The sequence below is a fragment of the Burkholderia sp. AU33423 genome, assembly GCF_002223135.1.
Classification (GTDB): domain Bacteria; phylum Pseudomonadota; class Gammaproteobacteria; order Burkholderiales; family Burkholderiaceae; genus Burkholderia; species Burkholderia lata_D.
Genome location: NZ_NKFH01000007.1, coordinates 1,244,699 through 1,360,041, shown reverse-complemented (window position 1 = coordinate 1,360,041; position 115,343 = coordinate 1,244,699). Strand labels below are relative to the sequence as shown.

Here is a 115,343-nt window from a genome sequence, read left to right as displayed (position 1 = left end):
TTCAGCCGCCGTGGCTCGATGTCGTCGAGTGAGAGGCCTAAAGAGCCCCTCATCTCGCCGGACAAAGGGCCGAAGGCCAAGTGGTTGTATTCGCGCAGAGACTCCGGGACGCGATTGCGTTGCCGTAGAAGGACGGTGTCGTCAGCCGCGTCGCAACTCACGTGCGTGTCGAATGCCACGTCCGGCAGATTCAGTCGCAGCAGGCTGGCCACGAACGCGGCGTCGCCCGCTTCGCTGAAATGAGCGCGTGGATGCTCGATGACGCCGTCTCTAACGTCGGCGACTCGACGACTCACTTCACGGTACTCAAGGCACTCGAGAATTCCGCCCTGCATGACGTACCACGGTGCAAAGCCCCAGAATCGCGAACGAATGTACTTGCGGTGAATGGTATTGACCGCCTTGCCGCCACGAATCTCCCGCGTCGCAGCGCGCACCCTCGGCACAGCGCAGAGCGTGTGAAAGCGATTTGTGAGCGCTCGATGCTCGCCGGTGACATAGTCGAGGATGCGTTTCACTGCATACGGTAACAGACCGACATCAGACATCGAGCCCGAGCGGCACAGCTCTCCCGCTCCAAGTCCGAAGTCGTCGCGCGAATCGATGACGCTGACCGTTCCGAGAGCAAGCGCGTCCGAGCTCTCTACCCCCTGCGGGGCGCGGATCAAGGAGTCGACAGCATCTACGGTGCCCCAGAACCAGATGAACTCATCATACTGTCGAAGCTTTTCGGCAAGGCGATCGATGTCGTGACTGTCCGTGTGATATTCGCCAGCATAAACTCGCGTGAGGATATTCAAGCGCGCAATTACCGCCTGGTGCCCAAGCTGCCTCGATAGAGACGGAGGCACCTCACGTGCGGCAACCAGCGGGGGCATAAAGGCGCGACATGTCTCGCTCAGGTGCTTCTCGTAGTCCTGATCGTTCAGAGACGGGTAGCAGAAGATGCGTCCTTCAAGCGACATATTCCGCTCCTCGCCCGAGGACAAAGTGCTCGATCGCTCGCGAAAACGCCACTCTAAGCTTCCTGGCTTCGACGTCGCTCAGCAAGCCCGCGTAGAGTCGCAGGAACGGACGCTGCCCCTCCGCCATAGACGAAGCCGCCGACAGACGAGGAATCGAAAAACCAAAGCTAACGCCTTTCACCAGAACGCAATCGAGGCGACGTGCATGCTCGATGGTCAGCGAGATGAATGCATTGAGACTGTCCTGCGTGTTGAGTCCGTCATCCCTGAACTTCAGGCACAGACATCCGCCAACGAAGCCAAGGGTGCTGACTGCGGCGGCGTCCACGTGATCATGATGTCGTGGGTAGAAAACCTGCAACCGCGAGGCAATGACCTCGTGACTCGCGAGCAGCATGGCCATGTTCGTCGCACCGCGTTCGATCTCGGCGAGATGGCGCAAATAAGATTCGCGGCCGAATCGAGGAAATAGGTCTGCTTCGGCAGCGTAGATGATGCTGCCGATATTCCGGCGCATGCGGTCGAAATGCGGCCGACGCGCGACATTGTGAAGTATGAGTCCCGCGAGACTGTATTCGAAGCCCAGTTGCAGATACTTCGAACAGCTCTCGTAGTAAATGATGTCGATCAGTGGTGACCTGACGTTTTCCTCGGTGTAGAGGAGGTGCGGCAACTGGGCCGACGCCATCGTGCCGTCCACGACGATCGTGACGTGGTGTCGCGCACGTCTGTTCAGCAAGGACACAAGCCGCGACACATCACAGGTACGCAGCTCCGCGATGTTCGCGATCGGATCTACGAACACGACGGACGCATTGCTCTCGATGATTTCGTCGACCATCTGCTCGGCAACATAGGACGACAGCCGGTACGGCCTGATCCCTGGCAGGCTGACGATCTGCTCCTCTGCTTCGAAATAGATGTATGGCGCAAGGGCGACCACGTCGCCCGACTTCAGCCGATAGCGGATCAAAAACGCCTCAATCGTACTGTAGGCCGCCATGCCGGACGAGGTCACGGTACACCCGATGTTTGGATGGCGGACACCCATCACCTCACGCAGTTGCACCTCCATCTCGCTTGCCGCGCGATTCTGATAACGATCATAATTGGCGTTGGGGCTCTCCTGGTGTCCGAGCGAGAAAAACTGCGGCGTGATCGACTGGTCGTAGGACGCCGAACGCCACTCGAACATCTGCCTGATCGCGGACAGGACGATATTGACGCCTCGCAGCGTCGACATTTGAACAAATTCATCCACAATGCCATTGCCGGTCATGTCGAGACAAGCAGCCTGCAAGGCAACGTCGGTTCTGTCGAGCACGTCCTTCGCCAGCCGTTCGAGTTGCTGTGGGCGCGCAAGCTTGCGCAGCGTGCAGAATGCCTGATAGTCGTCGAGCGCCTGATTGAACTCCACGACGCGGCGCTGGTAGTTTTCGAGTGCGTTGTCCAGGTAGAAACGGTCTTGCACCGGCACATGCACGGAATCGACCGCGCCTTCTGGCAACTCGAAATGCGACGCCGCGGCGATGGCGTCCACACGATCGCTCGCGAGTCCAAGCAACCCGTCATACGAATTTTCTTTGAACGGATAGGAGATCAGGCGCGCCACGGTCGATTTCTGGATATTGCCCCCGCTGAGCAGCAGTACAACCGGCCCATCCAACGGGCCGCGCTCCGCGAGTTTGAGCAATGCCGCCACGCAAATGGCCCCCGACGGCTCGACCAGCCAGCTTTCCTTCTGCAGAAGGCTCACGGTCCCCATCGCAATCTGCTCTTCGGTCAACGTGTCGATCTCGACCTGCGCGCTCATCAGTTCCGGCAGTGCGTTCTCGTCATCGGTCAGTTGCACCGCCAGGCCGTCAGCGAAGGTCGGCTGATTGACGACCCGTTGGGCCCGCGCCAGACCTAACCCGTGCGAAACGGATGCATAGTTCTCCGGTTCGGCGCCGTGCAGACGCACCTGGTGACCAAGCTGGGCCTTGGCCTGTATCGCGCCGAGAAGCAAACCGCCGCCACCGACCGGTACGATCAGCGTGCGTGCATCCGGCGCCTGAGCAAGCACTTCCGCGGTCAGCGTGGCATTGCCCGAGATCACCCGCCTGTCGTTGAAGGCCGAAATGTAATCCCATCCATAGGTTGCCGCGAGTGAACGCGCATACCGGCTCGCATCGCCGAGTGAATCGCCATATTCGAGAATTTCGGCGTCAACGTAGTTCAGCTTGTCGCGCTTGAGGCGGCTCGCGTTGGCGGGCAGAACGATCTTGGCCTTGATGCCGAGTGCTTTGGCGACCGTCGCAACGGCAACACCATGATTGCCGGCGCTCGCCGCGATAATCACATCGCTTCGTCGGTATGCGAGTGCGCAGAGCGCGCCTCGATACTTGAACGACCCCGTGTGTTGCTGAAATTCCATCTTCGCGTATACCGGAACCCCGACGAGTTTCTCAAGCCACGGGAGCCTCTTCACCGGTGTCGGGACGGCTTTGCCGCGAACGAGCTGCATCGCGTCTTCCAACGAAATAGTCATGTTGTCCATATTCACGTGGGAGTTGAACGTCATCGTCTACATCGACACCGCGATATCACTGCGCGCGACCTCTGGATGCGGGTTCTCGCCTGACGAGGAAATCGCCGATCACCAGGAAGTCCAGTGAGGTCCGCGCGAAGCAGCTAATCGCGTTGGACGGCGACATGACGATCGGCTCGCCGTTCTGGTTGAATGATGTATTGAGGATCATCGGAATACCTGTCACCGCGTCGAATGCCTCGATCAGCCGGTAGATGAATGACTCTCGGCTCGACACGGTTTGAAAGCGGCAACTTCCATCGACGTGACAGACAGCAGCAATCGCATCGCGCCGTTCGGCTCGGACAGGCATGACCATGTTCATGTAAGGCGATTCAAAGTCACAACCGGCGTCGACGTATTCAGCGACGCGCGGTGCAAGAATCGACGCGGCGAAAGGCCTGAATGGCTCGCGAAGCTTCACCGCCGCGTTGATCCGGTCGCGCATGGCGCGTGGGCGCGGATCGGCGATGATGCTCCGCCCGCCGAGTGCGCGCGGCCCGAATTCCATGCGCCCCTCGAAGAGACCGCCGATTTGACCATTCGCCATCAAGCCAGCGATTTCAGCAACCAGATCGACAGGTTCGGTGAAAGGCAGAGCAGCATCTTTCAGTGCCGCGACAATCACGTCCCGCGAGAATTCCGGGCCAAGCCTCGCGCTGCGGTTGGAAGCCACATGCACGCGGGTCTGACGATGCGAAAAAAGGCTCAGCGCCGCGCCAATCGCCGCTCCCTGGTCGCCGGGTGCGGCGGGGATGAACACTTCATCAAACAGTCCGGAGCGAACCAGCTTGCCGTTGAACACGGAATTCATTGCGCATCCGCCCGCGAGAACAAGTGGCAGATGAGGATGCTTTTCCTTGTATACCTTGAGGATCGCGAAAGCGACTGCTTCGTAGCGGGCCTGAAGCGCGCGTGCAATATCGGCGTGATGCGGCTCGACCGGCTGGTCGCGAAGCCTCGGGGGCCCGAGCCACTCGAACGCGCGCGGATTCAGCCAGGGTCGATCCAGATGCTCGGAGCGTTGATAGTCGGTGTATCGATGGTCGACGATGAGTCGCCCGCGTTCGCAGCGTAGCAACCGCTCAAAGAAGCGATCGAGGGATTCGCGCGCGACGCCGTACGGAGCCAGTCCCATCACGCGATACTCATCGGATGCCGGCCTGAATCCGAGATGCTGGGTAATCGCCCCATACACGAAGCCGAGCGATGCCGGCATGTAGGTACGGTCCGTCAATGCAAGGCCGCTATCCTCGCCGACATAAACCGAAGCCGATGCATTTTCCCCGCGGCCGTCCAGCACGACGACGAGTGCGCGCTGGAAACCACTGACGCGGAATGCGTAGTGTGCGTGAGCGTGATGGTGGTCGACGAACCTCACTCGAGGTACGTCACGATTGCCCCAGCGTTTCCGAACGATCTCTGTCAGTTTCCGGTTGCTGGTGGAGGCCGCGATGCGCCGCAGCAGGCGGTGCACGGTCGGAACACGTCGATCCAGCAGCGAGCCCGCTTCGGCCCTGAACGCTTCCAGCAAGCTTCCCAAGTCGTTCCAGTAGTATGCGACGTCGGAGACGTCTTTCAGCGCGAAGCCGCAGTGACCGAGCGCCTGGTCGAGTGCGCGGTCGGGAAAGCACCATTCGCCCTTGACCCGGCTCACGCGCTCCTCTTCAACCGCGTACAGGATTTCTCCGTCGCGAACGATCGCTATGGCTGGGTCGTGTGCGAGAGCGGAGATACCGATACTGATCACGAGACCAACCCGCGCTCTTTCAGTTCATGTGTCAGTACGATGCTGCTGGCGATGAACTGCCGTCTCAATTGGCACCGGATTCGATCGTTCTTCATCGGATCGCCGTGCTTATAGACCCCGAATGCCGGACAACCGCCGAGGCAGACGAAGCGCGCCCAGCACTTCGAGCAATCGGCGTCGGCGTCCGCGAGCCGCCATTTGCTGCCCCAGTACGTCAAAAACGTCTCGTCGATACCGGTGGTGACGTTACCCATCTTGAACGCGTCGTTACCTTCGGTGCGGTGGCATGTGTAGATGTCTCCCGTCGCCGAAACCGAGATGACATTGACGCCGGCGCCGCATTCCACCCCGCTATTCTCCAAAATGGAACCGCCTGCAACCAGCTCACCCTTTGCATCTTCTGAATAGAGATTGGTCGCGACCGGTTTCTGAACCAGTCTTCCCATGTATTTCGAATACGGATTGAAGTTCCGCCAGTCATAGTTTTCGTCGAGCACATGCCCCGCGAACCATTCGCTCAGGTGATCAATTCCGTTGAGCGTCAACTGCAGGTTCTCGTCAGTGACTTCCCCGATGGTGCCGTCGACGCCCCAGATGAAGTCCATCTTGATGCTGTCGTACCCGAGCGATTCAACCATTGTCCGTGCCTGGTCGACCAGACGGTCACCATGTTCACCAAAGAAAGACGCGCGAACCTGGAAATCGATCCGGCTTTCCTTCAGCAGCTTGCCGTACTTATCATTGACAACGTCGAACGTACCCCCGCCCTTTCGATCAAGCCGGTACGTGTCGTGAATGTCTTTCGTACCGTCCATGCTGAGGCGAACACCGACGCGATATCGCTCGAAGAAATCGATCATTTCCTGATTCAATCCGATACCGTTCGTCGTGATCGAAAACTCGACTTCAACGCCCTCGGCCTCCCCTTTTTTTGCTGCATATTCGATGAAATGCGTGAGGCAATCGCGGTTCATCAACGGCTCACCGCCAAGAATCGCGAAGCCGAGAGAAGAGGAGCCACGATGCTCGAAGGAGAAGTTGATCACATGTTCAGCCATCTCTCTCGTCATCATCAGCGACTCGCCACCGCCATACAAACCTTCATCTGCATAGCAGTATGTACATTTCAGATTGCACGCGTAGGCAATCTGTACAACGACGTCCTGCAGACGAAGACGCTCGGACGTGCGATGGTTCTTTCGATTCGCATCGGAACTGAACAGCTTGCCCCGCTTGATCAGTCCGGCGACGAACGGGGATGCTTCCAGTATCGCGCGGTCCTGGTCACTGTCGGCGAATTGCTCGACGACATCAGCGTCACTGGGCTCAAGACGGTAGCTTTCCGACGATGCCACGTCGAACAGATATTTTCCGGACGGATGTGAAATCAGCAGTGCGTCGAAATCGTCCAGTCTCAGCCGGCGAAAATTGACCAGCGAACTGTTTTCACTGCGCTTGATCACGTTGATGAGTTTTCCCACCATTTTCCTCACATTGAGAGATAGTTGACGATCAGCGGGCGGACGTCGCTAGGCCGAGGCGAGCAGCAGCAAGCGGTGATATCCCGACTGTTCCGGCGAAACAACTTCGACATGACGAAAACCAGCGCGACGAATCAGTTCAATGGCTTGCGTTCTTCGTAGTGCTCGGTACAAGGCGGTGAAGTGCAAGGCCTCCCATCTTGCGTCGACTGCACGGACGATATGGAGATGGAACCGATAAGTTCGCTCATCGAACCAGTCCCAGATTTGATGGACGATCCGGCGCTGCTGATACGCGTCATGAAAGGCGGGGGCGGCAACGTCAGGGCGCCTGTCGAAGTCGGCGTCGTAGTCACGCAATGCCACGACAAGGCGTCCGTCGTCGCGCAACAGTCCTCGCGCGGAAACGAGAAAACCCACCGCGTCGTCGTCAGTCCTGGCATGACACAAGTAGTTGTCGAGAAGCAATGCGACATGGAAAGAGCCCGCGTCACCCGAACCGAGCTGATCAGGCGCGCCCGTGTGGAAACGCAGGTCGACGCCTCGACGCGCGGCTTCGGATCTCGCTCTTTCGATCGAGCGCACTGACGTGTCGAGTGCGAGAACATCGTGCCCCGCACCGGCGAGCGATATCGTATTCGTGCCAATACCGGCGGCACAGTCGACGATGCGGATGGCGCGATCCGACGGAGCGACAAGTCGACCGATCTTTTCGGTTTGCCAGTTCATGAAGCGCTCCCAGTCGCCGTAGAGAAGATGAGCGTGTGGGGCAAGCTGGTCGTAGAATGCGGTTTCCACTGCAAACTCCAGTGAGGCCACGTTACCTGAGATACGGCGCTAGGCTGGGCCAGTACGATTTCGAATCAATGTGAACGCGTCCGCAGCGCGGCTTCCGCCCCGTTCAATGTCTGGGCGGATTCGCGTGACCGGACCAGGGTCAACGATTCGAGCCCCCGGTAGAGCGGCTGGTCGATCCAGCGCGGTGGCTCACACGCCAGGGAAAGTGCAGGCCAACGATGAAGGATGGCGTTCAAAGCAATCTCGAGTTCCATCAAGGTCAGCCCCGCTCCGATGCAGACGTGCGGCCCGGTACCGAACGACAATGGCATGCCGACATCTCGTTCGATTCGGATTTCATCCGGTCCAGCGTATTTTTCGGGATCACGATTGGCCGATCCGATGAGCGGAACGATCAGATCCCCGCGCCTAATCTGCCGACCGCCAAGGACAAAATCGGTCTTCGCACGCCTGCCCGTGTATTGCACCGGGCTATCGAACCTCAGCAACTCACGTATCGCTCGCGGTAGCAGTGCCGGGACCGCCTGAAGTCGATGCCACAGGCCCGGGTTCGAGAGCAACCAGTAGACGGCCGTACCGAGGCTGTGCCGGGTCGTTTCGTAACCGGCGAACAGAAGCATCGCGCATTGGGCGATCAGTTCCGCCTGCCCGCGAATCTGTCCATTTTCTTCAGCCCGCACGAGGCGGCTGATCATGTCGTCGCGCGGGCGTTGCCGGCGCAAACTGATCTGCGCCTCGAAAAATGCGCTCATCTCCACGATGCCTTCGCGCGCTCGCAACACAGTGCCAATGGTTGGTCTTGTTACGCCAAGAAACAATGCCAAGCTAGTCGTCCACGAAAGAAACCTGTCCGGCGCGACATCGTCGAGTCCAAGCAATAGAGCGATCACCCTGGAAGGCAGTCGCCTCGCAAATTGCTCGATGAATTCGAACGGCTCACCTTCCGGAGCCGCATTAATATCGCGGATTAGTTCGTCGACGATCCCCTGCACTCCGGGACGAAACGCTTCGATCAGCCCGGGATGAAAGCCCGCTTGCATGGCCTTGCGAACTCGACCGTGCTCCGGACTGTCCAGGAACAGCAACGCCCGGCCAAACAACCTTTGAAGATCCATGAGCTCGATTCGCGACACACCCTCGCGGTCTGCCGCGCCCATCACCCACCCACCGGTACGTTGGGCGGAAAGGCGTGGATCTTTCAAGGCATTCTTCACGTCGTCGTAGCCGGTTACCACCCAAGCGCCGTCAAAATATTCATCGCGCCACAGCACCCTCGCCTGCTTCCGCCAGCTTGCGTAGTTGGAGTAAGGAGCAACTGTGTCTCGCAACGCGAATTTCCGATTCGGGTCAGTTATCGACATATTGTCGTTGCATCTCCCGTGGGGTGTATTAAGAGGACAGGATTATTTCGCCCCGCAGCGGCCCGGAATGCACACATCACGTCAGTGCCATGTCGTCCGCCCGGCTGCTGGCAGTCGGCGCCTTCCTAATAAGCGATTTCTGTACCAGCGGGCAGCAACCCGCATGAAGGCGGCGTGCTATCGTTCGGCTCATGAAATACCGTGATTCGATGTTCAGATTTGACCGCTGCTGGCTATTTTCAGTCAGAGTGATTGGCCAAATTTGACCGCCGTCGATTTCGACATTTCAATGCGGTTAAATTGCCCGGGAGTGCGCCGAACGCATTGTTGAAAAACAAGGCAAGCGCCTGCCTGAAAAAGACGATCGATTCACGCTCACGACGCAAGTGCAACAGCGTGGAGAATGTCTTCTTCGCATTCGCCCAACAGCATGCCGGTGAACTTCGGTCGTCGATGGTGCAAGTGAATCCTGCTCCGTCGCCCGGTCGGAGTCTCACGGTCGTCATGGCGGGGCGCGCGAGCGTTACGACCCAGCTCGCCGAGGCCAAGGCGGAAGCTCTAACGCCGAAGCTAACGACGTGCGGTGTCAACAAGCGACGGACGATCGGGGTACGGTGCAGCGTGACGCGTTACTCACCGACCCGGTGAGTACACGACTCGCCGCGTTACTCTGCACCACGACAGCTCGCGTCGATCATCTAACCGGCCTTGCATTCGCTGCGGTACTGGAAGGCGTGGCTTGCCTGTTTTGGATCGTCGCGCTTCGGTTACCGTTACCGAATCCGTTACCCGGCGTGACTGCCGTCAAGCCGCCAGTGCAGTCGGCAGTCACGGGAACGACCGACATAATTCCGTCGACAGTCACGCCGGTCTTGGACGCAACTGATGAGCCGGGTAGTCATGCCCGTCACGGCGAATCACGCTGATGAGACCGTCAGTCGCAAAGACGCGACGCCGGTTGCGATCGCACGATCATCGGTCACGCGCCACGCTGACCCGATCCCGTCGTTACCGGTAAGGCGCTACGTGCGCGAATACTAGACGGCAAACCTATCCTACGAGGTGTGCGATTTGCACATCTCGTAGCCGGTTCGGCTACGCGGTCGAAATGTGGTTGTTCGTGGAAAGCGGCATCTTCGAGGCCTGGCAGACGGCTTGCTCGTCGTGCGGCGCCGGCATGATACAGACCCGCCGACAGCGTCTCTTCGCGAAGCTAAGAGGCCAGTTCAAAAACCTTGCTCAGCTCGCCTGAAGACGTTCCAGCAGACGAGCGAGCAGCCAAGTTTCAAGAATGCTTCGTGAATGTCGGCACGTCGCTCGAAGCGCGTGCGTAGACGACGGAAATTATGGAGCCAGGAGTGCGTACGCTCGACCACCCAACGATACTTGCCGAGCCCGCTGCCGTGTTCGGTCCGGCGCTTCGCGATCACGGGCCTGATGCCGCGCTCACGCAGCGCACGTCGGTGTCGTGTGGAATCGTAGCCGCGATCGGCGTAGACGACGCCGGGCTTCTGAAGTGGTCGGCCACGGACACCGCGAATCGGCGGAATTGCATCAACGAGCGGCAGCAACTGCGTGACGTCGTTGGCGTTCGCGCCGGTCAGGATCGCGACGACGGGAACGCCGTTGGCGTCTACGAGGATGTGGTGCTTGGAACCGGGTCGCGCACGATCCGTGGGGTTCGGGCCAGTTTTTCGCCCGCCCCAACGGCGCGCACGGACGACGAATCGACCGCAGCGTATGACAGATCGATCTGGCCGGCCGCACGCAACTTGTCGAGCAGCAACTCGTGCAGTTGGTCCCATACACCAGCCTTTTGCCAGTCGTTCAATCGCCGCCAGCAAGTTGCGCCCGAGCCGAAGCCCAGCCGAGTCGGCAAGTGGTTCCAGCGGATTCCCGTTTTGAACACGAACAGGATGCCGTTGAGCGCCGCACGATCGCAAACGCGCGGACGACCAGGATCGCTCTTCGCACGAGGCTTCGCGGGCGGCAGCAATGGTTCGATCAGTATCCACAGTTCGTCGTCAATGATCGGCGCTTCCATCCTTGGGCTTCCGTTGTTCTGGTGCCCAAGGTTAACAGCTCGCCGAGGAAGTAAACAGCCCCCTCACGGGGTTTTTGAACTGACCTCTAACCCTCAATCCCAACCCAGGCATTTTTCGCGTCCCAGTAGATCGTCTGCGTCTTGTGCTGGTCGCATCGAAATGCATCGACGCGCGCCACGGTAAAATTCTCTCGCTTCATTCCGCCCCATCCATGTAGGCAATTTATGCCTAGTTGGGTCAACATCGATCAACATGAAATCTAGCAAGCAATCACAAAACACATTGATTTTTCTACACTTTTCATCGCCCGGACAATGACCTATTCGCTCGCCACCACCTACATCCGGGAACTCGAGATCCGCAAGAGCCGCTTCATCGCGTACGCGATTCCCGTCGACGACCGCGACGCCGCCATGCAGGCACTGCAACGCCTGCGCGACGAACATCCAGCAGCCACGCACGTGTGCTGGGCACTGCTGGCGGGCGGCCAATCGGGGATGTCGGACGACGGCGAGCCATCGGGCACGGCAGGCCGCCCGATTCTCGAAGTGCTGCGCCATCACGATCTCGACGGTGTGCTCGGCGCGGTCGTGCGTTACTACGGCGGCGTGAAGCTCGGTGCGGGCGGGTTGGTGCGCGCGTACACCGATGCGATCGCGTCGGCGCTGCTCGATGCCGAGCGCGTCGAGCGCATCCGCTACACGCGGCTCGCGATCGAGATCGGCTATCCCGAGGAGGCGCGCGTGCGCCGCTGGATCGACCAGGCGGGTTATGAACTGGTGGACAGCGCGTACGGGATGACGGTCAAGCTCGTGATCAAGCTGCCCGAGACCGCCGCCGCGAACGCGCGGACCGAGCTGTTCGACCTGACGCAAGGGCGATCGGGCTTTCCCGATCTGTAACGAGCGGCCGCTATCGTCCTCGCCCCGCCCCCCGCCGCCTGCAAATTCCGCCGAAAAATCAGATACGTCCGATAGAAAAACCGCACGCCGCCACTTAATCTCACCGGGTTCCCGGCGACTCGCGCCGCATACGTTTTATCCGCAGGCCGGCACAGGCAGCACGCAACCGCCGCCGGCCGAGTCGGCACGCCAAGGCCGGGCGTGCGACGTGCGGTTCGTCACGCGTCGCCAATAATCAAAATTCAGCTACGGGATAACGGACGCATGCATCAAGTGCACACACTGCAAGCCCAGCTTGCGGAACTCGATCGGCGCATCAAGGCGGCTCGGCGCCGCGAACGCAATGCGGTGCTGGCGCAGGTACGCGAACTCGTCACGAGCTACGCGCTGACCGCGCGGGAAATCTTCGGGCAGGGTTACAGCGATCGCGCGAAGCTGTTCACCGTCGGTGCGAAGTATCGCGACCCGGCAACCGGCGCGACATGGAGCGGCCGCGGCCGTGCACCCGCATGGATCGTCGGGCGCGACCGCACCGCGTTTTTGATCCGGGAGTAATGCGCGCCGCGTTGCGCGGCGCGTCCCTTCATCACATCGAATCCGCGCCGGCCGCTCAGTAAGTGTCCGGCACGATCATGTTGTCCGGCACAGGTCGACGGATGTAATCCTCGTGATGCTCGCGCGGCGGCAGGTCGATCGGCGCGTGCGGCACCTCGTGATACGGCACTTGCTGCAGCAGGTGGTGAATGCAGTTCAGCCGCGCGCGCTTCTTGTCGACGGCCTGCACGACCCACCACGGCGCTTCCGGAATATGGGTGCGCTGCAGCATCTCTTCCTTCGCGGCGGTGTAGGCTTCCCAGCGGCGGCGGCTCTCGAGATCCATCGGGCTCAGCTTCCACTGCTTGAGCGGATCCTCGATCCGGCTCTGGAAGCGCACTTCCTGCTCGTGATCGGTAATCGAGAACCAGTACTTGACGATCTGGATCCCGCTGCGCACCAGCATCTTCTCGAATTCGGGCACCGAACGGAAAAACTCCTCGTATTCGTCGTCGGTACAGAAGTTCATCACGCGCTCGACGCCCGCGCGGTTGTACCAGCTGCGGTCGAACAGCACGATCTCGCCGCCGGCGGGCAAATGCGCGACATAGCGCTGGAAATACCATTGCGTGCGTTCGCGATTGTTCGGCGCCGGAAGCGCCGCCACGCGGCATACGCGCGGGTTCAGCCGCTGCGTGATGCGCTTGATCGCACCGCCCTTGCCGGCCGCGTCGCGCCCCTCGAAAATGACGACGAGCCGGTGCCCGGTGCTCACGACCCAGTCCTGCAGCTTCACGAGCTCGCCCTGCAGGCGGAACAGTTCGCGGAAATATTGCTTGCGCGCCTCGCGGCGCTCCTGCGAAAACAGCAGGTCGTCGCTGTCGTCGAAGCGGCGATCGTCGAGCTCCATCTCGAGCTCTTCGTCGTAGGCGTCGACCAGATCCTCCTCGAAGCGGCGCTGGCGCGCTTCCATCGATTCCATATCGGTGCGGTCGTCGGTCTCGGTGCGGGTATCGTTGTCGCCCATGGGGCCTCCTTCCATCATTGACGCAGCCAAACTCCAACATTATCCCAGTGTCGCGCGTCAAATTCATGAAAAAAGGGCCGGCGCGCCGGTCAGAAGCGGAACGCGAGCAGCACGCTGGCCAGCACGGGGTTCGCGGAAATATCGAACGTGTTCGACGCGAGCTGTCGGTTCGACTGGTCGATGTCCAGCGTAATCTTCGTCCGTAACGGGATATAGGTCACCATGCCGGTGATCCAGAACTGGCGCGTGATCTGGTAGCTCGCGCCGACGGTGAACACGGGCTCCCACACGCTCTTCACCTTTGCGGACACGTTGGTCTTGCCCGCCAGCAGCAGGTCGCCGCCTGCATCCCAGATGCGCTGGAACAGTGACGGGTCGAGCAGCAGCGACTGCAGGCTGCCGATGTCCGCGCCCGCCGCGAGCAGCCCGCCGAGCGACGCGAGCTTGCGTCGACCTCGTGATTCTCGCGGTCCGGCCCGACCTGCTGCACCTGTCGATCCCGTGGCTGGAAGACGACGCACGGCCGCCGCTCATCGCGGTCACGACCTACGAAAGCCCGACGATCCTCGAACTGATGCTACGCATCGATGCGCAAAGCGGGGGGACGACGCCGGTGCGCTCGTTCGGCCGGTTGAGCGCGATGGCGCTCGCGTGTCACCAGAGCCGCCGGCATGACGAATACCGGCGTCGCATCGCGCAGCTCGAACAGCGCGTGATGTCCGCGTGCACGCTGCAGGAAGCGAAGACGCTGCTGATGCAGCACAACGCGATCAGCGAGGAAGAGGCCTATCAGCAGATCCGCTCGCAGGCGATGGAGCGGCGCATCTCGATCAACCAGCTCGCCGAACAGATCGTGCAGGCGCACGCGTGCTGAAGCGGTAACGCGGGCACGATCACCGCGATTGCCGCCCATCAATCCGGCGGCGGCAACACGACCGTATCCTCCGGCCCGAGCACGCGCCCGTCCTGCGAACGTAGTTCGAGCTTCCTGACCGGCAACCCGCTCTTGCGGTCGACGAGCAGCACGTGTGCCTCGTCGGGTTCGAAGAAGAAATCCTCGCCCCACTGCCGCAGCGCGACGAGCAGCGGAAACAGGCCGCGCCCTTTCTCGGTCAGCACGTATTCGTGATGCGCGCCGCCGTCCGCGGCCGGCACGATGTCCATGATCCCGTGCGCGACCAGGTTGCGCAGGCGCGCAGCCAGGATGTTCTTGGCCAGCCCGAGATTCTTCTGGAATTCACCGAAGCGGCGCAGCCCCTCGAACGCATCGCGGACGATCAGCAGCGACCACCAGTCGCCGATCGCGTCCAGCGGGCGGGCAACGCCACAGGGGGAATCCTCGTGCGTGGTTCGTCTGTTCATCGATGCATGGGGCGATGCCGTTCCCGGAACGCGGGTGGACCGGCGGTCGTTTCCGTTGAAATGAATGGTTGCAATATAAAACTCGTCGAGCGAAAGATCAATCGCGCGACGCCCGACTGTTCGCGATCGGCGAACGGAATGGTCGATTCGGGCCAGATTGACACTTCAACGCCTATTGCCAGCCGATAAATTCCGGCACTGCTCCCTTCCGATGGGTTATCACGCGCCCACGCCTCGGTGATTCGGCGGTTATCCCGGCCATCTTTTAGGTTGCAACTTGAAACCGAATATCCTACGCTTCGACTCGGTTTCAACTTGAAACCAAACTGTCCGACTATCCGAAGGAGCGTTCGATGATCCGGTCCGATGCCACGTTCGACGGCACCTTTCCATTCGCCCCGCATTTCGACGACGCATCCGGCTTCCGGATGCACTACGTCGACGAGGGTCCCGACGACAGCGAAACCATCCTGTGCCTGCATGGCGAGCCCACTTGGGGTTATCTGTTCCGGCATCTGATTGCCGCGCTGCGTCCGATGCACCGCGTCGTCGCCCCCGATCACATGGGCTTCGGCAAAAGCGCCACGCCGCAGGACCGCAGCTACTGGCTGCAGGACCACGTCGACAACCTGGAGCGCTTCGTGCTCGCGCGCGGCCTCGATCGCATCACGCTCGTGATGCACGACTTCGGCGGCCCGGTCGGCATGGGGCTGGCCGCGCGGCATCCGGATCGCATCCGGCGGATCGTGGCCGCGAACGGGCCGACGCCGTTCGGCCAGCCCGATCTGGTCGAGCGACTGAACGCGAACGGTCGCGATGCGCCGTGGTTCCAATGGATCGCGCGCGCGGCGGCGGACGGTACGCTGGAGACGGTGCTCGGTCAGCTCGGCTTCAATATCCTGAGCACGCTGAAGCTGAACGGGTTCGAAAATCACGCGGTTATCAACGACACGTGGATCGCCGCATACGGTGCGCCGTTCGCGCAGCCGGCCGACTGCGCCGGCGCGATCGGATGGGCCCGCGGGTTTGCCGCCGGCGCGCACCGGTTCGAGGCGCCCGATGCGGCGGCACTACGCGCGATACGCGAAAAGCCCGCGCTCGCGATCTGGGGAGACGCCGACCGAACGCTCGGCGCCGAACACTTCCTGCCGCTCTTCACGGCCCTGTTTCCGTCCGCGCCCGTCGAACGGCTGGCGGGCGTCGGGCACTACTGCTTCGAGGATGCGCCCGACGCCATCGCGGCACGCATCGCCGAATTCATCCGGACCACCGGTTGAGTGCGTTCCGCAGCCGGCGACACGACGCCCGGCTGCGGAACACGGCGTGCGCATTCGCCTTCGCAACCGCGCACGCCCCACTTCACGTCAGTGAATGATCCGCGTCACGCCACGCCCGCGCGGGTCAGCCATCGCCTCCGGCGTCTTGCCATCGATCTTGATCACCTGGATGTCACCGCTGAAATCCTGCCCCTTCAGCGTATAGCCACGCGCCTCGATCTGCTTCGCGAGCTCGCCTTCGATCGGGTGGTACGGCTCCCAGAAGATCGTGTTCGGCGGCAGCAACTGGTGATGGAAGCGCATCGCGCCGACGGCCTCCTTCAACGGCATCTTGAAGTCGTAGATGTTGTTGATCACCTGGAAGATCGACGTGAAGATGCGCGAGCCGCCCGGCGTGCCGATCACGAGCGACACCTTGCCGTCCTTGGTCATGATCGTCGGCGACATCGACGACAGCGGGCGCTTCTTCGGTTCGATCGCGTTCGCGTCGCTGCCGACCACGCCGAACATGTTCGCGACGCCCGGCTTCGCGGAGAAGTCGTCCATCTCGTCGTTCAGCACGATGCCGGTGCCGTCGGCGATCACGCCCGAGCCGAAATAGCCGTTGACCGTGTACGTGTTCGACACCGCGTTGCCCCACTTGTCGACCACCGAGAAGTGCGTCGTTTCAGCCTTCTCCGGCATCGTCGTGCCGAGGCCCGGCTGCACGCTCTTCGTATCCGACGGCTCCTTCGGGTTGACTTCACCTGCCCGTTTCGCGATGTACGCGTCGTCGGTCAGCTGCGCGATCGGCACCTTGTAGAAATCCGGATCGCCGAGATACTGCGCACGATCGGCGAACACGCGCTTCTCGATTTCCGCGACGAGGTGGATGTACTGCGGCGAGTTGAGCTTCACGCCCTCGAAGTCCTGCTTGAGGTCGGCCTTCATCTTCAGCAGCTGCACGAGGCCGATGCCGCCCGAACTCGGAGGCGGCGCGGTGATCACGTCATAACCGTTCCACTTCGCCTGCACCGGCTGGCGCCACACCGCCCGGTACTGCGCGAGATCCTCGGTGGTGATCAGCCCGTTGCCGTCGCCGGTCTTCATCGACGCGGCGATCAGCTCGGCCGTCTTGCCCTTGTAGAAACCTTCCGCGCCGTCGTTCGCGACGCGCGTGAGCACGTCGGCAAGATCCGGCTGCTTGAAGTTCACACCGGCCTTCAGCCCGGAGAAATACTTGTCGAAGTTGGTCTTGCCGACGAACTCCTTCGATGCGTCGACGCCGCGCTGCGCGAGCTGCTCGTCGACGACGAAGCCGTCGCGCGCATAGTGGATCGCCGGCGCGAGCACCTGCTTCCACTTCAGCTTGCCGAAGCGCTTCTGCGCTTCCCACATGCCCGCGACCGTGCCCGGCACGCCGACCGCGCGCGGGCCGTACAGGCTCATGCCCTTGACGACGTTGCCGTCCTTGTCGAGATACATGTCCTTCGTCGCGGCGAGCGGCGCGCGCTCGCGATAGTCGATGAAGTACGGCTTGCCGTCCTTGTAGATCGTCATGAAGCCGCCGCCGCCGATGTTGCCGGCTTCCGGATACGTGACGGCGAGCGTGAATGCGATCGCGACGGCCGCGTCGATCGCGTTGCCGCCTTCCTTGAAGATCCGCTCCGCGGCATCCGCGCTGTACTTGTCGGCCACCGCAACGGCCGAACTCGTCAGGACGGCCGGCTGCGGCCCCTTCGCATAGACGGGCGCGTTCGGCAGGAAACCGATGCCGGCCACCGTCGCGAGCACGACAGCGGATGATTTGAAGCGATTCAGCGTAGTCATTGCATGTCCCCCATGTGGATCTCCTTCAGGCAGGAAAAGCACCTGTTCCGCTCATGGCCGCTGGCGCGCCGACGGCCACATCCGGTTTCGTAGTATAGGGGGACAAAAAGGGTCGAACACGGGACGTGCAACGAAAGCGTATTCGTCATGTGCGCAAGGTCATGTCGAGGCTTCCGAACAGGGATGCGGATCGGTCGAAATTGCACGCGGACACGTGATCACGCAACGCACAAAAAACCGAAAGTTGCGAACTGCGCGGAAAACCACGCGGCACGTGCAAAAAAATCTGCAAACGTCCCTCCCGCTGCATTGGCCGATCTGCGAAGATAGCGCCCCGCTTTCGCGGCGCATCATTTTTTCGTGCACGTATCGCTTCACGTTTCTTCGTCTCGCTTCCTATGGCATCACACAATGCGCATCATGCGTCCGGCTTCGCGGCCGGTGTCGCCGCCGCCGTCCTCGTCGCACAAACCGGGGCAACCGGCCCGTGGCATTCGGGTCTGTTCGCCGCATTCGCGGCCGGCGTCGCGGGCGGCACCGCGCCCGACTGGCTCGAAGTCGCATGGTGGAGCCGCAAGCGCCGCCTGTGGATCACGCATCGCACCGTCACGCACTGGGGCATCGGCTGGATCGCGCTGCTGGCGCTCGGTTGGCACGGGCTCATCCATCATCCGCATCCGCTGTGGGCCGCGCCGCTGTTCGGCTTCGCATGCGGCGGCGTGATGCACCTGCTCGCCGACTGGCCGAACCCGCTCGGCGTGCCGTGGATCTGGCGGCGTCACTCGCTGAACCTGTGGAACAGCGGGCATTGCGATCTGATCGTCGTGGCCGCCGCATGGGGCGGCACGCTGTGGCTCGCGCAGTCGCTGTGGTCGCGCGCGCCGCTGCTCGAGCACTGGCTCGGCTGGCTGAATCGCGTTTAGTTGCAATTCGACGCAATTCTGCACGCGATCGGCGTGCCGACGCGCATGCAACTTTCCGTTCGTTGAAAGTGCGGTGACGGCCCCCATCTGAATTCGAATCGTCGCCACCCGTGCCCGGCACGCACGCGCGACGTCTGGCACACTGACGATTCGATTCGCAATCGCGCCCTCCGCGCGCTTGCACCCCATTTCAACGCTCCAATGGACGTCACCGCTACCCGCCCTGCCGCCAGTGCGCTCGACGTGTTCCACCCGGCCGTCGCCGCGTGGTTCCGGCGCACGTTCGCCGCGCCCACCGGCGCCCAGGCGCTCGCGTGGCCGCACATCAAGGCCGGCCGCTCGACGCTCGTGGCGGCACCGACCGGCTCCGGCAAGACGCTCACCGCCTTCCTGTGCGCGCTCGACGATCTGGTGCGCGATGCGCTGGCGCACGACGGCACGCTGCCCGACGCGACGCTCGTCGTGTACGTATCTCCGCTGAAGGCGCTGTCGAACGACATCCACGTGAACCTCGATGCGCCGCTTGCCGGCATCGCCGAATCGCTCGCGCAACTCGGCCTGCCGGTGCCGGCGATCCGCACCGCCGTGCGCACCGGCGACACGACCCAAGCCGAGCGTGCCGCGCTGCGCAAGCGCGCGCCGCACATCCTCGTCACGACGCCCGAATCGCTGTACGTGCTGCTGTCGTCGACGTCGGGGCGGCAGATGCTGTCGAACGTGCGCTCGGTCATCGTCGACGAAATCCATGCGCTCGCATCGTCGAAGCGCGGCAGCCATCTCGCGCTGTCGCTCGAACGTCTCGACGCGCTGGCCGGCCATGCGCTGCCGCGTATCGGGCTGTCGGCGACGCAAAAGCCGATCGACGCGGTCGCGCGCTTCCTGGTCGGCGGCCCGGCTGACGCGCCGCGCGACTGCACGATCGTCGACACCGGCCACACACGCGAGCGCGACCTCGCGCTCGAACTGCCGAACGTGCCGCTCGAACCCGTGATGGCAACCGACGTGTGGGAACAGGTGTACGACCGCATCGCCGGCCTCGCGGCCGCGCATCGCACGACGCTGGTGTTCGTCAACACGCGGCGCACCGCCGAGCGCATGGCGCGCCATCTCGCCGACCGGCTCGGCAAGGAAGCGATCGCCGCGCATCACGGCAGTCTCGCGAAGGAGCACCGCTTCGACGCCGAGCAGCGCCTGAAGCGCGGCGAACTGAAGCTGCTCGTCGCCACCGCGTCGCTCGAACTCGGTATCGATATCGGCGACGTCGATCTCGTCTGCCAGGTCGGCTCGCCGCGCGGGATCGCCCCGTTCCTGCAGCGCGTCGGCCGCTCGGGGCACCATGTCGGCGGCGTGCCGAAGGGCCGGCTGTTCCCGCTGTCGCGCGACGAACTCGTCGAATGCGCGGCGCTGCTCGATTGCGTGCAACGCGGCGAGCTCGACACCCTGCGCATTCCCGAAGCGCCGCTCGACGTGCTCGCGCAGCAGATCGTCGCCGAAGTGGCGTGCACGGAATGGCAGGAAGACGCGCTGTATGCGAGCTTCACGCGCGCGGCGCCGTATGCGCGGCTGACGCGCGAGCGCTTCGACGAAGTGATGAAGATGCTCGCCGAAGGCTTCACGAGCCGGCGCGGCGTGCGCGGCGCGTACCTGCATCGCGACGTGGTCGGCGGCACCGTGCGCGGGCGCCGCAACGCGATGATGACCGCCACCACGTCGGGCGGCACGATCCCCGACATGGCCGACTACGCGGTGCTCCTCGAACCGCAGGGCATCCAGGTCGGCACGGTCAACGAGGATTTCGCGATCGAGAGCCTGGCCGGCGACGTGTTCCAGCTGGGCAACCAGTCGTACCGGATCATTCGCGTGGAAACGGGCCGCGTGCGTGTCGAGGACGCGCAGGGCCAGTCGCCGAGCATTCCGTTCTGGCTCGGCGAGGGGCTCGGGCGCAGCGACGAGTTGTCGGTGGCCGTCGGCCGGCTGCGCGCGCGGCTCGACGGACTGTTCGCCGATGGCGACCGGCAGGCACAGGCCGATGCCGGTGAACGCGCTGACGTCGATACCGGCGGGAAGACCGCGACTGCAGTCAAGGCTGCGCCCCAAGCCAAGGCCAAGATCGGCGCAAAATCGACGCCACGCGTCGAAGCCGAAGCCGAAGCCGAAGCCGAAGCCGAAGCCGAAGCCGAAGCCGAAGCCGAAGCCGAAGCCGTGATCAGTGTGCGAAATAGCATCACCCCGGCGAGCGGCCGCCTCGCGCCGGCATTGCGCTGGCTCGTCGACGATCTGCACCTGTCGCCCGACGCCGCGCACCAGATCGCCGACTATCTCGCGCGCACGCGCGCCGCGCTCGGCGCGTTGCCGACGCAGGACACGCTCGTGATGGAGCGCTTCTTCGACGAATCGGGCGGCACGCAGCTCGTGATCCATTCGCCGTTCGGCAGCCGCATCAACCGCGCGTGGGGGCTCGCGCTGCGCAAGCGCTTCTGCCGCAGTTTCAACTTCGAACTGCAGGCGGCCGCGACCGACGACGCGATCATCCTGTCGCTATCGCTCGCGCACAGCTTCGCGCTCGACGAAGTGTGGCGCTACTTGCGTTCGGCGAGCGCCGAGCACGTGCTGGTGCAGGCCCTGCTCGACGCGCCGATGTTCGGCGTGCGCTGGCGCTGGAACGCGACGACCGCGCTTGCATTGCCGCGCTTCACCGGCGGCAAGCGCACCGCGCCGCAACTGCAGCGGATGAAGAGCGACGATCTGCTCGCGACCGTGTTCCCTGATCAGGTCGCGTGCCTCGAGAACGTCGTCGGCGAGCGCGAGATTCCGCATCACCCGCTCGTCGACCAGACGCTCGACGACTGCCTGCACGACGCGATGGACGCCGAGGGCTGGCTTGCGCTGCTGCGCCGGATCGAAAGCGGCGCGATCGAGCTCGTCGCGCGCGACCTGCCCGCGCCGTCGCCGCTCGCGGCCGAGATCCTGAACGCGAAACCCTACGCGTTCCTCGACGATGCACCGCTCGAGGAACGCCGCACGCAGGCCGTGCAGTCGCGCCGCTGGAGCGATCCCGAATCGGCCGACGATCTCGGCGCGCTCGACGCCAACGCGATCGATGCAGTGCGCGACGAAGCCTGGCCACTCGTGCGCGACGCCGACGAAATGCACGACGCGCTGCTCACGCTCGCGTGCATCGCCGATCGCGAAGCACGCGAACGCGAAGGCTGGCTCGACCGGCTCACGGAACTCGCCGAACGCCGCCGTGCGACGAAACTCGTCGCGCCGGACGGCGCCGCGCTGTGGGTGCCGGTCGAACGACTCGTGTGCCTGCGTGCACTGCATCCCGACGCGCGCGTCGCGCCGGCGCTCAAGGTGCCGGCCGCCTGCGCGCAGCCGTGGGAAGCCGACGCCGCACTCGTCGACGTGATCCGCGCGCGGCTCACCGGCTTCGGGCCGCTTGCGCTCGACGCGATCGCGACACCGCTCGGGCTGCCGCCTGCGTCGATCGCGACGGCACTCGCGGCGCTGGAGCGCGAAGGCTATGTGATGCGCGGCCGGTTCACACCGGGCACGACGGTGGACGAATGGTGCGAACGCCATCTGCTTGCGCGCATTCATCGCTATACGGTGAAGCGCTTGCGCCGCGAGATCGAACCGGTCGAGCGTGCCGATTTCATGCGCTTCCTGTTCCACTGGCAACACCTGACGCCGGACACGCGCGGCACGGGCCGCGATGCACTCGCGGCCGTGGTCGAACAGCTCGAAGGCTACGAGGCCGCGGCGAGCGCATGGGAAGACGCGCTGCTGCCCGCGCGGCTCACCGACTACATGGCCGGCGGGCTCGACGAGCTGTGCCGCTCGGGCAAGCTCGTGTGGACGCGCATCGGCGCGCCGGCGCGCGCAGCCGGCACGCCCGTGAAGACGACGCCGATCGTGCTGCTGCCGCGCCGCCACCTCTCGGCCTGGCAGGCGCTGCGCGATCCCGATGCGCAACCGGCGCTGTCCGCGCGGGCCACGCAGGTACGCGACGCCCTCGCCGCGCACGGCGCGATGTTCTTCGATGCGCTGCTCGACGACCTGCATATGCTGCCCGTCGAACTCGAACAGGCGCTCGGCGAACTCGTGTCGGCCGGCCTCGTGAATGCGGACAGCTACGCGGGCCTGCGTGCGCTGTTGAAGCCCGCCGTCAAGCGCAGCGCGACCTATGCGCCACGCACCCGGCGCGGCGGTGCGCTGATCGGTGGGATGGACGACGCGGGCCGCTGGGCGCTCGTGCAACGTCATGCGCCGCCGGACGACGACGCGCCCGCACCAAAACGCGGCCTCGCCACGACCGACCCCGACGCGCTCGAACACATCGCATGGACGCTGTTGCGCCGTTACGGCGTCGTGTTCTGGCGGCTGCTCGAACGCGAAGCCGACTGGCTGCCGAGCTGGCGCGAACTCGTGCGGGTACTGCAGCGCCTCGAAGCGCGCGGCGAGATTCGCGGCGGACGCTTCGTCGCCGGGCTCGCGGGCGAACAGTTCGCGCTGCCCGAAGCGATTCCGATCCTGCGCGAAATGCGGCGGCAACCAGGCGACGGACAGTACGTGTGCGTGACGGGCGCCGATCCGCTGAATCTTGCCGGCACGCTGCTGCCCGGTGACAAGGTGCCGGCGCTGGCCGGCAATCGCGTGCTGTTCCGCGACGGCGTGCCCGTCGCGTCGCTGGTTTCGGGAACGTTCCACTACGCACCCGAGCTGTCGCCCGCCGCGCGCGAGGATGCCCGCCTGCGGCTCGCACGCCACTGCTGACATCGGCTGACACGCAACACCGCACGGACTACTGATCGCCGGGCCGCGCGGCCGCCGTCGTTCGGGTAGCATCGAACGATTTTCCGCGCGGGCGCCCGCGCTCGAACACGACAAGACTTCCGGAGACTGCTGTCCATGCCCTCGCATGCCGATTCGCCCGCTGCTCATCACGCGGGCTCGCTGACCATTTTCCAGGGCGCCGCGCTCTATATCGGCGCCGTGCTCGGCACAGGCGTGATCGCGCTGCCCGCACTGGCCGCCGAGGTCGCGGGCCCGGCCTCGCTGCTCGCATGGGCCGCGCTGGTCGTGCTGTCCGGACCGCTCGCGGCCACCTTCGCCGCACTCGGCGCGCGCTATCCCGATGCAGGCGGCGTATCGACCTACGCGCGGCGCGCATTCGGGCCGAAAGCTGCGGCTATCGTCGGATGGTGTTTCTACTTCGCGGTACCAGCCGGCGCACCAGCCGCCGCGATGTTCGGTGGCGCTTACGTCGCGGCCGTCACGGGCGGCGGGCAGACGACGGTCATCGTCACCGCTGCGGCGCTGATCGCGACCGTGTCGGCCGCGAATGCTTTCGGCGTCACCGTTTCGGGCCGCATGCAGCTCGTGTTGTCGGCACTGCTCGTCACGCTGCTGCTCGCCGCGGTGCTCGCCTCCGCGCCGCATGCGCGCACCGCGAACCTGCATCCGTTCGCGCCGCACGGCTGGCTCGCGGTCGGCCAGGCTGCCGCGCTGCTCGTGTGGAGTTTCGCCGGCTGGGAAGCGATCACGCATCTCGCGGCCGAATTCCGCCGGCCCGCACACGACATGCCGCGCTCGGCGGGAATCGCGGTCGTGGTGGTCGGGTTCCTGTATCTGTCGGTTGCTGCCGCGAGCGTGACGGTGCTCGGACCGTCCGCGGGTGGATCGGGTGCGCCGCTCGCCGAATTGATCGCGGGCGGCATCGGCGGCCATGCGCAGGTGCTGGCCGCCGCGGCCGCACTGTTGCTCACGCTCGGTACGATGAACGCGTATTTCGCGGGTGCGGCCAAGCTCGGCGCGGCGCTCGGACGCGACGGCGCATTGCCCGCATGGCTCGCGCAAGGCAGCCAGGTCGGCGGCGTGCCGCGCCGCAGCCTCGGCGTGATCGCCCTGCTCGCAGTGGTCGCACTGGCTGCGACGACGCTGTCGGACGTCGGGCCGAAGCCGCTCGTGCTCGTCACCTCCGGGTGCTTCGTGATGGTGTACGGGCTCGGCGCGGCCGCCGCGCTGAAACTGCTGCCGCGCGGCGGCATCGCGCACCGTTGTGCGTGGATTTCGCTGGTCGCGGTGGCCGGACTGTTCCTGACGACCGGCTGGTACATTCTGTGCCCGCTGCTGCTCGCGGGCGGGGCACTGCTCTATCTGCAGGTGGCCGGGCCTCGTCGGTGACCCGGCAGCTACGCGCCGGCCGACACTCGCCTGCTTGCGACGCCGCGCGGGCCGATCATCACCGAACCGCTGGCCGGATTGCCTGCCACTCCGCCGCACGCACCACGCGTAGGGCCGCCGCCTCGGCCGTCCGTCGATTCTTCGCGCCCGTCAGGCGGGCACCAGCTCGAAGCTGAGCCGTTTGCCGAGCGCGGTGGCCGCGCTCGCGAGCGTCGCCAGCGTGAGGCTCGTGTCGGTTTCGTCGAGCAGACGGTTGAGCGCGGCGCGGCTGGTTTTCATCCGCGCGGCCATCGCGGTTTTCGTGATGTGCTGCGCCTTCATTTCCTGCCCGATCTGCCAGGCGATCACGCGCTTGATCGCGGTGGCGGTGGCCGCTTCGAGATTGCCGTCCTCCTCGAGGAAGGTATCGAAATCGCTGCCGATATGCGGATTGTTCGTGGTCGTCATGGGTACTCCAGTGCATGGCGTTGCCGGCGGCCCGACCGTCGTAGACGGTGCGTTCCGGCGCAACCGGGGAATTCAGATGGCGCGCATCAGCGCTTTCAGGCGCGCGACGGTGACATCGAGATCATCCGACGGCGTGGCCCGCGACTGCTTGAAGAAGCCGTGCAGCAGGACCATCGTGTCGCCGACGACCGTAAACAGCACGCGGGCGCTTCGCCCCGGCAACATCACACGGATTTCCCACAGATCCTGCGCCATCTTCCGGACCAGCGGCATGCCGAGCGGCCAGCCGAGTTGAACGGTCTTGATCTCTTCGCCGATCGCCCTTCGCTCCGCTTGCCCGAGCGCCTTCAGCCATTCGCGCACCGGCTCGTTGCCACGGGCCGTCTGGAAGAACCGCACGCCGAGCGTGACCTGGATCTGCTGTCTCGTCATCGTCTTGACACCAATCGTACCAAAATCGGTACGATATGCCAAGCACCACGAGGCCGGCTACTGACCGGATGGCCAGTCCGGCAGCCGGGAACGGGGGGCGGCCCGGCGGCTCAATCGTCGCGACGAGCCGGCTTGCGCGCCGCGCGTGACGTCCCGCGTTCACGCGTCTCGCCGAACCGCGACCGCGCGATGTCGCGCACGGCGTCGATCAGCGTCCGCGCGACCGGCGACGGCTGCGCATCGGTGCGCAGCACCAGCCCGACCGGCTCGTCGGTGCCTGCCGACGGCAGCGGCAGGCGTGCCAGCGCCCCGGCCGACAGGTCATATTCGGCCGCATAGAGCGGCACGAACCAGACCGCGTCGTTCTCGAGCGCCAGCGCACGTGCGACCGATACCGACAACACCTCGATGAACGAATCCAGCGGCGGCACGCCGCAAGCGCCGAGCAGTTGCTCCGCCGACTGGCGGATCAGCGTGCCGAATGGCGGCAGCACGACCGGATAGCGCGCAAGCTCGGCCGCCGGCGCCGCATTCGAGAGCAGCGGATGTCCGGCGCGCACGACGGCGACGAGCGGCTCGTTGTACAACTGCTCGAACGCGAGCCCGATCATCCGCTCCGGCTCCGACAGCCGCCCGATCGCGCACTCGATCGCGCCGGACTTCAGGCGCTCGAGCAGATCGGCGTTCGCGGCCGTCGCGATCCGCACGACGACGCGCGGCCAGCGCTCGGCGAGCGCCTTCATCAGCGCGGGCGCGAGCGATGCCGCGACGGTCGGCAGCATGCCGATTTCCAGCGTCGCCGCGGCGGCACCGCCTTCGCGCGCAAGCAGCCCGACACCTTGCCGCAGCGCCAGCACGCACGCGTTCGCGTGCGGCATGAACAGTTGCGCCTCGCGGGTCGGCTGCGCGCCCTGCCGGCCGCGCTCGAACAGCTTCACGCCGAGGATCGCCTCCAGCTCGGCGATCGTCTTCGAAACCGCCGGCTGCGTGATCGACAGGCTTTCGGCCGCCTTCTGCACGCCGCCCAGCTGGGCGACCGCGAGAAAGCACTGCAGATGCCGGAACTTGACGCGGCCGTCGGCGATACGGTTATTCATAACGGGTGGTTATGCAATTGACGATGAAATGCCATTTTGCATAACTTTCCGGATAACCCCAAGCGCTCGACGATGCGTCACGCGTCGCGCGTCACGCGTTGCGCCGCAGTGCCTGGAAACCGGCCGGCTCCCACATCCGCTTCGCGATCAGCAGGCTGGTGCCGTGTTTCTGCGCGAGCGGTGCGGACGACGATTCCGCGTGCAGCGCGGCTGCCTTGCTGCGCAGCCGGCGCAATTCCAGTTCGAGCTCGGCGGAGGCAGCCTCCGTCAGCATCCCTTGCGAGAACGTCATCGTCTCGCCTTCCCCGTCGAAGCGGCTGTCGAGGAAATCGCCGAGCGCGTGTGCATGGAAATAACGGCGGATCGGCCCGCCGGGCAGCCAGTCGAAATCGCGCGCGACGCGCACGCGAATCCGGTCGCCCGGCAACAGCGCGACGACGTTCATCCGGTCGAGCATCAGCAGGTATTTCACGCACTCGGCCTTCGTCACCTGATAGGCCGACACGATGTCCTGCACGGTCCAGTAGTTGATCGCGCAGACGGCGACGAGCAGCAGCTTGTCGTCGGACACGAGCAGCGCCTCCTGCTGCTCGGTCAGCACGTGCAGCCTCGGCGCCGACGCGGACGCCTCCTGCACGAGCTCGGCCAGCGTATAGCCGAGCAGCTGAGCGATCTCCACGACGCGCTCCAGCGTGAAGCGGCCGCTGGCGAACAGCCGCTTCACGCTGGTCTCGGAAACGTCGAGCGCACGCGCGACGTCGCGGTAAGTCATGCCCTGCGCCTTCAGCTGGCGCTTCAGCATGTCGATGAGTTGGGCGGTTTCGGTCATTTTGGTATCGAAAAATGATGCTCAAGGTCAGATATTAGGCTACCTGCGCACGCAGAAGAACACATTCGGATACTTGTCTGCATAATCCGCTCCGTGCTGTCACTGAACGACGGAGCCGACATGACCACCCGAACCGAAACCGCTGCCTACGAATCGCATCACACCGCCCCGCGCGATGCCCGCGACACCGATCGCACGATGCCGCTCGCCACGGTCCGCACGCTGGCCGCCAGCGCGCACGTCGGGGATCTCGTGTTCATCCGCGTGCCGGCGAATGCGCCGTGCGACGCGGCAGGCGCGACGGGCTCGACGGGTGCGTGGGCCAATCGCTTCGGCATCGTCGTCGACACGTCGGGCGACGAGCCCGTGATCGCCGAATCCGCGTTTGCGTGGACGAAGCTCACGCCGCTGTCGCGCTTCGTCTCCCGGACCGACGGCGGACGCATCGCGCTGGCCCGTCGCGTCGCGGCGCCGACCGCCGATGCGCAGCGCCAGGTGCACGCAACCGCCGAACAACGGATCGACGCACTGCTCGGCAACCGCTTCAACCTGCGGACGCGGCGCGGGTTCTGCGCGAGCTACGTGAGCGACGTGCTCGGTGCCGACCGGGATGCGACGCCGGCCGCACTGCTGCGCAGCGGCACGCTGTCACTCGAATTCGACGGGATCGTGTTCGATCCCGCCCGCCAGTCATAACAGGCGCTCAGGGAGACCGGATAACAACAAGAACGACAACACAAAAAAGCGGCGACGGGCTGGCTGGAGGGCCGTGCACGGGGTCGTCACCGACGACGCGAAGCCCGATCGCTTTTTTCCGCCGGACAGGCATCCTGTCCGGCGGAATTTTCATGGATGCGTCGAACATAACGAACGGTTATGCGATTCGCGAAAAAAGGTCATTTTGCATAACTTTCCGGATTGGCTACAGTCGTGCCATCCACTTCGCGAAATACCTATCAGGAGACGCCCGATGGATTCCCCCACGATCCTCACGCCGCGCGACTGGCCGTCGCATCCGGCCTATGTCCACCCCGAGTACCGTTCGTCCGTGAAGCGCGGCCCGACGCGCCCGCTGATCCCGCTGAAGGAGAAGCTCCGCGACCAGTACGCGCCCGTCTACGGCGCCGAAGATCTCGGTGCGCTCGACCATGACCTGACGAAGAACGCCGTGAAGAACGGCGAGCCGCTCGGCGAACGCATGGTCGTCACGGGTCGCGTGCTCGACGAAGGCGGCAAGCCCGTGCGCAACACGCTCGTCGAGGTGTGGCAGGCGAACGCAGCCGGCCGCTACGTGCACAAGGTCGACCAGCACGACGCGCCGCTCGACCCGAACTTCCTCGGCGCCGGCCGTTGCCTGACCGACGACGAAGGCCGCTACCGCTTCCTGACGATCAAGCCCGGCGCATACCCGTGGGGCAACCATCCGAACGCGTGGCGCCCCAATCACATCCACTTCTCGCTGTTCGGCGATTACTTCGGCTCGCGTCTCGTCACGCAGATGTACTTCCCCGGCGACCCGCTGCTCGCGTACGACCCAATCTTCCAGGGCACACCCGAGGCCGCGCGCGATCGCCTGATCTCGCGCTTCTCGATGGACATCACCGAAGAAGGCTATGCGCTCGGCTACGAATTCGACATCGTGCTGCGCGGCCGCGACGCTACCCCGATGGAGCGCTGAACCATGACGACGCTGAAGCAAACCCCTTCGCAGACGGTCGGCCCGTACTTCGCGTACGGCCTGTGCCCGCAGCAATACGACTACGACCTGAAGAGCCTGTTCACGCCGACGATCGCCGCGGCACACGCCGAAGGCGAGCACGTGCTGCTGGTCGGCCAGGTGTTCGACGGTGACGGCAACGTCGTCGGCGACGCGGTGCTCGAATTCACGCAGGTGGACAGCGCGGGCCGCTACCCCGCGTCGCGCGACGACATCGCGAAATCCGGCTTCACGGGCTTCGCGCGGGTCGGCACCGGCACCGATGCACAGCAGCGCTTCGTCGTCGAGACGGTGAAGCCGGGCCGCATCGCCGCCGGCGAAGCGCCGCACATCAACGTGACCGTGATGATGCGCGGGATCCTCACCCATGCATTCACACGCGTGTACTTCGACGACGAAGCGGCCGCGAATGCAACCGACCCCGTGCTGAACGCCGTGCCGGCCGAACGCCGCGCGACGCTCGTCGCAAAACGCGACGCGCAGCCGGGCCGCCCGGTCGTCTACCGTTTCGACATCCGCATGCAGGGGCCGGACGAAACCGTGTTCTTCGACGTGTGACGCGCGGGCCGGCGCACGCCGGCTTCGCTCGCTACCGCACCGCCGCGTGGCGCGATACCAACAGGCATCGCGCCACGCGGCGTTTTTATCCTCCGTCGCGATCATTAGATGTTGCAATGCAGCATTACATGTCGCGAGTGTCGATGGCCTTGTGACGGGCCTTCAGCCCCGGTATCGAATGTGCGATTGAAACGCATGCTGCGACCGCACACAAGTCGTCAGTCCGGCAGGATATCGTTTGCGCGTTATGCGGCGTATTCTTCGTTATCCGCAACGAGTCAACGAGATTGAATCGCAAAAGGCAACAATTACGCATGTAATGCGCGACACCGCCCGGCAGGCTGTGCGCGCATTTTTTCTGACCGAGTGCCTTGAAACGCGTCTGACCGAAGTTGGCAGGCGCGTATTTTTTTGCGCGGTTGCCGGCGTGCGCCGATTCCTTCCGGTCAGCGCCGAATCTCCAGATACCGGCTCGGTGTATCGCCCAGAATGCGGCGAAATGCCGACGTGAACGCGCTTGCGCTCGCATATCCGAGATCGAGCGCGACCCGCGTCACCGGCTGCCCGTCGCTCAGGCGCGCGATCGCCGCGAGCATGCACACCTGCTGGCGCCATACGGCAAAACTCACGCCCGTCTGCGCACGGAACTGCCGCGTGAACGTGCGGCGGCTCAAGCCCGCGTCCGCGGCCACCTGGTCGAGATCGGCCGCGATCGACGGCGATGCGAGCAGGTGCCGGCACACCTTCGCCAGCCGTGCGTCGGCCGGTAGCGGCGCATGCAGCGACAGGCGCGGCATCGTCGCGATTTCCGCGACCAGCAGCGCCATCAGCTTGCCCGCGCGCCCGTCGACGTCATACAGGGCCGGCAGGTCGATCGCATCGTCGATCAGTTGCCGCAGCAGCGCCGATACGCCATACACACCGCACTGCTCGGGCAGCCCCGCCTCCTGCGCCGCGTCGCCGGACACGAACGTGTTGAGCATCGTGACCGGCCCGGTCATCGTCATTTCGTGCCGCACGCCGGCCGGCACCCAGCACGCGCGCTGCGGCGGCACCAGCCAGCGCCCGTGCGGCGTCGACACGCTGATCGTGCCGCGCGACGCGAACGCGAATTGCCCGCGCCCGTGCGCGTGTTCCGGAAACGTCGTGCCCGCCGCATAGTCGTTCGCGGTCACGACCACGCTTCGCGGAATGTTTTCGTAGGGATCTAGCAGCGTATTTCTCACGGCCCGAATTCCATCATCAATGACCCGATATCGAAGGCGGGTCTCCTTCGCGCGATCTACGATCCGCTCCACCCTTGCTCGACCTGACGGCCGCAAGACCCGTCGGCCTGATCGGCCGGATTACCACTGCATCGGAGCGGACATGCCGAATACGTTTCATCGCGTGGGGGACGGCCCCCACCCTGTTCTTGTACTGCCCGGCTGGTTCGGCGACGCCCACGCGTTCGAACCCGTCGAAGCGTGGCTGTCGCGTGAACACTTCAGCTATGTATTCATGGACTGCCGAGGTTACAGCCGCATGCGCGACGCAGCGGGCCACTACACGATCGACGAGATCGCCGCCGACGCGCTCGCGCTGGCCGACGCGCTCGATTTCGCGACCTTCAGCGTCGTCGGCCATTCGATGGGTGCGATGGCGGCCGAGAAAGTCGCCGTCATGGCGCCCGAACGCGTGCGCGCGCTGGTACCGGTCACGCCCGTGCCTTGCGGCGGCCTGCCGTTCGACGCGGAGAAGCGTGCGCTATTCGAGCGCGCCGCCGACCACGTCGCCGATCGCCGGACCATCATCGATCGCAGCACCGGCGGCCGGCTGCCCGCCGCCTGGGTCGAGTGGAAAGCGGCGTATTCGGCAGCCCGTTCTTCGTCGCCTGCGTTCGGCGCGTACTTCCGCGCGTGGGCCGATACGGATTTCGGCGACGAGATCGCCGGCATCCATCCGGTGAAAGTGCTGATCGGCGAGCACGATCCGGCGTTCGACGCGGCACTGATGGCCCGCACCTACCTGCGGCGTTATCCGCTCGCCACCGTCGACGTGCTGCGCAATGCGGGCCACTACCCGATGAACGAGACGCCGCTCGCGCTGGTCGCGGCGATGGAAGCGTTCCTGCTCGCCGTGACGGCGAACCCGGTCGGCAACCCCTGACGACGCGCGACGTGCAAGCGGCATGGCGGTCACGCGCATCACCGCAGCATGAACGACATCGCCGACAAGCTGTTCAGCGTGCGCACCACATGCTCGACCGAGGGCCCGTCGAAGCGCAGTGTCACCGCATCGACGCGCTCCAGAGACGGCAGCACGCAGAACAGGTCGGCCAGCGCCGCCGTCTGCACGCGCAGCGTGCACGCGGCCGGCGCGGGCCGATGGGCGCCGGCGCGCACGCCGGCCGACAGAGCGTGCGCAACCGCTTCGCGCGCAGCCGCTGCGATCCGCGCACATGACGCGGCGGGCGTGAGCGTATCGCCGCTCGATGCGCCGCCGGCCGTCTTGACCGTCTCGAAATGCGCATCCGGAAACAGCGGCTGCGTTTCCTCCGCGAACACGTCATCGCCCGTGGCCAGCGCGACGTGCGCGCCGTATTCGCGTGCCAGCGCGCCGTACAGCCCGGCTTCGCCGAGTTCGACGCCGTTCAGCCATACCTGCGTGAACGCAAAGCTGTTGATCGTGTGCGCGAGTACGCCGCGCGTTTGCGATTTCGCGTGATAGCCGATCATGAACACGAGATCGGGCCGCTGTTCGAGGCCCGTCATCAATCCGAGCGTGCGCGGCTTGCCGAGCACGACCCGCGCACGCGCATCGAGCCCGTCGGGCAGCAGGTTGCGGAAACCGCCGTGCGAATCGTTGACCCACACCGCCTGCGCGCCGCCCATGAACGCGCCTTCGATCGCCGCGTTCGCCTCGGCGGTCATCCAGCGGCGCGCACGCTCGTATTCCGGATTGCCGGCGCGCGTCTGCTCGGTGGCGAATACGCCGGCGACACCTTCGATGTCGGTCGAAATCAGGATCTTCATGACTGGGTAAGACGTCCTTCGTGGCCTTCGTTGAACAGGCGATCGAGATCGGGCACCGCATCGCGCAGCGATTGCCGCACGTGGCCGTCGCGCCCGGCCACCGTCACGGCCTGCAACAGCGCGTCGGCGATCGCATGCTCGACGCTTTCGGCCGCGGCCATGAACAGCGGATCGAGCGCCGCATCGGCGACGAGGGCCGGCAGCGCGAGAGTCGATGCGTCGTGCGCGATCGTGTAGGCGGTGGAGAATGCGAGCGCGATGTCGCCGCTGCCGTGCCCGTAGACCGAGCCCGTGCGGGCCAGCCCCGCCCCGGCGCGGCGCGCGAGCCGTGACAGTTGCCGCGCATCGAGCGGCGCGTCGGTAGCCAGCAACAGGATGATCGATCCTTGCTCGGGCGCCGCCGCATGTGCGGCCCCGGCCGCACGCCGTTGCGCGACGATGCGCCCGAGCGGCACGCCGCCGAGCGTCAGCATCGGCAGCCGGCCGAAATTCGCGAGCACGAGCGCGCCGACCGTATAGGGCCGACCGGCCGCGACAGCGACGCGCGATGCCGAACCAATCCCGCCCTTCAGGTCGAAGCTCGCCATCCCGCGCCCGGCACCCACCGCGCCGCGTGCGACGTCACGCGATGCCGCGCGGCACGCGTCGTCGTAATGCGCGGCCGTGACCGCGAACGCCTGGATGTCGTTCAGATAGCCGTCGTTGCACTCGAACACGAGCGGGTTGACGGTCGACCAGTCGCGGCCGATCTGCGGATTCGCCGCGATCGCCGCGCGAATCTGCGCCTGCGCGACCGCGCCGACGCCGAACGTATTGGTCAGCGCGATCGGCGTCTCGAGCGTGCCGAGTTCGTCGACCTGCACGAGCCCGACACTCTTGCCGAAGCCGTTGATCACCGCCGCCCCCGCCGGTACCTTGCTGCGGTACACGTCGCCCGGATGCGGCTTCACGACGGTCACGCCCGTCTGCACGCTGCCGGCATCGAGCGTGCAATGGCCGACCGTCACGCCCGGCACGTCGGCGATCGTGCCGCGCGGCCCGGCCGGCAGCGTCGCCGTCCACATCGGTGCATGGCGCATCAGCGGCGCTCCAGCTTCGGATCGAGCGCGTCGCGCAGCCCGTCGCCGAGCAGGTTGAACGCGAGCACGGTCAGGAAGATCGCCAGGCTCGGGAAGATCGCGATGTGCGGCGCCGTCACCATGTCCGCGCGCGCCTCGTTGAGCATTGCGCCCCACTCCGGCGTCGGCGGCTGCGCGCCGAGCCCGAGGAACGACAGGCTGGCGGCCGTGATGATCGACGTGCCGATCCGCATCGTGAAGTAGACGACGACCGACGACACGGTGCCCGGCAGGATGTGCCGCATGATGATCGTCCAGTCCGACGCGCCGATGCTGCGCGCGGCTTCCACGTATGTCATGTGCTTGAGCATCAGCGTGTTGCCGCGCACGAGCCGCGCGAACGCCGGGATGCTGAAGATCGCGACCGCGCAGATCACGTTGACCATCCCGTTGCCGAGGATCGCGACCACGCCGATCGCGAGCAGGATGCCCGGGAACGCGAACAGCACGTCGGCGATACGCATCGTGATGCGATCCCACCAGCCTTCGTAGTAGCCGGCGAGCAGCCCGAAGAACGTGCCGACCACCGCGCCGAGCGCGACCGAGAAGAAGCCGGCCGCGAGCGAGATGCGCGTACCCGTGATGATCCGGCTGAAGATGTCGCGGCCGAGCGAATCGACGCCGAACCAGTGCACGGCCGACGGCCCCGCGTTCAGCGCGTCGTAGTCGAAATAGTTCTCCGGATCGAACGGCACGATGTGCGGGCCGACGAACGCCAGCACGACGAGCGCCAGCACGAAGCCGCCCGCGACGAGCGCGACGGTCTGCTTGCGGAACTTGCGCCAGAATTCGCGCCACGGCGTGCGGATCGCGGTCGATGCGGCCGGTGCCGCGGGCTGGACTGTCGCGTTCATGCGCGCCTCACTTGAACCGGATGGTCGGGTTGATGACCGCATACAGCACGTCGACGGTCAGGTTGATCAGGATGAACTCGAGCGAAAACAGCAACACGATCGCCTGGATCACCGGGTAGTCGCGCATCGTCACCGCGTCGACGAGCAGGCGGCCGAGCCCCGGCCAGTTGAACACGACCTCGACGACGATCGAGCCGCCGAGCAGGAAGCCGAACTGCAGCCCCATCATCGTGACGACCGGGATCATCGCGTTGCGCAGGCAGTGCTTGAGCACCACCATCGGCTCGTGCACGCCTTTCGCACGCGCGGTGCGCACGAAATCCTCGTTCAGCACCTCGACGAACGACGCGCGGGTGAAGCGCGCCATCACGGCCGCGACCGCGGCGCCGAGCGTCAGCGACGGCAGCACGTAGCTCTTCCACGAACCGTCCGGCACGACCGGCAGCCAGCCGAGCTTCACCGAGAAGACTTCCATCAGCAGCATGCCGAGCGCGAACGCGGGAAACGAGATGCCCGACACCGCGAGCGTCATGCCGAGGCGGTCGGGCCAACGGTTGCGCCACACCGCCGACGCGATGCCGATCGCCATCCCGAAGGCCGTCGCCCACACCATGCTGACGAGCGTCAGCATCAGCGTCGGCATGAAGCGTTCGCCGATCTCGGTCGAGACCAGCCGCTTGCTGCGCGTCGACATGCCGAAATCGCCGTGCGCGATCTTCGTGAAGAAGTTCACGAACTGCGCGGGCAGCGGCCGGTCGAGCCCGAGATCGGAACGCACGAGCGCGATCGTCGCATCGTCGGCTTCGGGGCCGGCCGCGAGCCGCGCCGGGTCGCCCGGCAGCAGGTGGACGAACAGGAACACCAGCACCGCGACGATCGCGAGCGTGGGCAGCAGGCCGAACAGGCGTTTGACGAGAAAATTCAGCATGGGGCACCGATCGAATCAGCGTGCCGGCGGCTTGCGCCGCCGGCACCGCATGGCGGACGAACCGCCGTCATCACCACTGTCATTTCAGCGAGATTTCGTCGAAGTTGAACGAACCGTCCGGCATCACGTATGCACCCTGCAGCCGCTTGCTGCGCGCATACACGATCTTCTCCTGCACGAGGAAGATCCACGGTGCATCGGTCCAGATCTGCTTCTGCGCATCGGCGTAGAGGTCGGTCTTCTTCGCGCGATCGACCGTCTCGAGCGCCTTCGTCAGATCGCCGTCGACCGTGTCGTTCTTGTAGTACGCGGTGTTGACGAGCTTCGGCGGCGCCGACGCACCGGCGAGCAGCGGCGTGATCGCCCAGTTCGCTTCGCCGGTCGACGACGACCAGCCGATGTAGTACATCCGCACCGGCGCCTTCGCCGGATCCGGCGCGCTCTCGACCTTCGCGACGCGCTCGCCGGCCTCCAGCGCCTGCACCTGCACCTTCACGCCGACCTGCGCGAGCTGCTGCTGCACGAACTGGATCGCCTTCTGCGACGTCGAGTTGTTATACGCGGACCACAGCGTCGTCTCGAAGCCGTTCGGATAGCCGGCCTCCTTCAGCAGCGCGCGCGCCTTCGCCGGGTCGTACGGCCACGGGCCCAGCTTCGTCGCGTATTCGACACCCTGCGGCACCACGCCGGTGGACGGCGTCGCGAAGCCGGAGAACGCGACCTTCGCGAGCGCTTCCTTGTTCACCGCGTAGTTCAGCGCCTGTCGCACCTTCGGGTTGTCGAACGGCTTCTGCAGCATGTTCAGCGACACGTAGCGCTGCACGATCGACGGCCGCTCCACGATGTCGACCTTCGGGTTGCCCTTCAGGTCGACCGCCTGCTCGAACGGGATGCGGAACGCGAAATCGGCTTCGCCGGTCTTGATCAGCGCTGCACGCGTGTTGTTGTCGACCACCGGCTTCCAGTCGATCGCGTCGATCTTCGGATAGCCCTTCTTCCAGTAGCCGGCGAACTTCTTCACCTTCAGGTCGTCGGTCTGCTTCCATTCGACGAACTCGAACGGGCCGGTGCCGACCGGATGCAGCGCGATGTCGCGGCCCCACTTCTTCAGCGCGGCCGGCGAGATCATCACGGCCGACGGGTGCGCGAGCGTGTTGATCAGCGCGGAGAACGGCTCGCGCAGCGTGATCTTCACCGTGTACGGATCGACCACTTCGGTCTTCTCGATCACGCGGAACATGTTGTAGCGCTTCAGGTGGTTCGCGGGATCGGTCACGCGGTCGAAGTTCGCCTTCACGGCCGCTGCGTTGAAATCGGTGCCGTCATGGAACTTCACGCCCTGGCGCAGCTTGATCGTGTACGTCTTCGCATCGGGGCTCGCGTCGTAGCTGGTCGCCAGCACGTTGACGAGCTTCATGTCCTTGTCGAAGCCGAACAGCCCCTGGTAGAACGACTTGACGACGGCCTGCGACACCGTGTCGTTCGCGTCGTACGGGTCCATCGTCGTGAACGTCGAATCCACCGCCATCACCGCGGTCTGCTGCGCGAACGCGGGCACCGCGGCCGACAGCGCGAACGCGCCGGCAAGCGCGACGAAACACGCGCGCGGACGAAACATCGGGAACGGATGCTGCTTGGTCATTTTGCTGGGCTCCTATCGGTGAATCGGTGACGCCTCACGGGCGTTTCGGTTTCGACTTCCTGCACGCTCGCGCATCGCCATGGCGATGCATTGCTTCAGTACGCGCCGCCGACGCGATGCGTCGCGACGTAATGATCGGGGCCGACCGCGACGAGCGGCGCGACGGCGGGCTCGTCGCCGACCGCGCGGATCGGGCTCGGGATTTCGTCCGCCGCCAGCTGGCGCGGCGCATGCCTGCGTGCCGGATCGGCCACCGGTACCGCGCTCATCAGCTTCTTCGTGTACGGGTGCTGCGGCGCCTCGAACACCGCGCGGCGCGGGCCGATCTCGACGATCTGGCCGAGATACATCACCGCGACGCGATGGCTGATGCGCTCGACCACCGCCATGTCGTGCGAGATGAACAGGTACGCGACGCCGAGCTCGCGCTGCAGGTCGAGCATCAGGTTGACGATCTGCGCCTGCACCGACACGTCGAGCGCCGACACCGATTCGTCGGCAATCACGACCTTCGGGTTCAGCGCGAGCGCGCGCGCGATCGCGATCCGCTGGCGCTGGCCGCCCGAGAATTCATGCGGATAGCGGCGCGCGGCCTCGGGCGGCAGGCCGACCTTGTCGAGCAGCCAGTCGACGCGCGCCTGCGCTTCGCGGCCGCTCGCGACGCCGTGCACGAGCAGCGGCTCCATGATCGAGAAGCCGACGGTCAGACGCGGGTTCAGCGACGCGAACGGATCCTGGAAGATGAACTGGATGTTCCGGCGCAGCGCCTGCAGGTCCGGGCCCTTCAGCGCACTGATGTCGCGGCCGTCGAACTCGATCGAGCCGCTCTGCGATTCGACGAGGCGCAGCAGCGAGCGGCCGGTGGTCGACTTGCCGCAGCCCGATTCGCCGACCAGCGCGAGCGTCTCGCCCGCGCGCAGTTCGAAGCTCACCCGTTCCACCGCATGCACGTATTGCGACACGCGGCCGAACACGCCGCTCTTCACCGGGAAGCGCGTCACGAGATCGCGCACGCGCAGGATCGGCGACGCGGACGGATCGACGGGCCGCTGCGCGGCGTCGTTCGCCGCGGGTGCGGGCGACGCCGCCGGTGCTGCCGCGTTTGCGCCGTCAACCTTCAGTAGCGGGAATTTCTCGGGCGCATCGGTGCCCTGCATCGAGCCGAGTTTCGGCACGGCCGCGAGCAACGCGCGCGTGTAGCGATGCTCAGGCGCCGCGAAGATGCGATCCGATTCGCCCTCCTCGACCTTCTCGCCGCGATACATCACGAGCACGCGGTCGGCCACTTCGGCCACCACGCCCATGTCGTGCGTGATGAAGATCACGCCCATGTTCATTTCGTCCTGCAGCCCGCGCACCAGCTGCAGGATCTGCGCCTGGATCGTCACGTCGAGCGCGGTCGTCGGCTCGTCCGCGATCAGCAGCGACGGCCGGCACGACAGCGCCATCGCGATCATCACCCGCTGCCGCATCCCGCCCGACAACTGGTGCGGATAGCGCGCGAACACGCGGCGCGCCTCCGGGATGCGCACGAGTTCGAGCAGCCGCAGGGTTTCCGCGCGCGCTTCCGACAGGCTTTTCGACTGATGCAGCGCGATCGCCTCGCTGATCTGGTCGCCGACGGTGAACACCGGGTTCAGCGACGTCATCGGCTCCTGGAAGATCATCGCGATATCCGCGCCGCGAATGCCGCGCATCGTCGCGCCGCTGGCCTGCGCAAGATCGACAATCGCGCCGCCGCGCCGGCGGAACGCGATCCGGCCGTTCGTGATCGCGCCGCCGCCGTGCTCGACGAGCCGCATCAGCGCGAGCGACGTGACCGACTTGCCCGAGCCCGATTCGCCGACGATCGCGAGCGTCTCGCCGCGGTCGACGTGAAACGACACGTTGCGCACCGCGTCGAACGTCGCGCCTTCGCGGCGGAACGTGACCGACAGGTCGTCGACGGCCACCACGCGCTGCTCGGGCAGCACCAGGCCGGACGGGTTACGGCTCGAAGTCATCGTGGGTCTCCTCCTCGTGCGGTCCGGAATCAGGCCGTGTCGTCGTCGCGATAGATGCCGACCACCGGCGCTTCACCGACGCGCGCATAGCCGCGGTACATCCCTTCGGTGTTGAACGGCATCGCGACGTTGCCCTGCGCATCGACCGCGATGATCCCGCCGCGGCCCGCGAGTCGCGGCAGCTTGTTCATCACGACGTCGTGCGCGGCGTCGGCGAGCGATGCGCCGCGATACGCGATCTGCGCGGCGACGTCATGCGCGGTCGCGAGCCGGATGAACATCTCGCCGGTGCCCGTCGACGACACCGCGCACGTTGCGTCATCCGCGTAGCAGCCCGCGCCGATGATCGGCGAATCGCCGACACGCCCCGGCTGCTTGTTCGTGATGCCGCCCGTCGACGTCGCCGCCGCGATGTGGCCGTGCTGGTCGCATGCGACCGCGCCGACCGTGCCGTGCTTGCGGTCCGGATCGAGCGGTTCGGCCGGCTGCTGCCGCGACGGTGATGCACCGAACGTGAACGTCGCCGCGTCGTGGTCGAGCATGACGCCCGCCGCTGCGCGCGCCTTGACCCACTGCGCGCGACGCGCCTCGGTGTCGAAGTAGCCCGGTTCCGCGAGTTCGAGCCCCTGCGCGGCCGCGAACGCATCGGCGCCCTCACCGGCGAACAGTACGTGCTCGCTGGCTTCCATCACGCGCCGGGCGGCCAGCACCGGATTGCGCACGCGCGTCGCGCAGCAGATCGCGCCGGCGCCGAGCGTCGCGCCATCCATCACCGCCGCGTCGAGTTCGTGCTTGCCTTCGGCCGTATAGACGGCGCCGCGCCCGGCGTTGAACAGCGGACAATCCTCGAGCAATCGCACCGCGACGGTGACGGCGTCGAGCGCGCTGCCGCCATCGGCCAGCACCTGCTGCGCGGCCGCCAGGATGGCGGTCAGTTCGGCACGGTACTGACGTTCGGTGTCGGAATCCATCGCCTCGCGCAGGATCGTGCCTGCGCCGCCGTGAATCGCAACGATCGCGGGTGAAGTCATGTTTTTTTCGGACGGTGAGTAGAAGGGTTGGCGGCCGGTAGCATCGCTTGCGGCTGGACGAGCCACGGCAGCAGGAATTCGGTCATCTCGGCCGCGGATTTCGCGGACCGGTGCGTGCGCAGCGCGACCGCGTCGATCAGCGCCTCGATCATCGCGAGCACGGCCGCTTCCGACGTCGCCGCGAAGCGCCGCTCGGCCTTGACGTACAGGTTCAGCGATGCGATCGGCGCAAGCGGCGATTGCGGGCCGTCGGAGATACCCAGTACGCGTGCACCGCGCGCCGCCGCGCGACGGGCGAGTTCGATCGTGTCCTTCACGTAGCGCGGAAACGCGAGCGCGATCACGAGATCGCGCGAGTCGGCCGTATACAGCCGTCGCGCCGCGTGCGACGGGCCGCCGAGCAACGCGAGCGACTGCACGTTGTCATGGCAGACGGACAGCCCGTGCTCCATCAACCCGGTCAGAAACGCGCTCGATCCCGCACCGAGGATCAGCACGCGCCGCGCGCCGACGATCGCCTCGACTGCGGCCTCGACATCGGCTGCGTCCAGTTGCGCACGCGTGTTCTCGATGTTCGCGACGGCCTGGTCGAATACCGCGTCGATCCACGCGGCACCGCGTACGCCGGGCTCCTGCTCCTGCGCGGAACGCAGCCGCTCGACCGGCCCGAGCGTCGCCTCGAAGCCACGCACGAGCGCCGCGCGCATCGCCGGATAGCCGTCGAAACCGAGCGCCTTCGCGAAGCGGTTCGCGGTCGCGATCGACGCGTTCACGGCCTGCGCGAGTTCGTCGATGCGCATCGTCGCCGCGCGGAACGGATTCGCGAGCACGAATTCGCCCATGCGGCGGTGGATCGGCGTCATCAACGGCATCGCCGACGCGATCCGCTCGGCGATCGCGGGTTCGTCGTAACTGGCGTCGTGCGGAACGAGAGGCGTCATGCGAAGGGTTGTTGCAAGGATGATGAAAATGAATTTACACAACTCCCGTCTCGAAAAGAAATAAATTTTCATCAGGGTTGTCACGCTCCGTCCCGCGCCTTTCGATCACCCGACGCTCGCACAGCCCCGCCGCACGGGCCTTCGGCGCGTGATCGCCGTGCGGCGCGACGCACGCCGCGGGGCTCCGCTCATCGGGAAAACCCCGAGCAAGTTCGTTCGAATGCATTTTCACGTTGACCGGATTCGAATTCGAACATAGGATGTTCGAAAATGATCAGTCGTCAGATAACATGCGGCTCCACCGACGACGAAATGTTCGCTTGAACGCCACGATTCCGATGCAATCCGGGAAAAATAGCGCCCATCAAGATCGGACATCGTACAAATAAAGCGAAAACAGGCCATCCCGAACGGATGGTCGTCATGGGTCGGACCGGCGCCACACGCCGGCCCTGCCCGACAGGAGACAGCAGTGAAGACAGTCAAGGCGTTGCGCTGGTGGATCATCGTGCTCGTATGTCTGGGCACGATCCTCAACTACCTCGCACGGAATTCCCTCGCGGTGCTCGCCCCCGAGCTGAAGCAGGTCTTTTCGATCTCGACGCAGCAGTATTCGTACATCGTCGGCGCGTTCCAGATCGGTTACACGATCATGCAGCCCGTGTGCGGCTTCGTCGTCGACCTGATCGGGCTGCGGCTCGGGTTCGCGCTGTTCGCGATGCTGTGGTCGGTGGTCGGCGTCGCGCACGGCTTCGCGTCGGGCTGGCTGTCGCTCGGCATCTTGCGCGGCTTTCTCGGCCTGTTCGAAGCCGCCGCGATTCCGTCGGGGATGAAGGCGGTTGCCGAATGGTTTCCCGATCGCGAGAAATCCGTCGCGGTCGGCTATTTCAACGCGGGCACGTCGCTCGGCGCCGCGATCGCACCGCCGCTCGTCGTGTTCCTGTCGATGCGGTTCGGCTGGCAGGCCGCGTTCATGGCCACCGGCGCGCTCGGCTTCGTGTGGGCCGCGCTCTGGTACGCGCAGTACCGGTCGCCGGCCGACCATCCGCGCATCACGCCGCAGGAGCGCGCGCTGATCCGCGACGGCCAGGCGACGATGCCGCCCGTGTCGAAGCGTCGTATTCGCGACGTCGTCACCGCGCGGCGCTTCTGGGCCATCGCGCTGCCGCGCTTCTTCGCCGAACCCGCGTGGCAGACCTTCAGCTTCTGGATTCCGCTGTATCTCGCGACCGAGCGCCACATGGAACTCAAGCAGATCGCGATCTTCGCGTGGATGCCGTTTCTCGCGGCCGACCTCGGCGGCATCGCGGGCGGCTACCTGTCGCCGTATCTCGCGAAGCGGTTCGAGCTGCCGCTCGTATGGTCGCGTGTCGCGGGCATCGCGCTCGGCGCGGTGCTGATGCTCGGGCCCGCGATGATCGGGCTCGTCGCGTCGCCGTACACGGCCATCGCGCTGTTCTGCGTCGGCGGCTTCGCGCACCAGATGATCTCCGCGCTCGTCAACACGCTGTCGGCCGACGTGTTCGATCCCGAGGAAGTCGGCACCGCGAGCGGCTTCGCCGGGATGGCCGCGTGGATCGGCGGGCTCGGTTTCTCGCTGCTGGTCGGCGCGCTCGCCGACAAGATCGGCTATGCGCCGCTGTTCGCGTGCCTCGGCCTGTTCGACATCATCGGCGTCACGCTGCTCGCGGTGCTGATCCGCGGGCAGTCGAAGCAGGAACGCCTGCTCGCCCGGCACGCCTGACCTTCGCCCTTACCAGGAATCGCATTCATGACTTCGCTTCTTCATCCGCCCGTGTTCCGCGTCGCCGGCCAGCACGCGAACCGTGTGCTGCTCGCGTCCGAGGCGGGCGCAACCGTCGAGATCTTCGTGCTCGAGGACGACATCGTGCGGGTGCGTGTGCTGCCCGATGCGACGGCACGCAACCCGCGCACGTGGTCGATCGCGCCGGGCCTCGACGACGTGCCGCTCGACGGGCGCGACCGCCTCGATCTCGACGGCTTCGCGCTACCCGCCTATACGCTCGACGAAGACGACGATGCCGTGTGCATCGAGACCGCGCAGATTCGCGTCGCGGTCCGCCGGCAAGGCGGCCATTGCACGTGGTCGATGCGCGGCGCGGACGGCACGTGGCGCGTCGCACTCGCCGACCGTGCGACGCAGGCGTACAACTTCGGCTGGTGGGACGATCGCGCGTATCACTACGTCGCCCGCGAGCGCGGCGACAAGGTGTTCGGCCTCGGCGAACGCGCGGGCGAGCTCGACCGCACCGGCGCGCGCTTCGAGATGCGCAACATCGACGCGATGGGCTACAGCGCGAAGCACACCGACCCGCTGTACAAGCACATTCCGTTCTACATCACGTGGTCGCCCGCTGCCTGCCAGGGGTTCGGGCTGTTCTACGACACGCTGTCGGACTGCGCGTTCGACATGGGCCGCGAGCTCGACAACTATCACGGCCCGTACCGCTATTTCGTCGCCGAGCATGGCGATCTCGACTACTACTTCATCGCGTCGCCCGACACGCCGCTCGCGGCCGCGCGGCGCTTCACGTGGCTCACCGGGCGCCCCGCGCGCACGCCGAAATGGGGGCTCGGCTATTCGGGCTCGACGATGAGCTACACCGATGCGCCGGACGCGCAGCAGCAGATGAACCAGTTCGTCGAGCAATGCGACACGCACGACATCCTGTGCGATTCGTTCCACCTGTCGTCGGGCTATACGTCGATCGGTGCGAAGCGCTACGTGTTCAACTGGAACCGCGACAAGTTTCCGGATGCGAAGGGCTTCGTGAAGCATTACCGCGACCACGGCATCCGCCTGTGCGCGAACATCAAGCCGTGCCTGCTGCGCGACCATCCCGCATTCGAAGACGCCGCCACGCGCGGGCTGCTGATCCGCTCGGCATCCGGCGAGCCGGCATGGGTGCAGTTCTGGGACGAGGTCGGCGCGTATCTCGACTTCACGCAGCCCGACGCGTACCGCTGGTGGCGCGAGCAGGTCACGTCGGCGCTGCTCGAATACGGGATCGAGTCGACCTGGAACGACAACAACGAGTACGAGATCTGGTCGCCCGACGCGATCGCGCACGGCTTCGGCCAGCCGTTTCCCGCGCGCGAGGCGAAGGTGCTGCAGACGATGCTGATGATGCGCGCGTCGCGCGACGCGCAGCGCGCGCATGCGCCGGCGCAGCGGCCGTTCCTCGTCTCGCGCTCCGGCGGCGCCGGCATGCAGCGCTACGTGCAGACCTGGTCCGGCGACAACTATACGTCGTGGGAAACCCTGCGCTACAACCTGAAGATGGGCCTCGGGCTCGCACTGTCGGGCGTGTCGAACATCGGTCACGACATCGGCGGCTTCTCCGGGCCCGCGCCGTCGCCGGAACTGCTGCTGCGCTGGGTGCAGTTCGGCATCTTCATGCCGCGCTTCAGCATCCACTCGTGGAACGACGACGGCACCGTCAACGAACCGTGGATGTATCCGGAGATCACCGCGCAGATCGCGTCGCTGATCAAGCAGCGCTACCGGCTGCTGCCCTACCTCTATCACCTGCTGTGGCTGTCGACGACGCGCTACGAGCCCGTGCTGCGGCCGACCTTCGCCGATTTCCCCGGCGATGCGCGCTGCTACGACGAATGTGACGACATGATGCTCGGCGACGCGCTGCTCGTCGCGCCGGTCGTCGATCCCGGCCTGACGGCGCGCACCGTCTACCTGCCGTCGGGCGCGCGCTGGATGTGCTGCACGAGCGCGCAAGCGTTCGACGGCGGCGCGAGCGTGACGCTGCCCGCGCCGCTCGACTCGCCGGTGATGCTGCTGCGCGAGGGCCGCGTGCTGCCGCTGAACGTCGCGGAACAGCATTTCGGCGCGCGTGCCGACACGCGCGGCTTCCTCGTCGCGCCGCGCATCGAGGACGGCGTCGCCTACGGCGAATGTGTCGAGGACGACGGTGAGACGGAAGCATGGCGCGACGGCGAATACGGGCTGTGGCGCATCGAGACCGGCCGCGAAGCGTCGGGTACGCTCGGCGTATCGGTGCGCTGGGACGGCCGTCCGGCACGCCCGGCCGACCGCGTCGAGATCCTGTTGCCCGCGTCGCTGCAAGGCCCGGTCGCCGTACGCGGCGCGCACGTCGAGCAGGATGCGCAGGATGGCGCATGGCGCCGCCTCGTCGTCGCATTCGACAGCTGAACCGCGTCACCCACGCAAGACGGGCCGTTCACGCGGCCCGCCGCCCGCCACAGAGGAGGCGACCGAGCCTCCCGCCCACCTTGAAAAGATGAAGAGATCTGGAGATCGTCAATGAAAGCACCCGTCAATCGCTATGCAATCCTGATTTTATCGGCCGCGTCGCTCGGCACGACCGCCGCCCACTCGCAGAGCAGCGTGACGCTGTACGGCGTCGTCGACGATTCGCTCGCGTACGTGAACAACCAGCAGGGCCACTCGAACGTCTACATGCGCGACGGCAACCTGTATGCGTCGAAGTTCGGGCTGCGCGGCGACGAGGATCTCGGCGGCGGCACGCATGCGATCTTCGACCTGCAGTCCGGCTTCAACCTGAACAACGGCGCGCAATCCGCTGCCGGCCTGATCTTCAATCGCCAGGCGTTCGTCGGCCTGCGCAACGATCACTACGGCACGATGACGGCCGGCCGCCAGTACACGCCGTACTTCCTGTTCGTCGGCCCGTACGCGTCGAGCAGTTGGCTGACCGGCGCGACGGGCGCGCATCCGGGCGACATCGACGGCCTCGACACGACGATCCGCGTGAACAATTCGGTTACCTATACGTCGCCGACCTTCGCCGGGCTGACCGCGAGCGCGATGTATGCATTCGGCGGCATTGCCGGCGCGACCGGCAAGGGCAACACGTTCAGCGCCGCGCTGCGTTATGCGAACGGGCCGATCGGCATCGCGGCCGGCTACCTGCGCATCAACAGCTCGGGCTCGTCGGCCGGTTTCCTGAATCCGGCGACCGCCGCGTCGGGCAGCTTCGCGGTATCCGTGCTGAACCAGGGCTACCTGACCGCGAAGGCCGTCGAGCAGGTCGCGGCGGCAGGCAACTACACGCTCGGCGACCTGACGATGGGTCTCAACTACTCGAACGTGAAGTACCTGCCCGGCAACGGCTCCGCGTTCACGGATACAGCCGTGTTCAACACCTACGGCGCGCTCGCCGCGTACCGCTTCACGCCGGCGTTCTCGGTGGCCGGCGCGTTCGCGTACACGCTCGCGTCGAAGGCGAACGGCATCAACCGTGCGGCCCGCTACCAGCAGGTTTCGCTGAAGGAGTCGTACAGCCTGTCGAAGCGCACGACGCTCTATGCGCTGCAGGCGTACACGCATTCGAGCGGACAGACGCTCGGTGCGCAAGGTGCCGGCCACGTGATCGACGCGGCACCGATCGTCGGCGATTCGCAGCAGCTCACGCCGTCGACGACGCACGGCCAGTTCGTCGGCATGGCCGGGATCGCCGTCACGTTCTGAACCCGCGCGGCAGCGCCTTCGGCGCGCTGCCCCTGCCCCGGGCGACACGCATTTCGCGCATTCCACGCGTGCTGTCCGGGCGCCCGGCACACGGCCGCCGCGGCATTTTCAGCAGCTCGTCCGCCCTCCGTGCGAACCGCGCGGGTTTTCTCGATCCCCCTGATACCTTACAATTCGTCAGGTTTTCCCTTCTGCATGCCCCCTTCTTGCAGTCCTGACACAGCGGTACACTCGACGCACGCCGTATCAGGGTCCGACGCGCGACACGCGCGCCGGGCGGCGTCGCGCCTCGTTGCGCCCACAACTGGATGCCAGTCATGCCAGATTCCCGTCCCTCGCCCCGCACGACGTTCAAGCCGCAGGTCGTCCTGCCTGCGCTCGCGGTCATCGGCGCACTGCTCGTCGTGTGCGCGCTGCACCCGAGCGAAGCCGGCGCGCTGTTCTCCGCCGGCCAGCAATGGGTCATCGCACGCTTCGACTGGTTCTACGTGCTTGCCGTTACCGGCTTCCTCGTGTTTCTCGTGCTGATCGCCGCCAGCGACTTCGGCAACATCCGGCTCGGCCCCGACGACGCCGAACCCGAATTCAGCTTCGTGTCGTGGACGGCGATGCTGTTCGCGGCCGGCATGGGCATCGGCCTCATGTACTTCGGCGTCGGTGAGCCGATGCAGCATTTCCTGAAGCCGCCGACCGTCGACCCCGGCACGCCCGCCGCCGCGCGCGAGGCGATGCTGATGACGTTCTTCCACTGGGGCTTCCATGCGTGGGCGATCTACGGGCTGATGGGGCTCGTGCTCGCGTATTTCGGGTTCCGCTACAACCTGCCGCTGACGCTGCGCTCGGGGCTGTATCCGGTGCTGCGCGAGCGCATCAACGGCTGGATCGGCCACACGGTCGACGCGTTCGCGCTGGTCGGCACGGTCGCCGGCATCGCGACGACGCTCGGCTACGGCGTGATGCAGATCAGCGCCGGCCTGCACACGGTCGTGGGCTGGGACACCAGCGGCAACGCGTTCCGCATCGGGCTGGTCGTGCTGGTCGTGCTGCTCGCGGGTGCTTCCGCCGCGAGTGGTCTCGACAAGGGCGTGCGGCGGCTGTCCGAGCTGAACCTGCTGCTCGCGTTCCTGTTGCTCGCGTTCGTGGTCGTCGCGGGACCGACGTCGTTCCTGCTGCGCGCGCTCGGCGACAACATCGGCCAGTACCTGTCGCATCTCGTCGACCTGTCGTTCCGCACCTATGCGTACGCGTCGCCGCGCGAGGAAGGCTGGTTCGGCGGCTGGACGATCCTCTACTGGGCGTGGTGGGTGTCGTGGTCGCCGTTCGTCGGCATGTTCATCGCGCGCATCTCGCGCGGCCGCACGATCCGCCAGTTCGTGATCGGCGTACTGCTCGTGCCGACCGCGTTCAACCTCGTATGGATGACGGTGTTCGGCAACAGCGCGATCTGGCTCGATACGCACGGCGCGGCCGGCGCGCTCGCGCAGACGGCCACCAACGTCGACGCGCTGCTGTTCCGCTTCTTCGATTTCCTGCCGCTATCGCAAGGACTGTCGATCGTCGCGATCGTGCTGATCGCGGTGTTCTTCGTCACGTCCGCCGATTCGGGCGCGTTCGTGCTCGACCAGATCGCGACGCGCGGCAACGCGCACTCGCCCGTGTGGCAACGGCTGTTCTGGGCCGCGCTGCTCGGCGTGACGGCCGCGGTGCTGCTCGTCGCCGGCGGGCTCGGCGCGTTGCAGGCGATGACGCTGATCGCCGCGCTGCCGGTCGCGATCATCATGCTCGCGCTCTGCTACGGGCTGTGGCGCGGGCTCGCGGCCGACCGCGTGCACTATTCGCAGGACGTCGCGCCCGCGACGAGCTTCTGGACCGGCCAGCACTGGCGCCACCGCCTGACGCACATCCTGCGGCAGACGACCGAAGCCGAAGCGCGCCAGTTCGTCGCCGAGACGGTCGAGCCCGCGTTGCGCAAGGTCGCCGACGAGCTACGCGCGAGCGGCGTCGATGCGAACGTGCAGCGCGACAGCGACGATGCCGTCCGGCTCACCGTGCCGACCGCCGACCACCGCGATTTCGTGTACGGCGTGCGCGTGACCGTGAAATCCGCGGCCGCGTTCCTGGTGCGCGAGGCAGCCGAGCCGGAAGCGGAACGGGCACACGTGTACGGGATCGTCACGTTCTTCGAGGACGGGCGGCTCGGCTATGACGTCGAATACCTGCGCGGCGACGAAGTGATTGCCGATGTGCTGCGCCAGTACGAACGCTACGTGTCGCTCGCGGCCGACAAGCGTACGCATCTGCTGAGCCGCGCGCCGGGGCATGCGACGGAGGCCGAATGAACGCCGCCCTTGCCACGCCGTGGCGGTTCGCCATCCACGATGGAGCCGCACCATGACCGGACTTCTGCAAAGCCGCGCCTCCGACGTCATCGCGCTCGGCACGCTCGCCGTGCTCTACCTCGGCGGCGCCGGCATCGCGCTGTGGCGAATCCGGGCCGCGGCGCCCCGCGGCAAGGTCTACTGGATCGTCTGCGCGGCGCTGCTCGTCGGCGGCGCCATCGCGATGGGCATCAACCTGTCGCCGATGCCGGACACCGGAGACATGCCGCCCGGGTTTGCACTCGGCGTCGAAGCCGTCCTCCTCGGTCTCGCCTTGGTCGCCGGCGGTTGCGCGTGGTTGATGCTGCGCGCGCGGCGACACTGACGCGCGTGCGTCACGCGGCCCGGTTTCGTCCCGCGCGAACGGCCACGCGCGGGGCAAACCGGCCGGCCCTTCCTTGACCCACCGCTCTACCGCAACGCGTTACGCGGACGGTGCCCGCGCCGTCACGAGCCAGCATGCTGCGTCGAAGCGCACATCGGCACCCTCCACGTAAGGCGCGAACGCCGCACGCATCGTGTCGACCACGCGCCGCCGCGTTGCCTCGTCCACCTCCAGCAACGCCAGCCCGACCGGGCCCAGCCGCGAAATGTAGTCGTCCAGCGCGGAAGCAGGCAGCGCGCACGCCGGATCGACCGGCTCGATCGCGATGTCCGCCCAGCCGCTGTCCGACAGCACCGACGCAATTCGCTGCCGGTCGCCGAACGCGAATTGTCCCGGCGCGCCGGGCCGCCGTGCGGGCAGGTTCGGCAGCAACGGCGCGGCGGCCCGCTCGGCAATCGTCATGAACGGATTGTCGGCCGCGCTGCGCCATGCGATGAACCGCATCTGCGCATTCGGCCGCGCCGCATGCCGCAGATTCGCGAACGCCCTGACCGGATCGTCGAAGAACATCACACCCAGGCGCGACACGATCAGGTCGACGCTCGCGGGCTCGAACGCGTGGGTCTGCACATCCGCGCGCACGAAACTGACGTGAACGCCGCTGCGTTCGGCGCGCGCCTGCGCGGCGTCGATCATCCGAGCCGAGATATCGATGCCCGTGCATTTCACATCTGCCCCTAGCAGGCTGTTGAAAAACGCCTCGTCTTGATCACGAGGTCGCTGCGTAAAAGGATTTCGTATGCGATTGGCTGCTGAGTTGGCGACGGATCGTCGAAGCTGGACCGCTCGCGAGCGGTCCAGTCAACGCGTTGCCGCGCAACGGCCGCGCTTGGGCGGCTCATTGCACGGCTCCTTGCTGCACCACCGTCAGCATTCGCGCCATTCGAGTCAGGTTGCTCGCCAGCATCGTCAACTTGAAGTGCTGATCGACCCGCTTGACGCCGCGATACACGGTCTGTCGAATCCTGCCGACAGTCTTGCCCCAGCCGAAGTGCTCTTCGATGCGTTTGCGAATCACTTGGCTGATGCCATAGCCGGCGTGCCGCGAGGTGCGGCCGTCGATCGCGCTGCCGCCTTGATGAGAATCGTTGCGCGCGACATGCGGCGTGACTTTGCGCGCCCGGCAATCGCGCACAAAGTCGCGCATGTCGTAGCCCTTGTCGGCGCCGAGCGTCTTGGCATGACGACCCGGCACGCAATCGAGCAGGCGCAACGCACTGGCCCGTTCGGCGAATCCGTCGGCGTGACTCACCACGGCGCCGACCACCAAGCCCGAACGATTCTCCATCAGGATGTGCCCCTGATAACAAAGGACGGCTCCGCTTTGCCTGCCCTTTCGAAACAGCCGGGCATCCGGGTCTGTGCTCGATTCATGCGTGTCGTTGCTGCGCCGTTTGCCTTTCCAGTCCGTGTCGGCGTTGCGTCCACCGCCGGCCGGCGGATCGTCCGAGCCGTCCTTGGGACGGAAGCTCTTGTGGCTGGCCCACGCCTGAATCAGCGTGCCATCGACCGAGAAGTGCTCTCTGGACAGCAGCCCTTGCTTGTCGGCCAAGCGCATGACTTCGGTAAAGAACGCTTCGACCACTTCGTGTTCGAGCAAGCGATCCCGGTTCTTCGAGAACACCGAGTGGTCCCAGACAGCGTCTTCGATAGCCAGGCCGACGAACCAGCGGAACAGCAGGTTGTAGCGCATCTGCTCCATCAGCATGCGCTCGCTGCGCACCGAGTAAAACACCTGCAGCAGCAACGCACGCAGCAGCTTCTCCGGCGCAATCGAGGCGCGACCGCTGTCCGCATAGATCGTGCCGAACAGCCCGTTGAGCCGCTTCAACGCCTGATTGACCAGCAGCCGAAGCGGCCGCAACGGGTGATCGGCCGGCACGAAGTCTTCCAGCTTCACCGTCATGAACAACGGTTCTTGCATCTCGTCCATTCCACGCATCGGCTCATCTGCTCAAGATCATGAACACGATATCTCTAACGCACCGCCCTTCGAGCCCGTTTACACCGTTCCCAATTTCAACAGCCTGCTAGCCGCCGCGCAATCGCGAGCGTGACCGCGCCCGTGCCGCAGCCGACATCGAGCACGCTGCGCGCGGACGACGTGGCCGCCGCATCCACGAGCAACTTCTCCAGCGGCTCGAACATCCGGTCGATCGGCGCCTGCGTGTCGACCCAGGCACGCCCCGACGGGCCGTTCCAGAGCGCGGATTGTTCGTCATTGGGCTGGCTGGTTTCCATCGTCGAATCCCCCTTCTGGTTCTTTGATCGTGCCTCGCACTTTGCTGCTTCAAGCCGGCTTGAAGTCAAGGCCCTCCGGCCGCGACCTGCCATCGCGATGTCGATGCCCGGCCCGTATGCAAGCGCCCCCGTCTTTTCATATTTCTTACATTCGCGCTGCGTATCGTTGACGACTTTCCTACGGTGCCTCCCATGCGACGACTCCTCACGCGCGCGCTGCTCGTGCGCTGCGCTCCCCTTGCTGCCCTCGCCGCGCTCTCCGCGTGCTCGAACCACATCGATTCGCCGGCCGATCCGGCGAGTGCGTCGGTCAACGTCCAGGCCGCATGGGTCGAGATCGGCGAGTCGAACCAGGCGATCGCGCGCGTCATCACGAACTACACGCCCGCGTCGGCCGGCGATCCGCTGTGCCCGCAACTGACCGTCGACGGCAAGCTGTCTCGCATGTCCGTGCGCGCGGGCGCCGCGACCCTCGCCCAGCGGCCGACCGCCAGCGATCCGTCCGATTCGAAGCCGTCGAGCTTCCCGGTGTCCGTCTGCGAGATGACGCTGCCGGCCGGCGCGCAGGCGGCAAGCGTCGCGGGCCGCACGCTGCCGCTGCCGAAGGCGCAGCCGCAACGCATCGCGATCATCGCCGACACCGGCTGCCGCATGAAGAAAGCCGACAACGCGTGGCAGGCGTGCAACGACGCATCGGTGTGGCCGTTCGACACGATCGCGGCCAGCGTCGCGAAGCTGTCGCCCGACCTCGTGATGCACATCGGCGACTACCACTATCGCGAGAACGCGTGCCCGCCGGACATCGCCGGCTGCAAGGACAGCCCGTGGGGCTATGGCTGGGATACGTGGCAGGCCGACCTGTTCCGTCCGGCCGCCCCGCTGCTCGCGAAGGCGCCATGGGTCGTCGTGCGCGGCAATCACGAGGAATGCGCGCGGGCGGGCCAGGGCTGGTTCCGCTTCCTCGATCCGCGCCCGTATTCGGCCGCGCGCTCGTGCGACGATCCGGCCAACGACAACAACGCGAACTATTCGGAACCCTATGCGGTGGCGCTCGGCGGCGGCTCGCAGGTGATCGTGTTCGACACTGCGAAGGTCGGCCGCACGCCGCTCAAGACGACCGACGCGCAATTCGGCATCTACCAGAAGCAGTTCCAGACGGTCGCCGCGCTCGCGTCGAAGGCCGGCATGACGACGACGATCTTCACGAACCACCATCCGATCCTCGCGTTCGCGCCGATCGCCGGCAGCACGCCCGCGCCGGGCAACCTCGCGCTGCAGTCGGTGATGTCGAGCCTCAACGCGCAGGCGTACTACCCGCCCGGCGTGCACGTCGCGCTGCATGGCCACGTGCACGACTTCCAGGCGATCAACTTCTCGTCCGGGCATCCGGCGACGATCGTGTCCGGCAACGGCGGCGACAATCTCGACGTCGCGCTGCCCGACCCGTTCCCGGCCGGCCTGACGCCCGCACCGGGCGCCGTGATCGAACGGCTGTCGCACAACAACAGCTTCGGTTTCCTGATCATGGAACGTCGCGCCGCCCCGGCGACCGGCTGGGTGTTCCACGCATACTCGGCAGCCGGCAAGCTGCTCGCGTCGTGCAACCAGTCGGGCACGACGCTCGCCTGCGACAAGACGGGATTCATTGCGCCGTGAGTGAAGTGGTTCGATGTGACGGCGGCCATGCGGGCGGCCTGCAAACGCTGCGTACGCTGGCCACGACGGCCGTATTCGCGGGTCTGGCGCTCGCGGCCCACGCCGCACCGGCCGAAACGGTCCTGCTCCCCGGCGCGCCGCCTTCGCGAGTCGTCGACACGATCGGCAACGGCACGCCGCAGGTGACGGGCAAGATCGATGCGGCGACCGCGCGCTTCGCGCCCGACCCGACGCTCGTCGCGCTCGGCCGCCGGATCTTCTTCGATCCGCGGCTGTCCGAGCCGCGCGGCATGTCGTGCGCGGGCTGCCACGATCCGGGCCGCGCGTTCGCGCCGACGCTGTCGGCCGCCTCGCTCGCGGGGCCCGGCGTGCCGGAAGGCAGCCGGCCCGGGCGTTTCAGCCAGCGCAACGCACCGTCGCTGCTCTATGTGCGTTACGTGCCGCGCCGCCACTTCTACCAGGATGACGACGCACCCGCGCCGTCGCCGTTCGGCGGCCTGTTCAGCGACGGCCGCGCGGATACGCTCGCCGAGCAGATCCGCGGGCCGCTGTTCGATCCGAACGAGATGAACAACCGGTCGCCGGCCGCACTGCTGCGCAAGGTCGACGCGACCGAACTCGCGCCCGATCTCGCCGCACGCTTCGGCACACCGGTGCGGCGCGATCCCGAGCAACTGGTGCGTGCGCTGGGCGTGGCCGTCGAGGCCTATCTGCAGAGCGACGAGATGGCGCCGTTCACGTCGCGCTTCGATGTGTTCCTGCGCACGCGCAAACCGCTCGCGCCGGCCGAGATGCGCGGCCTCGCGCTGTTCCGGAATCCCGACAAGGGCAACTGCATGAGCTGCCATACGCTGTCGGAGACGTCGAGCCGCCCGGAGCGTTCGCTCTTCACCGATTTCGGCTACGACGCGATCGCGGTGCCGCGCAACCGCGCGCTGCCGGCGAACCGCGATCCGCGCCATTTCGACAACGGGCTGTGCGACACCGCACGGCGGCTGCGCTGGCCCGAGCCGACGCAATGGTGCGGCTACCTGCGCACACCGGGGCTGCGCAACGTCGCGATCAAACAGACGTTCATGCACAACGGCGTGTTCTCGACGCTGCGCGACGCGGTGGCGTTCTACAACACGCGCTCAACCGACCCGGGCTTCTGGTATCACGGGGCCAGAACGTTCGACGACGTGCCGGCCGCCTACCGCGGCAACATCAACGTCAACTCGACGCCGATGAACCGCCGGCCCGGCACGCCGCCCGCGCTGAGCGACGCGGAAATCGACGACATCGTCGCGTTCCTCGGCACGCTGACCGACGCGCGCTATACGAAGGTAGCTGCCCCTGTTGCATCCGCTGCCCCTGCTGGCCGGATCACGCGAACCGCCGTGCCGGCTCGCTGACCTGGCCGAACGGCCAGCCTGGACACACCCGCTTGCGGTCGCCGCAAACACTGGTTATATTTACAGTACTGTATTTATGAACAGTGAGGTGCGCGATGGAACATCTGGTCCGTATCGTCAACGAAGCCGATCGCCAAGTACTGGCGTGGCTCCGCGCTCAGGTCGGTGATGCCCGCGTCGAGCGCGCGGCTCGCCAGCTCGGGCATACGCGCAAGCCCTTCCCGTCCGCCGTATGCCGGTATCTGGGCATGAGCGCACCGGCCACGCTGCGCCAGGCCGACCGGCCGCGCGCCGCACGCGATTTCTCGGTCGGCGATCGTTACCTGTCATTGATCCGCCAGCACCTCGCCACGCACTCGGCCAGCCGATGAAATGGCGGCGGCTGGCCGTGTCGGTGGCCCGCAAAGCCGGGCGCCTTGCGAATTCGCAAGCCCGGCCGGTCGCCACCGCGCTTACGTGGCCGCCATGGCTTCCCGTACGAGGCGGCCGAGCGTTTCGAACGCCGCTTCGTGCGCCGCATCGAACACGCGCGTGCAAGCGAGCCGGATATAGCCGTCGAAGCGGTCGGAATTCGAGAAGATCGAACCGGGCGCGATCCTGACCCCATGTGCCAGCGCGGCGTCGAACAGCGCCTCGGAGCGCACGCCGTCCGGCAGCGCGATCCACAGCAGCATCCCACCCGGCGGCTGGTTCATCCGGGTTCCGGCCGGGAAATGTCGCGCAATCGCATCGATCGTCACGTCGCGCTGCACGCGCAACTGTTCGCGAAACCGGTGCAGATGACGATCGAACGCTCCCGAGCCGACGAATTCGGCGGCAACGGCCTGCAGCAACGCGGCGTTGTGCCGGCTGTGCGCGAACTTCAGCATCTTCACGCGTGCGTGCCAGCGCCCCGCGCTTATCCAGCCCAGCCGCATCCCGGGGGCCAGCACCTTGTTGAACGACGGGCAGTAGATCACCGTGCCGTCGCGGTCCCATGCCTTCACCGGCTTGACCGGCTGCGGCGCCTCGACGAGCTCACGATAAGGCTCGTCCTCGATCACGGCCACGCCATGGCGCGAGCAGAGCGAGACAAGCGCCGCCTTGCGTTCGTCGGGCATCACGCAGCCGAGCGGGTTCTGCAGGTTCGGCACGACGACCACGGCCCGAATGTCCGGGTACGCGGTCAGCGCCACTTCGAGCGCCTCGATCGACAGGCCGGTCGTCGGGCTGGCCGGGATTTCGAGCGCGCGCAGGCCGAGACTTTCGAGCAACTGGATCAAGCCGAAGAAGGCCGGCGATTCGATCGCGATCGTGTCGCCGGGGCGCGCGACCGCGCGCAACGCGAGATTCACGGCATCGACGCCGCCGCTCGTCGACATCACGTCGTCCGGCGTCACCGTCACGCCATACGACAGCGCGCGCTTGGCCATCGTCTGCCGGAATTCGGGCGAACCGCCGACGGGCCCCGCGTCGGTCAGCAAGGTGAGCTTGCGCCGCAACAGCCGGATCGCGAGCGCCTGCAGGCGCTCGGCCGGATACAGCGTGGCCAGCGCGGACGCGCCGCCAAGGTTCAGCGCATCGGGCGCCGTGTTCGCACGGTCGATCACGCGCGACACGCGTTCGTGCAGGCCCGCGAACGGCGGCTCGACGCTCAGCGGCGGCCCGTCGCTTTCCGGCAGCGTTTCGAGCGCGGCCGACGCGCGGCGCCGCACGAAGTAGCCGGAGCGCGGCTTCGCCTCGCACCAGCCGGTATCCTCGAGCCGCCGGAACGCCTGGATCGCGGTCGACAGGCTCACGCCATGCTGTGCCATGAACGCGCGCACCGACGGCATCCGGTCGCCGGGCGACAGCGTGCCGGCCGCGATGATGCGGCGGTAGTGCTCGGCGAGCCGTTCGTAAAGCGGCTCGCCGTCCATGGGCAACGGCGGGCGGGATGAATCGGTGAAAGGCGTCATGCCGCCGATCGTGCCCGCGCGGCCGATCACACGCCAGATACAGATTCCGGGGAAACCCACCGATACAGCGACGCAAAATCGTCGCCTGCACCGCAACAGATTCCCGGCCCCTGAATCTGTCGTGCCGATGCCCGTTTCCCTAACCTGATTGCACGCTGTCGCCTCGCCGTCGCGAGGCCGCGCAACCGGGAAAGGGAATCGCCATGCAGACGCATCACATCCGGCTCGACGCCGGACAAAGCCACTTTGCGTGGTTCGACAAGGGCAGCCAGGTGATCGTGCTGGACGGCGCGCTGGCGGTCACGCTGCGCCACGGCGGGCTCGACTGGCTGCCCGACGCGCCGCAGCACATTCGCCGCCTGCTCGACGAAGGCGAATGCCTGACGCTCGAGACGGCCGGCCACGTGGCGCTGTCGGCCGGCGGCACGGGCGCGGTCAGTACGACGATCGTGGAACCGAACGAACAATCCGGCTTACTCGCGGCATGGCGCGCGATCCTGCGCCGGCTGTCCGGACGGATACGCGGTGGCCATCAAGTACGCGAGCATTCCTGAAATGGCGATTTGTCGCGTCACAAAGGCGCGTCAGGCTGCCACCGTATCATTCAGCAAAAGTCTGGCGCGATCCCGTTCGACCGCGCTCATACGAATCAACCGACTTTGACCGGTTCAACCGTCGCGCCCTACCTGCTACGCGACGGTCACGACATCACCGTACGCTCCTGCGCCGCTCGATCCACTCGAACACCGCCATCCCTGCCAGCATCGCGACGACGAACACGATCCCCTTCGCCGACCCGAAGCCGATCGACACGATCGCGGGCCCCGGGCAGAACCCGGCGATCCCCCAGCCGATACCGAATACGGCACTTCCGGCAACCAGCCGCACGGTGATCGCCCGCACGGCCGGCAACTGCATCGGCAAGCCGAGCCACGTCCGCGCCCTGCGCTTCGCCCATGCGAACGCGAACACGGCCACGCCCGTCGCGCCGGCCATCACGAACGCGAGCGACGGATCCCAGCGGCCCGCCAGGTCGAGAAAACCCAGCACCTTCTGCGGATTGGCCATGCCCGACACGATGAGGCCGACGCCGAACAGCAGCCCCGCCAGAAACGCGAATCCTGCCTGCATGTCAGCCTCCCAGCGCGTGCCGTCGCACGAAGACGGTCACGAAGCCCGCGACCATGAAGACCACCGTCGCGACCACTGAACGCAACGCACCACGCGACATCCCGCACACGCCGTGGCCGCTCGTGCAGCCGCCCGCATACCGCGTGCCGACGCCGACCAGCAGCCCGGCAGCCACCAAGTCAAACCACCCTGCGTCGACCTGCGGCGTCAGGCTGTTTCCGGCGACATGCATCACGACCGGTGCGGCGATCAGTCCGGCGACGAACGCGGCGCGCCAGTCGCGCTCACCCGCGCGTGCCGTGAACAGACCACCGACGATGCCGCTGATACCGGCAATCCGGCCGTTGAATGCGACGAGCCACGCGGCCGCGAGCCCGATCAGCACGCCGCCGGCCAGCGACAACCACGGCGTGAAATGAAGCGCATCAAGCTGCATCGCGCCGCCCCTTCGCGGCCGGGCCGCAGAACTGTTCGTACAACACGCCCATCACCGCGACCGCGGCCGGGCTGTCGAGCGAATAGTGGATGTTCTTGCCGTCGCGGCGCGTGCGGACCAGCGCGTTGTCCCGCAACACGCCGAGCTGCTGCGACAGCGTCGGCTGGCGGATATCCAGCGCTGTCTCGAGATCGCTGACGCACCGCTCGCCTTGCGACAGTTCGCAGAGCAGCAGCAGCCGGTCGGGATTCGACAGCACCTTGAGCAGCGCGCAGGCCGATTCGGCGGCCGCGCGCATCTGGTCGGGTTCCGGCAACCCGACGGAAAGATCGTCGTTCATCGGTGCGGGAGAACAATTAAAGAATCAATATTATATCAATTAATATAATGATGCTCCCCGCCGCTTGCCGACAGGCGGCCTTGCCCCCGCCTTCGCTCAGGCTTGTTCGCCCGCCATCGCCTTCGCGGCCGGCATGCGCGCCGCATCGGCACGCACCACGCCGAGCGCCAGCACCGCGATCCCCGCGATCACGCACGGCGCCGCGACGACCGCAAACGCAGTCGACAACGGCACGCCCATCGCCAGCATCGCGCCGCCCGCCATCGATCCGACGACCGAGCCGCCACGGCCGATCCCGTTCGCCCAGCTCACGCCGGTGGTGCGGCACTCGGTCGGATAGAACGCGGCCGACAGCGCATTCGCGCCGACCTGCGAACCCGACACGCAGAAGCCGGCCGCGAACACGGCGAGCGCGGCGCCCCACGGCGATGCGGCAAACACGCCGATCGCGGCGACGAATATGCCGGCCGCCGCATAGCTGCAGGCCAGTACGCGATGCGGATCGAAACGGTCCATCAGCCCGCCGAGGACGATCGCGCCGAGCGTGCCGCCGATCTGGAACATCGCGGTCACGCGCGCGGCCGTCTGCAGCGTCGCGCCGGTCGTGCGCAGCAGCGTCGGCAGCCAGCTCGACAGCAGGTAGATCACGAGCAGGCTCATGAAGAACGTCAGCCACAGCAGCAACGTGCCGCGCAGCAGGTCGGCGCTGAACAGGCGGCCGAGCGGCGACCCGCCCGGCTTGCCGGCGGGTGCGATGAACGACGCGTTCAGAAGATGCGGATCCGGCGCGATACGACCGAGCATCGCCGCGATCCGTTCGCGCGCCGCGCCTGTATTGACGAGATAGCGCACCGACTCCGGCAGCCGCCACGCGAGCACCGGCAGCAGCAGCAACGGCGCGGCGCCGCCGACGACGAGCACCGCGCGCCAGCCGTGGTGTTCGATCAACGACGCAGCCGCGAGCCCACCGAGCGCGGAGCCGATCGTGAAGCCGCAGAACATCGTCGTCACCAGCAGCGAACGGCGCCGCGCCGGGCAGTATTCGGACGTCAGCGTGATCGCATTGGGCATCGCGCCGCCGAGCCCGAGCCCGGTCACGAAGCGCCACGCGATCAGCTCGGTCAGGCCGCCCGCGCTCGCCGACGCGGCGCTCGCGATGCCGAAGCACGCCACGCAGGCGAGCAGCAGCCGCTTGCGGCCGAACCGGTCGCCGAACGGCCCGAACACGAGCGCACCGGCCATCAGCCCGGCGAGCCCCGCGCCGAACACCGGTGCGAGCTGCGCGGGCGACAGGCCCCATTCCGCACGGATGACGGGGGCGATGAACCCGATCGAGGCGGTATCGAACCCGTCGATCGCGACGATCAGAAAGCACAGGACGACGATCGCGGCCTGAAACGGCGCCACGCGATGCCGGTCGATCCATTCGCTGACGTCGATGGACAGCGTATCGGCCATGATGGTGTCTCCTCCAAGAAGGCAGTCGCGCGTCGTGTCGTTGAATTGCGCGCCGCCGGAATCGGGCTAACCGCGCCGCGTTACGCGACGGACGTCAGGCAATCCTCTGCGCGCCAGCCGTGCAGCCAGTCGAGCGCATCGTAGAACTGCGCCTGCGTGCGGCCGACCCAGAGCCCGTTGCGCACTTGCCGCTCGACGCCCTTCGCGTGATAGATCCGCCCCATCTCGCGCGCCGAATACAGCACGCGCGCGGTGCGCGGAATCCGCACGCGTTCATACAGCGCGAACGCGGCCTCGAAGTCGCCATCGGTCCGGGCCACGGCCGCGCCGAGCGTCACCGCATCCTCGAGCGCCTGGCACGCGCCCTGCGCGATGTATTGCGTCATCGGATGCGCGGCGTCGCCGAGCACCGTTGCACGGCCTTCGCTCCAGCGTTCGACCGGATCGCGATCGGCGGTCGCCCAGCGCTTCCACGACGTCGGCCGATCGAGCATCTGCTTCGGCAGCGGATGGACGCCGTCGAAGTACGACAGCACTTCTTCCTTGCTGCCCTCGCGCACGCCCCAGGTTTCCTGCTCGCGGCTGTGGAACGTGACGACGAGGTTGTACTGCCGCCCGCCGCGCAGCGGATAGTGGACGAGATGGCAATGCGGGCCCGCCCACACGACCGGCGCATTGATCTGCAGGTCCTGCGGCATGTTGTCGACGTCGACCACCGCGCGATACACGACGTGGCCCGTCACGCGATGCGCGTCGCCGATCAGCGCATGACGGATCGCGGATTTCACGCCGTCGCAGCCGATCACCGCATCGGCACGATAGCGTTCGCCATGCTGGTCGGTCACGGTCACACCTTTGCCGTCCTGCTCGAAGCCGCACACCTGCGTGCTCGTCCGGAATTCGATCAGCGGATGATCCTTGACCGCCTCGTAGATCGACAGGTGAATGTCCGCGCGATGAATCACCGCATACGGATTGCCGAAGCGCTCACGGTATGCGGCGCCCGTATCGATGCGCGCCACCTCGCGCGCATCGACCGCATCCATCAGTTGCAGCCAGTCGGTAAACACCGCCCGGCTGCGCGCAGCCTCGCCGACACCCAGCGCGTCGAGCGCGTTGAATGCGTTCGCCGCGAGCTGGATCCCCGCGCCGATCTCGCCGATCCGATCTGCCTGTTCGAGCAGCTTCACGCGGATGCCCTGGCGCGCGAGCGCGAGCGCCGTCGCGAGCCCGCCGATGCCGCCGCCTATCACCAGCACGCGCCGGCCTTTGTCTTTTGTCTCGCCCATGTGTGTCTCCTGCTTCGTGTTACGCGACGTAATCCGGTTGCCGCTGCGGTTGCGCGGCCTCGAATGCCGGCTCGTGCCGCGCGTGTTCATATACCGCGAGGCTGCGCGGATACGCGCTCAGGTCGCAATCCATCCGCAACGCGTTCGCGACCTGCGGCACGAGGCACACGTCGGCCAGCGTCGGCGTGTCGCCGAAGCACCACGGGCCCTCGTCCGCGCGTGCGAGCAGCCGCTCGACGCCGGCCATCCCTTCCGTGATCCAGTGCCGGTACCACGCGGTCTTCTGCTGCGGCGTGACCTTCAGTTCGCCGTCGAGATAGCGCAGCACGCGCAGGTTGTTGACCGGATGGATGTCGCATGCGATCAGCGTCGCGAGTTCCAGCACGCGGGCACGATGGTGCGGTTCGAGCGGAATCAGTCGAGGCGTCGGCTGGATCTGGTCGAGGTAATCGAGGATTGCGAGCGACTGCCCGAGACGGAAATCCCCATCGACCAACGCCGGCACCGCGGCCGACGGGTTCACGTTCGCGACGTACGCCGCCTCGCGATGCTCGCCGGTGCGGATGTTCACCGGCAGCGTGTCGTACGGCAGCCCTTTCAGCGCGAGCGCGATGCGCACCCGGTAGGACGTCGAACTGTTAAAGAAGCTATGCAGTTGCACGATGTCGCCTTTCGGGGAAGATGCGTCAGACCACGCGCACGGTCAGTTCGCCGAGCCGTTCGACGCCGACCTTCATCACGTCGCCCGCAACCACCGCGCCGACACCTTCGGGCGTGCCCGTGAAGATCACGTCGCCCGGTTCGAGGCGGAAAAACTTCGACAGGTCGGCCACCGTTTCCGCGACCGACCAGATCAGGTGCGACACGTCGCTCTTCTGCTTCGTCGCGCCGTTGACGGTCAGCCACAGGCCGCCCTGCTCGAAGTGACCGACATCGCTCGCCGGATGCACGGGCCCGATCGGCGCCGAGCGGTCGAATGCCTTGCCGATCTCCCACGGCCGGCCCATCTCGCGCATCTTCATCTGCAGGTCGCGGCGCGTCATGTCGAGGCCGACCGCGTAGCCCCACACGTGTTCGAGCGCGCGCTCGAGCGAGATGTCCGAACCGCCCTTGCCGATCACCGCGACGAGTTCGGCTTCGTAGTGATAGTTCTGCGTCTGCGACGGATACGCGAGATCGAGCGTGTCGCCGTACGCGACCGGCACGATCGAGTCGGCCGGCTTGCAGAAGAAGAACGGCGGCTCGCGATCGGGATCGAAGCCCATTTCACGGGCATGGGCCGCGTAGTTGCGACCGACGCAATACACACGGCGTACCGCGAACTGCGCGTCGCTGCCGGCGACGGGGAGCGCCACGGGCGCTTCGGGCGGGAAAACGAAAGTCATGAATGGCTCCAGCGTCAATACGAATGAAGGGGGCGCGCCGCCGCAACGACGCGCGGGAAACGAGAAACGGGAAACGAATCGTCGAAAGCGGCCGGCGTCAGTCGCGCGCTTCGCGCAGCAGGTTCAGCGCGGACAGCACGGGCCGGTCGGAATAGCTGAACAGCACGCTGTCGGACGACGCCGACAGCCGCACGGGCACCCACGACGGCGCGACGAAGATGTCGTGCGGCTCGAATTCGAAGGCGTTGCCGCCGATGTGCGCGGTGCCGCTGCCTTCGACGACGCAGTAGATCGTCGCGTCGGTGCTGCGGTACGTGCGGCCGTCGAAACCGGCAGGCAGGAACTGCATGAAGGTGGCGATCGTCGGCATCGGCCAGCCGCCCGTCGCGGGATTCACGTAGCGCAGCTTCACGCCGTCCCACGCGTCGAGTTCGCCGTTCCGGTACAGCGCGTCGAGCGCTTCGCGGCTGCGGGCATACGGGTAGCTGAATACCGGCGACGTCGGATCGCTCACGCGATGCCGCACCGGCACCATGTTGTGGCCGAAGCGCGCGAAGCTGTCGCCTTCCGGGCGATTCACCGGCTGCACGGCTTCCGGGTAGTTCTCCGCGAAACCCGCGTCGAGGTTCGCGAGCAGCGGGATGTCGAGCCCGTCGAGCCACACGACCGGCTCGCCGCCCGCTTCTTCCGACGGGTTGCCGTGGTCGTGCCATGCCCACGACGGCGTGATGATGAAGTCGCCCGGATGCATCGTCGTGCGCTCGCCGTTCACCGCCGTCCACGCGCCACGCCCTTCGACGATGAAGCGCAGCGCCGACTGCGTATGCCGGTGGCTCGGCGCGATCTCGCCCGGCAGGATCAGTTGCAGCCCCGCGTACAGGGTCGGCGTCATGCTCGACTTGCCGGGCAGCCCGGGGTTCTCCAGCACCAGCACGCGGCGCACGGCTTCTTCCGCGCTGATCACGCTGCCGGCCTGCATCACGAGGTCGCGCACCTGCGCGTACTTCCAGATCGCGGCCTGCGCGGCCGGCTGCGGGGATGTCGGCACGAGGTTGTGCAGCGATTCCCACAGCGGCGCCAGGCGTTGCTCGGCGATCCGTGCGTAGTAAGCGGCGCGCGACGCGTCCGGGTGGGTCGTCATGATGTCTCCTTGGAGTCGGCCGATCGGCGTCGGCGCTATGTCGGGGCGGGAACCGTGCTGCAGTCCGTTAGCGGATTTATATTCGACCCAGGCATACCCGGTAAAATGGTCAAATCATCTGATCCATATGTTTATGGATATACCTACTCGCGACGAGGCATGCGATGGACTGGACCCACCGGCTGCGACTGCGGCATCTGCAGGTACTGTTGAGCCTTGCCGGCACCGGCAATCTGAGCCAGTCGGCGGTCGCGCTCGCGACCACGCAGCCCGCGCTGTCGAAATGGCTGAAGGAACTGGAAGAGGACGTCGGGCTGCCGCTGTTCGAGCGGCATGCACGCGGCCTGCGGCCGACGCCGTACGGCGAAGCGCTGATCGAGCATGCACGCCGGGTCGAAGCGCAGCTCGACATCGCGCGCGACGACATGGCCGCGCTGCGGGAAGGCGGCAGCGGCCTCGTGACGATCGGCACGTCGGGCGTGGCGGCGGCCGACACCGTGCCGCTCGCGGTGTCGCAACTGCTGAAACGGATGCCGCGCGCGCAGGTGCGGCTCACCGAAAGCACGATGAACCAGCTGATGCCGCAGCTCGCACGCAGCGAACTGGATATCGTCGTGGGCCGCTCGGGGTCGACATCCGTCGATCCGCTGCTGCATGCCGAAGCGCTGTATGTCGATCCGGTCGTGTTCGTCGCGCGGCCCGGCCATGCGCTCGCCGGTGCGACGTCGGTCGGCTGGGACGACGTGCTCGCCTACTCGTGGATCGTATGGCCGTCAGGCACGCCCGTGCACAACGCGCTGGAGGCCGCACTGTCGGCCGCCGGCCGCGTGCGGCCGCCGCACTGCGTCGAATCGAATTCGTCGATCCTCAACCTCACGCTGCTGAACAACACCGACCTGCTCGGCGTGGCGTCGCATCGTGCAGCGCAACGCTTCGCGCAATTGAACGCGATCCGGATCCTGCCGATGCAGCTCGAGGGCCAGGGCGCGGTGTCGATGTACTGGCACCCCGACAGCGCGAATCGCGCGGCCGTGGCCGCGACGATCGAGTGTCTGCGGGCCTGTGCGGCCCCGCAGGTCGGCGGATGGGAAAAAGTGAAGGCGGACTGAAGGTGGCGCGGCCCGGCGTCAACCGGGCCCCATTGCCGTAACGATGCGAAGCCTCACGCGCCGTCGCAGGATGCGGTGCCATCCAGCATCAGCGTGCCGACCCGCGCGGGCACGAGCGGCGTGCGCGGCATTGGCGGTGTCCAGCCGAACAGCGTCTGCGCGGCCGCACCACACACACGGCCCTGGCACGCACCCATCCCGCAACGCGATTGCAGTTTCGCGGCCGTCCAGCCCGGCGCTTGCGCGACGGCATCGAGACGCACGTCCTCGCAACGGCACAGCAACGTGTCGGGCCGCGCGAGCCGGCGGATCGGCTCGCGGATCGCAAAGCGCTCGCGCACGGCATCGGCAAACACCTGCCAGTGCGCCCGCTGCGTAACCAGCGCAGCCAACGGCGCCGTCTGCCCGGTCGCCGCCAAACCGGCGATTTCGCCTTCGACCATCGCCAGCTCGCTGCCGCCGACGCCCGTACACTCGCCCGCCGCAAAAACACCATCGCGGCTCGTACGCTGGTGCACATCGACCGCCACCGCGCCGTTGTCGATCCGGCAGCCGAGATGACTCGGCAGCACCGTATTCGGCACGAGGCCGAAGCCGCACGCGAGCCGGTCGCAGTCGACGTCGAACTCGCGATCGCCCTGACGAATCCGCACGCGTTCGAGCCGCTTGTCGCCGAACGCCTCGACGACATGCGCATCGGGCCGATAGGCGGCGGTGACGAGCTTCGCGGCCTGCGCGATCTTCGACGGCCAGCGCCACAGCCCTGCCCCGAAACCGGCCACGTCACCCCATGCAGCCTGTTCGAGCACGTGCGACACGCGCGCGCCGGCCTGACGGGCCGTCGCCGCGCTCGCCAACAGCAGCGGCCCGCTGCCAGCGATCACCGTGCGCTGCCCGCGCACGTCGAGGCCGTACTTGATCAGCGCCTGCAAACCGCCCGCGCCAGTGACACCCGGCAACGTCCAGCCAGGAAACGGCAACAGCAGCTCGCGTGCGCCGCAACAGAGAATCAGCGTGCGGAAATCGAGCAGCAGCCCGCGTTCGTCGTCTTCGAGCAGCAGCGTGCCCGGCTGCGTTTCGGCGACGATGCGCGTTGCCGCGAGATGCGTGACGTTCGGCTGCCGCAACACGGCGAGCCGCTCGGCAGCGGCCGGCGTCGGCGCAACCGTTGCGCCTTGCCGCCAGATCTGCCCGCCCGCGCGCGGGTTGTCGTCGACGATCGCAACCGTCGCACCGCTGCGCGCGGCGGCCCGTGCGGCCGACAGCCCGGCCGGCCCCGCGCCGACGATCGCGACGTCGACGCTCAGTCGTTCCTGTTTCATCGCGTGCGCTCCACCTGCATTCCGTCGCGGCACAGCGTCTGGCAAGCCAGCCGGCGGCGGCCATCGATCGTCATCCTGCACTCCTGGCAGATGCCCATCCCGCAAAACGGCGCACGCGCCGCACCCGTGCACGACACGCGCGTCGTGTCGTCGCCGCTCGCCGCGACGGCGGCCGCGACGGTCGCGCCGTCGGCCACCGTCAACGGGCGGCCGTCCAGATGAATGATCATGTCAGCCTCCGCCGGGCCGCCCCAAGGAGGCTGACCGCCCCCGCGGGGGGCGCCGTGCATGGGACCGGAGTAAGCGCTGAAGCGCCAGCTCCGGTCGACCGCGAGCGAAGTGAGCGTGGGGGTCGTTTCATGTCAGCGCTCCGGCTACGAGGGACGCGCTCAGAAAGCGTCCCGGCAAATACGGTTCGATATCGATGGGCGGCCGTTCGCCGGCCATCAGCGCAGCGACGAGCCGCGCGCTGCCCGGCGCGGTCGTCACGCCGAGCCCTTCGTGCCCGACCGCGAGCCACACGCCCGGCCGCGCCGGATGCTCGCCGAGCAGCGGCAGCCCGTCGGGGCTCGCGGAACGGAACCCCGTCCATGCGCGGATGCCGTTCAGGTCGGCCAGGTCCGGCAGATAGCCCACCGCGCGGCGCAGCATGCGCGCGAGCACGGGCGGCTCGACTTGCGCATCCTCGGTGTCGAACTGGCGCGACGAACCGATCAGCAACTGGCCGGTCGGCCGCGGCTGCACGTTGAACGCGACCGACGTGCCGTCGCTCGCATGCGCGCTCGCCGCATAACCCAGCTCGACGAGCTGGTGCGACACCTGGCCCGGATAGCGGTCGGTAATCAGCAGATGGCCCTTTTTCGGGCGCAGCGGCAGCTCGGGCAGCAGCGTGCGCGCGGCAACGCCGTTCGCGACGACCACCCGTTCCGCGCGCAGCGTGTCGCCGCTCGCGAGCGTCACGTTCGGGCCATCGACCGCGACGGCCCGGTCGCGCCGCAACGTGATGCGCGGCGCGCGCTGCAGCAGCCAGTTCGCGGTGACGGGCGCATAGAGGATCGCGTCGCCGGGAATCTTCAGCGCACCGCCGAGGCCCGCACGCAGCATCGGCTCCAGTCGCGCGAGCGTCGCCGCGTCGATCAGTTCGCCCGCCACGCCATGCGCGGCCAGCGTCGCCTGCTTCGCGCGCGCCAGATCCATTTCGTGCGCATCGGCGGCGAGCCACAACGTGCCGCAGTTGCGGTACGCGCATCCTTCGGGCATCTCGCCGCTCAGCGCGCGCCACAGTTCGATCGAGTAATGGCTGAGCGCGAGTTCGGCCGCGTTGTCGTCCATCGCGACGAGGTGCCCCATGCCCGCGCCGGTTGCCCCGCCGCTCGCGTCGTCGACGACGAGCACGCGCAGCCCGCGCTGCGCGAGTTCGTGCGCGCACGCCGCGCCGACGATGCCGGCGCCGATCACGACGACATCCGCCTTCGTGTCACTCACGGCGCAATACCCCAGCCGAATGGGTCGTCTTCCTCGATCAGCAACGTCGCTTCCGCGCTCAGGTGCGCGCTGCCACGGATCGTCGGCACGATGCCGCCTTCGGCCTGCTCGTAGCTCGCCTGGAACACGCTGCCGATCACGCTCGCCTGCCGCCATACGGCGCCCGGCGCGAGCTTGCCGTCGGCCGCGAGGCACGCGAGCTTCGCGCTCGTGCCGGTGCCGCACGGCGAACGGTCGTAGGCGAGGCCCGGGCACAGCACGAAGCTGCGGCTGTCGTGCTCGGCATCGTCGGCGAACAGCTCGATATGGTCGATCTCGCCGCCGTTCGCGCCGGTGATGCCCGCGCGTTCGAGCCCTTCGCGCACGGCCGACGCATAAGCGGTGAGCGCCGCGACGTTGTCGCCGGCCACGCGCTGCCCATGGTCGCTGATCAGGAAGAACCAGTTGCCACCCCACGCGATGTCGCCCTTCACGGGGCCGTAACCCGGCACGTCGAGCGCGACGCCCTTCGCATGGCGATACGCGGGCACGTTGCGCACGCTGACCGACATGTCGTCGTGCAGCGTCGCCTCGACGGTGCCGACGGGCGTTTCGATCCGGTGCACGCCGGGCGCGATGCGTCCCATATGGTGCAGCGTGCGCACGACGCCGATCGCGCCGTGCCCGCACATCCCGAGATAGCCGCTATTGTTGAAGAAGATCACGCCGGCCGCCGCCTCGGGCGACACGGGTTCGCACAGCAGCGCGCCGACCAGCACGTCGCTGCCGCGCGGTTCGAGAATGCATGCGGTGCGGTAACGGTCGTGCTCGCGCGCGAGCACGTCGCGACGCTCGGCCATGGTGCCGCTGCCGAGCGCGGGGAAACCGGACACGACGAGCCGAGTGGGTTCGCCGCCCGTGTGCGAATCGATGATCTGGATGCGCTTCATCATGAGCCGTCCGAAGTGGGGAAAGGAGCACAGCTTCCTCCGTCGCGCGTCCGCCCGCTTGTGGCTTTTCGATGAGGACGACGACGAAATCGGCATAGTGCGAAGCGCCCTTCCCGCGCCGTCCGGCCGCTGTGCCGATTTCGTCATTTTGCTCCGCGATACGACTCAAGCGTGATGGGCATTTGCGCGGCGATACTGGTTGCACACCGACACCTCGTCGGCCGACCGATACAAACACGTAGGAGATTGAAGTGAGCCGAAACGCCATTCAGTGGACCGGGGTTTTCCCGGCCGTCAGCACCCAGTTCAAGCCGGACTTTTCCCTCGACATCGATGCCACGCACCGCGTGGTGAAGAACCTGGTGAACGACGGCGTATCGGGCCTCGTGGTCTGCGGCACGGTCGGCGAAAACACGTCGCTGTCGACGAGCGAGAAGCTCCAGGTGATCGAAGCCGCACGCGACGCGGCCGGTGGCAAGATTCCGGTGATCGCCGGCATCGCCGAGTTCACGACCGAATTCGCGCGCAACACGGTACGTGAGGCACAACGCGTCGGCGTCGACGGCGTGATGGTGATGCCCGCCCTCGTCTACTCGGCGAAGCCGCACGAAACCGCCGCGCACTTCCGCGCGGTCGCAACCAGCACCGACCTGCCGGTGATGGTCTACAACAACCCGCCGATCTACAAGAACGACGTGACGCCCGACGTGCTGATCGCGCTGCAGGATTGCGAAAACATCGTCTGCTTCAAGGATTCGTCGGGCGATACGCGCCGCTTCATCGACCTGCGCAACGCGGTCGGCGATCGCTTCGTGCTGTTTGCGGGCCTCGACGACGTCGTGGTCGAGAGCATTGCCGTCGGCGCCGAAGGCTGGGTGTCGGGCATGTCGAACGCGTTCCCGAAGGAAGGCGAGACGCTGTTCCGCCTCGCGAAGCAGAAGCGTTTCGACGAAGCGCTCGCGCTGTATCGCTGGTTCATGCCGCTGCTGCACCTCGACGCCCGCCCCGACCTCGTGCAGTGCATCAAGCTGTGCGAAGAGCTGGTCGGCCGCGGCAGCGCGATCACGCGTCCGCCGCGCCTCGCGCTGCAGGGCGACACGCTCGCGGAAGTGAAGGCCATCGTCGCGAAGGCGCTCGAAACGCGCCCGGCGCTGCCCGACGTCGGTCTCTGATCGACTCCCCTGCGGCGGCTTGCGGGCTTTCCCCCGCGCGCCGCCGTCTCCGGTCCGGCATGGCCTGCGGGCCCGTTCATACCGGCGCCCGCCCGCGCCGCGCGTGAACGTCCCGCAGCCCGCCCCGGTCGTTCGAACCGGGCGACGCCGGCCGGCAGGCGAGCGCCGCTGCTCCGTCGGAGCGCGGCGCACCTCAAGCCTATATTCCTCCAGGAGACACGCCCATGCCAGGCCAAGGCAACGCTCACCCGTCTGTCCCGCTTTCCCGTTCCGCGCACCCCGACGCGGGTCACGGCAAGTTCAAGAAACAGCTGTCGCTGACCGATCTCACGTTCATCGGTCTCGGCGCCATTTTCGGTTCGGGGTGGCTGTTCGCCGCGAGTCACGTGTCGACGATCGCGGGCCCGGCCGGCATCTTCTCGTGGCTGCTCGGCGGCTTCGCGGTGCTGCTGCTCGGCATCGTCTACTGCGAACTCGGCGCCGCGCTGCCGCGCGCGGGCGGCGTGGTCCGCTACCCGGTGTTCTCGCACGGCCCGCTGCTCGGCTACCTGATGGGCTTCATCACGCTGATCGCCTTTTCGAGCCTGATCGCGATCGAAGTCGTCGCCGCGCGCCAGTATGCGGCTGCATGGTTTCCGGGCCTGACCGTCGCAGGATCGAGCGACCCGACCACGCTCGGCTGGCTCGTGCAGGCCGCGCTGCTGTGCTTCTTCTTTTACCTGAACTATTCGAGCGTGAAGACGTTCGCGAAGGCGAACAACATCATCAGCATCTTCAAATTCATCGTGCCGCTGGCCGTGATCGCGGTGCTGTTCACGTTCTTCAAGCCCGCGAACCTGACGATCCAGGGCTTCGCGCCGTTCGGCATGCCGGGCATCGAGATGGCCGTGTCCGCGGGCGGCATCATCTTCGCGTACCTCGGGCTCACGCCGATCGTGTCGGTCGCGAGCGAGGTGCGCAATCCGCAGCGCACGATCCCGATCGCGCTGATCCTGTCGATCCTGCTGTCGACGCTGATCTACGTGCTGCTGCAGCTCGCGTTCATCGGCAGCATCCCCACCGACATGCTCGCCGCCGGCTGGCACGACGTGAGCAAGGCGTTCTCGCTGCCGTACCGCGACATCGCGCTGGCGCTCGGCGTCGGCTGGCTCGCGGTGATGGTCGTCGCCGACGCGATGATCTCGCCGAGCGGCTGCGGCAACATCTACATGAATGCAACGCCGCGCGTCGTCTACGGCTGGGCGAAGACGGGCACGTTCTTCAAGGTGTTCACGCGCGTCGACGAAGCGTCGGGCATCCCGCGCGCGGGCCTGTGGCTCACGTTCGGCCTCGCGATCTTCTGGACGCTGCCGTTCCCGTCGTGGGAAGCGCTGATCAACATCGTGTCGGCCGCGCTGGTGTTGAGCTATGCGGTCGCCCCCGTGTCGGTCGCCGCCCTCCGCCGCACCGCACCCGACCTGCCGCGGCCGTTCCGCGCCAGCGCGTTCGGCATCACCGGCCCGGCGTCGTTCGTGATCGCCGCGCTGATCGTCTACTGGTCGGGCTGGAGCACGGTGTCCTGGCTGCTCGGCCTGCAGATCGTGATGTTCGTGATCTATCTCGCGTGCCGCCGCTGGGTGCCGACCGCGCACCTGAGCCTCGCCGAACAAGTGCGTTCGTCCGCATGGCTGATCGCGTTCTATGCCGCGATGATCGTGCTGTCGTATCTCGGCGGCTTCGGCGGCACAGGGCAGCTTGCGCATCCGTACGACACGGTCGTCGTCGCGGCCGTCGCGCTCGTCATCTACTACTGGGGGGCGAACACCGGCGTGCGCGCCGACAAGCTGCAACTCGACGACGACGAGGACTGACGCACTCGTTCCCCTTCCCATGATCCCTTCGGCCGGGCGCTCCACGCCCGGCCCCTGCTTTTTCCGAGGAAAACCATGCAACTCACAGGTCAGCTCCTGATCGGCCAGTCCGCCGTCGCCGGACAGAACGGCACCCTCCACGCGATCGCCGCCGCAACCGGCGAACGGCTCGAACCTGCCTTCGGCGGTGCGAGCCTGCACGACCTGGAGACGGCCTGCGCGCTCGCCGACGACGCCTTCGACACCTATCGCGAAACGTCGCTCGAAGCCCGCGCCGCGTTTCTCGACGCGATCGGCCGTCACATCATGGCGCTCGGCGACGACCTGATCGAGCGCTGCGTCATCGAAACGGGCCTGCCGCGTGCGCGCATCGAAGGCGAGCGCGGCCGCACGGTCGGCCAGCTCGCACTGTTCGCGTCGCTCGTGCGCGACGGCGGTTTTCTCGACGCGCGAATCGATCCGGCGCGCCCCGAGCGCAAGCCGCTGCCGCGCGTCGATCTGCGCCTGCGCAACGTCGCGGTCGGGCCCGTCGCCGTGTTCGGTGCGTCGAACTTCCCGCTCGCGTTCTCGGTCGCCGGCGGCGATACCGCGTCGGCACTCGCGGCCGGCTGCCCGGTGATCGTCAAGGCGCATTCGGCGCACCCAGGCACGTCGGAACTCGTCGGCCGCGCGATCCAGCAGGCCGCGCGTGAATGCGGGATGCCGGCCGGCGTGTTCTCGCTGCTGTTCGACGCATCGCGCGAGATCGGCCAGGCGCTCGTCGCCGATCCGCGCATCAAGGCGGTCGGCTTCACCGGCTCGCGCGGCGGCGGCGTCGCGCTGATGCACATCGCGGCCGCCCGCCCCGAGCCGATTCCCGTCTATGCGGAAATGAGCTCGATCAATCCCGTGCTGCTGTTTCCCGCCGCGCTCGACGCGCGCCACGATGCGATCGCGCCGCAGTTCGTCGCGTCGCTCACGCTCGGCGCCGGGCAGTTCTGCACGAACCCGGGCCTCGTGCTCGCCGTCGACGGGCCCGCGCTGCGCGCGTTCGAGGAATCGGCCGCCGCTGCGGTGCGTGCCGCGCCCGCGCAAACGATGCTGACGCCGCACATCCACGCCAGCTACGAACAGGGCGTCGCGGCGCTTCGCGATCACGCTGCCGTCGAGCTGCTCGCACAAGGCGCCGAAGGCAATCGCCTGCAGGCCCGCGCGGCGCTGCTCGCGACCTCGGCCGACGCTTTCATCGCGCATTCCGAGTTGCGCGACGAGGTGTTCGGCCCCGCTTCGCTGATCGTGCGTTGCCCGGACGCCGACACGCTGCATCGCGTGCTGAAGTCGCTCGAAGGCCAGTTGACGATCGCCGCGCACCTCGCCGACGGCGACGCGCCGCTGTTCGCCGCGCTGCGCCCGCTGCTCGAGCGCAAGGCCGGCCGCATTCTCGTCAACGGCTTCGGCACGGGTGTCGAGGTTGGCCACGCGATGGTGCACGGCGGCCCGTTCCCGGCCACGTCCGATACGCGGACGACGTCCGTCGGCGCGCGCGCGATCGAGCGCTTCCTGCGCCCCGTGTCGTATCAGGACCTGCCGGACGCGCTGCTGCCGGACGCGGTCCGCAGCGGCAATCCGCTGAACGTGCCGCAACGTATCGACGGCGTGCCCGCGCCGCGGGAGGCGAACCATGTCTGAGCCGATCGCCGAAGTCGTCCTGTCGCTCGACGAAGTCCACGCGCTCGCGCTGCGCGTGCTGACGCACAACGGCATGTCCGACGCCCATGCGCGTGCCATCGCCAACGTGATCACGCAGGGCCAGCGCGACGAATGCCATTCGCACGGCGTGTACCGGCTGCTCGTCTGCGTGCGTTCGCTGAAGAAGGGCAAGGTCGATCCGCAAGCCGTGCCGACGCTGCGCCGGCTGTCGTCGTCGATCGTCTCGGTCGACGCGCATCGCGGCTTTTCGCTGCTGAGCTTCGAGACCGGCCTGCCGGTGCTCGTCGAGATGGCGAAGCAGCACGGCATCGCCGCGATGACGATCAACCACTGCTACCACTTCTCCGCGCTGTGGCCGGAAGTCGAGGCCATCGCGGCCGAGGGGCTCGTCGGCATCGCGATGAACCCGAGCCATAGCTGGGTCGCGCCGGAAGGCGGCAAGGAGCCGGTGTTCGGCACCAACCCTATCGCGTTCGCGTGGCCGCGCCCGGGCAGCGTGCCGTTCGTGTTCGATTTCGCGACGAGCGCGATCGCGCGCGGCGACATCGAGCTGCATGCGAAGCAAGGCAAAGCGATCCCGCCGGAATGGGCGATCGACTCCGACGGCCGGCCGACCACCGATCCGAAAGCCGCGCTGCAGGGCGCGATGCGCACGTTCGGCGGCCACAAGGGTTCGGCGCTCGCGGCGATGGTCGAATTGCTCGGCGGCGCGCTGATCGGCGACATGACGAGCCGCGAGTCGATGGACTTCGACGAAGGCGTCGGCGCGACGCCATGCCATGGCGAGCTCGTGATCGCGTTCGACCCGAAGGTGTTCCTCGGCGACGATCTCGACACGGGGCTCGCGCGCGGCGAACGGATGTTCGAATCGATCGTCGCGCAGGGTGCGCGGCTGCCGTCGCAACGCCGCTTCGACGCCCGCGCGCGCAGCATCGCGAACGGCGTGCGGATTCCAAAGCCGCTGTACGACGAGATCCTGACGCTGCTCGATTGACGCGCGATCGAGCGGTGCGGCTTCATCGTCGGCAAGACGGGCGATGAAGCCGCCGCCGGGCTCCGCTGGCGATGGCCGGCTTCCGGCTTCGCGTGTTCCCGCCATTGCGTCTTCGCGCCACGCATTGTTCGCTTTGTGCGCCTACGCGCTGCCCGCCGCGCCCCACCCGCGCCGCTCGCCCGCTCCCGCCGGCGCCGCGGGCCCGGCGGCTGTGGGATAATCGCCGAGTTTGCCCAGGGCGCAGCTCAAGAGGTTGTTCGCACGGGCGCGAGAGAGGCCTTTATTCCCGTGCCTCCACCCTTTTCCCGCGATATTTCTTCAGCAACGACCATGCCCACTTACCGTTCCAAAACTTCCACCGCTGGCCGCAACATGGCAGGTGCGCGCTCGCTCTGGCGTGCCACCGGCATGAAAGACGACGATTTCTCGAAGCCGATCATCGCGGTCGTCAACTCGTTCACCCAGTTCGTGCCGGGGCACGTGCACCTGAAGGATCTCGGCCAGCTCGTCGCGCGCGAGATCGAGGCTGCCGGCGGCGTCGCGAAGGAATTCAACACGATCGCGGTCGACGACGGCATCGCGATGGGCCACGACGGCATGCTGTATTCGCTGCCGAGCCGCGACATCATCGCCGACTCGGTCGAATACATGGTGAACGCGCACTGCGCGGACGCGATGGTCTGCATCTCGAACTGCGACAAGATCACGCCGGGGATGCTGATGGCCGCGATGCGCCTCAACATCCCGGTGATCTTCGTGTCGGGCGGCCCGATGGAAGCGGGCAAGACGCGTCTCGCGAACCCGGTCACCAAGGCCATCGAGGTGAAGAAGCTCGACCTCGTCGACGCGATGGTGATCGCGGTCGACCCGTCGTATTCCGACGCCGAAGTCGCCGAAGTCGAACGCTCGGCCTGCCCGACCTGCGGCTCGTGCTCGGGCATGTTCACCGCGAACTCGATGAACTGCCTGACCGAAGCGCTCGGCCTGTCGCTGCCCGGGAACGGCACGGTGGTGGCCACGCACGCCGATCGCGAGCAACTGTTCAAGCGCGCCGGCCGTCGCATCGTCGAACTCACCCGCCAGCACTACGAGCAGGACGACGAGCGCGTGCTGCCGCGCTCGGTTGGCTTCAAGGCATTCGAGAACGCGATGACGCTGGACATCGCGATGGGCGGTTCGACCAACACGATCCTGCACCTGCTGGCGATCGCGCAGGAAGCCGGCATCGACTTCACGATGAAGGACATCGACCGCCTGTCGCGCGTCGTGCCGCAGCTGTGCAAGGTCGCGCCGAACACGAACAAGTACCACATCGAGGACGTGCACCGCGCAGGCGGCATCATGGCGATCCTCGGCGAGCTCGACCGCGCCGGCAAGCTGCACACCGACGTGCCGACCGTGCACGCGCCGTCGCTGAAGGACGCCCTCGACCAGTGGGACATCGTCCGCACGCAGGACGACGCGGTCCGCACGTTCTACCAGGCCGGCCCGGCCGGTATCCCGACGCAGGTCGCGTTCAGCCAGAACACGCGCTGGCCGAGCCTCGATCTCGATCGCGCCGAAGGCTGCATCCGCTCGTACGAGCATGCGTTCTCGAAGGAAGGCGGCCTCGCGGTGCTGACAGGCAACATCGCGGTCGACGGCTGCGTGGTGAAGACGGCCGGCGTCGACGAAAGCATCCTCGTGTTCGAAGGCACGGCGCACGTGACCGAATCGCAGGATGAGGCCGTCGACAACATCCTGAACGACAAGGTCAAGGCGGGCGACGTGGTGATCGTGCGCTACGAAGGCCCGAAGGGCGGCCCCGGCATGCAGGAAATGCTCTACCCGACCAGCTACATCAAGTCGAAGGGCCTCGGCAAGGCATGCGCACTGCTGACGGACGGCCGCTTCTCGGGCGGTACGTCGGGCCTGTCGATCGGCCATTGCTCGCCGGAAGCGGCAGCGGGCGGCGCGATCGGACTCGTGCGCGACGGCGACAAGATCCGTATCGACATCCCGAACCGCACGATCGACGTGCTGGTGTCGGACGAGGAACTGGCGCGCCGCCGCGAAGAGCAGAACGCAAAGGGCTGGAAGCCGGCGCAGCCGCGTCCGCGCAAGGTGTCCGCTGCGCTGAAGGCCTACGCGAAGCTGGTCATGTCCGCCGACAAGGGTGCCGTGCGCGACCTGTCGCTGCTCGACGACTGACTGGGGTAGTCGCCAGCACGGCCGGCTGCTTGTAACACGTAGCCGGTCGGGCCGCGGGCCGTCCGACCGCTCGCTCGCCCAAGCGAGAAGCCGCTCTCCGGAGCGGCTTTTTTTCGTCCTGGCCGACCGAATGCATCGACATCGTCAGTGACGGAATTCTTCCGGACCGCCGCCTCCTCCGCCACCACCGTGGCTTCCGCCGCCGTTCCCGCCACCTTGCGGCCGCGCACCACCATAACCACCGCCGCCACCCCCACCGCCGCCCGGGTGCACCGGTACCGGCATCGAGCGGCCCTCACCGCCCGGCGCGGGAGGCGGACGCATGACGGCGGCCGGCGGCGGATGCACGACGGCCGGCGGCGGCGCTGCCGGACGCGGATTGCCGGCTGCACCCGGCATCGGCGCGGGCGCGGGCGCGGGCGCAGCCGCAGCCGGCGGCTGCGTGCGAATCGCGCCGTTCCAGCCGCCGCGTGCGGCGGACGGCCGCGCGTCATGCACGGGGGGCGGTCCGCCCGGTGCGGCCTGCGGCGGCCCGCCCGGTTGCGGGCGCCCCTGTCCCGGCGGCACGCCGCCCGGGCCGAGCCGCGGTTCCGCGCGGTGTTCCCACCGATCGCGGTCGTGGAACCACGGCCGGTGACGGTAGTGGCGATCCCAGTACGCCCCGATCGCGAACCCCGTGATCGGCACGCCGACGATCGCGCCATATTCGAGCAGCGGCGCGTAACCGCCCTGGTACGGATAGTCGATCAGTTGCGCGTCGATCCAGCCGCGCACGCCCGGCAGCGCGACGTCGCACCACGTGTAGTCGCTCAGGCAGCCGAACACGTCCAGCGCGGTGCCCGGCGGAATCTGCGCGACGACCGGATAGTCGGGCGCAGGCCCGGCGAACAGTTCGGCCGGCGAATTCGTGTAGCCGGTGCTCTGTGCCTGTGTAACACCTGGCGCAGCCGCCAGGCCGAGCAGGGCGACGCACAGGCTTCGGACAATCGTGTTCCTCATGATGCTCTCCCGCACGGTGCCGCCGCGCGCCGGTCAATGCCGATGCCCGCCCCAGCCGCCACCCCAGTGGCCGCCGCCCCACGGACGATGCCCGTACCCGCCGCGTCCACGCCAGCCGCCGCCCCATCCGCCCCAGAAGCCGACCGAGATCGCCGGTGCGCCCCAGCCGTACCAGCCCGGGTAATACGCGGGGGCATAGTACGGATACGGATAGGGATACGGCGGCGGATAGGCCGGCGCGACATAGACGGGAGCCGGGTCGACCACCGGCGGCGCGACCGCCGCCGCAGCCGAGCCCGGCGCAGTGGTGCCCGGTGCAGCCGGCGTGACGGGGATCTCGCGCTGCGTCAGCGTGGCCGGCGCCGGTGCATAGTACGGAGCATAGCCATACGGACTCGTGTAATAACAGCCGCCGAAGGTCAGGGTCGTCAATGCAAATACCGCACACCTCGCAGCAGGAATCGGGGTCATGTGTTGCTCCGGCAGAATCCGCGCGTCGCCGCCGGGCGCGCGCCTGACTCTAGCTTACGTCCCCTGCAGATTTCCGCTCGGTATGATCAGTTACTTTTTGTTTCCTGCACCGGACGGGCGCGCGGGCACGCCGCGTGCTGGCACGTTTGCCGCGCTCGCGTTGAAGTTCGCGCAAATGCCCTCAACTTGAACGATGTCAGGCTGGCCGGCGCGGACGGGGTTCGCGAGCAACCGGCGGCCCGAAACCAGCGGACTTCGGCCCGCCCAGACAGGAACGCGGCTCACGCCGCCATCGACATGACTACGCCACGGCCCACTCCCCGGGCGGACACGCCGCTCGATCCGATCATCCAGTTGCTGGCGCTCGCCGGCGAACAGGGTTATCTGACCCACGCCGACCTCGTCGACGCGCTGCCGCCCGAAAGCGACAGTCCCGACGCGCTCGACGTCGTGCGCGCCGCGCTCGCCGACATCGGCATCGCCGTGCTCGACGAGCCGGCCGCGCCTGCGCCGTTTGCCGGTTCGGCGCCTGTCGACGTCGATCGCGATGCGCTCGACGAAGGCCGCGCGATGCTCGGCGACCTCGCACGCGGCACGAGCGCATCGACCGATCCGCTCGCCCTCTACATGCGCCGCATGCAGGCGGTGCCGCTGCTCACGCGCGAAGGCGAAATCGTGCTGGCGCGCGAGATCGAGACGGGTCGCCACCAGATCCTGCACGCGCTCGCCGGCTATCCGGCGGCGGTGGACGCGCTGCTTGCGCGTCATCGCGCAACGGCTTCGACCAGCGCAGCCGGATCGTCCGATGACGCCGCCGGCGACACGCCTGCGCCGGCCAGCTACGACGCGCTGCAGGCGGCCGTCGCGGCCTTGCGCGGCGCATTGCACGCGCATGGCTTCCGTTCGGCCGAATACCGTGACGCACGCAACCACATCGCCGCCCTGCTCGGCTCGATCACGTGGGTCGCACCGGCCGTCGACGACGCGAGCGGCGTCGTGCGCACGCTCGTGTCCGCGCCGCATGGCGCCACGGCGGGCGAAGCCGCCTGCTTCGACACGGTCGCGCGGCGGGCGCTCGCCGCAGCGCTTGCCGACGGCCAGCAGAAAGTGCGCGACGCCACGCGCGCGATGCTCGAGGCGAACCTGCGGCTCGTGCTGTCGATCGCGCGCAAGTACATGAACCGCGGCGTCGACCTGCCCGATCTCGTGCAGGACGGCAGCCTCGGCCTGATGCGCGCGATCGAGAAATTCGAATATCGGCGCGGGTTCAAGTTCTCGACCTATGCGACCTGGTGGATCCGCCAGGCGATCGCGCGCGCGGTCGCGGATCGCGCCCGCACGATCCGCGTACCCGTGCACGTCGGCGACCAGTACCAGCGGGTACAGCGGCATGCGCTGCGTTTTCGGCAGCGCACGGGCCGCCGGGCGACGCCGGCCGACCTCGCGGCCGAAACCGGCCTCGACGAGGACAAGCTGCGCGCGGTGCTCGCGCTGCCTGCCGAGCCCGTGTCGCTCGACGCGCCGCTGCCCGACGCCGACACCGGCCTCGTTGAGCTGATCGAGGACCAGGCGTCGGCCAGCCCGTTCGAGCAACTGGCCGACACCCGCATGCGCGAATGCGTGAGGTCGCTGCTCCGGTCGGTCACGCCGGCCGAGGCCGACGTGCTGCGCCGGCGGTTCGGCCTCGGCGGCGCCGAGCCCGACACCTATGACGCGATCGCGCAGGACGCGGGCATGTCGCGCGAACGGGTGCGGCAGATCGAGAAACGGGCGCTCGCCGCGTTGCGCACGGCCGCCGAGGCCGAAAACGCGCAGTCGTTCCTCGACGCGTGACCGCGTCACGCGACGCACGGTCGTGCCGCTTTCCGGCACGACCGTGCGCTTCGAACCTGTGCTACGTTTGCCATTGACGTGCGTCAAGTTTTCTTCATCGCGTGTCGTGACAATGATGAAAAGCCGACCGGCGCATCGTTAGCCGTGTCCATTCCGTTTGTGCGTCCCCAGGTCCCTCGCCATGCAGATGACCGTCAGCCAAACGTTTGAGGAAAACCGGCATATCGCGGCCTGCCTGCGCGAGGCGGCGCAGCGGCTGGCTGACCAGGGCGCGAATCCGTACCGGGTCGCTGCGTACCGCGCGTCGGCGGAGACGGTCGACGCGCTCGACCTCGACATCCGCACCCTGTTCGAGTCGGGCGGCGTCGATGCGCTCGGGATGCTGCCCGAAGTCGGCACGGGCGTCGCCCAGGCGATTGCCGAGCTGCTGGTGACGGGGCGCTGGCGCCAGCTCGACCGGCTGTGCGGCGACGCCGAACGCACGTCCGCGTTCGAAGCGGTGCCGGGCATCGGCCACGCGCTCGCGCTGCGCATTCACGACCTGCTGCACATCGATACGCTCGAGGAACTCGAACGCGCGGCCCGCAACGGCCAGCTCGAAACGATCTCGGGCGTCGGCCCGCGGCGCGCGGCCGGCATCCGCACCGCGCTCGACGACGTGCTGAGCCGCCGCCGGCGCTGGCAGGGCCACGTGCAGGACGCCGGCCGCGGCACGGAGCCGCCCGTCGAACTGCTGCTCTACATCGACCGCCTGTACCGCAACAAGGCCGCCGCCGGCGTGTTGCCGACGCCTGGCTTCGTGCAACGCGTCACCGCGCATCGGCGCCCGAATGCGGACGACACCGTGCCACTGCCCGTGATGCACATGACCAAGGGCGGCTGGCATTTCACCGCGCTGTGCCTGCACGCCGCGATGCGCACGCCGGAGGCGTCCCGCCCGACGGACTGGGTCTCGCTCTATTTCTACGACGCCCTGCAACGCGAGCATCAGCGCACCGTCTTCACCGAAACGTACGGCTCGCTCGCCGGCAAGCGCATCGTGCGCGGGCGCGAGCAGGAATGCCGCGTGTATTACGCGGGATAAATCAGTCGTCGCCGATCTCGTCGACGTCGAACGGGACGTCGAGCACCGACGCAATCTGGCGAAAGGCCTGGTTGAGCGAGCGGGAATGGCGGCCGGCACGGTTCACCCCGAGATCGAACCCGGTCGAATACGCGTTGTAATCGGTCCTGTGCTCCCGCTTCGGCACGTCGAACCAGAACGTCACCATGTAGTCGCCATTCCAGCGAACCGGCATCACGTGCGTGAGTCGCAATCTCGTGATTGCGCCGTGGCGGAACCGGAAGCTGTCGTCACCGACGCGAAACCCCGACCACGCGCCGTCGTTCGACACGAACACGGTCAGCGTTTCGTCCGGCGGCGCGGCGGGCAAGCCGTCTGCCGGGGCGAGGTCGGCCGTCGACACCATCGCCGCACCCGAACCGTCGCGCCCCGTCTCGACAGCCACGTACGCTTCGATCGCCTGCTTCGCCTTGTCGTAGAAACGGCGCGTGACCTCGGGCCGCTCGGTGTCGGTAATCAGAACCAGTTGCTTGAATCGGGCATGCTCGCCGTATCGAAGCGGCATATCGGGTATGTCGTCGGGCTCATCAGCCGGTTCGTCCTCCAGACTATCGGTCTGTACAGCCGGTGCGGTCACCACAGGCGGTTCAACGCCCCCGCGCCGCCGTGTCACCCAATCCATTCCCAACGCCAACAGCACGGGCGGCGCCACCATCACGACGGCCACCGCCGCGAGCCCGGCGAGTACCCCGTAATGCGGCGCGACCCTCGATGCCGCATACGCGGCAGGAAACACAAGCAAAATCCACACGCTGCAACCCCGTTGTTCCTGTTTGCGATGTCTGGCACCGAACGGCTCGCCGCCTACGTGCCTTCCGTCTTCGTGCGGCGGGCCGGATGGCGATGCGCGGCAATGCGCAGCAGCTTCTGGAACGACGGACATTCGAGATGGTTCGATGCCGGGCACACGGCCGCATGCCGCAACGCATCGCGCACGGCGCCGAGACGGCGAATCGTGCGGTCGAGTTCGTCGGCCTTGCCGTCGAGCTTCGCGCGATCGATCGCAGGCAGGCCGTCCGTGCCGACCATCGCGAGAATGTCGTCGAGCGAAAAACCGGCCTCGCGGCCCAGTGCGATCAGCGCCAGGCGCTCCAGCACCGACTCGTCGTATTGCCGCCGCAGCCCGTGGCGGCCGGTCGGAACGATCAGCCCTTCTTCCTCGTAGTAACGCAGCGTCGACGCGGGCAATCCCGAGCGTCGCGCCACCTCTGCAATGTCCAGCCGGCTCATGCTTGACCTCAAGTGAACTTGAAGTTGCAAGATAGTCGTTCGTCACCATGAAGACAAGCCCGGATCGCCATGAAACCGCTGAAACCATGCTGTATTCCGCTGCACCGCGCAGCCTTTGCCCTTCTCCGCGGAGGGTCGCGATGAGCCTGCCCGACCTCCTGCTCAACCTGTTGCTGATCGGCGCGGGCGCCACGCTCGTGATGGATCTGTGGACGCTGTTCCGGCGGCGTGCATTCGGCATTCCGTCGCTCGACTACGCGCTGGTCGGCCGCTGGATCGGTCACATGATGCAAGGCCGGTTCCGGCACGTGTCGATCGGTGCCGCGGCGCCCGTGCCGGGCGAACGCGCGCTCGGCTGGATCGCGCATTACGCGATCGGCATCGCGTTCGCGGCGCTGCCCGTCGCGATCGCGGGCACGGAATGGATCGGCACGCCGACCCCGCTCCCCGCGCTCGTCGCCGGCCTCGCCAGCGTGGTCGCGCCGTTCTTCGTGATGCAGCCTGCGTTCGGCTTCGGCATCGCGGCGTCGCGCACGCCGAACCCGGGCGTCGCGCGGCGGCGCAGTCTCATCACGCATCTGTCGTACGGGGTGGGGCTTTATCTGGCGGCGTTCATGCTCGCGGCGCTGGCCCGTTGAGCACATCGACTCGGCAGGACCGTAACGGGTAGCGTCGGCTCAACCGGGCCAACGTCGACACCCATGCACGCGCTTCGTCGAGCACGACGGGCGCATCGCCATGTGCCGGCCGGACGAAGGCCGCGCCGGGTACCGCGATGACAACGCCGCATGTCGGCATGCGGGCAAACGCGGTGTGGTTGCGCGTTGCCGCCCGGTGTTTTCAAGTCGTTCGTCCGGCCCGCCCGCATGGCGGGCCACATCACTCCCCGCCGCAATCGATCAGGTTGTGGCGCACGCGCCCGAGCAGCCGCACCAGCGTATCGCGCTCGTCGGGCGTGAAGCCGCGCAGCCCGTCGTCGGCGACGGTGTCACCCACCTCGAGCATCTGCGGAAAGATCTCGCGCGACTTGTCGGTCAGACGGATCACGAATGCGCGGCGATCGTCGTCGTTCGCGATGCGCTCGATCCAGCCATAGCTTTCCATCCGGTCGAGCAACCGCGTGAGCGAGATCGGCGCGATCTCGAGCCATTCGGCGAGGCGCGCCTGATTCATCTCGCCCTTCCACGTCAGGTACGCGAGCACGCGGCTTTGCGCCCGTGTCAGCCCGATCCGCTTCGCGCGCCGGTCGAACAGGCGTCCGTTCAGGCGGGCGACATCGGCGATCAGATAACCGATCCGGTTCTCGTAAGTCTTGTCCATGCGGCGATTATAGGGGTCAAGCCGGTCCTGCCTCGGCGATAAGCGGATATATAATAAGCGTGCTTATAATTCCAGCCATACCGGATCGCCGCCCACGGCGACCGCCCCGTGGAGACACCCGCTTGAACCCCGCCGCCGATGCCCCCGCCTCGCCCGCCCTGAACCGGCCGATGCTGACCTTGTCGATCATGCTCGCCACGCTGATCCAGACCCTCGACAGCACGATCGCGAACGTCGCGCTGCCGCACATGCAGGGCACGCTGTCCGCGTCGCAGGACGAGATCACGTGGGTGCTGACCTCCTATATCGTCGCGGCGGCGATCGCGACGCCGCTCACCGGCTGGCTGTCCGACCGGCTCAGCGTGAAACGGCTGCTGATCGTGTCGATCGCGGGCTTCACGGTCGCGTCGGCGCTGTGCGGGCTGTCCGAGACGCTCGTGCAGATCGTCGGCGCACGCCTGCTGCAGGGCGTGTTCGGCGCCGCGCTGGTGCCGCTGTCGCAGTCGATCCTGCTCGACATCAATCCGCGCGAGAAACAAGGCCAGGCGATGGCGATCTGGGGAATGGGCGTGATGGTTGGCCCGATCCTCGGCCCGACGCTCGGCGGCTGGCTCACCGACAGCTACAACTGGCGCTGGGTGTTCTTCATCAACGTGCCGATCGGCGCGTTCGCGCTCGCCGGCGTGATGACCTTCCTGCCCGCACGCGCGCCGCGCCCGCACGTGAAGTTCGACGCATTCGGCTTCGCGACGCTGGCGCTCGCGATCGGCGCGTTCCAGGCGATGCTCGACCGCGGCGAACAACTCGACTGGTTCGGCTCGTACGAGATCCGCATCGAGGCGATCATCGCGGCGCTCAGCTTCGCGTTCTTCCTCGTGCATACGGCGACCGTCGGCAAGGCGTCGTTCTTCAAGTCGGAACTGCTGCGCGACCCGAACTTCGCGACGGGTACGCTGTTCATCTTCGTGGTCGGCGCGGTGCTGTACGCGACACGCGCGCTGTTGCCGCCGATGCTGCAGAACCTGATGGGCTACCCGGTCGCGACGACGGGCCTCGTCACCGCGCCGAGCGGCGCCGGCACGATGATCGCGATGCTGTTCGTCGGCCGGCTGCTGAAATACGTGGATGCGCGGATGCTGCTGCTTGCGGGACTGTCGATTTCCGCGCTCGCGCTGTGGCAGATGATGCAGTACACGGTCGTGCTGTCCGAAGCGGACATCGTGTGGCCGGGCGTGGTGCAGGGCTTTGGGCTGGGTCTCGTGTTCGTGCCGCTGAGCGCGCTGTCGTTCTCGACGCTGCCGCCCGACCTGCGTGCGGACGGCACGGCCACCTACAGCCTGATGCGCAACATCGGCAGCAGTATCGGTATCTCGATCGTGCAGACGCTGATGACGCGCAACACACAGGTCGCCCATGCCGACCTCGCGACCCACATCACGCCGTTCAACCCGGCCGTGCAGGCGATGGCCGGCAGCCGCCTCGACATCGCGCTGCTCGACCGCACGATCAACCAGCAGGCGTCGATGATCGCGTACCTGAACGACTTCAAGCTGATGTTCGTCGCGACGCTGCTGATGATTCCGCTGTTGCTGCTGATCCGCCCGCCACAGAAAGCGGCGAGCGTGGAGATCGCGCACGCGGCGATGGATTGACGGGCGCACGCAGAGCGCGCGCCCGCTTCGCTCCGCGTCAGGCCTTCATCGTGCCCGTGCGCACATAGCGCTCGTGCCACGACAGCGCCTCGGCGAGCAGGTGCGGCGTGTGCTTGCCGAAGCTTTCGCGCGACGCGCGCTCGAAGTAATCCTCGAGCATCGGCCGGTAGTCGGGATGCGCGCAGGTCGCGATGACCTTGCGTGCGCGCTGCTTCGGCGACAGGCCGCGCAGGTCCGCGAGGCCCTGCTCGGTGACGACCACCGCGACGTCGTGCTCGGTGTGATCGACGTGGCTCGCCATCGGCACGATCCGCGAGATCGCACCGCCCTTCGCGGTGCTCGCCGACATGAAGCACGACAGGTAGCCGTTGCGCGCGAAGTCGCCCGAGCCACCGATGCCGTTCTGGATCTTCGTGCCCATCACATGCGTCGAGTTCACGTTGCCGTAGATGTCGGCCTCGATCATCCCGTTCATCGCGATGCAGCCGAGCCGGCGCACGAGTTCCGGATGGTTGCTGATCTCCTGCGGGCGCAGCACGATCTTCTCGCGGAACGTCGCGATTTCGTCGGCGAAGCGCTGCACGGCGGCCGGGCTCAGCGACAGCGCGGTGGCCGACGCGAAGTCCAGCGTGCCGTCCTGGAGCAGGTCGAGCATGCCGTCCTGGATCACTTCGGTGTACGCGGTCAGGTGCGAGAAGCCGGCCGAGCTGAGTTCCGCGAGCACCGCGTTCGTGATGTTGCCGACACCCGACTGCAGCGGCAGCAGGTTCTCCGGCAGGCGGCCGCGCTTCACTTCGTGACGCAGGAAGTCGATCAGTTGCAGCGCGATCTGCTTCGACGTCGCGTCCGGCGCGGAGAACGCGTTGCTGCGGTCCGGCGCATCCGTCTCGACGATCGCGACGATCTTGTCGGCCGGGCAGCGCAGGTACGGCTCGCCGATCCGGTCGTCGCTCTTCGTCAGCGGAATCGGCTTGCGGTGCGGCGGCAGCGCGGTGCCGTAATAGACGTCGTGCATCCCGTCGAGGCCGAGCGGCTGGCGCGAGTTGACTTCGAGGATCACGTGCTTCGCGCGTTCGAGCCAGGTCTTGTTGTTGCCGATCGACGCGGACGGAATCAGCAGCCCGTCCTCGCGGATGCCCGCGACTTCGACGATCGCGACATCGAGATCGCCGTACAGCCCGAACCATGCGTACTGCGCGACGTGGCTCAGGTGGACATCCTGGTAGTCGACTTCGCCGCCGTTGATCTTGTCGCGCAACGTCGGGTCGGACTGGTACGGCAGGCGCATCGAGATGCCGTTGGTGCGGGCGAGCGCGCCGTCGAGTTCCGGCGCGGTCGACGCGCCCGTCAGCACGTTGATCCGGAAGTCCTCGCCGCGCGTGTGCGCCGCGTCGATGTGGGCGGCAAGCGCGGCCGGGACGGCCTTCGGATAGCCGGAGCCCGTGAAGCCGCTCATGGCGACGGTCATGCCGGGACGGATCAGCGCGGCGGCTTCGTCGGCGGTGCGGACGAGCGAACGCAGGGCGGGAGCGAGGATGCGTGATGAAGACATGGCTGGTTTCTGACGCTTGGGTCTGTCGTTGACGTCGCGGGGGGTGTCTCCTGAGCGACATGAAGCCCTTGGGGCCGCGAGGGGCGGCCGGCACCACAGGCACGGTCGGAGTATCGCAGAGGCAATCGCCGCGAAATGTCCGCTAAATGCAAAAGATCCTTGCCGGATTTGCCGGGTATCGAACGACCGTTCTGTGACAGGCGCACCGTTTAAATCGGATGCACACGAAAGGTGCGCGAAAGCATCGGACAGAAAGACGGTCACCGATCGACAACTCACGCGTATCAATCGACGAATTTCAACGGCAATTTATCGCCTGCGGATCGACAATGATCGACGCCCGTCCGGCGCGGCCAATTGTCACCCGATGCGGCTTGTCCCGACCTGACGCACGTCAAGCTCGCACGCGCCGCGCGACCCTCATCGGAATGCGCGAAAAGCACCGCCGCACAGGCCTGTGAGGCCCGTCCGTCCTTGACAGTCGCGCGACGCGAACCACACTGGAATACGGATGCCGCAGCCCCGTTTGGCCGCCCTTTCGCGCACGCGCTTTTCGGCCGGCCGATCGCCGCAAGACGCGGTAACACTCCCTCATGTCAGGACATTGATCGAATAAAAAGCACCAAATTACAATTCCGTATATATTTCGCCGATGGACCAAAGAAAAACCGCCACACGTTCCGAACCGCCCCTGCCACGCACCTGGGATGCGCGGCTGGCGCGCTCGCTTGTCCGACCGCTCGTCGACACGCCCGTCACCCCGAATCACCTCACTACCGTTCGCCTGCTGATCGGCCTCGCCGGCGCCTGGTGCCTCGCGCACGGCGGCTTCGGCTGGAGCAATGCAGGCGCGTTCCTGATCGTGCTGTCGAACTTCGTCGACCACACCGATGGCGAGCTCGCGCGCATCAGCGGGAAATCCAGCAAGATCGGTCATTTTTACGACCTCGCGGCAGACGCGCTCGTCACGGTCGCGCTGTTCGTCAGCATGGGCGTCGGCATCGTCGCCCAGGGTGGCCAGATGGCCGCGTCGCCGGTGCTGCTCGGCGCGGTGGCCGGCGCGGCCGTCGCACTGATCTTCTTCCTGCGCATGCGGATCGAATCGTTCGCCGGCAAGGCCGGCACCAAGCAGGCATTCGCCGGCGGCTTCGAGACCGAAGACGTGCTGTACCTGCTGCCGCTCGTCACGCTGTTCGACGGCGTCGAGCCGTTCCTGCTCGCGGCGTCGATCGGCGCCCCGCTGTTCGCCGCGTGGGTCGTGTTCGACTGGTGGCGCATCGTCCGGCGCGGCAACCTCCCGCAGAACCCGGCCGCTGCGCAGAACCCAACCGAAATCCAGGCTTCCAAATGACTCCTAGCACGCGCGACGATTCCGTGCTGAGCCCGGCACGCCCCGCGCCCGTGCGCGCGGCCGCAGCCGACCCCGATCGCACCGTGGCCGACCGCGTCGGCCAGCTCGACCTCGACCGCCTGCGCGGCGACTACACGCGCCAGGGCTCGTTCCTCTACCTCGACGCATTCCTGCCGGCCGACGCACACGCGAAGCTGGCGAACGCCGCCCGCGCGATGCAGGCCAGCCTGAACCGCAATTACCTGCCCGGCCACAAGCAGGGCGGCAGCGTGAGCCGTCATACGATCGACGAGCAGGCGCCGTACATCGCCGAACTGTATCGCTCGAAGGCGCTGATCTCGTTCCTCGAGAAAGTCACGGGCGACAAGCTGATGCTGTCGCCGGACGACGATCCGCACGCGTACGCGCTGTATTACTACACGAAGCCCGGCGACCACATCGGCTGGCACTACGACACGTCGTACTACGACGGCCGCCGCTACACGCTGCTGATCGGCGTGATCGACGAATCGTCGTGCCGGCTCGACTACGAGCTGCACACGCGCAATCCGGACGTGGCCGACGAACCGGGCTCCGTCCAGATCGCCGACGGCGGCATCGTGCTGTTCGATGGCGACAAGCTGCGCCACCGCATCACGCCGCTCGGCCAGAACGAGATGCGTGTGTCGCTCACCTTCGAATACGTGACGAACCCCGGCATGCGGCCGTGGAAGCGCTTCATCTCGAACATGAAGGACGCGATCGCGTATTTCGGTTTCCGCCAGGTGTTCAAGCAGCTGGCGACGCGACGCACGAGCGGGTCATGACACGCGCGGGCCTCATCCTGTTGTCCCTCGGGACCGCACTCTTCATCGCACTGCTGGCCTGGCAGGGCGTCGGCGCCGTGGCGTCCACGTTCCTCGCGGCCGGCTGGGGGCTCGCGCTCGTCGCGGCGTTCCACGTCGTGCCGCTCGCGATCGACGCGGTCGCGATCTCCGTGATGTTCCGCCCCGGCCAGCCGGGCGCCGAGCTCGGCAACGCGCTGCGCGCGCGCTGGGTCGGCGAATCGGTGAACAGCCTGCTGCCCGCCGGGCAGATCGGCGGCCCCGTGCTGATGGTGCGCCACCTCGCGCAGCGCGGCACGCGGATGGCCGACGCGGCGGCAGCCGTCACGGTCAGCACGACGATGCAGGCGCTCGCGCAGATGGCGTTCGCGCTGATCGGCATCGCCGCGTTCAGCCTGTATGCGACGCACGAATCGGTTGCGTATCTGCGCACGCCCGCGCTGATCGCCACCGGCGTGCTCGGCGCCCTCGCCATCGCGTTCTATGCGGCGCAGCGGCGCGGACTGTTCGGCCGCGGCCTGCGCCTCGCGTCGAAGCTGCTCGGCCCGCGCGACTGGTCGTCGCTGGCCACCCGCGCCGACGCGATCGACGATGCGGTCGGTGCGCTGTACCGCGATCGTGCGAAGGTCGCGAAGACGTTCGCATTGAGTCTCGTCGGCTGGATCGTCGGCACCGCCGAAGTGTGGCTCGCGCTGCACTTCCTCGGGCACCCGGTGAGCTGGCTCGACGCGCTGCTGCTCGAGAGTGTCGGCCAGGCCATTCGTGGCGCGGCCTTCGCGATCCCGGGCTCGCTCGGCGCGCAGGAAGGCGGCTACCTGCTCCTCGCGCCGCTGGTCGGACTGCCGCCCGACGCGGCGCTCGCGCTGTCGCTTGCGAAACGCGCGCGCGAACTCGCGCTCGGCCTGCCCGGCCTGCTCTATCTGCATTTCAGTGAAAGAAACTGGCAGCGGCGCCGTGCGCCGCAGCCGCTCGCCGACTGATCGTTCAGATCCGCCGGCTTTTTGGTTGGAGAACCCATGCGAGCCATCATTCTTGCGGCAGGCCTCGGCTTGCGCCTGCAACAACCGCCCGAGGCGCAGTTCCCGAAGTGCCTGCTGCGCTTCGACGACGTTTCGCTGCTCGAGCGCCATCTGCGCGTACTCGATGCCGCGGGCGTCGACGAGATCGTGCTTGGGCTGGGCTTCCAGCACGAGAAGGTCGAGCAGGAATTGAAGCGCCTCGGCCGCCAGGCCGAGATCGTGATCAACGACCGCTACGACCTCGGCAGCGTGCTGACCGTGCATACCGTCGCCGATGCGATGACGCGCGGCGGCGACGTGCTGCTGATGGACGCCGACGTGCTGTATGACGAGAACATCCTGCACGCGCTGGTGGCCGATTCCGACAAGGCGGTCGACCGCCTGCTGATCGATCGCGACTTCGAAGCCGGCGACGAGCCCGTCAAGCTGTGCCTGAAGAACGGCGTGCCGGTCGAGTTGCGCAAGCAGCTCGCGGTCGACCTCGACTACGACACGATCGGCGAATCGGTCGGCTTCTTCCGCTTCACCGAAGGCACCGCGCGCCGCCTCGCGACGATCGTCGCGGGCTACGTCGACAGCGGCCGCGCGAACATGCCGCACGAAGAAGCCGTGCGCGACCTGCTGCTCGAAGGCGGTCACTCGTTCGACGTCGCCGACGTCACCGGCTCGCCGTGGATCGAGATCGACTTCCCGAACGACGTCGCTCGCGCCACGCAAGAAATCCTCCCCCTGATTCAACGTACCACCGCAGGAGTCGCACGATGAACGCACGCGAACCCAATTTCACCGAATCGCGCAGCGCACGCCTGCGCCGCATGCTCGTCAGCAGCGACCTCGAATTCCTGATGGAAGCGCACAACGGCCTGTCCGCGCGGATCGTCCGCGAAGCCGGCTTCAAGGGCATCTGGGCATCGGGCCTCGCGATCTCCGCGCAGTTTGGCGTGCGTGACAACAACGAGGCGAGCTGGACCCAGGTCGTCGACGTGCTCGAATTCATGGCCGACGCGAGCGACCTGCCGATCCTGCTCGACGGCGACACCGGCTACGGCAACTTCAACAACGTGCGCCGCCTTGTGAAGAAGCTCGAGCAGCGCGGCATCGCCGGCGTCTGTATCGAGGACAAGCAGTTCCCGAAGACCAACAGCTTCATCGGCGGCGAGCGCCAGCCGCTCGCGGAAATCGACGAGTTCTGCGGCAAGATCAAGGCCGGCAAGGATTCGCAGACCGATCCCGACTTCTCGATCGTCGCGCGTGTCGAAGCGCTGATCGCCGGCTGGGGGATGGACGAGGCGCTGCGCCGCGCGAACGCGTACGCGGAAGCTGGCGCCGACGCGATCCTGATCCACAGCAAGCTGTCGCGTCCGGACGAGATCCTGCAGTTCGCGCGCGAATGGAGCGGCAAGGCGCCGCTCGTGATCGTGCCGACCAAGTACTACAGCACGCCGACCGACGTGTTCCGCCAGGCCGGCATCAGCACCGTGATCTGGGCGAACCACCTGATCCGCGCGTCGGCCTCCGCGATGCAGGCGACCGCACGCGAGATCCACGAGAGCGAAACGCTGATCAACGTCGAAGACCGCGTTGCCTCGGTCAACGAGATCTTCCGCCTGCAGGACGCCGACGAATACTCGGCGGCCGAGCGTATCTACCTGTCGTCGTCGTCGCGCGCGTCGAACGCGGCGATCGTGCTGGCCGCGAGCCGCGGCAAGGGCCTCGAAGCCGTGACCGAAGACAAGCCGAAGGTCATGCTGCCGGTCGCCGGCAAGCCGCTGCTGCGCTGGCTCGTCGACGGCTTCAAGACGCACGGCGTGAACGACATCACCGTGGTCGGCGGCTATCGCGCCGATGCGATCGACACGTCGGGCATCAAGCTCGTCGTCAACGAGCGCCATGCACAGACGGGCGAACTCGCATCGCTCGCCTGCGCGGCCGACCGCCTGACCGGCGACACCGTGATCTCGTACGGCGACCTGCTGTTCCGCAGCTACATCGTGCGCGACCTCGCGGAGAGCGAGGCCGAATTCAGCGTGGTGGTCGATTCGTCGCTCACCGAGACCAACCAGAGCGTGCGCGACTTCGCACTCTGCTCGGCTGAAGACGATCGCGGCCTGTTCGGCCAGAAGACGTACCTGCAACGCGTCTCGAGCGACGTCGCCGCAGGCACGCCGCACGGCCGCTGGATCGGCCTGCTGAACGTGCGCGGCGCCGGTGTCGACCGCCTGAAGGCGACGCTCGCGACGCTGCAGGCGCGTCCCGATTTCGACACGCTCGACATCCCGTCGCTGCTCAACGAACTGATCGCCGCCGGCGAGAAGATCGAGGTGCAGTACGTGCACGGCCACTGGCGCGGCGTCAACGACCTCGAAGACTTCCGCCGCGCGGGCGACTTCGCGCACGGCCAGACGCCGCTGTCCGAACCGGGCGCCGGCAACGGGGGCGCGCAATGATCGAAGCGGCCCAGTTCGTCGAGGCCGCGCGCGAGCGCGGTTTCGACTGGTACGCGGGCGTGCCCTGCTCGTACCTGACGCCGTTCATCAATTACGTGCTGCAGGACCCGACGCTGAATTATGTGTCGGCCGCGAACGAAGGCGACGCGGTCGCGCTGATCGCGGGCGCGACGCTCGGCGGCAAGCGCGGGATCGCGATGATGCAGAACTCGGGGCTCGGCAACGCGGTGAGCCCGCTCACGTCGCTCACGTGGACGTTCCGCCTGCCGCAACTGCTGATCGTCACGTGGCGCGGCCAGCCGGGCGTGGCCGACGAGCCGCAGCACGCGCTGATGGGCCCGATCACGCCCGCGATGCTCGACACGATGGAGATCCCGTGGGAGACGTTCCCGACCGACCCCGAACAGGTCGGCCCGGCACTCGACCGCGCGATCGCGCACATGGACGCGACGGGCCGCCCGTACGCGCTCGTGATGCAGAAAGGCAGCGTCGCACCGTATGAGCTGAAGGCCAACCCGGCCGCGAAGCCGCGTGCGCATGTCGCCGCGCAGTCGTCGTCGCATGCTGCGTCGACCGACGCGTGGCCGACCCGCCAGGACGCGCTGCAGCGCGTGATCGCGCACACGCCGGTCGATTCGACCGTCGTGCTCGCGTCGACCGGCTTCTGCGGCCGCGAACTCTATGCGATCGACGATCGCCCGAACCAGCTGTACATGGTCGGCTCGATGGGTTGCGTGACGCCGCTCGCGCTCGGTCTCGCGCTCGCGCGCCCCGACCTGCGCGTGGTCGCGGTCGACGGCGACGGCGCCGCGCTGATGCGCATGGGCGTGTTCGCGACGCTCGGCACCTACGGCCCCGCCAACCTCACGCACGTGCTGCTCGACAACGGCGCGCACGAATCGACGGGCGGCCAGGCCACGGTATCGCAGCATGTGTCGTTCGCGGGCGTGGCCGCCGCGTGCGGGTATGCGTCGGCGGTCGAAGGCGATACGCTGGACGTGCTCGATACGGCACTGGCCGCGCCGGCCGACGGTACGCAGTTCGTGCGGCTCGCGATCCGCACCGGCGTGCCCGACGGCCTGCCCCGCCCGACCGTTACGCCGGTCGAGGTCAAGACCCGTCTGATGCGGCACATCGGCGCCGCGCAGACCGAAGCCCACGTTGAAGGAGCCCATTGATGCTGCTGCTGAACCCCGGCCCGGTCACGCTCACCGAACGCGTGCGCCGCAGCCTGCTGCAACCCGATCTGTGCCATCGCGAAAGCGAATTCTTCGATCTGCAGGATGAGGCGCGTGCGCGTCTGGTCGCCGCGTATGAACTCGATCCGGCTGAGTGGGCGGCCGTGCTGATGACCGGTTCGGGCACCGCCGCGGTCGAAAGCATGATCGCGGCGCTCGTGCCGAAGGACGGCAAGCTGCTCGTGATCGAGAATGGTGTTTATGGTGAGCGGATTACGCAGATCGCGACGCAGTACGGGATCGCTCATGACGTGCTGAAGCACGAGTGGATGCAGGCGCCCGATCTCGCGCAGATTGGTGCGAAGCTCGACGCGGGTGGCTATTCGCACGTTGCCGTGATTCATCACGAAACGACGACCGGTCGCTTGAACAACCTCGGCGCGATCGCGGAAGTCTGCCGTTCTCGCGGCGTGAAGATGCTCGTCGATGGCGTCAGCAGCTTTGGTGCGGAAGCGATCGATTTTGCCGGCGGTGACATCGACGCCGTTGCCGCGACCGCGAACAAGTGCCTGCACGGCGTGCCGGGCGCAGCGTTCGTGATCGTGCGCCGCAGCGCGCTCGCGAAGGCCGCAAGCCGGACTTACTACCTCGACCTCGGCCGTCTCGCGAAGCTGCAAGACCAGCGCAATACGCCGTTCACGCCTTCCGTGCATGCGTATTACGCACTCGTCGAAGCGCTGCGCGAGTTTGATGAGGCTGGCGGCTGGCGTGCGCGGCATGCGCATTACAAGGCGCTGGCTGATCAGGCGCAAGCCGGGCTTGCGGCGCGCGGGATGCCGCTGGTGTTGCCGGAAGGTGAATCGTCGGTTGTGCTGCGTGCGTATCGGTTGCCGCAAGGTGTGACGTACGAGACGCTGCATGACGGGCTGAAGGCGCGTGGCTTCGTGATCTACGCGGGGCAAGGCGGGTTGTCGAAGGAACTGTTCCGCATCTCGACGATGGGGGCGATCCAGGCGGCCGATGTCGAGCGGTTGCTGGAGGGATTTACGGCGTTGACGCGGTAAGCGTTGTCCGCATCTTCATCTACGAAAAGGCCCGCAAGGGCCTTTTTTGTTGTTCGCGATGCACCGGGGCACGCTGAACAACCCATCGGCGACGTTTGGCTGACAGCGGCGGCTGGTTGTTGCATCGACCGGCTGACTCCGTCGCCCCCACATCGGCCGCTCGTACCTGGCGGTCTGAGTGGCTGCTTCGGGGGTCTTCGAGACTTCGCGTCATCCCGATCGCATTCAGTCCCGAGATGCCGATAGCCGTGCGCACTGCTGGCGCGGCAACTTCACATATCACGCCAGTAAGTCGTTCAGCCTCGGGTCGATGCCGGCTAGAGACTACGCGTTTACCCCTACAATACATTTTATTTAATTCTAGATAATCTTTCTAGAACGAGGAGCCCATGGGACAGGCGGACCGCTGACGGGCGATCGGGCTCCCGATCCAAACGCTATGCAATGCTAATCAGTTTGCCCTCTGGTGATGGGCTGCTCTGACGAATACTCACATTTGAAATGTCGCCGATGTCGTGACTTCGATAGGAGACGCCGTATGCACTTTTCAACAGCAACCCAGTTCCACAAGAGGCTCAAGCATATGAAACTTCAACTCAAACCCGTCAACGCCGCGCTGACGCTCGCCTGCGTTGCCATGGTCTACGGCCAAGCCGCGCTCGCCGACGTGATCGTGAAGATCGGCAGCGCCGAACCGCTGACCGGCAACATTGCACACATGGGTCAGGATGCGGCCGATGGCGCCAAGCTCGCCGCCCAGCAGATCAACAAGGCCGGCAATCTGGTCATCGGTGGCCAGAAGGTCGTCCTGGAGATCGAATCGCTGGACGACCAGGCCGACCCCAGGATCGGTACGAATGTCGCGCAGAAGCTGGTCGACGACGGCGTCGTGGCCGTGATCGGCCACCTGAACTCCGGCGTGTCCATCCCCGCGTCCAAGATCTACCGCGACAACGGCGTCACCCAGATCACGCCGGGCTCCACCAACCCGCAGTACACGCTGCAAGGCTACAAGACCGCCTTCCGCGTGATCGGCACCGACGCCCAGCAGGGCCCGGCCCTCGCGAAGTACGCGAAGAACCAGAAGGTCAAGACGGTCGCCATCGTCGACGACGCCACCGCGTACGGCCAGGGTCTCGCGGATCAGTTCGAGAAGACCGCCAAGGCAGAAGGCATCCAGGTGCTGTCGCGCGATGCGACCAACGACAAGGCCACCGACTTCAAGGCCATCCTGACCAAGATCAAGGCCGAACGCCCCGATGCCATCATGTACGGCGGCGAGGACGCTACCGGCGGCCCCTTCGCCAAGCAGGCCATGCAACTGGCACTCCGCGCGAGGATCCTGGCGGGCGACGGCGTCTGCACGACCGACCTGGCCCGGCTGGCCGGCGACGCCGCCGACAATCTGGTCTGTTCGGTCGCGGGCGGCGATTTGTCCGCGATGGCGGGCAGCGCCGCGTTCGCCAAGGAACTGAAGGCCGTGTACGGCCACGATCCGGTGGTCTACTCGCCGGTTGCATACAGCGCCGTCTACGTGATCGTCGATGCGATGAAACGCTCCAACTCGGTCACGCGCGCCGGCATCCTGTCCGCCATGCCCACGACCAATCTGAACACGCTGATTGGCAATATCCGGTTCGACGAGCACGGCGACCTGACGAACAGCACCATCTCGCTCTACAAATACGTGAAAGGCAAGCGGACCCTGCTGGAGGTCGAGAAGATGTGATCGAAGCGGGGCTGACGCGGGCGCCACCCGGCCCCCGCGCCGGCACCGCACCGGCTGGATCCTTGCTGAACGCGTTGAATAGCCGCGTCCGCTGATCAGCGCCCGGCCTGTCCGCTGCGATTGGCGCGACCCAGTTCGGCGATGAGTCGAATGCGTGCCTTCGATGCGTTCAGACCGTCGTAACCCGCCGTGGTCAGGCCGAGGTCGTGGGCGCGATCATAGGCATACTTGGTTACGGCTGGATTGACCCGGAAACCATGGGCGCAGCGTGTCGACAGCACGACGGGGATATGCATTGCGGCTTCGCCCAGAAGTCTCTCTGACTGCGCCGAGACCCCCCCTGCGCCCTTGCCTGCCACAACAATACCGTCGAGTTCGGCGATATCCGGGAAGCCCACGAGCGACCCGAAGGTCTCCATGACGATCGCCACGCGGGCGCCGAGGTCGGATACATCGAGTTCCGCGTAACTGTCGTCAACGGCGCCCGAACCTGTGAGCGTAACAATGTCGGCCTCGATGGAGCCGCGGATCGCCGTTTCCGGTCCGAAGGGCTGAATGGCCTGCGGCCATACCTTGACGATCGAGACCGGATCGAAAATCCGTCCCGCGAAGGCCACGAGGGCGCTCGCACCCTTCGGCATGGCGCGTGCCAGATTTGCAGCATCCGCCAGATTGCGCGGACCATCGGCATTGGCATTGCCGCCGGGGATCGCCGCGCCGGTCAAAACGACCGGCCTGTCACGATCAAAAAGCAGCGCGGCAGCATAGGCAACATCTTCCATTGCGTCGGTGCCGCAACACATGACGAAGGCTTCGCTCTCGCAATCCTGCCGCATGACGTCACGCGCCCGGCACATTGACGCGAAAGTCAGATCGCAGCTATCGACAGGATCGATGTCATGCCCGATCCAGTCTGCCTGACCGCTCAAGGCGATCAGATCGCGTGCCAATAAACGCTCGATCGTCCCATCACTCTGGTAGCTCTCCGTGATGGTCCCGCCGCAATTCAGGAGTCCGATTTTCATGAGGGGGCCTTTATACCGGCGTGTCGCCAATTCCCGAGTACATATCCGCGATGGCTTCGGCGTTCTTGATACCCGTGCCCGTCAGCAGGACAACCGTTTCCTCTCGCGCCCGAATCGCCCCAAGCTGGACGAGCCGGTCAAATCCTGCAACCGCAGTGGCCGAAGTCAGCTCCGGCAGAAGGCCCAGTCGCGCAATCCGCCTGAGCGCTTCGACGATGGCTTCTTCTTCCACGGCCACAGTCGCGCCGCCCGTCTCTCTGACGGCGTTGACCACTTGCGCCAGCCGCAGAGGATGGGCGATGGCCGTCCCCTCGGAGACCGTCTTTCGAACCTCGCGCGGAACGGGTGTCGTGACGCCCGCCTGGAAGCTGGCATCGATAGGAGAGCAGTTCAATGGCTGGCAAACGAAGAGCCTCGGCATTTTGTGAATCTGACCCGCGCGCATCAGTTCCGAGAACGCCAGATAACAGCCGAGTACATTACTGCCCGCGCCTGCAGGCATGACGATGTTGTCCGGCGCCTCGAAGTTGAGGTCTTCCCAGATCTCGTAACCGATCGACTTGGTGCCTTCGAGGAAAAATGGCTGCCAATTGTGGCTGGCGTAGAAGATGCTCGCGGACTGCCGGACGGCTTCGTCCTCACACGCCTGTCGAGGCCCGTCGACCAGTTGTACCTCTGCGCCATAGGCGCGCATCTGGGCGATCTTCGCGGGCGACGCGTAGGCGGGCGCCAGAATTTTCACGCGCATCGCGCCTGCCGCGCCATACGCCGCCACCGACGCGCCGCCGTTGCCCGAACTGTCCTCCAGAACGGACGCGATACCCTGTTGCCGTAACATCGAGAGCATCACCGTCGTGCCGCGATCCTTGAAGCTGCTGGTGGGGCTGAACCACTCCAGTTTGAAATGCGGCCGGTGGTCGCCCCACGTCTTCTGGATCAACGGGGTGCACCCTTCCCCCATGGAGATGGGGGACACGATCTCGACCGGAAGCGACGCGCGATAGCGCCATTGGGAGCGCAGGTGCCGGTCGATGTCATCCCGGGAAATGCCGGCCAGCGGCGAAATCAGGAGCGGCCTGCGGTCGTCCGAACACCACCGAGGCACGTCCAAAGGATAGGTGGCGCCGCTGAGCGGCTCGACATAGTGCGATTTCACGTTTTCCGACTCCGCTTTGGTACATACCCGTTCGCTGCAGAAACAAGGCGATCATGGCTTTGACGTTGGGGGGTGAAACACGCGGCCCGCGCGCGTCCGTGCAGTTCGAACGCGTCGCGCATCACCTCGATCACGTCGTCCGGTATGAGCCATGGATCGACGACGTGCTCGTCGACGAGCACCCGCTTCTTCGGCATGCTCGGTCCAGTGGGTTTCCTTGGCATGCCGGGTAGTTTGGTCATTGCTAGACGCTTTGTCAAACTCAAAACAATTCGTCCAGATGAAAGTCGCGAGCATGGTTCGGCAAGGAGCCCCAACGCCCGCTCGCCTCAAATCACCTCGGCTTTAGGGATCTTTGGGGCGGCGGATATCATCATCGCTTAGAGGTCAGTTCAAAAACCCCGTGAGGGGGCTGTTTACTTCCTCGGCGAGCTGTTAACCTTGGGCACCAGAACAACGGAAGCCCAAGGATGGAAGCGCCGATCATTGACGACGAACTGTGGATACTGATCGAACCATTGCTGCCGCCCGCGAAGCCTCGTGCGAAGAGCGATCCTGGTCGTCCGCGCGTTTGCGATCGTGCGGCGCTCAACGGCATCCTGTTCGTGTTCAAAACGGGAATCCGCTGGAACCACTTGCCGACTCGGCTGGGCTTCGGCTCGGGCGCAACTTGCTGGCGGCGATTGAACGACTGGCAAAAGGCTGGTGTATGGGACCAACTGCACGAGTTGCTGCTCGACAAGTTGCGTGCGGCCGGCCAGATCGATCTGTCATACGCTGCGGTCGATTCGTCGTCCGTGCGCGCCGTTGGGGCGGGCGAAAAACTGGCCCGAACCCCACGGATCGTGCGCGACCCGGTTCCAAGCACCACATCCTCGTAGACGCCAACGGCGTTCCCGTCGTCGCGATCCTGACCGGCGCGAACGCCAACGACGTCACGCAGTTGCTGCCGCTCGTTGATGCAATTCCGCCGATTCGCGGTGTCCGTGGCCGACCACTTCAGAAGCCCGGCGTCGTCTACGCCGATCGCGGCTACGATTCCACACGACACCGACGTGCGCTGCGTGAGCGCGGCATCAGGCCCGTGATCGCGAAGCGCCGGACCGAACACGGCAGCGGGCTCGGCAAGTATCGTTGGGTGGTCGAGCGTACGCACTCCTGGCTCCATAATTTCCGTCGTCTACGCACGCGCTTCGAGCGACGTGCCGACATTCACGAAGCATTCTTGAAACTTGGCTGCTCGCTCGTCTGCTGGAACGTCTTCAGGCGAGCTGAGCAAGGTTTTTGAACTGGCCTCTTACCGGTTCTTGTCTGAATTACTCGGGCGCCCCGTCTGCGAACCACACGGCCAGTTCATCGTCGTCGGGATCAGTGAAGTGGAAGCGACGGCCGCCACGCGATAGAAGGCCTTGCTTCGCGCCATGTTGCCAACATTCAATTCGATGTCGTCAATCTGGCGGCCTTTCCCTCGAATGCTCGTCCGTGCCACTTTTCTGGGTGCTTGTCGAGAAGCAACCATATGGACCGTGACACCCATGACGACGTGGCGGTTCTGAAGATTTTCGTTCCAGGCCGTTAAGCGGCGTCCACCGCAATCCTTAAAAGGCGCTCTCCTCATGCCCGCAAGAATCGTTCGTTTTGCTCCGCTGCTGACGCTCGCCGCCGCCTCCCTCGCTCACGCCGCCGACAGCCAGTCCTGCAGCGACGAAACCACTACAGCCATCGCCCGCTGGGCCGGTATCGCGAGCGCACGCATTGCCACGCGCGACGCGGACCGGCTCGTCGTCGCGTCGGCTTGCAAGGCCATGCCGAATGCACCGGAAACGACGATCGCGGCCGTCGCGTTCGATTCGCTGCCCAAAAGCAAGAACCCTGACGAGAGCAAAAAGCTACAGGTCGTCGCGCTCGTCGAGGGTGGCAAGGTCGTGGCGGCCGAGCGGTCGGTAGTTCAGGAAGATGCCGTAACGGAGATCAACGAGAACAGCTACCGCATCGACACGGCACCCTACAGGCTGTCGCCTGATGTTCGCGCGTTCGGCGTCGTGTTCACGAGCAGCGCACGCAGGCCGAGTTGTGCAGACGCCTACCCCGAGAGCGAACTGACGCTGTGGATTCGCGACGGCGCCCGCATCCGTCCTGTATTCGGTACAAATCTCAAGGGCTGGGTCGCTGTCACCGGCCCCGTGTGCGTCCCCGATACCCGCGACCTGCGTAGCGAGTCCGCCCGGATGACGATTGCCGTCGAAAAGACATCGCACAACGGTTTCTCAGATCTGTCGATTACGGCGCACGTCGCCAATATGGAAAGCGACGACGACAAAGACTCCGGCACGGGAAAACGTACGGTGCGCACAATCGTCAAATACGACGGCAAGTCATACGGAATCGATATGTTCCGCGACTTCTGGTATTCACCCGCTTCCCAGAAACGCTTCAAGTAAGACTGCGCCCCGCCCGCCTACTCCACCACATTCGGCCCGATCTTCGGAGCCACGGATTCGCCGACCTGTCGATCACCGCGCGTGTCGATCCACCGCAGCGCAAGGACAAGCGCCCGGTCCGCACGATCGTCCGCTACGACGGCAAGTCGTACGGGATCGATATGTACCGGAACTTCTGGTATCCGCCTTCGGTAGTGAAATAACGCGGCGCGTCAGCGCGCGTCCGACAGGTCGTTGTACGCATCCATCACGCGCCCGGAAAACGCCAGCGCCGCGCCGGCGTTCATCGCCACAGCGACACCCAGCGCTTCGGTCAGCTCGGCCTTCGATACGCCGAGTTCGATCGCCTTCTTCACATGGTTCGCGATGCAACTGTCGCATCGCGTCGTGACGGCCACGGCCAGCGCAATCAGTTCGCGCGTCTTCGCGTCCAGGTTGCCGGTTTCGGCGCCGGCCTGATGCAGCATCCGGTAACCATCGATCGTCGAAGGACTCAGTTCCTTGATGTCCTTCATGCTTTGCCCGATCTTCGGCAGGAACTGCCGCCAGTTTTTCAGCATGAAACGTGTCTCCGCAAGTGGATCGATCCAGTCGATTGCCGGGAGCGCCATGCAACCCACGGCATCCGGCGATGCCCAAAAATAGCATCGGGATCGTAGCCGATCCACGCACCAATCTTGGTCCGATCGGACAATCTCCGCACTGTCCTATTTGACGACCGCATTCGTCTCGATGCACTCCGGCGACGCCGGTCTGAGCAGCGCTTCGTCGCGCACGCGTCGCGCCTCGCGCGCCGAATAGCGATCCTTCAACCGCAGGAACGGCTTCTCGACGAGGAAATAGCTGGCCGTCGCAGCCAGCAGCGCCCACACGATCCCAAGCGGAAACGCATGCGGCACCGCCAGATCCGGATTCGCGAACGGCTGCTGCCACAGATAAAGACTGAACGAGATCGTGCCGACGAACACGACCGGCCGCGCACGCAACCACCGCGCACACCAGAACTCGCTGCGGAAATTCAGCACGACGATCACGATCGCGATCAACGCGGCTTCGACCGTCACGCCATAGGTCGCATTCCAGAACCCGCCGAGCCGATGTTCGGCGAACGGCATGCCGATCAGCACGATGACGATGATCGCGGTCACGATGCGCGTCTCGCCGCGCCACGTACGAATCCACGCTTCAAGCCGCTCGCGATTGAGCGACACATAACAGCCGATCAGGATCGGATCGACGCCCGTGTGCAACATCATCCCGAGCTGCCCGCGCAGCGCAGGCGCAACGAAATACGTCACGGCGCGCACCAGCGGCACGACCAGGATCAACGCGGCCAGCCAGCGCGTGCCGCCGCGGCGCATCCCATACACGAACAGCAGCGGCCAGAACCAGTAGAACTGTTCCTCGAGCGCGAGCGACCAGAAATGGCCGAGATACCACGCGCCGTCCGGATGCAGCGCGTTGTCACCGGTCAGCCCGAACCACGCCGAGTAATTCCACAGGTGCAGCGCCGCATACAGCCACTGCCTCCGGTCGACGTCGAACCAGCCGGCGAAGGCCACGATCGCGACCGCCGCGAGATACACGTAGCAGGCCGGCCAGATCCGCAACGCGCGGCGCACATAGAACGACGTCAGCGCGATGCCGCCCGTGCGCGCGAACTCGGCGCGCAATACGTTGGTAATCAAAAAGCCGCTGAGGACGAAGAAGATCAGCACGCCGAGCCGGCCGTCGGCGATCAGCCGCAACGGCGCGTACCAGCCCGTGTAGCCGCCGGGCAGCACATGCTCGGCGTGTCCGACCACCACCATCGCGACCGCGACGGCGCGCAACCCGGTCAACTGCGTGACGCGATGGTTCATCGGCTGGTTTCCGTTGGCACGGTGGATGGGCAGCACGCCGGCGCCCCCGCTTCGGCACGCCGATATGCCGCCGGGATTTTGTATGAAAAATATCGGAATGAAATTACTTCAAAAATCTCCGGGCCGACACCCGCGGCCTCGCACGCCGGAACGAGCCGACGCCGGCGGCGGCGAATGGGCATAATGACAAGCCTTGTCCGGCGGCGGCCGGTCCGATGCCAACACAACGATTTTTGCGGCGGCGCAGTATCCGTAGCCCCCCGCCCGCGCACCGGCCCGCGCGTCGTCCGCCTCCTGCCGACCCTTATCCGGAGCCTGCCTGTGTACCCACCGATCGAACCCTACGCCCACGGCCATCTCGACACCGGCGACGGCCACCGCATCTACTGGGAGCGCTGCGGCAACCCGGCCGGCAAGCCCGCCGTGTTCCTGCACGGCGGCCCCGGCGCCGGCTGCAGCCCCGACCATCGCCGCCTGTTCGATCCGGAGCGCTACGACATCCTGCTGTTCGACCAGCGCGGCTGCGGGCGTTCGACGCCGCATGCGAGCCTCGAGAACAACACGACGTGGGATCTGGTCGCCGATATCGAACGCCTGCGCGAGATGGTCGGCGCGGAAAAGTGGCTCGTGTTCGGCGGCTCGTGGGGCAGCGCGTTGTCGATCGCCTATGCCGAAACGCATCCCGAGCGCGTGAGCGCACTGATCGTGCGCGGCATCTTCACGATGCGTCGCGCGGAATTGCTGTGGTACTACCAGGAAGGCGCATCGTGGCTGTTCCCCGACCTGTGGGAAGAGTTCGTTGCACCGATTCCGGAAGCCGAGCGCGGCGACCTGATGGCCGCCTACCATCGCCGGCTGACCGGCAGCGACGAAGCCGCGAAGCTCGAAGCCGCGCGCGCGTGGAGCATCTGGGAAGGCCGCACGATCACGCTGCTGCCCGATCCCGCCCTTGCCGAGCACTTCGCGGACGGTCACTACGCCCTCGCGTTCGCGCGAATCGAGAACCACTACTTCGTGAACAAGGGCTTCGTCGAGGAAGGCCAGTTGCTGCGTGACGCGCATCGCCTCGCGGGCATCCCGGGCGTGATCGTGCAGGGTCGCTATGACGTCGCGACACCCGCGCGCACCGCATGGGAATTGTCGAAGGCGTGGCCGGATGCGACGTTCGAGATCGTGCCCGGCGCCGGGCATGCGTACAACGAGCCGGGGATCCTGGAGGCGCTGATCGCGGCGACGGACCGGTTCGCCGCGTAATCGACGCTATGCAACGCGGTGCGTGCGGCCGTGCCTGCCGGCACGCTCACGCACCGCCCCTGTCAAAGCGCCGCTTCGACGATCGCCTTGCCGCTGATCGCCCGCTCGACGAGCTGTTCGTCGCCGACCTTGCGGATCGCATCGTCGAGCAGACCTTCCGGCGCTTCGGTCGCCACCTTCAGCAAACCCGACAGGCCGCGCGCGTCGAGCACCACCAGCGTCTCCATCGAATCCGCGCGGCTCACGAGCACGCGGCGCCACGCCGGCCCCGCGCCGAAGCTCGCGCAGAGCGCAATCGTGTCGCTGCCGAGCGTGTAGTCGAATTGTTTGATCATGATCTGCCGCCGTTGCAAGGGAATGGCGCTGCGCGACGGTGCGGTGCCGTGACGTCGACGCACCCGCGCGTGCCGCCGGTGCCCCGGATCGAGTCCGATCCGTTCGCCGGCATGACCATGCTAGGCGTGCAGTATTAACGAAGACTTAAACGGCATTCCCGCGGGCATGCCCCATGCGTCATGGCGCGTCGAGCGGCTCCACCGTCACCCCGACCTTCAGCTCCTGATCCGCACCGCCGCCGCGAATCACGCCGCGCAGCGGCGTCACGTCCGCATAGTCGCGGCCGATCGACAGCATCACGTAGTCGTCGCCCGGCGCGCGATCGTTGGTCGGATCGAGTTGCAGCCAGCCGTTATCCTCGGGCCACGCCGGGTCGTACACCTCGACCCATGCATGCGACGCGTCGGCGCCGATCAGCCGCGGCTGCCCGGGCGGCGGCTGCGTGAGCAGGTAGCCGCTCACGTAACGCGCGGCCAGCCCGAGCGAGCGCAGCGCGCCGATCATCACGTGCGCGAAATCCTGGCACACGCCCGTGCGCAACCGCAGTGCATCAAGCGCCGACGTCGTGATGTCGGTGCTGTTCGGCGTATACGCAAAATCGGCATGCACGCGCCGCATCAGCTCCCACGCGGCCTGCACGAGCGGCCGTTGCGGCGTGAAGCTCGACGCTGCATACGCGGCGAGTTCGGGATCGCACGCAACATGCGGCGACGTGAACACGAATTCGCTCGCCGCGTCGTAAGGCTGCCCCGCGCGGAACCGCAAGCGGTCGCGCACCGCTTCCCACGCCATCGCCTGTTTCGCGTCGGGTTTCGCGATGGCGGGCGGCGGCTCGCCGCGCGCACCGCGCGACCACACCGGCGGCGTCACGCGTACCGTGCTGCGGCTGCGCACGAGCAGCGCATCGTGCGGCTGGTTCAACGCAAACGACGCGCGCGCGTTGCCGAATGCGTCGATCTCGGTCCCGACCGATTCCGGCACGGGATCGATGTCGAGCGCAAACGACAGCACCTGCTGGCGCGGCGTGACGAGCGGCTGCAGGCGTGCCTGGTGCTGCGCCGATTCGACGCGCGCCGCGTAACGGTATTCGGTGTCGTGCGTGACGCGCAGCAACCGGCCCGGCGCACCCGCAGCCGGCGCAGATACCGGTGCCGATGCGTTCCGCGTATGACCGGAACCGTGCGGCGCTTTCGCCGCGCCTTTCGTCGTCACCATAACGTCCTGCCCGCCTCGCGCACGTGGCTGAAATAGCGCTCGCCGATCCGGTTCGACAGTTCCCACACCGCCTTCACCGTCGTGTCGAGCGCCTCGAGCAGCTTGTCGTGCCGGCCGCCGTCGGCGGTCTCGCACAGCTCGTGCAGCGACCACGCGGGGACGTCGGGAATCGTCTCGGCCAGCTCGGACAGCGCATAGCCTTCGCTGCGCTCGACCTTCGTCAGCCGGCCGCGAAGCGCCTGCACGACCCAGCCGAGCGAGCGCGGATTGTCGGTATCGAGCACGACGAGCGACAGCAGCGGCGCGACGTCGAAGCCGCGCTGGAACCGCGAACGGAACGTGATCGTGCTGTCGAACAGTTCCAGCACGAGCTCGAAGCCGTCCTGCCGGTGCACCGCGCCTTCGTCGAAGGCGGCCTTCAGCACGCTGCACAGGAAGTCCAGCCGGTCGATCTGCCGGCCGATCGACAGCAGCCGCCAGCCGTCGTCGCGCGTCATGTTGTCGGTCTGCGCGCCCGTGATCGCGCCGAGCAGCAGGCCGAGGCGCTCCAGCAACTGCAGTGCCTCGTTGCCGATCTGCTCCTCGGCTTCCGGCTGGCCCGCGCTGTCCGCGAACAGTTGCGTCGCGTCGTCGATCAGCCGCCACTGATCGCTCGACAGTCGCTCGCGGATCGCCGCGGCCGCGCCACGCATCCCGAACAGGCAGGACGCAATGCCCGACGTGCGATCCGCGCCGCGCGTCAGCGACGTCGCGAGCGTGTGCTGGAATGCACGCGGCGCATCGACGGCGTTCGGCGCGTCGGCCGCGATCAGGCCCGTGTCGCGGCACAGCGTGTCGAGCAGTTCCAGGTGCGCGGGGCTGTCGACGTCGTCCTCGCCGCGCAGCCGTTCGAGCGCCGCGCGCGCGAGGCGCATCAGGTTGGTTGCGCGTTCGGTATAGCGGCCGAGCCAGAACAGGTTTTCAGCCGCGCGGCTTGCGATCGCGCGCGGGCGCTCGACGAGATCGTCGGGGCCGAGGTGCGTCTGCAGCAGCGTCGTCGAATCGACGATGCCTTCGGTCATCACCCACGTATCGACGGTGCTGCCGCCGCGCGGCATCGGCGCGTTGAACAGCGTGTCGCGCGTGCCGACCCGCGACAGCCCGCCAGGCAGGAGCCGCCAGCGCTGCGCACCGTCGGCGAGCGCGAACACGCGCAGCAGCACCGGCTTCGGCACGATGCGCGCGCCGCCGTTGCTGTCGGGCGCGTCGTGGCGCGGCCAGGTCGGCGCCTGCGACAGCGGCAGGTCGGCCTGCACCGTGTAGTGCTCGGGCCGAGCGAGAATCCGTGCGCGCCATTCCGCCAGTTGCGCCTGCGTGAGCCGCGCGCCGATCACCGGCTCGAATGCGCCGCCTTCCTGCACGTCGGGTGGATAGGATGCCTTGACGATGCCGCGCGCGAGCTGCGGCAGCGCGTCGTCGCACGCGGCCGCCTCGCCGCACCACCACGAATGCACGGCCGGCAGCGTCAGCGTTTCGCCGAGCAGCCCTTCCGCCAGGCGCGGCATGAAACCGAGCATCGCCGGCGATTCGAGGAAGCCCGAGCCCGGCGCGTTCGCGAGCAGCACGTTGCCCGCGCGCACGGCCTGCAGCAGCCCCGGCACGCCGAGCATCGAATCGGGCCGCAGTTCGAGCGGATCGAGCCATGCATCGTCGACGCGCCGCAGGATGCCGTGCACCGGTTCGAGCCCGCTCAACGTCTTCAGGAACACGCGATTGTCGCGCGCGGTCAGGTCGCCGCCTTCGACGAGCGTGAGACCGAGATAGCGCGCGAGATACGCATGCTCGAAATAGGTCGCGCTGTGCGGCCCCGGTGTGAGCAGCACGATCCGCGAATTCTTCGCGGCGGGGCTGAGCGACTGCATGCTCTGCAGCAGCGCACGGTACGCGGAGGCAAGCCGCTGCACGCGCAGCCCGCGAAACCCGCGCGGAAAGAGCCGCGACACGATCAGCCGGTTTTCGAGCAGGTAGCCGAGCCCGGCCGCGCCCTGCGTGTGCTGCGCAACGATCCGCCATTGGCCGTCGGGGCCGCGCGCGAGGTCGAACGCGACGACGTGCAGCCACGTATCGCCCGGCACGCGTGCGCCGCGCATCGCGCGCAGATAGCCGGGATGGCCGGTGACGAGCGCGGGCGGCAGCAGCCCGCGCTCGAGGATCGTCTGCGGCCCGTACAGGTCGGCCAGCGTCGCGTTGAGCAGCCGCACGCGCTGCAGCACGCCGCGCTCGATCCCGACCCAGTCCTCGGGCGTGACGATCAGCGGCAGCAGGTCGAGCGACCACGGGCCGACCGCGCCGTCGCCGGCGCGCTGCTCATGCAACTGGTAGAACAGCCCGTTCTCGCGCATGCGCCGGTGCAGCGCGTCGGCGCGGCGGTCGAGGTCGGCCACGCCGTCGCTGCCGATCGACGTGAAGAAGCTGCGCCACGCGGGCGCGAGCGCAGGCGCGTGCAGGCTGGCCGCGCTGCCGCGCAGTTCGTCGTAGCGGCCGGCAACGGCCGGCGCCGCGAGCGCGGCGGCCAGTTCGGCGGCGTCCGGCTGCGCGCCGGTATCGAAAAGCGTGGGCATCGCGTCGAGGGCGGCGAGATGATCGAGGTCAATGGGCGGCACGATGTCGTTCCGTCGTCAGGGTGCGGCCGCGCACGCGCGCCGCCACCCGGGTGGCGGGCTGCGGCGCGCGACCGCAATCTGCCCGCATCCTAGCATTCCGGCAGGGCCGCCAGCGACCGAAACCGCCGGGTATCGCGAACCGCGCATCGTCATCCGCCTCGTCATCGTCCGGTCACGGCCGCCGCAGGTCGAGCGTGAACGGGAATTCGCGGCTCGGCGCGGCAGCCGCGACATCCATCCGCCCCGGCGTATGCCCCATCTCGACGAAGCGCGCGAGCCGGCGGCTCTCGGCTTCGTATGCATTGACCGGGAACGTCGCGTAGTTGCGACCGCCCGGATGCGCGACGTGGTAGCGGCAACCGCCGAGCGAGCGCTGCAGCCACGTATCGACGATGTCGAACGTGAGCGGCGCGTGCACGCCGAGGGTCGGATGCAGCGCGGACGGCGGTGACCACGCCTTGTAGCGCACGCCCGCGACGTATTCGCCGACGGTGCCGGTCGGCTGCAGCGGCAGTGCGCGGCCGTTGACCGTCACGACGTACCGGTTGTCGTTCAGCCCCGTCACGCGCACTTCGAGCCGTTCGACCGACGAATCGACGTAGCGCACCGTGCCGCCGGGCGCGCCCTCCTCGCCCATCACGTGCCACGGCTCCAGCGCGCCGCGCAGCGACAGCTGCATCCCGTTCACCGCGATCTGGCCGAACAGCGGGAAGCGGAACTCGAAGTGCGGCGCGAACCACGCCGGATCGAACGCGAAGCCGGCGTCGCGCAGTTCGGTCAGCACGTCGTCGAAATCCATCTGAAGAAACGCGGGCAGCATGAAGCGGTCATGCAGCGCGGTGCCCCAGCGCGTGAGCGGCGTCGTGTACGGCGCGGCCCAGAAACGCGCGACCAGCGCGCGCAGCAGCAATTGCTGCACGATGCTCATCCGGGCATGCGGCGGCATCTCGAACGCGCGCAGTTCGAGCAGGCCGAGCCGGCCGGTCGACGTGTCCGGCGAATACAGCTTGTCGATGCAGAACTCGCTGCGGTGCGTGTTGCCGGTCACGTCGATCAGCAGGTTGCGCAGCACGCGGTCGACGAGCCACGGCGGCATGTCCTGCCCGAACAGCAGCTTGTTGCGCTGGATCTCCGCGAACGCGATGTCGAGTTCGTAAAGCTGGTCGTTGCGCGCCTCGTCGACGCGCGGCGCCTGGCTCGTCGGCCCGATGAAGAGCCCGGAGAACAGGTAGGACAGCGACGGATGGTTGTGCCAGTACGCAATCAGGCTCGCGAGCAGGTCCGGGCGGCGCAGGAACGGGCTGTCGGCCGGCGTCGCGCCGCCGAGCACGAAGTGGTTGCCGCCGCCCGTGCCGACGTGGCGGCCGTCGACCATGAACTTCTCGCTGCACAGCCGCGACTGCCACGCCGCGTCGTACAGGAATTCGGTGTGATCGACGAGCTCGTCGAAGTTGCTGGCCGGATGGATGTTCACCTCGATCACGCCGGGATCGGGCGTCACCTGCAGCAGCTTCAGCCGCGCGTCGCGCGGCGGCGGATAGCCCTCCAGGACGAGCTTCACGCCCAGCGCGTGCGCGGTCAGCTCAATTGCGCCGAGCAACTCGAGATAATCCTCGAGCGCGGCAAGCGGCGGCATGAACAGGTACAGGATGCCGTTGCGCACTTCGACGCACAGCGCGGTGCGCGTGATCCACGCGGCCGATTCGAAGCGCTCGGGGAGGCGACCCGGGTCGCGCGCGGCCGGCCGGCCATTGCCGGCCGTGCCGTCGTCGCGCCACTGCATCACGGTCTGCGCGGACGCCTCGCGATGCACGCCGGACAGGTAGCGCGGCGCATCGGCCGGCCCCGCGTAGCGTGCACGGATCGCAGCGGCATCCGGCAGCACGTCACGCGGCGCGAACGGGTCGCGCTCGACGAGATACGGATAGTCGGCGCGACTCGCCCACGGCAGCGAATCGAGCGGCAGCCGATAGCCCATCGGCGAATCGCCGGGCATCAGGTACATCCGCTCGTCGCGGAAGAACCACGGGCCCGTCTGCCAGCGCGGGCCGTCGAGGCCCGGCCGATGGCGGCCCCGCGCATCTTCCGCACGCTTGACCGGCAGCACGTAGCCGACCACGCTGTCGAGCTTCTGCTCGAACACCTTGCGCAGCCGCGCGCGTTCGAGCTCGTCGTCGAGACGCGAGTCGAACGGGTCGACGTTGACCGGCAGCCGGCGCTCGCGCCACAGGTAGTACCAGACGTCCTCGTAGCCGGGCCGGATGAATTCGCCGGTCAGGTTCAGCCGCGCGGCGAGCGCATCGATGAAGCGCTTTGCGTCGTCGGTCGTATAGGCGGACGGCTCGCGCTCGTCGGCGAACAACGACGGATCGTGCCACACGGGCTGGCCGTCCGCGCGCCAGAAGATCGACAGCGCCCAGCGCGGCAGTTGCTCGCCCGGGTACCACTTGCCCTGCCCGAAATGCAGGAAGCCGCCGTCGCCGTATTCGGCGCGCAGCCGCTGCACGAGTTCGGTCGCGTAGCCGCGCTTGGTCGGGCCGAGCGCGTCGGTGTTCCACTCGGCGCCGTCGCGATCGTCGATCGACACGAAGGTCGGCTCGCCGCCCTGCGTGAGCCGCACGTCGCCGGCCGCCAGCGCGCCGTCGACCTGCATGCCGAGCGCCAGCACGCCGTCCCACTGCGATTCCGTATACGGCTTCGTCACGCGCGGCGATTCGTACACGCGCGTCACGGTCATCTCGTGCTCGAACGACACCTCGCACTCGTCGATCAGCCCCTCGACCGGGGCGGCGCTCGTCGGCTGCGGCGTGCAGGCCAGCGGAATGTGGCCTTCGCCGGCGAGCAGGCCCGAGGTCGGGTCGAAGCCGATCCAGCCGGCGCCGGGCAGGTACACCTCGCACCACGCGTGCAGGTCGGTGAAGTCGACCGACGTGCCGCTCGGGCCGTCGAGTGATTTCACGTCGGGCGTGAGCTGGATCAGGTAGCCCGACACGAACCGCGCGGCGATGCCGAGATGACGGCACAGCTGCACGAGCAGCCATGCGCTGTCGCGGCACGAGCCCGAGGCCAGTTCGAGCGTCTGCTCGGGCGTCTGCACGCCCGGCTCCATCCGCACGAGATAGCCGATGTCGTGCTGCAGTTGCTGGTTCAGCGCGACGAGGAAGTTCACGGTGCCGGCCGGCGTGCGGTCGACGCCGTCGAGATACGCGCGGAACAGCGGCGACGCGCTCGTCTGCGGGTCGCACACGAGATACGGTGCGAGCTCGGTCTTCAGCGCGTCGTCATAGCTGAACGGGTATTGCTCCGCGCTGGCTTCGAGGAAGAAGTCGAACGGGTTGTACACCGACATCTCGGCGACGAGATCGATCGTGATCTCGAAGTGCTCGGTGCGCTCCGGAAACACGAGCCGCGCGAGATAGTTCGAGAACGGGTCCTGCTGCCAGTTGATGAAGTGCTGCGCGGGCTCGACCGTCATCGAATACGCGAGGATCGGCGTCCGGCAATGCGGCGCGGGCCGCAGGCGCACGACCTGCGGGCCGAGGTTGACGAGCCGGTCGTAGCGATAGCGGGTGGTGTGATGCAGCGCGACGTGGATGGACATGGGAGCTCGGTTCGGGTTGGGCCGGCCGCGCGCCGCGTCGCGCTCGATGCGACGCGGCACCCCGGCCTGGCGGATTCGGCGAAAGCGTGCGCGAGGTCAGACGAGCTCGGGCGTCTGCACGACGCTGATCTCGACACCGACGGCCGTCGCGCCGAGCCCCGTCACCGGCTGCGCGTCGCGATAGTCGAGGCCGACCGCGATGCGCACGTAGCGCTCGTCCGGGCAGCGATTCATGAACGGATCGAACCCGACCCAGCCGAGCCCTTCGACATAGGCCTCGGCCCACGCATGGCCGGCCGGCTGCTGCATCAGCCCCGCCGCCTGCGGCTGCGCGCCGTGTGCCGGCTGCGGCATCCCCTGCGACTGCGACTGCGCGGCATGCGACGCGCCGAGCACCTGCTGCATGCCCTCGCCGCTCTGCAGCGCGAGCGCTTCTTCTTCCTCGACGTCGCCCGCGTTCTGCTTCGCGTCGGCAATGCGCTGCATCGCGCTGTCCGCCAGCACGTAGCCCGAGATATAGCGCGCGGGAATCTTCAGCACGCGCGCGGCCGCGATGAACGCATGCGCATGGTCGCGGCTCGTGCCCTCGCCGCTTTGCAGCGCGGTTTCCGCGTCGACGGGGGCGTCGGCGGCCAGGTTCGGCGCATACGCGATGCGGTCGTGCACTTCCGTCATCAGCCAGTGCAGCGCGTCGAGACTGTGCGGCTCGATCGGCAGCGCTTGCGCCAGCGCACGCACGGTGTCGCCCGCCTTCGTCAGCGCCGTTTCGCGCTCGAAGATCCACGGCGGCGCATAGCCTTCAGGATGACCGAGTATGCCCGCGCGGTCCTGCGTCTCGACGACGCCGGCCGCGATGACGACGATCTCGGCCTTCGCGCCGCGGTCGTGCCGCACGAGGTCGATCCGGTTGCCGAGCCCGTCGGCATAGGACAGCGACGGCTCGACGCCGTCGATCGTGACCTGCCACGCGCGCACCGTCTGCCCGGGGCCCGACTGCGGGCGCAGCCGCAGCCGTTGCAGTGCATGGCTGGCTTGATCGTCGTACTGATAACGCGAGATGTGTCGGATGGCGAGTCGCATGGCAAGTCTCAGTCGAAGTTGTAAGCCTGGGCGATTTCGAGCCCGAGGCTGTTGTTGCGGCCGATGAAGTCGGTCAGGAACTCGTGCAGGCCGCTCTTGAAGATCCGCTCGACCGAGGTGTCGGACAGCATTTGCAGGATCTTCGTGGCCGTGTCGTGACACGGGTGTGTCACACCGTAATCCTTCGCGAGCAGGTTCAGGCTCGACACGACGCGCCCGTAGCAATAGCGCAGCGAACGCGGCATGCGGCCGTTCAGGATCAGGTAGTCGGCGATGTTCATCGGCTTGTACTGCACGTCGTACACCCAGCGGTACGAGCGGTGCGCGGCGACGCAGCGCAGGATCGTCTCCCACTGGTAGTTGTCGAGGATCGTGCCGACGTGCGACACCGACGGCAGCAGCAGGTGGTATTTCACGTCGATGATCCGCGCGGTGTTGTCCGCGCGCTCGATGAATGCGCCGATCTGCGCGAAATCGAAGATCTCGTTGCGCAGCATCGTGCTGTAGAAGCTGCCGAGGATCAGCGCGGTTTCGCGCTTCACCTGGTCGAGCACGTTCGGCAGCTCGCTCTCCGGCACCGGCTGCGCGAGCGCGCGGCGCAGCGCGAGCCACGCGCCGTTCACGCTCTCCCATGCCTCGCGCGTGAGCGCCGTGCGCACCATCCGCGCGTTCGAGCGCGCGGCCTCGATGCACGACAGCACGCTCGACGGGTTGTCGCGGTCGCGCAGCAGGTAGTCGGTCACGGTATCGGCCGCATACGCGTCGTATTTCTGCCGGTAGCCGTCGTCCGTGCCCGAGCTGACGAGCACCGACGACCATTCGGCCGGCGCGTCGGACGTGCGCGTGAGCGCCATCCGCAGCCCGGCATCGACGATGCGCGCGATGTTCTCCGCGCGCTCGATATAGCGGTACATCCAGTAGAGACCGCTTGCAGTACGTCCCAGAAGCATCTCGTGTCCACTCCGTCTTCGTTCGGTTGGCGCCCCGGTCGCGGGGCGCGCGGTCGCGTCCGGCTCAGTCGGCCAGCACCCAGGTGTCCTTGGTGCCGCCGCCCTGGCTCGAGTTGACGACGAGCGATCCCTCCTTCAGCGCGACGCGCGTCAGCCCGCCCGGCGTGATGCGGATCCGGTCCGACACCAGCACGAACGGCCGCAGGTCGACGTGGCGCGGCGCCAGGCCGGCTTCGGTCAGGATCGGCGTCGTGGACAGCGCGAGCGTCGGCTGCGCGATGTAGTTCGCGGGGCGCGCGCGCAGCTTCGCGGAAAAGGCTTCGAGCTCGGCCTTCGACGCGCACGGCCCGACCAGCATCCCGTAGCCGCCCGAGCCGTGCACCTCCTTCACGACCAGTTCGTCGAGATGGTCGAGCACGTATTTCAGGCTGTCGGCTTCGCCGCAGCGCCAGGTCGGCACGTTCTCCAGCAGCGCCTTGCGGCCCGTGTAGAACTCGACGATCTCCGGCATGTACGAGTAGATCGCCTTGTCGTCGGCGATGCCGGTGCCGGGCGCGTTCGCGATCGTGATGTTGCCCGCGCGGTACACGTCCATGATCCCCGCGACGCCGAGCACCGAGTCGGGGCGGAACGTGAGCGGATCGAGGAACGCGTCGTCGACGCGGCGGTACAGCACGTCGATCGGCTGGAAGCCTTCGGTCGTGCGCATCGCGACGCGGCCGTCGATCACCTGCAGGTCGCTGCCCTCGACGAGATGCACGCCCATCTGGTCGGCAAGGAACGAGTGTTCGTAGTACGCGGAATTGTGGATGCCGGGCGTGAGCACGGCGATGGTCGGGTTGTCGGCGTTGCCGCCCGGCGGGCACACGGCCGCGAGCGACTGGCGCAGCATCTGCGGATAGGTCTCGACCGGGCGCACCTTCACCTGCTGGAACAGCTCCGGGAAGAGCTGCATCATCGTCTCGCGGTTTTCCAGCATGTACG

General features: G+C 66.8%; 99 protein-coding genes and 2 pseudogenes (2 of these 101 running past the window's edge). 42 read left to right on the top strand and 59 right to left on the bottom strand.

Annotated features, from left to right (window positions below; genetic code table 11):
- The 8 genes from CFB50_RS24710 to CFB50_RS40165 all read right to left on the bottom strand — a co-directional run.
- A protein-coding gene (locus tag CFB50_RS24710; protein ID WP_069251386.1) for a hypothetical protein crosses the window boundary here: on the bottom strand, positions 1-965 show its 5' portion. 301 nt of this gene lie to the left of the window's left edge; 965 of the gene's 1,266 nt are visible here — the first part of the coding sequence; its start codon is at positions 963-965; the stop codon falls past the left edge of the window.
- The gene (locus CFB50_RS24705; RefSeq protein WP_069251385.1) at positions 955-3,528 is read right to left on the bottom strand and encodes a pyridoxal-phosphate dependent enzyme; all 2,574 of its coding nucleotides are present in this window, start codon (positions 3,526-3,528) and stop codon (positions 955-957) included. The genes CFB50_RS24710 and CFB50_RS24705 overlap by 11 nt, the downstream gene beginning before the upstream one ends.
- Positions 3,529-3,550: 22 nt before the next feature.
- Positions 3,551-5,284 carry a carbamoyltransferase family protein gene (locus CFB50_RS24700; RefSeq protein WP_089447490.1) on the bottom strand — a complete coding sequence of 578 codons (1,734 nt, stop codon included), beginning with the start codon at positions 5,282-5,284 and terminating at the stop codon, positions 3,551-3,553.
- On the bottom strand, positions 5,281-6,768 hold the full coding sequence (locus CFB50_RS24695) for a radical SAM/SPASM domain-containing protein (RefSeq protein ID WP_069251383.1): 1,488 nt from the start codon (positions 6,766-6,768) through the stop codon (positions 5,281-5,283). The genes CFB50_RS24700 and CFB50_RS24695 overlap by 4 nt, the downstream gene beginning before the upstream one ends.
- A 45-nt stretch (positions 6,769-6,813) precedes the next feature.
- Complete coding sequence (locus tag CFB50_RS24690; protein ID WP_089447489.1) at positions 6,814-7,563, bottom strand: class I SAM-dependent methyltransferase; 750 nt, start codon at positions 7,561-7,563, stop codon at positions 6,814-6,816.
- 65 nt (positions 7,564-7,628) lie between these two features.
- Positions 7,629-8,891 (bottom strand): cytochrome P450, encoded by a 1,263-nt coding sequence (locus CFB50_RS24685; RefSeq protein ID WP_231937905.1) that lies wholly within the window; start codon positions 8,889-8,891, stop codon positions 7,629-7,631.
- A gap of 1,259 nt (positions 8,892-10,150) precedes the next feature.
- Positions 10,151-10,666, bottom strand: a complete 516-nt coding sequence (locus CFB50_RS40170) for an IS5 family transposase (protein ID WP_256978984.1) — start codon at positions 10,664-10,666, stop codon at positions 10,151-10,153.
- The gene (locus tag CFB50_RS40165; RefSeq protein ID WP_256978861.1) at positions 10,558-10,968 is read right to left on the bottom strand and encodes a transposase; all 411 of its coding nucleotides are present in this window, start codon (positions 10,966-10,968) and stop codon (positions 10,558-10,560) included. Before CFB50_RS40165 ends, CFB50_RS40170 begins: the two co-directional genes overlap by 109 nt.
- 315 nt (positions 10,969-11,283) lie before the next feature.
- On the opposite strand from CFB50_RS40165, the gene CFB50_RS24675 reads away from it, so the two are divergent.
- Positions 11,284-11,871: an IMPACT family protein gene (locus tag CFB50_RS24675; RefSeq protein ID WP_069251380.1), complete on the top strand. Its 588-nt coding sequence runs from the start codon at positions 11,284-11,286 to the stop codon at positions 11,869-11,871.
- Positions 11,872-12,135: 264 nt separating this feature from the next.
- Positions 12,136-12,426, top strand: coding sequence for an H-NS histone family protein (locus CFB50_RS24670; RefSeq protein WP_069251379.1), 291 nt, complete (start codon positions 12,136-12,138; stop codon positions 12,424-12,426).
- Between the two features lie 55 nt (positions 12,427-12,481).
- Here CFB50_RS24670 and ppk2 read toward each other — a convergent pair whose 3' ends face one another.
- Together ppk2 and CFB50_RS24660 are read right to left on the bottom strand one after the other, a co-directional pair.
- On the bottom strand, positions 12,482-13,432 hold the full coding sequence (gene ppk2 / locus CFB50_RS24665; protein ID WP_069251378.1) for a polyphosphate kinase 2: 951 nt from the start codon (positions 13,430-13,432) through the stop codon (positions 12,482-12,484).
- A gap of 89 nt (positions 13,433-13,521) precedes the next feature.
- A complete protein-coding gene (locus tag CFB50_RS24660; protein ID WP_231937904.1) occupies positions 13,522-13,953 on the bottom strand; it encodes a hypothetical protein in 432 nt (143 codons plus the stop codon).
- On the opposite strand from CFB50_RS24660, the gene CFB50_RS24655 reads away from it, so the two are divergent.
- A complete protein-coding gene (locus CFB50_RS24655) occupies positions 13,890-14,306 on the top strand; it encodes an ANTAR domain-containing response regulator (protein WP_373452969.1) in 417 nt (138 codons plus the stop codon). The genes CFB50_RS24660 and CFB50_RS24655 overlap by 64 nt on opposite strands.
- Positions 14,307-14,344: 38 nt before the next feature.
- Here the strand turns inward: CFB50_RS24655 and CFB50_RS24650 are convergent, their stop codons facing one another.
- Entirely contained in the window at positions 14,345-14,794 is a 450-nt protein-coding gene (locus CFB50_RS24650; protein ID WP_089447488.1) for a winged helix-turn-helix transcriptional regulator, read from the bottom strand.
- Positions 14,795-15,147: 353 nt separating this feature from the next.
- Here CFB50_RS24650 and CFB50_RS24645 point away from each other — a divergent pair, with 353 nt between their 5' ends.
- A complete protein-coding gene (locus tag CFB50_RS24645) occupies positions 15,148-16,071 on the top strand; it encodes an alpha/beta fold hydrolase (RefSeq protein ID WP_089447487.1) in 924 nt (307 codons plus the stop codon).
- Positions 16,072-16,158: 87 nt separating this feature from the next.
- On the opposite strand, the gene ggt is transcribed toward CFB50_RS24645, so the two are convergent.
- Positions 16,159-17,880 carry a gamma-glutamyltransferase gene (gene ggt, locus CFB50_RS24640; protein WP_089447486.1) on the bottom strand — a complete coding sequence of 574 codons (1,722 nt, stop codon included), beginning with the start codon at positions 17,878-17,880 and terminating at the stop codon, positions 16,159-16,161.
- 398 nt (positions 17,881-18,278) lie between these two features.
- Between ggt and CFB50_RS24635 the strand changes: the two genes are divergently transcribed.
- From CFB50_RS24635 to CFB50_RS24625, 3 genes are all read left to right on the top strand, one after another.
- Positions 18,279-18,803 carry a metal-dependent hydrolase gene (locus tag CFB50_RS24635; RefSeq protein ID WP_069251373.1) on the top strand — a complete coding sequence of 175 codons (525 nt, stop codon included), beginning with the start codon at positions 18,279-18,281 and terminating at the stop codon, positions 18,801-18,803.
- A 201-nt stretch (positions 18,804-19,004) separates the two neighbouring features.
- Entirely contained in the window at positions 19,005-23,582 is a 4,578-nt protein-coding gene (locus tag CFB50_RS24630) for a DEAD/DEAH box helicase (RefSeq protein WP_089447485.1), read from the top strand.
- Positions 23,583-23,717: 135 nt separating this feature from the next.
- Positions 23,718-24,992: an APC family permease gene (locus CFB50_RS24625; RefSeq protein WP_069251371.1), complete on the top strand. Its 1,275-nt coding sequence runs from the start codon at positions 23,718-23,720 to the stop codon at positions 24,990-24,992.
- A gap of 150 nt (positions 24,993-25,142) precedes the next feature.
- On the opposite strand, the gene CFB50_RS24620 is transcribed toward CFB50_RS24625, so the two are convergent.
- The 4 genes from CFB50_RS24620 to CFB50_RS24605 form a co-directional block, all read right to left on the bottom strand.
- Positions 25,143-25,439, bottom strand: coding sequence for an XRE family transcriptional regulator (locus CFB50_RS24620; RefSeq protein WP_011658604.1), 297 nt, complete (start codon positions 25,437-25,439; stop codon positions 25,143-25,145).
- Positions 25,440-25,511: 72 nt separating this feature from the next.
- A complete protein-coding gene (locus CFB50_RS24615; protein ID WP_011355455.1) occupies positions 25,512-25,871 on the bottom strand; it encodes a type II toxin-antitoxin system RelE/ParE family toxin in 360 nt (119 codons plus the stop codon).
- Positions 25,872-25,981: 110 nt separating this feature from the next.
- A complete protein-coding gene (pcaQ, locus tag CFB50_RS24610) occupies positions 25,982-26,968 on the bottom strand; it encodes a pca operon transcription factor PcaQ (RefSeq protein WP_069251370.1) in 987 nt (328 codons plus the stop codon).
- Positions 26,969-27,059: 91 nt separating this feature from the next.
- Positions 27,060-27,797: a helix-turn-helix domain-containing protein gene (locus tag CFB50_RS24605; protein WP_069251369.1), complete on the bottom strand. Its 738-nt coding sequence runs from the start codon at positions 27,795-27,797 to the stop codon at positions 27,060-27,062.
- Between the two features lie 120 nt (positions 27,798-27,917).
- Between CFB50_RS24605 and CFB50_RS24600 the strand changes: the two genes are divergently transcribed.
- From CFB50_RS24600 to pcaG, 3 genes are all read left to right on the top strand, one after another.
- Positions 27,918-28,493: a YiiX/YebB-like N1pC/P60 family cysteine hydrolase gene (locus tag CFB50_RS24600; protein WP_069252908.1), complete on the top strand. Its 576-nt coding sequence runs from the start codon at positions 27,918-27,920 to the stop codon at positions 28,491-28,493.
- Between the two features lie 274 nt (positions 28,494-28,767).
- On the top strand, positions 28,768-29,475 hold the full coding sequence (pcaH, locus tag CFB50_RS24595; protein ID WP_006489685.1) for a protocatechuate 3,4-dioxygenase subunit beta: 708 nt from the start codon (positions 28,768-28,770) through the stop codon (positions 29,473-29,475).
- A 3-nt stretch (positions 29,476-29,478) separates the two neighbouring features.
- Positions 29,479-30,072 carry a protocatechuate 3,4-dioxygenase subunit alpha gene (pcaG, locus tag CFB50_RS24590; protein WP_069251368.1) on the top strand — a complete coding sequence of 198 codons (594 nt, stop codon included), beginning with the start codon at positions 29,479-29,481 and terminating at the stop codon, positions 30,070-30,072.
- Between the two features lie 446 nt (positions 30,073-30,518).
- On the opposite strand, the gene CFB50_RS24585 is transcribed toward pcaG, so the two are convergent.
- Positions 30,519-31,298, bottom strand: a complete 780-nt coding sequence (locus CFB50_RS24585) for an AraC family transcriptional regulator (protein ID WP_046547608.1) — start codon at positions 31,296-31,298, stop codon at positions 30,519-30,521.
- Between the two features lie 142 nt (positions 31,299-31,440).
- Here CFB50_RS24585 and CFB50_RS24580 point away from each other — a divergent pair, with 142 nt between their 5' ends.
- Positions 31,441-32,220: an alpha/beta fold hydrolase gene (locus tag CFB50_RS24580; protein WP_069251367.1), complete on the top strand. Its 780-nt coding sequence runs from the start codon at positions 31,441-31,443 to the stop codon at positions 32,218-32,220.
- A gap of 38 nt (positions 32,221-32,258) precedes the next feature.
- On the opposite strand, the gene CFB50_RS24575 is transcribed toward CFB50_RS24580, so the two are convergent.
- The 8 genes from CFB50_RS24575 to CFB50_RS24540 all read right to left on the bottom strand — a co-directional run bounded on the left by CFB50_RS24575 (position 32,259) and on the right by CFB50_RS24540 (position 41,603).
- Entirely contained in the window at positions 32,259-33,086 is an 828-nt protein-coding gene (locus CFB50_RS24575) for a M55 family metallopeptidase (protein ID WP_069251366.1), read from the bottom strand.
- Positions 33,083-34,165, bottom strand: coding sequence for a DmpA family aminopeptidase (locus tag CFB50_RS24570; RefSeq protein ID WP_069251365.1), 1,083 nt, complete (start codon positions 34,163-34,165; stop codon positions 33,083-33,085). Before CFB50_RS24570 ends, CFB50_RS24575 begins: the two co-directional genes overlap by 4 nt.
- On the bottom strand, positions 34,165-35,058 hold the full coding sequence (gene gsiD, locus CFB50_RS24565) for a glutathione ABC transporter permease GsiD (protein ID WP_069251364.1): 894 nt from the start codon (positions 35,056-35,058) through the stop codon (positions 34,165-34,167). Before gsiD ends, CFB50_RS24570 begins: the two co-directional genes overlap by 1 nt.
- 7 nt (positions 35,059-35,065) lie before the next feature.
- Entirely contained in the window at positions 35,066-35,986 is a 921-nt protein-coding gene (gsiC, locus tag CFB50_RS24560; protein ID WP_069251363.1) for a glutathione ABC transporter permease GsiC, read from the bottom strand.
- A 79-nt stretch (positions 35,987-36,065) separates the two neighbouring features.
- Positions 36,066-37,628: a glutathione ABC transporter substrate-binding protein GsiB gene (gsiB, locus tag CFB50_RS24555; protein WP_089447484.1), complete on the bottom strand. Its 1,563-nt coding sequence runs from the start codon at positions 37,626-37,628 to the stop codon at positions 36,066-36,068.
- 95 nt (positions 37,629-37,723) lie between these two features.
- A complete protein-coding gene (locus tag CFB50_RS24550) occupies positions 37,724-39,631 on the bottom strand; it encodes a dipeptide ABC transporter ATP-binding protein (RefSeq protein WP_069251361.1) in 1,908 nt (635 codons plus the stop codon).
- A gap of 29 nt (positions 39,632-39,660) precedes the next feature.
- Entirely contained in the window at positions 39,661-40,662 is a 1,002-nt protein-coding gene (locus CFB50_RS24545; protein WP_069251360.1) for an isoaspartyl peptidase/L-asparaginase family protein, read from the bottom strand.
- A complete protein-coding gene (locus tag CFB50_RS24540) occupies positions 40,659-41,603 on the bottom strand; it encodes a MurR/RpiR family transcriptional regulator (RefSeq protein ID WP_069251359.1) in 945 nt (314 codons plus the stop codon). Before CFB50_RS24540 ends, CFB50_RS24545 begins: the two co-directional genes overlap by 4 nt.
- Positions 41,604-42,075: 472 nt before the next feature.
- On the opposite strand from CFB50_RS24540, the gene CFB50_RS24535 reads away from it, so the two are divergent.
- From CFB50_RS24535 to CFB50_RS24515, 5 genes are all read left to right on the top strand, one after another.
- Positions 42,076-43,347: an MFS transporter gene (locus CFB50_RS24535; protein ID WP_069251358.1), complete on the top strand. Its 1,272-nt coding sequence runs from the start codon at positions 42,076-42,078 to the stop codon at positions 43,345-43,347.
- 27 nt (positions 43,348-43,374) lie between these two features.
- On the top strand, positions 43,375-45,795 hold the full coding sequence (locus tag CFB50_RS24530; RefSeq protein ID WP_069251357.1) for a glycoside hydrolase family 31 protein: 2,421 nt from the start codon (positions 43,375-43,377) through the stop codon (positions 45,793-45,795).
- Between the two features lie 111 nt (positions 45,796-45,906).
- Positions 45,907-47,094 (top strand): porin, encoded by a 1,188-nt coding sequence (locus CFB50_RS24525; protein WP_069251356.1) that lies wholly within the window; start codon positions 45,907-45,909, stop codon positions 47,092-47,094.
- Positions 47,095-47,411: 317 nt separating this feature from the next.
- On the top strand, positions 47,412-49,433 hold the full coding sequence (locus CFB50_RS24520; RefSeq protein WP_069251355.1) for a BCCT family transporter: 2,022 nt from the start codon (positions 47,412-47,414) through the stop codon (positions 49,431-49,433).
- A gap of 52 nt (positions 49,434-49,485) precedes the next feature.
- Positions 49,486-49,797: a hypothetical protein gene (locus CFB50_RS24515; protein WP_069251354.1), complete on the top strand. Its 312-nt coding sequence runs from the start codon at positions 49,486-49,488 to the stop codon at positions 49,795-49,797.
- A gap of 99 nt (positions 49,798-49,896) precedes the next feature.
- On the opposite strand, the pseudogene CFB50_RS24510 reads toward CFB50_RS24515, so the two are convergent.
- The 3 genes and pseudogenes from CFB50_RS24510 to CFB50_RS24500 form a co-directional block, all read right to left on the bottom strand.
- Positions 49,897-50,538: pseudogene (locus CFB50_RS24510) on the bottom strand (class I SAM-dependent methyltransferase); the annotation flags it as partial.
- A gap of 157 nt (positions 50,539-50,695) precedes the next feature.
- Complete coding sequence (locus CFB50_RS24505; RefSeq protein ID WP_089446561.1) at positions 50,696-51,790, bottom strand: IS5 family transposase; 1,095 nt, start codon at positions 51,788-51,790, stop codon at positions 50,696-50,698.
- A 98-nt stretch (positions 51,791-51,888) separates the two neighbouring features.
- Positions 51,889-52,098 (bottom strand): annotated as a pseudogene (locus CFB50_RS24500) (SAM-dependent methyltransferase); the annotation flags it as partial.
- 192 nt (positions 52,099-52,290) lie between these two features.
- Between CFB50_RS24500 and CFB50_RS24495 the strand changes: the two are divergent.
- The 3 genes from CFB50_RS24495 to CFB50_RS24485 all read left to right on the top strand — a co-directional run bounded on the left by CFB50_RS24495 (position 52,291) and on the right by CFB50_RS24485 (position 55,519).
- On the top strand, positions 52,291-53,754 hold the full coding sequence (locus CFB50_RS24495; RefSeq protein WP_069251352.1) for a metallophosphoesterase family protein: 1,464 nt from the start codon (positions 52,291-52,293) through the stop codon (positions 53,752-53,754).
- 56 nt (positions 53,755-53,810) lie between these two features.
- A complete protein-coding gene (locus CFB50_RS24490; RefSeq protein WP_256979354.1) occupies positions 53,811-55,148 on the top strand; it encodes a cytochrome-c peroxidase in 1,338 nt (445 codons plus the stop codon).
- A 95-nt stretch (positions 55,149-55,243) separates the two neighbouring features.
- Positions 55,244-55,519, top strand: coding sequence for a hypothetical protein (locus CFB50_RS24485; RefSeq protein ID WP_034191604.1), 276 nt, complete (start codon positions 55,244-55,246; stop codon positions 55,517-55,519).
- An 81-nt stretch (positions 55,520-55,600) separates the two neighbouring features.
- On the opposite strand, the gene CFB50_RS24480 is transcribed toward CFB50_RS24485, so the two are convergent.
- Complete coding sequence (locus tag CFB50_RS24480; protein WP_089448408.1) at positions 55,601-57,085, bottom strand: aminotransferase-like domain-containing protein; 1,485 nt, start codon at positions 57,083-57,085, stop codon at positions 55,601-55,603.
- A gap of 203 nt (positions 57,086-57,288) precedes the next feature.
- On the opposite strand from CFB50_RS24480, the gene CFB50_RS24475 reads away from it, so the two are divergent.
- Positions 57,289-57,639: a hypothetical protein gene (locus CFB50_RS24475; RefSeq protein ID WP_069251351.1), complete on the top strand. Its 351-nt coding sequence runs from the start codon at positions 57,289-57,291 to the stop codon at positions 57,637-57,639.
- Between the two features lie 154 nt (positions 57,640-57,793).
- On the opposite strand, the gene CFB50_RS24470 is transcribed toward CFB50_RS24475, so the two are convergent.
- The 8 genes from CFB50_RS24470 to gtdA all read right to left on the bottom strand — a co-directional run bounded on the left by CFB50_RS24470 (position 57,794) and on the right by gtdA (position 64,265).
- Positions 57,794-58,216, bottom strand: coding sequence for a DUF6691 family protein (locus tag CFB50_RS24470; protein ID WP_069251350.1), 423 nt, complete (start codon positions 58,214-58,216; stop codon positions 57,794-57,796).
- 1 nt (position 58,217) lies between these two features.
- The gene (locus CFB50_RS24465) at positions 58,218-58,652 is read right to left on the bottom strand and encodes a YeeE/YedE family protein (protein ID WP_069251349.1); all 435 of its coding nucleotides are present in this window, start codon (positions 58,650-58,652) and stop codon (positions 58,218-58,220) included.
- A complete protein-coding gene (locus tag CFB50_RS24460; RefSeq protein WP_069251348.1) occupies positions 58,642-58,992 on the bottom strand; it encodes an ArsR/SmtB family transcription factor in 351 nt (116 codons plus the stop codon). The genes CFB50_RS24465 and CFB50_RS24460 overlap by 11 nt, the downstream gene beginning before the upstream one ends.
- 96 nt (positions 58,993-59,088) lie before the next feature.
- Entirely contained in the window at positions 59,089-60,450 is a 1,362-nt protein-coding gene (locus CFB50_RS24455) for an MFS transporter (protein WP_069251347.1), read from the bottom strand.
- Between the two features lie 80 nt (positions 60,451-60,530).
- Positions 60,531-61,739 carry a 3-hydroxybenzoate 6-monooxygenase gene (locus tag CFB50_RS24450; RefSeq protein ID WP_089447483.1) on the bottom strand — a complete coding sequence of 403 codons (1,209 nt, stop codon included), beginning with the start codon at positions 61,737-61,739 and terminating at the stop codon, positions 60,531-60,533.
- Positions 61,740-61,758: 19 nt separating this feature from the next.
- Positions 61,759-62,400 carry a maleylacetoacetate isomerase gene (gene maiA, locus CFB50_RS24445; protein ID WP_069251345.1) on the bottom strand — a complete coding sequence of 214 codons (642 nt, stop codon included), beginning with the start codon at positions 62,398-62,400 and terminating at the stop codon, positions 61,759-61,761.
- Between the two features lie 25 nt (positions 62,401-62,425).
- Positions 62,426-63,124, bottom strand: coding sequence for a fumarylacetoacetate hydrolase family protein (locus CFB50_RS24440; protein ID WP_069251344.1), 699 nt, complete (start codon positions 63,122-63,124; stop codon positions 62,426-62,428).
- A 97-nt stretch (positions 63,125-63,221) separates the two neighbouring features.
- Complete coding sequence (gene gtdA, locus CFB50_RS24435) at positions 63,222-64,265, bottom strand: gentisate 1,2-dioxygenase (RefSeq protein WP_069251343.1); 1,044 nt, start codon at positions 64,263-64,265, stop codon at positions 63,222-63,224.
- Positions 64,266-64,429: 164 nt separating this feature from the next.
- On the opposite strand from gtdA, the gene CFB50_RS24430 reads away from it, so the two are divergent.
- Positions 64,430-65,374: a LysR family transcriptional regulator gene (locus tag CFB50_RS24430; protein ID WP_069251342.1), complete on the top strand. Its 945-nt coding sequence runs from the start codon at positions 64,430-64,432 to the stop codon at positions 65,372-65,374.
- 53 nt (positions 65,375-65,427) lie between these two features.
- On the opposite strand, the gene CFB50_RS24425 is transcribed toward CFB50_RS24430, so the two are convergent.
- The 4 genes from CFB50_RS24425 to CFB50_RS24410 all read right to left on the bottom strand — a co-directional run bounded on the left by CFB50_RS24425 (position 65,428) and on the right by CFB50_RS24410 (position 69,110).
- Positions 65,428-66,696, bottom strand: a complete 1,269-nt coding sequence (locus CFB50_RS24425; RefSeq protein WP_069251341.1) for an NAD(P)/FAD-dependent oxidoreductase — start codon at positions 66,694-66,696, stop codon at positions 65,428-65,430.
- Positions 66,693-66,926 (bottom strand): 2Fe-2S iron-sulfur cluster-binding protein, encoded by a 234-nt coding sequence (locus CFB50_RS24420; protein WP_069251340.1) that lies wholly within the window; start codon positions 66,924-66,926, stop codon positions 66,693-66,695. Before CFB50_RS24420 ends, CFB50_RS24425 begins: the two co-directional genes overlap by 4 nt.
- Before the next feature lie 127 nt (positions 66,927-67,053).
- Entirely contained in the window at positions 67,054-68,181 is a 1,128-nt protein-coding gene (locus CFB50_RS24415; RefSeq protein ID WP_069251339.1) for an NAD(P)/FAD-dependent oxidoreductase, read from the bottom strand.
- Positions 68,178-69,110, bottom strand: a complete 933-nt coding sequence (locus CFB50_RS24410; protein WP_069252905.1) for a 4-hydroxyproline epimerase — start codon at positions 69,108-69,110, stop codon at positions 68,178-68,180. The genes CFB50_RS24415 and CFB50_RS24410 overlap by 4 nt, the downstream gene beginning before the upstream one ends.
- Before the next feature lie 251 nt (positions 69,111-69,361).
- On the opposite strand from CFB50_RS24410, the gene CFB50_RS24400 reads away from it, so the two are divergent.
- From CFB50_RS24400 to ilvD, 5 genes are all read left to right on the top strand, one after another.
- Complete coding sequence (locus CFB50_RS24400) at positions 69,362-70,282, top strand: dihydrodipicolinate synthase family protein (RefSeq protein ID WP_006484863.1); 921 nt, start codon at positions 69,362-69,364, stop codon at positions 70,280-70,282.
- Positions 70,283-70,506: 224 nt separating this feature from the next.
- A complete protein-coding gene (locus CFB50_RS24395) occupies positions 70,507-72,132 on the top strand; it encodes an APC family permease (protein WP_089447482.1) in 1,626 nt (541 codons plus the stop codon).
- Positions 72,133-72,207: 75 nt separating this feature from the next.
- Positions 72,208-73,800 carry an aldehyde dehydrogenase (NADP(+)) gene (locus CFB50_RS24390; protein WP_069251336.1) on the top strand — a complete coding sequence of 531 codons (1,593 nt, stop codon included), beginning with the start codon at positions 72,208-72,210 and terminating at the stop codon, positions 73,798-73,800.
- Positions 73,793-74,815 carry an Ldh family oxidoreductase gene (locus CFB50_RS24385; protein WP_069251335.1) on the top strand — a complete coding sequence of 341 codons (1,023 nt, stop codon included), beginning with the start codon at positions 73,793-73,795 and terminating at the stop codon, positions 74,813-74,815. Before CFB50_RS24390 ends, CFB50_RS24385 begins: the two co-directional genes overlap by 8 nt.
- 330 nt (positions 74,816-75,145) lie before the next feature.
- Positions 75,146-77,005 (top strand): dihydroxy-acid dehydratase, encoded by a 1,860-nt coding sequence (ilvD, locus tag CFB50_RS24380; RefSeq protein ID WP_069251334.1) that lies wholly within the window; start codon positions 75,146-75,148, stop codon positions 77,003-77,005.
- Between the two features lie 144 nt (positions 77,006-77,149).
- On the opposite strand, the gene CFB50_RS24375 is transcribed toward ilvD, so the two are convergent.
- The gene (locus CFB50_RS24375; RefSeq protein WP_089447481.1) at positions 77,150-78,004 is read right to left on the bottom strand and encodes an SH3 domain-containing protein; all 855 of its coding nucleotides are present in this window, start codon (positions 78,002-78,004) and stop codon (positions 77,150-77,152) included.
- Positions 78,005-78,037: 33 nt separating this feature from the next.
- Positions 78,038-78,475: a hypothetical protein gene (locus tag CFB50_RS24370; protein WP_089447480.1), complete on the bottom strand. Its 438-nt coding sequence runs from the start codon at positions 78,473-78,475 to the stop codon at positions 78,038-78,040.
- Between the two features lie 297 nt (positions 78,476-78,772).
- On the opposite strand from CFB50_RS24370, the gene CFB50_RS24365 reads away from it, so the two are divergent.
- Positions 78,773-80,308, top strand: coding sequence for a sigma-70 family RNA polymerase sigma factor (locus tag CFB50_RS24365; RefSeq protein WP_089447479.1), 1,536 nt, complete (start codon positions 78,773-78,775; stop codon positions 80,306-80,308).
- A 181-nt stretch (positions 80,309-80,489) separates the two neighbouring features.
- Positions 80,490-81,392, top strand: a complete 903-nt coding sequence (locus CFB50_RS24360) for a helix-hairpin-helix domain-containing protein (protein ID WP_089447478.1) — start codon at positions 80,490-80,492, stop codon at positions 81,390-81,392.
- A 1-nt stretch (position 81,393) separates the two neighbouring features.
- Here CFB50_RS24360 and CFB50_RS38955 read toward each other — a convergent pair whose 3' ends face one another.
- A complete protein-coding gene (locus tag CFB50_RS38955; RefSeq protein WP_179254219.1) occupies positions 81,394-82,098 on the bottom strand; it encodes a hypothetical protein in 705 nt (234 codons plus the stop codon).
- A gap of 137 nt (positions 82,099-82,235) precedes the next feature.
- Complete coding sequence (locus tag CFB50_RS24350; protein WP_089447476.1) at positions 82,236-82,661, bottom strand: helix-turn-helix domain-containing protein; 426 nt, start codon at positions 82,659-82,661, stop codon at positions 82,236-82,238.
- 140 nt (positions 82,662-82,801) lie between these two features.
- Here CFB50_RS24350 and CFB50_RS24345 point away from each other — a divergent pair, with 140 nt between their 5' ends.
- Complete coding sequence (locus CFB50_RS24345; RefSeq protein ID WP_089447475.1) at positions 82,802-83,299, top strand: DUF2938 domain-containing protein; 498 nt, start codon at positions 82,802-82,804, stop codon at positions 83,297-83,299.
- Positions 83,300-83,540: 241 nt separating this feature from the next.
- Here the strand turns inward: CFB50_RS24345 and CFB50_RS24340 are convergent, their stop codons facing one another.
- Positions 83,541-83,981, bottom strand: coding sequence for a MarR family winged helix-turn-helix transcriptional regulator (locus CFB50_RS24340; protein ID WP_047850156.1), 441 nt, complete (start codon positions 83,979-83,981; stop codon positions 83,541-83,543).
- A gap of 122 nt (positions 83,982-84,103) precedes the next feature.
- Here CFB50_RS24340 and CFB50_RS24335 point away from each other — a divergent pair, with 122 nt between their 5' ends.
- The gene (locus CFB50_RS24335) at positions 84,104-85,633 is read left to right on the top strand and encodes a DHA2 family efflux MFS transporter permease subunit (RefSeq protein WP_089447474.1); all 1,530 of its coding nucleotides are present in this window, start codon (positions 84,104-84,106) and stop codon (positions 85,631-85,633) included.
- A gap of 37 nt (positions 85,634-85,670) precedes the next feature.
- Here CFB50_RS24335 and CFB50_RS24330 read toward each other — a convergent pair whose 3' ends face one another.
- Positions 85,671-87,185 (bottom strand): acetyl-CoA hydrolase/transferase family protein, encoded by a 1,515-nt coding sequence (locus CFB50_RS24330; protein WP_069251323.1) that lies wholly within the window; start codon positions 87,183-87,185, stop codon positions 85,671-85,673.
- Positions 87,186-87,837: 652 nt separating this feature from the next.
- Here CFB50_RS24330 and CFB50_RS24325 point away from each other — a divergent pair.
- From CFB50_RS24325 to CFB50_RS24290, 8 genes are all read left to right on the top strand, one after another.
- Positions 87,838-88,536, top strand: coding sequence for a CDP-alcohol phosphatidyltransferase family protein (locus tag CFB50_RS24325; RefSeq protein WP_089442772.1), 699 nt, complete (start codon positions 87,838-87,840; stop codon positions 88,534-88,536).
- Positions 88,533-89,342, top strand: a complete 810-nt coding sequence (locus tag CFB50_RS24320) for a HalD/BesD family halogenase (protein ID WP_089447473.1) — start codon at positions 88,533-88,535, stop codon at positions 89,340-89,342. The genes CFB50_RS24325 and CFB50_RS24320 overlap by 4 nt, the downstream gene beginning before the upstream one ends.
- A complete protein-coding gene (locus tag CFB50_RS24315) occupies positions 89,339-90,340 on the top strand; it encodes an HpnL family protein (protein ID WP_089447472.1) in 1,002 nt (333 codons plus the stop codon). The genes CFB50_RS24320 and CFB50_RS24315 overlap by 4 nt, the downstream gene beginning before the upstream one ends.
- 36 nt (positions 90,341-90,376) lie before the next feature.
- Entirely contained in the window at positions 90,377-91,144 is a 768-nt protein-coding gene (locus CFB50_RS24310) for a phosphocholine cytidylyltransferase family protein (RefSeq protein WP_089447471.1), read from the top strand.
- Positions 91,141-92,826 (top strand): phosphoenolpyruvate mutase, encoded by a 1,686-nt coding sequence (gene aepX, locus CFB50_RS24305; protein ID WP_089447470.1) that lies wholly within the window; start codon positions 91,141-91,143, stop codon positions 92,824-92,826. The genes CFB50_RS24310 and aepX overlap by 4 nt, the downstream gene beginning before the upstream one ends.
- A complete protein-coding gene (gene aepY / locus CFB50_RS24300) occupies positions 92,823-94,004 on the top strand; it encodes a phosphonopyruvate decarboxylase (protein WP_089447469.1) in 1,182 nt (393 codons plus the stop codon). Before aepX ends, aepY begins: the two co-directional genes overlap by 4 nt.
- A complete protein-coding gene (locus tag CFB50_RS24295; protein WP_089447468.1) occupies positions 94,004-95,068 on the top strand; it encodes a 2-aminoethylphosphonate aminotransferase in 1,065 nt (354 codons plus the stop codon). Before aepY ends, CFB50_RS24295 begins: the two co-directional genes overlap by 1 nt.
- Positions 95,069-95,651: 583 nt before the next feature.
- Positions 95,652-96,797: a branched-chain amino acid ABC transporter substrate-binding protein gene (locus CFB50_RS24290; protein ID WP_089447467.1), complete on the top strand. Its 1,146-nt coding sequence runs from the start codon at positions 95,652-95,654 to the stop codon at positions 96,795-96,797.
- Positions 96,798-96,892: 95 nt separating this feature from the next.
- Here the strand turns inward: CFB50_RS24290 and CFB50_RS24285 are convergent, their stop codons facing one another.
- From CFB50_RS24285 to CFB50_RS24275, 3 genes are read right to left on the bottom strand one after another with little or no spacing between them, the layout of a single operon-like run.
- Entirely contained in the window at positions 96,893-97,822 is a 930-nt protein-coding gene (locus CFB50_RS24285) for an asparaginase domain-containing protein (protein ID WP_089447466.1), read from the bottom strand.
- A 10-nt stretch (positions 97,823-97,832) separates the two neighbouring features.
- Complete coding sequence (locus CFB50_RS24280; protein WP_089447465.1) at positions 97,833-98,978, bottom strand: threonine synthase; 1,146 nt, start codon at positions 98,976-98,978, stop codon at positions 97,833-97,835.
- Positions 98,975-99,175, bottom strand: coding sequence for a hypothetical protein (locus CFB50_RS24275; RefSeq protein WP_089447464.1), 201 nt, complete (start codon positions 99,173-99,175; stop codon positions 98,975-98,977). Before CFB50_RS24275 ends, CFB50_RS24280 begins: the two co-directional genes overlap by 4 nt.
- Positions 99,176-99,448: 273 nt before the next feature.
- Here CFB50_RS24275 and CFB50_RS40160 point away from each other — a divergent pair, with 273 nt between their 5' ends.
- The 3 genes from CFB50_RS40160 (at position 99,449) to CFB50_RS24265 (ending at position 101,419) form a co-directional block, all read left to right on the top strand.
- Positions 99,449-99,859, top strand: coding sequence for a transposase (locus tag CFB50_RS40160; RefSeq protein WP_256978861.1), 411 nt, complete (start codon positions 99,449-99,451; stop codon positions 99,857-99,859).
- The gene (locus CFB50_RS40155; RefSeq protein WP_256978984.1) at positions 99,751-100,266 is read left to right on the top strand and encodes an IS5 family transposase; all 516 of its coding nucleotides are present in this window, start codon (positions 99,751-99,753) and stop codon (positions 100,264-100,266) included. The genes CFB50_RS40160 and CFB50_RS40155 overlap by 109 nt, the downstream gene beginning before the upstream one ends.
- A 328-nt stretch (positions 100,267-100,594) precedes the next feature.
- The gene (locus tag CFB50_RS24265; RefSeq protein WP_089447463.1) at positions 100,595-101,419 is read left to right on the top strand and encodes a multidrug ABC transporter ATPase; all 825 of its coding nucleotides are present in this window, start codon (positions 100,595-100,597) and stop codon (positions 101,417-101,419) included.
- Between the two features lie 212 nt (positions 101,420-101,631).
- On the opposite strand, the gene CFB50_RS24255 is transcribed toward CFB50_RS24265, so the two are convergent.
- Together CFB50_RS24255 and CFB50_RS24250 are read right to left on the bottom strand one after the other, a co-directional pair.
- Positions 101,632-101,976: a carboxymuconolactone decarboxylase family protein gene (locus CFB50_RS24255; RefSeq protein WP_166892144.1), complete on the bottom strand. Its 345-nt coding sequence runs from the start codon at positions 101,974-101,976 to the stop codon at positions 101,632-101,634.
- 150 nt (positions 101,977-102,126) lie between these two features.
- Positions 102,127-103,281, bottom strand: a complete 1,155-nt coding sequence (locus CFB50_RS24250) for an acyltransferase family protein (protein ID WP_089447462.1) — start codon at positions 103,279-103,281, stop codon at positions 102,127-102,129.
- A 321-nt stretch (positions 103,282-103,602) separates the two neighbouring features.
- Between CFB50_RS24250 and pip the strand changes: the two genes are divergently transcribed.
- Positions 103,603-104,535, top strand: coding sequence for a prolyl aminopeptidase (gene pip / locus CFB50_RS24245; RefSeq protein ID WP_089447461.1), 933 nt, complete (start codon positions 103,603-103,605; stop codon positions 104,533-104,535).
- A 62-nt stretch (positions 104,536-104,597) separates the two neighbouring features.
- On the opposite strand, the gene CFB50_RS24240 is transcribed toward pip, so the two are convergent.
- The 7 genes from CFB50_RS24240 to CFB50_RS24210 all read right to left on the bottom strand — a co-directional run.
- Positions 104,598-104,870: a hypothetical protein gene (locus CFB50_RS24240; RefSeq protein WP_046547562.1), complete on the bottom strand. Its 273-nt coding sequence runs from the start codon at positions 104,868-104,870 to the stop codon at positions 104,598-104,600.
- Between the two features lie 178 nt (positions 104,871-105,048).
- A complete protein-coding gene (locus tag CFB50_RS24235) occupies positions 105,049-106,086 on the bottom strand; it encodes a transglutaminase family protein (protein WP_089447460.1) in 1,038 nt (345 codons plus the stop codon).
- Complete coding sequence (locus tag CFB50_RS24230) at positions 106,080-108,686, bottom strand: circularly permuted type 2 ATP-grasp protein (protein ID WP_089447459.1); 2,607 nt, start codon at positions 108,684-108,686, stop codon at positions 106,080-106,082. Before CFB50_RS24230 ends, CFB50_RS24235 begins: the two co-directional genes overlap by 7 nt.
- Before the next feature lie 214 nt (positions 108,687-108,900).
- Entirely contained in the window at positions 108,901-112,329 is a 3,429-nt protein-coding gene (locus CFB50_RS24225; protein WP_089447458.1) for a transglutaminase family protein, read from the bottom strand.
- Between the two features lie 96 nt (positions 112,330-112,425).
- Positions 112,426-113,409, bottom strand: a complete 984-nt coding sequence (locus tag CFB50_RS24220; RefSeq protein ID WP_089447457.1) for a transglutaminase family protein — start codon at positions 113,407-113,409, stop codon at positions 112,426-112,428.
- A gap of 8 nt (positions 113,410-113,417) precedes the next feature.
- Positions 113,418-114,359, bottom strand: coding sequence for an alpha-E domain-containing protein (locus CFB50_RS24215; protein WP_069251306.1), 942 nt, complete (start codon positions 114,357-114,359; stop codon positions 113,418-113,420).
- A 64-nt stretch (positions 114,360-114,423) separates the two neighbouring features.
- Positions 114,424-115,343, bottom strand: partial view of a circularly permuted type 2 ATP-grasp protein gene (locus tag CFB50_RS24210; protein ID WP_179254218.1) — the 3' portion only. Its footprint extends 496 nt past the window's final position; the window shows 920 of its 1,416 coding nt (coding positions 497-1,416); its start codon lies beyond the right edge, outside the window — the gene reads right to left on this strand; its stop codon occupies positions 114,424-114,426.

What these genes read in the sequence shown, in the direction of transcription:
- CFB50_RS24235 (WP_089447460.1), bottom strand. Translation starts at nt 106,086, where the DNA reads ATGGTGACGACGAAAGGCGCGGCGAAAGCGCCGCACGGTTCCGGTCAT.
- CFB50_RS24460 (WP_069251348.1), bottom strand. Translation starts at nt 58,992, where the DNA reads ATGAACGACGATCTTTCCGTCGGGTTGCCGGAACCCGACCAGATGCGC.
- CFB50_RS24385 (WP_069251335.1), top strand. Translation starts at nt 73,793, where the DNA reads ATGTCTGAGCCGATCGCCGAAGTCGTCCTGTCGCTCGACGAAGTCCAC.
- CFB50_RS24395 (WP_089447482.1), top strand. Translation starts at nt 70,507, where the DNA reads ATGCCAGGCCAAGGCAACGCTCACCCGTCTGTCCCGCTTTCCCGTTCC.
- CFB50_RS24340 (WP_047850156.1), bottom strand. Translation starts at nt 83,981, where the DNA reads ATGGACAAGACTTACGAGAACCGGATCGGTTATCTGATCGCCGATGTC.
- CFB50_RS24605 (WP_069251369.1), bottom strand. Translation starts at nt 27,797, where the DNA reads ATGACCGAAACCGCCCAACTCATCGACATGCTGAAGCGCCAGCTGAAG.
- CFB50_RS24410 (WP_069252905.1), bottom strand. Translation starts at nt 69,110, where the DNA reads ATGAAGCGCATCCAGATCATCGATTCGCACACGGGCGGCGAACCCACT.
- CFB50_RS40160 (WP_256978861.1), top strand. Translation starts at nt 99,449, where the DNA reads ATGGAAGCGCCGATCATTGACGACGAACTGTGGATACTGATCGAACCA.
- CFB50_RS24345 (WP_089447475.1), top strand. Translation starts at nt 82,802, where the DNA reads ATGAGCCTGCCCGACCTCCTGCTCAACCTGTTGCTGATCGGCGCGGGC.
- CFB50_RS24225 (WP_089447458.1), bottom strand. Translation starts at nt 112,329, where the DNA reads ATGTCCATCCACGTCGCGCTGCATCACACCACCCGCTATCGCTACGAC.
- CFB50_RS24540 (WP_069251359.1), bottom strand. Translation starts at nt 41,603, where the DNA reads ATGACGCCTCTCGTTCCGCACGACGCCAGTTACGACGAACCCGCGATC.
- ggt (WP_089447486.1), bottom strand. Translation starts at nt 17,880, where the DNA reads ATGACTACGCTGAATCGCTTCAAATCATCCGCTGTCGTGCTCGCGACG.
- gsiB (WP_089447484.1), bottom strand. Translation starts at nt 37,628, where the DNA reads ATGACCAAGCAGCATCCGTTCCCGATGTTTCGTCCGCGCGCGTGTTTC.
- CFB50_RS24375 (WP_089447481.1), bottom strand. Translation starts at nt 78,004, where the DNA reads ATGAGGAACACGATTGTCCGAAGCCTGTGCGTCGCCCTGCTCGGCCTG.
- CFB50_RS24215 (WP_069251306.1), bottom strand. Translation starts at nt 114,359, where the DNA reads ATGCTTCTGGGACGTACTGCAAGCGGTCTCTACTGGATGTACCGCTAT.
- pcaH (WP_006489685.1), top strand. Translation starts at nt 28,768, where the DNA reads ATGGATTCCCCCACGATCCTCACGCCGCGCGACTGGCCGTCGCATCCG.
- CFB50_RS24275 (WP_089447464.1), bottom strand. Translation starts at nt 99,175, where the DNA reads ATGCCGAAGAAGCGGGTGCTCGTCGACGAGCACGTCGTCGATCCATGG.
- CFB50_RS24545 (WP_069251360.1), bottom strand. Translation starts at nt 40,662, where the DNA reads ATGACTTCACCCGCGATCGTTGCGATTCACGGCGGCGCAGGCACGATC.
- CFB50_RS24580 (WP_069251367.1), top strand. Translation starts at nt 31,441, where the DNA reads ATGCCGAATACGTTTCATCGCGTGGGGGACGGCCCCCACCCTGTTCTT.
- CFB50_RS24530 (WP_069251357.1), top strand. Translation starts at nt 43,375, where the DNA reads ATGACTTCGCTTCTTCATCCGCCCGTGTTCCGCGTCGCCGGCCAGCAC.
- CFB50_RS24220 (WP_089447457.1), bottom strand. Translation starts at nt 113,409, where the DNA reads ATGCGACTCGCCATCCGACACATCTCGCGTTATCAGTACGACGATCAA.
- CFB50_RS24350 (WP_089447476.1), bottom strand. Translation starts at nt 82,661, where the DNA reads ATGAGCCGGCTGGACATTGCAGAGGTGGCGCGACGCTCGGGATTGCCC.
- CFB50_RS24615 (WP_011355455.1), bottom strand. Translation starts at nt 25,871, where the DNA reads ATGACGAGACAGCAGATCCAGGTCACGCTCGGCGTGCGGTTCTTCCAG.
- aepY (WP_089447469.1), top strand. Translation starts at nt 92,823, where the DNA reads ATGATCGAAGCGGCCCAGTTCGTCGAGGCCGCGCGCGAGCGCGGTTTC.
- CFB50_RS24695 (WP_069251383.1), bottom strand. Translation starts at nt 6,768, where the DNA reads ATGGTGGGAAAACTCATCAACGTGATCAAGCGCAGTGAAAACAGTTCG.
- CFB50_RS24635 (WP_069251373.1), top strand. Translation starts at nt 18,279, where the DNA reads ATGGCATCACACAATGCGCATCATGCGTCCGGCTTCGCGGCCGGTGTC.
- CFB50_RS24325 (WP_089442772.1), top strand. Translation starts at nt 87,838, where the DNA reads ATGGACCAAAGAAAAACCGCCACACGTTCCGAACCGCCCCTGCCACGC.
- CFB50_RS24470 (WP_069251350.1), bottom strand. Translation starts at nt 58,216, where the DNA reads ATGCAGGCAGGATTCGCGTTTCTGGCGGGGCTGCTGTTCGGCGTCGGC.
- CFB50_RS24295 (WP_089447468.1), top strand. Translation starts at nt 94,004, where the DNA reads ATGCTGCTGCTGAACCCCGGCCCGGTCACGCTCACCGAACGCGTGCGC.
- aepX (WP_089447470.1), top strand. Translation starts at nt 91,141, where the DNA reads ATGAACGCACGCGAACCCAATTTCACCGAATCGCGCAGCGCACGCCTG.
- CFB50_RS24420 (WP_069251340.1), bottom strand. Translation starts at nt 66,926, where the DNA reads ATGATCATTCATCTGGACGGCCGCCCGTTGACGGTGGCCGACGGCGCG.
- ppk2 (WP_069251378.1), bottom strand. Translation starts at nt 13,432, where the DNA reads ATGGGCGACAACGATACCCGCACCGAGACCGACGACCGCACCGATATG.
- CFB50_RS24670 (WP_069251379.1), top strand. Translation starts at nt 12,136, where the DNA reads ATGCATCAAGTGCACACACTGCAAGCCCAGCTTGCGGAACTCGATCGG.
- CFB50_RS24330 (WP_069251323.1), bottom strand. Translation starts at nt 87,185, where the DNA reads ATGTCTTCATCACGCATCCTCGCTCCCGCCCTGCGTTCGCTCGTCCGC.
- CFB50_RS24480 (WP_089448408.1), bottom strand. Translation starts at nt 57,085, where the DNA reads ATGACGCCTTTCACCGATTCATCCCGCCCGCCGTTGCCCATGGACGGC.
- CFB50_RS24370 (WP_089447480.1), bottom strand. Translation starts at nt 78,475, where the DNA reads ATGACCCCGATTCCTGCTGCGAGGTGTGCGGTATTTGCATTGACGACC.
- CFB50_RS24310 (WP_089447471.1), top strand. Translation starts at nt 90,377, where the DNA reads ATGCGAGCCATCATTCTTGCGGCAGGCCTCGGCTTGCGCCTGCAACAA.
- CFB50_RS24520 (WP_069251355.1), top strand. Translation starts at nt 47,412, where the DNA reads ATGCCAGATTCCCGTCCCTCGCCCCGCACGACGTTCAAGCCGCAGGTC.
- CFB50_RS24630 (WP_089447485.1), top strand. Translation starts at nt 19,005, where the DNA reads ATGGACGTCACCGCTACCCGCCCTGCCGCCAGTGCGCTCGACGTGTTC.
- CFB50_RS24675 (WP_069251380.1), top strand. Translation starts at nt 11,284, where the DNA reads ATGACCTATTCGCTCGCCACCACCTACATCCGGGAACTCGAGATCCGC.
- CFB50_RS24465 (WP_069251349.1), bottom strand. Translation starts at nt 58,652, where the DNA reads ATGCAGCTTGATGCGCTTCATTTCACGCCGTGGTTGTCGCTGGCCGGC.
- CFB50_RS40165 (WP_256978861.1), bottom strand. Translation starts at nt 10,968, where the DNA reads ATGGAAGCGCCGATCATTGACGACGAACTGTGGATACTGATCGAACCA.
- CFB50_RS24705 (WP_069251385.1), bottom strand. Translation starts at nt 3,528, where the DNA reads ATGACGTTCAACTCCCACGTGAATATGGACAACATGACTATTTCGTTG.
- CFB50_RS24570 (WP_069251365.1), bottom strand. Translation starts at nt 34,165, where the DNA reads ATGCGCCATGCACCGATGTGGACGGCGACGCTGCCGGCCGGGCCGCGC.
- CFB50_RS24390 (WP_069251336.1), top strand. Translation starts at nt 72,208, where the DNA reads ATGCAACTCACAGGTCAGCTCCTGATCGGCCAGTCCGCCGTCGCCGGA.
- CFB50_RS24650 (WP_089447488.1), bottom strand. Translation starts at nt 14,794, where the DNA reads ATGAACAGACGAACCACGCACGAGGATTCCCCCTGTGGCGTTGCCCGC.
- CFB50_RS24290 (WP_089447467.1), top strand. Translation starts at nt 95,652, where the DNA reads ATGAAACTTCAACTCAAACCCGTCAACGCCGCGCTGACGCTCGCCTGC.
- CFB50_RS24600 (WP_069252908.1), top strand. Translation starts at nt 27,918, where the DNA reads ATGACCACCCGAACCGAAACCGCTGCCTACGAATCGCATCACACCGCC.
- CFB50_RS24575 (WP_069251366.1), bottom strand. Translation starts at nt 33,086, where the DNA reads ATGAAGATCCTGATTTCGACCGACATCGAAGGTGTCGCCGGCGTATTC.
- CFB50_RS24285 (WP_089447466.1), bottom strand. Translation starts at nt 97,822, where the DNA reads ATGAAAATCGGACTCCTGAATTGCGGCGGGACCATCACGGAGAGCTAC.
- CFB50_RS24485 (WP_034191604.1), top strand. Translation starts at nt 55,244, where the DNA reads ATGGAACATCTGGTCCGTATCGTCAACGAAGCCGATCGCCAAGTACTG.
- CFB50_RS24455 (WP_069251347.1), bottom strand. Translation starts at nt 60,450, where the DNA reads ATGGCCGATACGCTGTCCATCGACGTCAGCGAATGGATCGACCGGCAT.
- CFB50_RS24525 (WP_069251356.1), top strand. Translation starts at nt 45,907, where the DNA reads ATGAAAGCACCCGTCAATCGCTATGCAATCCTGATTTTATCGGCCGCG.
- CFB50_RS24430 (WP_069251342.1), top strand. Translation starts at nt 64,430, where the DNA reads ATGGACTGGACCCACCGGCTGCGACTGCGGCATCTGCAGGTACTGTTG.
- CFB50_RS24515 (WP_069251354.1), top strand. Translation starts at nt 49,486, where the DNA reads ATGACCGGACTTCTGCAAAGCCGCGCCTCCGACGTCATCGCGCTCGGC.
- CFB50_RS24230 (WP_089447459.1), bottom strand. Translation starts at nt 108,686, where the DNA reads ATGCCCACGCTTTTCGATACCGGCGCGCAGCCGGACGCCGCCGAACTG.
- CFB50_RS24425 (WP_069251341.1), bottom strand. Translation starts at nt 66,696, where the DNA reads ATGAAACAGGAACGACTGAGCGTCGACGTCGCGATCGTCGGCGCGGGG.
- CFB50_RS24645 (WP_089447487.1), top strand. Translation starts at nt 15,148, where the DNA reads ATGATCCGGTCCGATGCCACGTTCGACGGCACCTTTCCATTCGCCCCG.
- CFB50_RS24495 (WP_069251352.1), top strand. Translation starts at nt 52,291, where the DNA reads ATGCGACGACTCCTCACGCGCGCGCTGCTCGTGCGCTGCGCTCCCCTT.
- CFB50_RS24550 (WP_069251361.1), bottom strand. Translation starts at nt 39,631, where the DNA reads ATGACTTCGAGCCGTAACCCGTCCGGCCTGGTGCTGCCCGAGCAGCGC.
- CFB50_RS24440 (WP_069251344.1), bottom strand. Translation starts at nt 63,124, where the DNA reads ATGACTTTCGTTTTCCCGCCCGAAGCGCCCGTGGCGCTCCCCGTCGCC.
- gsiD (WP_069251364.1), bottom strand. Translation starts at nt 35,058, where the DNA reads ATGAACGCGACAGTCCAGCCCGCGGCACCGGCCGCATCGACCGCGATC.
- gtdA (WP_069251343.1), bottom strand. Translation starts at nt 64,265, where the DNA reads ATGACGACCCACCCGGACGCGTCGCGCGCCGCTTACTACGCACGGATC.
- CFB50_RS24475 (WP_069251351.1), top strand. Translation starts at nt 57,289, where the DNA reads ATGCAGACGCATCACATCCGGCTCGACGCCGGACAAAGCCACTTTGCG.
- ilvD (WP_069251334.1), top strand. Translation starts at nt 75,146, where the DNA reads ATGCCCACTTACCGTTCCAAAACTTCCACCGCTGGCCGCAACATGGCA.
- CFB50_RS24265 (WP_089447463.1), top strand. Translation starts at nt 100,595, where the DNA reads ATGCCCGCAAGAATCGTTCGTTTTGCTCCGCTGCTGACGCTCGCCGCC.
- CFB50_RS24365 (WP_089447479.1), top strand. Translation starts at nt 78,773, where the DNA reads ATGACTACGCCACGGCCCACTCCCCGGGCGGACACGCCGCTCGATCCG.
- pcaQ (WP_069251370.1), bottom strand. Translation starts at nt 26,968, where the DNA reads ATGAATAACCGTATCGCCGACGGCCGCGTCAAGTTCCGGCATCTGCAG.
- CFB50_RS24240 (WP_046547562.1), bottom strand. Translation starts at nt 104,870, where the DNA reads ATGATCAAACAATTCGACTACACGCTCGGCAGCGACACGATTGCGCTC.
- CFB50_RS24250 (WP_089447462.1), bottom strand. Translation starts at nt 103,281, where the DNA reads ATGAACCATCGCGTCACGCAGTTGACCGGGTTGCGCGCCGTCGCGGTC.
- CFB50_RS24315 (WP_089447472.1), top strand. Translation starts at nt 89,339, where the DNA reads ATGACACGCGCGGGCCTCATCCTGTTGTCCCTCGGGACCGCACTCTTC.
- CFB50_RS24625 (WP_069251371.1), top strand. Translation starts at nt 23,718, where the DNA reads ATGCCCTCGCATGCCGATTCGCCCGCTGCTCATCACGCGGGCTCGCTG.
- pcaG (WP_069251368.1), top strand. Translation starts at nt 29,479, where the DNA reads ATGACGACGCTGAAGCAAACCCCTTCGCAGACGGTCGGCCCGTACTTC.
- CFB50_RS24360 (WP_089447478.1), top strand. Translation starts at nt 80,490, where the DNA reads ATGCAGATGACCGTCAGCCAAACGTTTGAGGAAAACCGGCATATCGCG.
- CFB50_RS24320 (WP_089447473.1), top strand. Translation starts at nt 88,533, where the DNA reads ATGACTCCTAGCACGCGCGACGATTCCGTGCTGAGCCCGGCACGCCCC.
- CFB50_RS24505 (WP_089446561.1), bottom strand. Translation starts at nt 51,790, where the DNA reads ATGGACGAGATGCAAGAACCGTTGTTCATGACGGTGAAGCTGGAAGAC.
- CFB50_RS24450 (WP_089447483.1), bottom strand. Translation starts at nt 61,739, where the DNA reads ATGGGCGAGACAAAAGACAAAGGCCGGCGCGTGCTGGTGATAGGCGGC.
- gsiC (WP_069251363.1), bottom strand. Translation starts at nt 35,986, where the DNA reads ATGCTGAATTTTCTCGTCAAACGCCTGTTCGGCCTGCTGCCCACGCTC.
- CFB50_RS24620 (WP_011658604.1), bottom strand. Translation starts at nt 25,439, where the DNA reads ATGACGACCACGAACAATCCGCATATCGGCAGCGATTTCGATACCTTC.